The sequence below is a fragment of the Lacticaseibacillus huelsenbergensis genome (assembly GCF_029726355.1).
Taxonomy (GTDB): Bacteria; Bacillota; Bacilli; order Lactobacillales; family Lactobacillaceae; genus Lacticaseibacillus; species Lacticaseibacillus casei.
Genome location: NZ_CP120687.1, coordinates 576715 through 692057 on the forward strand (window position 1 = coordinate 576715; position 115343 = coordinate 692057).

Below are 115343 nucleotides of genomic sequence, written 5' to 3' on the forward strand. Positions count from 1 at the left end.
AAAATAGCAAAGGTGTCGACAACTTCGATGAAAAAGTCGGATTAGTCACTAACGACGGTCTGGTTGACTGGCCAATTTCGGAACGCGATGGCTTTGTGGAAGGCACCTATAATACCCCGTTCAACGCCATTTTCTACGGTGCTTACTCGACCATGGGCAAAATCGCCAAGGTTCTGCATCATGACGACGACGCAGCGCACTATCAAGATCGGGCAGCGACGATTAAAAAGAATCTGATCGATAAGTTGTACGATGACCAGACAGGCCGATTCTTTGATTCCCTGAATGCTGACCAAACCATCAACCGCCATACTTCGCACCATGCTTCAGCCTATGCGCTTTGCTATGGCGTGTATACTAACCAGGCAATGGCTGATCGTTTGAGCCAGTTTGTCGCTAACGACGGCCAATTCGTCGGTAGCATTTACTTTATCTACTTCATGCTCAAAGGCCTGTTCGAATCCGGTCACGCGGCAGACGCGATTACGTTGCTGACAGACCCGAACGATCAAAAGGATCACAAATCATTCGCCGCGATTCTCGACAGTCTGAAAGCCACCATCGCCCCGGAAGCTTGGAGCAATCACTACAAGCCGAACCTAACATTGTCCCATCCGTGGGGTGCCACCCCGGGATTGACCATTGTTCAGGGCATTGCGGGCATCATGCCAATCGAACCCGGATTTTCTACATTCAGAATCAAAGTTCGTGCGGGCAACCTGACCCACCTGAACCTCACCACCCCGTCCGTGAAGGGCCTCATCACCGTTCATTATCAGCAAGACGCAGGCAACCAAACTCTAGAAGTTGCCGTACCGATGAATGCAAAAGCACAAGTCGAACTCCCCGCCCAAGCCCAACAAGTAGCCGTGCAGGATCAATTCGGCAAGGATTGGACAATCGCTGTCCAGCGCGATGATCAGACCTTGACCATTCCGGCCGGCAGCTACCGGATTACTTATCAACAAGGTACTGTGCGTAAGTGATGCGCATGTGTTTAAAAAGGCACTTGATCAAAAAGAAGACACCGTAGTCTCTGTGTCTACATGAAAATGCCCTGAAATTCCATTTTATTTGGAATTCCAGGGCATTTTAGTTTGAAGTTGATATTACGAGAGTGGATCATAGTTCTGCTGACTTGGTTTTAATTTATTTTCGGATATTTCGATTTCCTCGGCTGAATAACTGGGTGGTGTTGGGATTTTCCGGGTGTGGTATACAAAACCGGGGTCATTTCCAGCTAGTAGTGCTTCAAGCTCGTTAATCCCTCGCCGCACCTTGCTGGTTGATTTTACATTATTATTCATTCTAAATACTCCTCAGCTTTTTGCTTTCCGATGCTTAGACAAACCGAGTGCACCGAAGAAACTCGAAACGACCAACAAGTGACGCCTACTGTGCTTATCTCGTTGAGCTAAGACCGATTAACGATTGGACCGCTTCTTTTGAGCCTCTTTGAAGCGCGTATTGAAACGATCTAGGTCGATTTGATCACGTGGGGTCAAATGTCCGATTTCTTTAAAATGCAAGCCATGCTTAGGAAAACTATAAAGACGACCAATATCAATCCACGAGGGTTGTCTAAGACCGACGACCTGCCAGTCTTGAATCTGATAATACTGTCGTCGAATAAAAACTGACTTATTTGCATACTTAGTCGTGATCTTGAAACCCGTGACGCGCGTTTCTGTCACACTTCGAACTAACACCGGCCGCTTTTTACCTCCGCTACCTTCGACAAAAGCAACATAAAGACTCACGAGATCATTCGTCTTCATTGAGCCACTCATCGACTTCTTTCGCGTCCTTGAAAACTGTTACTGGTGTATCTTCAGTGCTTTTAAGGAAATGTAAAGTCGCTTTCTCATTCTCGGTTAAAGCCGGCTTAAACGGTAGCGCACCAGTAGCAACAATTCGCTTATACAACATCGTGATTGCTGTCGTTTGCGTCAATCCGAGCCGCTCCAAGACCTGCTCAGTATCGTCGGCTAGTTCCTTATCAACTTGAACCTGTATCCGCTTCTTCTCTTGAACCGCCATGGTAAACATCACCTTCTTGTAGTTTGTACTCATTATATACTACTTTTTCAGTATAAAACAGTATCAACTCTGCGTCTGCATAAAAAAGTGCCTTGAAATTCCAGATTGTTAGGAGTTTCAGGGCATTTTAGTTTGAAGCTGGTATTATGTACCCAGCCTCTTTCCGTAGTTCGTAGAAAATCATATTTCGCCACATTCCAAGAAAGTCAGATAAACTTGCTTGCTTCTTTGGAAATCTGTGCAATTACCTGAATAAGTCTACGTGTGGGACCCTTTAGACGATGCTTACCAGATTCCCATGCGTCAGCAGTTTTTGGTGAAACTGCAATAATTTGTGCAAAAACCGTTGCGTGGCTGGGATTTGTTTCCAGATTTTTTTGATTTTATCAGCCGAGCAATTGAGTGGTGTTGGGATTTTTCGAATGCGAAATACAAAGCCTAACTCTTTTCCATTTCAGTAGTACATCAAGCTCGTTCATTTCTCGCTGAACCTTAATGGCTGATTTGACATTGTTGTTCACCTTAACGCTCAGCTTTTTGATTACCGTTTCCAAGTTTGTTTTCTTTCGCGCAGTATATTTACCTTGTCGCCCTTAGTAAGGCTGACAAAAACTTGCTTGGCCTCGTAAAAATTATGATATCTTTTTGTGTCCGGACGAAGATGAATGAAATATAGCTCAAGGGGGTGACTGCTGGAAGTACCTGTTGCTTTTGCACAAACTCGTTAGAAATTTCGTGCAAAATACCAAAGTATGACAAGTTGAATAAAGGTGAAAGAAAGATCATAGGCCAATGCCCATTGATTGTTCTCCGCTGTCAGGAAATACGCACCAAAGTTGGCAGTAATCAACAGGACATTGATAATCCAGATTAACCCCTTTGTCCTTTTATCAAGTTTGCCTTTGGATGTTTTAAGAATCCAAATGATGACGATCGTGGTAAAAACAATTTGAGTTGCATCATCAATGTTCATTCGCCCACCCCTAGACATCTAAGTGACGTTGTTCACCACGCGTCTTCCGAAAGTGACTTCAGACTTTTAAAATGAATCTTTAGAAATTCCTTGCAAAAGACCACATGATGACTAACTGGATAAAGGCAAATGTGTAATTATAGGCGATCGCCCACTGGCTTCGCTCAGTCACAATGATATAGCCTGCAACATTTCCAACAATCACTAAGATGACAACAATCCAAATGAGTTCCTTCGTTCTGCGATCAATCTTGCCCTTCGATGTCGCAATAATCCAGATAATCACGACTGGGGCGAACATAATTTGAACGATATCCCAGAAAGTCATTTCAAGTCAGCTCCCTGTATCCTAATCGTGCCAGACATAGATTCTTCCCAGTACAAAGCTCTTGCACAAATGTAATCTATACCCATCCATTCATATCGGTCAACAAATTATACCCGTTCTTCCATTATTGATTTATCAACATTTAAGCATCTTATATTTAAAAGAGAATCTATAAGTTTTTTATTATTTATACATCAAGATTCTCACTATGTTGATGCTCTAGCTTTAAACTTCTCCAATTCTAAACTACCCGAGGCAAATAACTTTCAATTTCACCTAGAAATCGCTATCATAAAGTCACCGGAGCACAGACTCCGTATAAATTTATTGGACTTCGAGTCCGTAGTATCGGCAACGATACTTGATGCCTGCCATAATGATGGCGAAAGGCATTTCTGTGGCTTGATAAACAAACCACAGTGGCAACCTTATCCTTTTGGATGGGGTTGCTTTTTTGGTGAGCGCGAACAGAAGCGTTTAGAAATCGGAGCATAAGTGGCCCCAAGCATAAATGGCTGGGCTTTGGCCATTTATGCTTGGGGTCCTTATGTGGAGATTTCTGCGACTGTGAGCGCGTTATAGAAAGCGGAAGTCTGGTCTCACATTTGCCTAAAATAGAATCATCTTCCACTGAAACTATTTGGCGATTGCGACCAAGGTCCTTACACGCAGGCTTCTGCGCCGGGGAGCGCGTTATGGTGAGCGTGAACCGACGCAATTAGAAGTCGGCGTGAAGATAGCTTTGGACGAGATGACTTCCACCCTGGCAAGCACATCATATTAAGCATTCACCCCTTCCCAATATTCACACCATCAAGCCAAACTTCGCCGGCGGTTCGCAAGCTCCGTCAACGCCAAGCCGACGATGAACAGCCCCGCAAAGACAACACAAACGATCAAGGAAAAATGCGTTGGGCTGATCATTCCGGTAAGACCATTCATGTAGAAAAACCAGAATAGCGCCATCAGCAACGCTAGCAAATGCCCTGAGTTTAGCAAGCTTCCCATCCCTTGCGCCAATGCAACTGTCGCTACGGCTACGAGTATCAGCTGAAGCGCGACACTAGGCTTCCGGACGATGAAAGGTACCATGATGACCAGTGCCAATCCGCCGCTGACCAACAATTCGGCCCATTTTTGGTGTTGAATCGCTGCCGGCACCGTATGCAGCCATGACTGCCAGCCGCGTGGTGATGAGCCTAATGCACTCAGCCATGGCAAGGCCAAAAGCCATACGATCGGCAAGCCCGCTTCTTGTTGTGCTGCGGTGGGAACAAACCAGACAAGCAACCAACTGCCTAGCAAAAGCGCGCGATAACGCCACGAACCGATGTGCCACTGACGTTTTGCTTCCACCTGCAGGAGTTGCAGCCACTGAAAATGTCCAGCCTGAATGGGAACATAGTCTGCTGGTACTGAAGCGCTAGATGCTGGCGCTTGGACTTGATGTCTTACTTTTAGTCCGCCGGTTTGCCGCGCCTTGTGCATCAGCAATGCCGCCACCAACGCAATGCCTACCGCAATCAATACCTCACCGAGCATAAAGGCCAATGTTGTCCGGTCAAATGCCACGGGGCCAAAATGTAGCGACAGCTTGCCTTGCTGTCCTGCATAACTGCTGAACATTTGAATCCCATCGATCGGGCGACCGATGACATGTTCACTAGCGCGACTGACCGTATCTTGCAGTGACGTCAAGCCGCTGAGACTCAACAAGCGATGCCAAAATGCATGCGGCTCTGATAGCTGCGTGGCATACACATACAAGAGGCCGAACATAAAGACTGTGACCAACCCACTGCTGCGTTTAGCCGTGACGCTTTCGACCAGCAATGCCAGCGCCGCAATCAACGCCATACTTGGCAACAAGGCCAGAAACGGCGAAAGGAAGGTAGCAAAACTGATACCTTGTCCGGGAAACCGGATCACCACCATCAAACCTGTAGCCAGCAGTGTTACGAACCACATTGACAGCAACACCAAAAAGTTGCCAACAAATAAAGCCAGTCCATACGATATCCGCGCAAACCGCGTTGTCGCAATCCATGGCCATACGCCACTGGTACGATCGGTTTGCAGCGCATTTTCAACCGCGCCGACGCCAAAGAATGGCAACGTGAATCCGAAAATCAGGGCAGCACAGATTGGCAACCAAGTCGGATTATCCGCCTGCCGAAAAATCTTAGGATCTAACGATAGGATTTTAATACCGGTGTTAAACCGCGGGGTACACAGAATCGCTAACACGACCACTGTCCCGATCATCAGCCAGAATGAGTGCTGGCGGGCTCTTTCTTTGAACGATGTTTTGATCATGGTTAACATGCTGATCACCGGCTTTCCAAAGCACTTAACGTTGCATCTTCCAACGTGGGCGTCACCGCTACTGCCTGAGGTGTTGGTGATTGCTTGGCAACGGTTCGAATATGAATGCCATCAGTGGCTTGCCGCATTTCGCTCATCGCCTGATCGGTCTGCGGTTCCGTTCCTTGTGGCAGCACATACTCCCACACGTGACCCGTTGCGGCTTGAATCAGTGCCGGTGCGGTGCCCTGGAAGACCAACTGCCCGTCTTTTAGCAACAACAATTGACTGGCAACGGCTTCGACATCTGAAACAATGTGCGTCGACAACAAGACAATTCGCGTTTGGGCCAGTTCACTTAATAAGTTGCGCATCATAATCCGCTCAATCGGATCAAGTCCGGCAGATGGTTCGTCGACAATAATGATTTGGGGATTGCCTAACAATGCGGCCGCCAAACCCACACGTTGCCGCATACCACCGGAAAAACCGCCTAAACGTGCATGGGCGACACCTTGCAAATGCATTTGCTGCAACAACGCCTTGATTTGGCGATTAGCCTTGGTCGTTGGCAACCCTTTGAGTGCGGACAAATATTGCAAATACTCCGTCGCGTTCAACTGCGGAATAATCGGTACAGTCTGTGGCATATAACCCAATACCCGCCGCATTTTGCCAGGATGCCGTAAAATGCTTTGACCATTCAGCAAAACATCCCCAGCCGTGGGGCGCATTAACGTCGCCAAAATTTTCATAAACGTCGACTTGCCTGCGCCATTTGGCCCAATCAAGCCAACCAAACCGCCGCTTTCAATCGTCACCGAAACATGATTCAATGCCATTTTATTGTGAAATTGCATGGTCAAATTTTTTGTTGTAAGTTTCATAAAAATCAACCTCCGAACGCGTTATTTCACCTGATTGTCGCCATTGTGCGTGACTAAGCGGAGCTGCGTATCTGCTCGTCGGTTATAAGTGACGTTGTTTTCAGTTGTGGCGCGTGTAAATACCTTGTTATCACCGGAACCGGTCTGTAATGCGTAGCCACTCTGCTTATCTGCGCCAGTGACGACATTATCGCCATAGGTATTGTTAACCTGATTTTTCCCTTTCAGCTCAGTGTGCGTCATGTGAAAATCGCCACTGCTCAAAGTAAATTGCCCCTGATTGATCGTGCTGTCGGTGACAAACAGATCGCCGTATTTCGTCGTGACTTTTGGTTCATGCAATGTTGCGTTCGTCACGCGGACATTGCCGGAGTCTGACTGCAATTGCAACTGCGCCTGCTGAACATGGCTGACCGTCATATCCCCGCTGGTTGCACTGAGCTTAAGTCGAGTGGTTTTGGCAACGGCATACGTCAAGTTACCGGAGCTAGTGTGGACCGTTGCCGCTGTGATGGCTTGATCGCGCGGAACTGTAATCGTAATTTGCGGTGCGCGTGTCTGGCCGAGCATCATGCCAAAAATCGGCTTTCCTTTTTGCGTTAACTTGAGCTGACCGGAACGAACCGTCTGCATAACGTGTCCTGATCCAACTGAGGTGACTTCAACGCGATACTGCGCGCCGGTTTTCACGACCACGTCCATATCATTAGCAGTCACCGAGAGTCGTGAGAACGGTTTGACCTGTTGCGTTTTGGTCGTCGGGTTGGCAATAATGGGTTGCCCGTGTACCACCGCAATTGGCTGCAACCCATCGTGAGCGGCACCGATGCCAAGCATGGCCAAGCCAAGTACAATTAGTAGCGCCCCAATTGCGAGTAATCTTTTCATCATAATTGGGTCACCTCCAAATGTTGCTTGCGGATGCGTCGATAGATCCACCGGAAGAAGCGGGCCACCACGTTAAACATGCCTTGCGTCGTCCATTTCAATAACGGTATCAGGAATAGTCCCACGCCAATCGCTGCTATCCCTAAGCCCATGTAGCTCAACGCCACCATGGGATGAGCCAGCAGGAACAGCCCGGCGAAGATCGAGAAGGCGCCGACGCCCAAGCCCAGACCAGTGGCACCGGCAAGCACCAGCAGAATCGCCAAACTGACTGCGGCAATCACAATCAACAGTGCCAAAACGATAACAAACAACGCAATAGCAACCGGAACCGTCATCGGTGCTGACAAAATCGCCAATACAATGGTCTTGATTTGCCGAGCATTTGCTTTAGGCGACGCCGCGGAGCCAGAAGCCGTGCTGCTTTTAATCGCATAATCTGCCAAAATCTGACGACCAAGCTGCTGCGGTGTGCCGAGCGCCTTGGTAATTGCATCGCCGTCCGTCAAGCCGCCATCTTCGGCATAATCCTGAAAAAAGGCAACGGCTTCTGTCCGTTCATCGCCGGTTAGCGGTGACAGTATTTGCATTAATGCCTGAAAATAAGCTTCACTACTCATGACCGTTTCTCCTCCTTCGCTTGGTTACCTGCGTCGGGCAGAAAATGCTCAATCTGCTGCTTAAAAGTCTGCCAATTGGTTTCGGTTTCCTGTAACAACTTGGATCCGACAGGCGTAATCCGATAATAACGGCGATTGCGCCCTTCGTATGGCTGATCGTAAGTCGTTAACGCACCTTGAGCTTTTAGGCGGCGCAACACCGGATACAACGTGGAAGGGGAAATGCTGATCACCGCTTGTATTTGTTGGGTCAGTGCGTATCCGTATGCATCGGATTGTTGCAACACGGCGAGCACAATGCCATCTAATAGTTCCGCACTGAGCGGCATACCCATGAACCCAACCTCCTTCCTTATTACATCATCGCCTATATTATACGTCATATAATATCATATGCAAGAAAGCTAAGCGAAAAAGTCCCAAACTCTTTGACAGTTATAAGCACGAAAAAACGGCCAACTCCTTCATACCAAAGGGGTTGACCGCTTAGTGATACTTAGCGATTTATCGTAAACTTTCATTTATTAGGTCTATTCGTCGACTAACGTTGTTTTCATATCCACTTCCTTAGTGACAACGCCAGCTTGATACAGCGTCTTGGCAATGGCGTTTTCTTCAGCCACAATCGTGCTGTTGCCGTTAATCAGGGTCATGGAATAGGTTCGTCGTTCGACCATCTTTTGGATCACCTCATCCGAAAGCTTGAGGGTCTTGCTTAGCATGGCAATCAGTTGGGTATGGTGCGCATTCGCCCACGTCATGTCGTCATTCAACGCTGTGGTCAGTAACTTGCTTAATGACGTGTGATTCTTGGCATAGCTTTGCGTCGAAATCAGGAAGTCCCGGTTTTTGGACAGGCCGGTGCCGTTTGTCAGCAACTTGGCATTGTTGTTCACTTGCGCGGTTGCCGTGTACGGATCCCAGGTGACCCAGGCATCCACACCACCTTTAGCAAAAGCAACCGACGCCGAACTCTGATCCATATTCACCAACTTGACATCATTGGTTGATAAGCCGGCTTTCTTGAGCGCCTGAATGATCAGATACTGAGCAGCAGTACCTTTTTGATAAGCAATCGTCTTGCCTTTGAGTTGCTTGAGGCTGGTGATGCCGCTATTTTTGCCAACCAGAATGCCGCTGCCGTATTCTTTCGTGGCCCCTGCTGCAATCAAAGCGATGTCTGTGCCGGACGCCTTAGCCGTTACTGGCGGCGTATCACCAACTCGCGCATAGTCAATGGCGCCGCTTTTAAGAGCGGTCATCAATGCAGCGCCATCCGAGAATTCCTTGAAGACGACTTGATAGCCTTTTGCCTTCAATTTCTTGGCTAGTTCGCCGCGTTGGCGGGAGATGTCCACCGGGTCGGCTTTTTGGTAGCCAATCGTGACGGTTTCCTGATTGGTCGAAGCCGTGGTGGTTTGGGTATAGCCATACACGGCAACGCTAAACCACGCAATGAGCCCGACTAACAGTAAAATGAATCGAAATTTACGCTTCATAAAGTTTCCCGCCTCGCATGAGTTGGTCGCGTAGTTTCGGTCGCAAAACCTTGCCAGTGGTATTCACTGGAAAAGCTTTGACAAACACGACTTCGGTCGGACATTCGTAAGCAGCAAGGTGCTGGCGGGCAAAATCGAGTAAGTCAGCCTTGGCTTGTTGCGGATCAGCAGTTGGATCCTGCCGAATGACCACAGCCGTGACGGCCTCCCCGTACAGATTGTCCGGTAATCCAATGACCGCCACTTGTGCGATCCAATCCAATTCATTAAGCACATTCTCGACTTTGGCTGGTGCCACCTTTTCACCGCCACGATTGATCATCTCTTTGCGGCGGCCTTTGACAAACAGGTAGCCGTCTTGATCCAGATAGCCGATATCGCCGGTCAAGAACCAGCCATCGGCAAATGAATCAGGATGCGGCTCGAGATAATCATGAATCACGTGGTCGCCGCGAAGGACAATCTCGCCTTCGACAAATGGTTTTTTGGTCAACGTGCCATCTGCCAATCTAATACGGAGGTCCGTGCCAACTGGTTTGCCTGCTGACCCGATTTTGGGTGCCTGAATCGGATTCAAGGTGCTTTGGCTGGCCGTTTCCGTCATGCCGTAGCCTTCCAAAACCTGCGTGTGAAACCGCGATTGAAACGCCACAAGTTTGTCTTCTGGCAAGGCGAAAGAAGAACTGCGGACAAACCGCAAATGGATATTGTCGTGATACGCTTTTAAGGCATTTTGGTTCATCAGCAGAATCGAAATGATCGTCGGAACCACCGACACCCAGGTCACGTGATTGTCTTCAATGGTTGGCCAAAAGGCACTTGCCGAAAACTTAGGCGCAATGACCAACTTACCACCGGATAGTCGGGTGGCCAAAACCGAAATCACCTGCGCATTGATATGAAACATCGGCATCACGACCATTGCCGTGTCATCCGGCGTTAGTGCGTGGCTCATAATGTCATAGTGGGCGGCGTTAACCAGCATTCGGTGCGTCAGGCCGACACGTTTCGGTTTACCGGTGGTGCCTGAGGTGTTCAAAATTAAGGCCAGATCATCTTCGCGGGGCGCCATTTGTGGGGCGTTGATGCGATAAGCCAGCTGACCTGCATCGGTTAGAATCGCCAATTCCGGCATGGTATGCAAGCGAACCCGCGCCCATGGGATCAAGGGTGCTTCCATGGCTTCTCCCAGGGCTGGCAGGGTGATAACCGCTTGATAGTGATAAGTGGTCCACTCGTCAAGCAATTCCGGTAACGGCGTTTTAGCCGCGATCGGATGGGCGACCGCACCAATTTCCCAAAGCGCCTGATTAAGCGGCAGGAAGACCGGTGAATTCGGCAAGACGATCAAAACCTGGTCCCCAGCGCCGATTTTCTGTTCGGCAAATTGCTCGCGTAAGGCGGCAACATCTTCTTCTAAGTCGCGCCCCGTGTACCACGTATTGGAAGCAACGGACTTAACTAAGGGATAATCACGATGATTGATGAGATTCTGAGATAACTGATCGGTGAGCTTGCTCATGATTCAAGACTCCTTTCGCAGATAACGACAACGATTGCGGACGGCCTATTAACCATCCAAACGGTGAAACTTTGTAACAGAACCAGGCGATCCCAAAAGAGACGCCGAGAATACCGAGATAACCAAGCGGCAACAGTAACATCAGGGTCAGATTGCTAAGATGCATCAATCCCAGCACCCCGCTTAATAACGACAGTGCGATCGTTTGGCAAAGATAGACCCCAAAAGAAACTTGGGCACCATTACCAACTAAGCAAGCGAACCAGTGGGTAGGTTGCTTGGCATGCCAGGTAGCATACTTTTGGCCAAGCAGTGCCACAAAAGCAATCATCACCACGTCATAGACCAACATATAAGGTTGATGCGGTGAAACGGCGGCGCTATGGGTCATGCCCAAAATCTGTTTATTAAAGACATAAAGCCCAATTGTGCCAAAACTGAGTATCAATGTGCTGATGCCGATGAGCAGTTGATGATCCAGCAACCAATCCTTGACTGCCTTAGCATGTAAGCTGAAAAGGCCACCGGCAATGAAGAAGAATTGATACGTGAAGACATTGACGCCATAAGCACGGAACCACCATAGCCAACCACTGGTATCGATGTGGGGCAGTCCGTATTTAATCCCGGCCACAATCAGCAGTTGTAAGCCAAAACTGGCCAGTGCCAAAGCACCGTGATGCCCTTCTGTCTTTTTAAACAGCCAAAGCATCGCCGGAAACAACAGATACAGTTGCAACGTGACTAAGACGTAATATAGGTAGAACTGATCGCCGTGCAGGATAGCGCTGAGATAGTCCGGCCAGAAATTGGCAATGGTAAAACCGCCAATACCAAGCAAGATGGATCCGATCATCAGCAACGTATTCCACAAAACATAGGGAATGCCGACAGTTGTGAACCGTTTTTTGAAGAACAACGGCCAATTACGTTTCCGCGAATAGTAAACCATGGTCAGAACCAGTCCGGTCATGAACATGAAGCCCATCCGCGTGAAGTGGATCATCAAGTGAGTGGCAAGTAAGGCGGTGCTTGCGAATCCGGAGGACAGCTGATGCTCAAACGCGGTTGTCGTATGATTCAACAAGACCCCGGCAATGAAAATCAGTCGCATCAAGTCAATTTCATATAGGTAACGATGTTTCTTAGCAGGCTTGGCAGCAGTAGCGGTTAATACTGGCTCTTTCATGAGGTCACCGGCTCTTCTGACAAGATCGCTTGCAATACCCGGGCAGCGGTTTGGGCCACTACTTCAGGCGACTGCCCGCGGGCTCCGGTCGTTTCGGCAACCAACTGGCCATCCCTGACGACAATAATCCGATCCGCCATCCGGGCTGCTTCGTTGACATCATGCGTGATAAGCAACGTACTCAGCTTTTGCTCGGTAAAAATTTTCAAAATGAGATCCTGCATCCGTTGCCGCGTCAACGCATCTAACGCGCCTAGCGGTTCATCAAGGAGCAACAATTGCGGCTTAGCCAGTAACGCCCGGGCCAACGCCAGCCGTTGCTTCTGCCCGCCGGAAAGTTGCGCCGGATAACCGGTGCTTTTATCGGTTAAGCCAACTGCATGCAAGAGACTTTTCGCCTCGCTGATGACCTCCGGATCCCGATTCTTAAACGAGACATTATCCAGATTGGTCAGCCACGGTAACAGACGGTCATTTTGAAACATCACCCGCATCACTAAGCCTTTTTCACGACTTAGGTGACCGGCTGTCGGCGCTTCAAGCCCAGCGATCAAGCGTAAAATCGTGCTTTTTCCGCCGCCGCTCATCCCAACCAAGGCCAGGAACTCACCCGGGTACAAGTTGAGTTGAATATCGTTCAGGACGGTTTTGTCACCGTATACTTTTTCCACATGTTGCAGTTTCACAATTGGGTTGGTCATGCGTCAACGCCTCCTTGTCGCCAGCTGAGGAAAAGTCGTTCCAGATTCTTAGCAATCACATCAGAAAGTTTTCCTAGCAAGGCGTAAATCAAAATACAAAGTAGAACCGTATCCATGCGCATAAATTCTTGGGCGTTGGTGGCCATGTATCCTAAACCGGAAGTGGCCGAAATCGTCTCGGCAACAATCAGAGTCGTCCACATGACACCAAGTGCGTAGCGAACACCCATCAGAATGTTGGCCAAGGCACCCGGGAAAATCACGCGGGTGAACAATGCCCGTCTGGAAAGTCCATAAGCCCGGCCCATTTCCAGTAGCTCCGGGTCAGCGCCCGTAATCCCTTGATACGTATTGATATACATCGGGAACATGACCCCGATCGCCACCAACGCGATCTTAGCGGGTTCGCCAATCCCCATCAGAATAATCATCAAAGGAATCAATGACAGATGCGGGATATTGCGCAACATCTGAATGGGACTATCCAGCAGCGCGCGGATCGGTTTGACCAAGCCGTTGATGAGGCCGAGCACAAAGCCGACACTGCCGCCGATGGCAAAACCGGCCGTAGCCCGATATAGGCTAATCGCAATATTCTTTGGCAATTCACCGTTTTGCCACAACGTGATGCCATCTTGGATAACGGTCGTCGGAGCCGGGATCAATGAACTGGTGATCCAGTTAAAACTGACTGCAGCCTGCCAGCCAATCAGCACCGCCAGTGGCACGATCCATGGCAGTACCTTCAACCAATTCACGGATCGTCTCGTCCGCTTTTTTGGCTGTTGCGTCAGTGTCGTTACTTCTTGCATCAGCGCCATCTCCTTTAAGTTGATGGTGTTCATACTACGGGCAGCGACTTAAAGCTGACTTAAGTCAATTTGAAGAGTTTATGACCAAACCATCATGAAAAAATGTCTTTTCGGGCGGGAAACGGCGTTGGGCCAGTAAATGAGCGGGTTGAAGGAAACGAAAATAACGGTTTTATCCCTTAAAAGCCGTTTTGCTAAATCACGAAGAGCCAAAAGATTTTGTGGCAGTTCGTTTTTGTAGACGCTTTCATAAAACCTGAAGTACACTAAGGAAAATGTCTTGCTGTTGGGGTAACCAAGGCGATCGTTATACTTCGAACTTGTGTTTATGGCAGCGTCAAACTGCATTTAAGGGGGAGCACGTTCATGAAACGGATTGTCAGCATTTTTCTTTCATTCATGGTTTTACTGGCGTCTTTATTCGTCATTAATATTTTCCAGACTAACGATCAGATCCGGGTCGAAAACATTGAGTCAACGTCGACTTCATTTAAGGTCTATCTGGCCAACACCACTAAAAGCCCGCAAGCAACGCTAAGCTTTTTCGAGCAATTGGCCAAAAACCAGCACGCCTCAATTGTGCGAACTGACTTTCCGAACCAAACCGTTTTAAAATCCGCCGTTGTTGATCAGTCAAGTTTTCCTTACACCAACTTCTTCCAGAATCCTCAACCCGTTAAGCTTTTCGAAAAGCCCAATGCCACTTATACCCAAACTGCTTCTTCTAAAGGTCAGCCGCATATTCCGGTTTTCGGAAAAAGCATCAACATTCGCCTCCAAAGCATGGCAGCTTATTTTAAGAACGGTGACAAATCGGCAAATGGTATTTACACTATCATCCCCGCCACTGGCGCTTCGAAAGATACCATCACCAAGGAATTTGCGGTATTTTTCGACGTTCCCGAGTCAGAGTTGCTGACACCAAAAACACAATCTGAGAAAGAATATGTCAATCGAGACTTGTTGATGTACGGTGTTGCTTTTGGTGTTTTGGCGCTGCTGTCTTTATTAGGCGTGCTCGCCTTAGCCATGGGCCGGATCAAACCGATTGGCGTTTGGAAGATTGTCGGGCTGTCAACTCGTGATATTTTGCTTCAACTGTATCGATTGCCAATCATCACGACACTTGCATCAAGTGTGCTAGTGCTGGCGGCTTGCTATTTCAACTTTGACTATTTTCCAAAAGGTTTCTGGACATTGTTGGGCGCCTCCCAGATAGCTGTTCTATTGATTTTTGTAATTGCCATTCTTATTGTCCTCGTACTGATCCGCAGTATTAAAGTCGTTCAATTTCTTAAAAATGCGATTAGCTTCAAACTCGGCACTGGCCTCCTTGCCATTTTGAAAGCCGTGATGATTATTTTGACCACTGTTCTCTTGATTGGCAGTCTGGCCAACATCAAAGACATTGTCGCCGCGACGAAGCGCTACAATCAGGTGGCTGAAGTCGGGAAAAAACTCACCATTAACTCATTAGGATTTGAAGGCGAAGCACTGAAAAACTTCGAGCTGAACAACGGCAAAAACGAAGCAAAGCTAGGCGCCGTTTTCTCGCAATTGGATACGCAACTTAGCGCGGAATTCATATCCGGAGGCACCGTGTATCCGCGCCGAAATTTGACTAGGTACCCCGCAGCAAGTACCTTCAAACCGCAAGACGCCTATCAAGTTGTTCGGGTTAATCAAAATGCCTTACGTTCGTTTAATCTTTCTACTAAAAAGCATTTGTCTAACCAGTTTTTAGCCCCAATATCTCGCAAAAATGATCGGCATATCAAGCTTTTGAGTCAGCTACTCGCCTACGATCGACTGTCCGAAGCTGAACAAAAGAAAACGACGCCTAGCCAGTTAAAAGTCACTATCCAGTACTACACGCCGACCACTGAAAGGGCTAAATACTTCTCCAGTGATGGCAAATGGCACGCCACTTCGAACCCCATTTTCGAAGTGATCAACCCGCAAAAAATTGATTACAAAAGCCAAAATCAATTGCTAACTGCAGACGTTTCAAATCCGCTGAGAATCACGAACACCAAACAAAACCGGCAAAAACTCAAAGCAATGACAAACGCGCAAAAGCTTGGCGGCATCGAACTGCGCTTTGCCACGATCGGCTCGATCTTAAACAACGAAACCGATTCTTCGCGACTAGGCTTACAGATTTCTGCTGGCCTCCTGATCATCACCTTCCTGATCTCGCTCATCGTCTCTGCCTTTGCCAGCTTTTTGTACTTCGAAACGCACAAGTTCAAATTATCGGTTCTGCGCGTTCTAGGCATCAAGTTGTTTGACCGCTACCAACAGATTATCGGCTTCCTTCTTCTAATGTACGTGACGCAAATCATCGTCGCCTTTATGCTTCAGAAATCAGCGCTCGCCATCGTTGTTGGCCTCATTTTAGCTGCTTGTGATCTACTCGTGTCTTTCGCCATGCTTTATCACGAAGAAAATAAAAATATCGTCCAGGTTCTGAAGGGGGAATAAGCCATGATCGACTTGACCAATGTCACCAAGACGTTCGCTTCCAAAACAATTTTTGATAACCTCAATCTCCACATTGAGACAGGTGAAATGGTTGCTATTATGGGGCCAAGTGGTTCAGGCAAGTCAACCTTACTGAACATCATCGGGTTGATTGACGATTTTTCCTCGGGCACCTACGAATTCGATGGCGTCAAGAATATTAAGCCCAACAGCCGCCAAGCCAACCGCACTATTCGCGAGAAAATAAGCTATATCTTCCAGAACTTCGCCCTCATCGATGACGAAACAGTCGGGCAAAATCTGGCAATTGCCCAGAAATACCTCAAGCTAAATAAAGCGCAACGTCAAACCCAAATCGACGATGCGCTTCAAACAGTCGGATTGAACGGCTATGCTGACCGCAAAATATTTGAATTATCCGGTGGCGAACAACAACGTGTCGCCGTCGCCCGCTGCCTCATCAAGCCCAGCAAACTCATCCTCGCCGATGAACCAACCGGATCACTGGATGGCGACAACCGCAGCCTCATCTTAAACGAACTCAAGAACATTAACCGGCTAGGAAAGACCATCATTATCGTGACTCACGATCCGCTGGTGGCCAAGGAATGCTCCCGCACGATCGCGATTGGGTCGTCATCAGAGGATTAGTTGTCGATATTTGAGTTCTGCTGAAGAAATCTGTTGCTACCGAAGAGGTGGGATGTTATCGTGACGTGGGTTAATTTAGTTACCCCGAGTCCACCACTTTTTTCACTTGATCAGCAAGGATGGTGACAATCATAAGAGTCCTCTATAAAGGCAAACCGGCCTCTGTTTGGGAGATCAGTCAAACCAGTGAACGTCCTGATTGGGTAAAGGATGCTTTAGCCAAAAATCAAATCTATTGGTTAGACAACCGCGTTCGCATTCTGATGGCAGCGTTGAGACCGCCAATCATTAAGAAAATAAATTTTACCGCCAATGACACTGATGCTGGATTTGGCGTTTACGCGTATGGGTATACAGGCGATTTTTTGGACGCAACGAATCAGCGTGTGGTGTCGCGGAGAAGGTTTTTGAAGGAATACGAGGTACTGGAGTAGAAAAGAAAAGCTGAATAGTGACAGAAAGCCTCGGTCATGCTAGACTTTTTGCCACTGTTCAGCTTTTTAGTTTATGCCGTCAATTTTAACAAGAGGTTCTATCAGCAAACCGGTCACAATTAATTCAGCAACTTCCCCTGTCCGCCAAGATACTTGGTCGTCAAGGCGATGACCTGTTCAGCCGTCTGATCCACAAAATCTTGGCTAGTCTGTTGATTGCCTTGCACAATGTAGTACAGATGATTTGTTTCTGCGGTCACCTTTGTCTTTTCCACCTGGCGCGTCTCCAAGTGGCAAATGATTTCGTTGCTGTCATCAATGTAAGCATATTCGCCTGCTTTGACAGGCTCGGGTTGACCATTTGCACCGATGGGGATGAATTTCTCGGTGCCAGTCGTGAGTCGCAAATTGACATTGCCATCTATGCGGTCAACATCGTGGGCGCCAAGCGCTAAATGGCTTTGAATCGAAATCAAATTATATAAGTCAACGACCGGGTTAATCGGTGCCAACTCACCACGTTTCAGGATGAGCTTCAGCAACGTTGCTGGTGCCGGCGTGTTATTGCGTTTTGGCAAATGCACCGCGCGATGCAAATCCCAAAAGCCTTGAATGACCGGATCCGTTTTAATTTGTTCGCGATCCAGTGTTGTCAGGACTTGTTTAATCTCGTTGGCAATCATTTCTTTTAGCGCCTGCGGGTACGCGTGGTTATCCACGCCGGTTAATTCAACGCCGCGAATTTTAACACCAAGCGCCAATACTCTGGGATCTACGATAAAGTTCATGTGAATGGCCTCTTTCTTTTTGCGTTGTGTGGGTTGACGGGGGTGTTAAATGCTGCTTTCGCGTTCTATAACGCGCAAGCAGTCGCAGAAATCTACGTGTAAGGACCTCAAGTCCAAATGGCCAAAGCCCAGCCATTTGGACTTGAGGCCACTTACACTCCGATTTCTAAGCGCTCCTGCTCGCGCTCACACAAAAAGAGCACCCATCCCCTATTATCAAAGGGACGAGTGCTGTCACGTGGTACCACCCAAATTTACATTACCTTCACAAGCAATGCCTCAACGACGCCGCAATAGAATGCCGCTGCAGCACCCATTGTGAGGTCCGGAAAGTTAACGGTTCCGACCGGCTAGCCTGCGTCAACAAGCTAACAATATCGCAAAGCTCATCTTCACGGCTCGCTCGGTTATCCTTTCCCATCTCCCGGACTCGCTGCACACCTGCATCGCCGTTACTCTTCTCTGCATTTTTGAAGGATTAAATTGCTTTTATACTAGTGTCAAAGTTACGGAAAGTCAATGTCGCAAAATAGGAACTTTTTAAATAGCGCCATCTTCCGATCAAACTCAAATTTAGCTTCTAATCATATCTCTGTAGAAGCCCCTTATTTGCTTGGAATCGTTGTAACGGCCTGGCGATTCTGGGAAAAGTTTTGAATGGAGACCGGCAATTGGCCGTTAAAGTACTGCTTGCCGATGCTGGCAGCTTGACTGAAGAAGTTCTTGACGTCCGACTGAAAAGCATTGGAATCATTCCCTTGCAGGCTCTTCAAGGCATCGGTGGCGGTTTGGCTGTATGTAATCAGCGCTTTGGTTAAGTCACCATTGGTATTTTTTGTGCCAATCCCCGACGCGGGCTGATTGTTCTGCAATTCCAAGGTAATTTTATCTAAATCGTCAACGCCTTTTTTAGCCGACGCCATAATGTCTTTTTGGTCGTCTTTCACCGTGATCTTGGTTAAGGTTTGGATCACAGTATCCGAGATCTTGGTGTAGCGTTTCTGAAGCGCCTTTTGGTCAAACTTATTGGTCGTCACCATCGTCGAAGATTTTTTTGCCGACGAATCTGACGATTTTGACTGACAGCCAGCAATGCCGACAATCGTCACCATTAAGACCAATAAGCTCATTAATTTTCGCACGTTCCATTCCTCCAATGCGTTGTCATTCCTGCATGCCTGATAATTTCACCATGTCAATGGCTACAATACCATTTTCCATAGCTCCCAGCCAGTCAAGCCCTGCAATGGCTTGGCCGCTGCAAGCGCATGATTACTGACTTCCTGCCACCAAGTTTGATCCGTCAATAATTTCAATATATCAGTCGCCGCATCAAGCACTTGCTCACTCGGCTTGACAATTCCCAGCTCACCATTGGTTGCGCCATTCAGCATCTGATCGGCAGTTTTTGCAAACGTGATGACCGGCGTGCCATAAGTGAGCGAGCTCAACAAATCAGCATCCCCCAAGTTGCCTAGATCCGCTACGATAAATGCCATTACCTGCCCCAAGTCGCCTGAGTCCGCTAATGATTGGGTTTGAACATCCAAAAGTGAAGACAATCCGAGCGGCTCAATTCTTTTTAGCAATTGCTGAGCCAGCGCTTGATCTTGATGCTTGACGAAAAGATCCAACTTCACTTGATTTTCTTTGACCTTAACCATTGCTAACGTGCTCAGTAACTGTTCAAAAATCGCCGAGTTTTGATTATCCAGCTCCATCGCCACTCGGTCAGGCAGGCGCTGTTCCCATGGCTTAATTTCCGGAATAGTGGACTGCTGGCTCACTGTTGCCGCAATGGGCACTACATTTCCATATTGCGTTAAAGATGACGCAAAGGGCGCTTGAGGATCAGCAATCAATTGCCCAAAAGCAGCGCGACCAACGTTTGACTGCTCGACTTGCCTGATAGCACTGACATCCTCTTCGGTTCTGACAACTGGCACAAAATCAGTCATTGTTGCTTGTCCCAACATGGGCAAAACGCGGCTTGGTTGATCCACCAATAGTTTACCCGGCTGTTGCTTCATCACATGTACTAAGCAGTATCTGGCAAATGACGCCCAATCCGTAAACTCGGCTGATTGCCCAGCCAAGTCCAACACTGTCAGATGTTGCAAAATGCCGTTACCATCATACTGGCAAAACAAAAGCGGCATTCCATTCGCATAAAAATACACGGCTAGTCGCACTTGCCCATCCGCTTGGAAATACACGGTTTTCACCTTATTGCCTTGATGATCATAAACCTCGGCATAACTTTTACGGTTGTTAGCGCCAAAGAACGTAATGGTATGAATCCGCTGTGCGGTCAACTCAGCTTCATCGTCAAAAGCTGTGACATCATACATCAAATGGTCACCATTCAAAAATTGTAAATGGTGATCAACTGTCTTGGTTTGATAATCGTTCAGCTTCATAATGTCGCCAATCGTGTAAAGCGGTTTTCCTTCACTTGTGTCAACGCCACGTAAAGCATCAATCAGTGACATAACCTGATCCGACTGTAAACGAGCCTTTTGAACCTGCTCATCCAGATCTTCTTGCGCGCTCAAGACAATGATACTTGCCGGCACTTGGTGATCCGCAAATAATTGGAGTCGTTGTACCTGCTCTTTACCACTAGGTGTATCGCCTTCAAATCGATATGTTAAAAAATAAACCATGATTCTCCTCCGCATTCATTCTACCGATACCAACCCGCTCAATGAGGCATATATTCATGCCAACTCAAGATCGGCAACACCTCGCCTGCCAACCTCTTAACATCCGGTTGATCGACAAATTGCTGACTGATTAAATACGCCTGTGCCTTCACATTCGCCAGCAGCGCAGTGTCAGGTTTGTCATAAACAATTGGCACCAAATGCGGATGCATGGCCGGCTCGTCAATAAGTTGCGCAAACAGGTCACTATCAGCATCGATATAAAGTTTACGTTTTGTATGCTGAAAGTTTTGCAACAACCACCAAACCATTAACTCTTCCTCATCATCTAAGGCCTTAATCGGTTCCCCACTTTCCGACTCTACCCAAAACTGATTAAAAGTCGGCAATGCCACAATGACTGGACGCCCGCTCATGTCAACCAGCATACGGTGCACCGAAGTCGTCACAAAAAACGGATCTGTTGCATTTTGCCGATGGATATTCGGCATTTCAGCGAAACGTTCAGTCATCATCAAGCGCCCTTGGTGATCGTAGCTATCTTCGCGACGCAACTTACCATCGCGAAAATAACTAACAACCTGCACCCGCTCCTGGTCATCACGTTCGACTTTAATCGCAGTTTGCCCATCTTGATCGACATAACGCGTCACATGACTGCCCAAAGTTTGCTTAGGCGTCAGTTCCTTGGTGAATTCACTACCAAATGTGGCCGTTGCGCGACTGACACTGCCGCGTTGGTGTAATGATGTATAAAAATTATGGTATGACGTTGGCGGTAAAAACAGCTTTTCTTTGTCACGATAACGCATGAACCGGGAAACTTTGCCAAAACCGAACCCGCCATCAATGATCGCTGGGGCCAACCCTTTATTTTTAAAATAATTCATCACCGTTGCAATCTTTGCCCACAGCTGCTGTGACATATCTTCTGGCAAAGTCTCTAAGTAAAAAAAGTCTTGCTTATCATCGCTTATTACGAAATCATTCGTTTTTTCAGTCGCATTCGTTGTTTCCTGTTTCTTTTTTGATCTATTCGACAACCAGCCCATGACTGCACCCTACCTTCATTTAATAAGTGTTCTTTGGTGAAACAAACCAGACGCACATGGTCCCGTCATAAACAAAAAAAGCCAAAAGACACTTATGTATTCATTATTTGGCAACTTTCCTTAATGTCTGTGAACAAAGAAATGTTTTGCGCCTGTCACAGTGAATGGCAAAAGTCAACAACACTAATAATTATAACATGATCGTGATTCAGAACGCACTTCTACACTCACTTTTGGATTGGATATCTCTTGAAATGCCAGACAAGATCAAAAAATCAAAAAGAATTTTCAACTTTAGAGTAATTAATATTCAACAATAAAATTCTTTTTTAAATCGGCTCTTTGCTGTAAAATAGGCACATGGGATTTTGCCTGTTTCTCATTATTTAATTGTACTTAAATGAACGCTTTTATTTGGCTGATCGTCATCACGCCGGTTAATCAGACAATGTTGTTGCTTGATGCTAATGTTTTGCCAGAACCTTTGGAGATTAAAGACAACAAGTTTAATAATACGTGCATCGGTCATGCAATTATGCCTTATAATACGATTGAGATTAGGTAATGTGTCAACTAGAATCAGCAATCTGGGCGAAAACGATGCCGGACTGGCACAAAGAACAAGACAATTAGCAGGTGAGAAATAATGCTTCAATTGTTTAGTAGAAATAGAAAACTTAATTTATGGGGTGGTTTAAAAATGAGTATCTTTGGGAAAAAAGGGCGGATCCAGTTTTTGCGCAATCAGCCAAACAAGCTCCAACAGGAAAGCGAACAAAACTCGAGCGCGGCGACAGGGGATAGCTATACTGATCTGTTTTCGTCTGCTTCATCTGTTAAGTCCAAACAAGAAGCTGCTTCCAAGCCGCGGGTACTTCCAGAAACTGGAACGAAAACCGCGGTGGCGGATCGTCCGGTTGCCAATTTGCGTTCCGCTACTGCGTCTACCGCAACGACGACTACTGCCAAGTCGACATCTTCGTCGCTGACCGAATCCGCTTCAGCATCAACCTCTAACACGCACACAGGCTCGCAATCATCGTCAACCGCTTCACGCACCAGTGTGGCAACTTCTGCAAAATCAACGATGTCAGCTAAGTCACCAGAAGCTAGCAAACCGGCGATGGCAAAACCAACACAGAGCGAGCGCAAATCAGGAGAGGTACCAAGTTCGGCTCCAAAAACCGAAGCAACAAACATCACCGCCAGCTCGGCTAAAATTGACAATGCCAAGAACACCTTGAAACAAGCGATTTCTACATACAATGAGGCCCGGCGAACGCTTCAAACGAATATGTTTGCTAAACGTGCCGATTTGCAGGCCGCCCTAACCCAAAACAAGTTGACGTTGGCTCAAACACAACGCGACATCAAAGCCATGCAAAAACGCATGGCCCAAAATGATGGTAGCGAGTTAGTTCCTGCGCAAAATACAATTAGCGATTTACAAAACCAAGCCAACAAAATTGCGAGCCAACTCAAGTCCAAACAAGGCATTCTTGACGATCTCAACCGCCAACGCCGATCTCTAGAAAAGCAAGCGCAAATGACCCTTGAGCAGGGTAAGAAATTCAAGCAGGATGAAGAGGCAATCATGGCCGCTTTTTCCGGCATCAAAGATCCGGAAAAAGTCCTCGCCTTTGCCGATGCTCACCGTAAGCAAATCGATGACATTAAGGCCGGTGAAAAAAAGCTAACCGCAACGCAGCTCAGCTTGAAGAAGCAGCTTGAAGATATTATCAATGAAATTAACCAAGCTAAAGATGAAATCACCAAAATCAATAGCGAACAAAATGCCAATGGCCAAGCTATTACCAATGCGCAACGCAAGCTTGATACATTGAAAGCTAAAGTGGCCAGTGATCAGGCTGACGACAAAGCCCAATTAGACAAACTTGAGCATCAACAGGCCGATTTAACAGACGAGTCAAAACGTTTGCATGACCAGTTGCATACGCTCAGTGATGGCATCACCGCATGGTTGAACTTCTCGGAGCCGGTTCATGCTTTGGGTGAAGCTGACTATGCACCATTAATTCTGGATATTGATTCGTTCTCTGCACATGATTTTGAAGCGCTGGCCCCGCTAAGTGACATGTTACAATCAATGCCAAAGAAACAGGTTGGTATTTTCACGACCTATTTCAACATCGATTTGGTTCCGACCATCGATGCCTGGTCAACGGCTAACAACTTCAATCCGGATGAAATCCAAATCATCAACTGCCTTTATCAATTGCAAAATGCTGGTGAAGGCGCCGAGAATGCCGCAACGTTACCTGCTAATATCAAAAATCGCCAATGGAATGAAAACCACACGGCCGAAACCATCACCATGCCGGATGGTCAAACCAACATGCTTGTCACCTATCAACTCGACGCCCAAAAGAAGCCGACCAAGCTCATTGCAAAGATTGCCTATCGCCAAGGTGACAAACTCACGAAAGAAAGTTTCTTCCGTAAGAATGGTGTGCTATCGGCCAACACATTCTATGACGTTGCCAACGGGATCACACGCAAAGAGTTCTACCGTCGTGACGGTTTGCTCGTCGTTTCAGCAACTTATGAAGGTCAGAAGTTAAGCGACATTAGTGTCTTCAACGAAGCCGGTCTGCAAATCAACTCTTTCGACTCCCTTACGGCTCTCAACGTTTGGTGGCTACAAAAGTCATTCCCACAGGAAGGCGCTATGATCGGCAACTTCAAGTCCAAAGCCTACCGTGATTTGACCGCCAAATCCGGCGTCAAGTTAGTGCCATTTGTCGATGAAGCCGTTGTCGACACAGACGACTTTACTCGCTGGATGGCCGATCACAAGCAACAGGCCTTTATCACCAACAACGTCACGACACAAAGTGCCTTAGCCAAAAAGGCCAAGCTGCCACTTTATGTTAATGTACTCAATCAGGCACCATTACCGGTTCAACTTTCGATGCCCGCTGATTGATCATCAACCAAAATTTCTATAGAAAACGGACTCGGCTGCAAGCCGGTCGCAATAAGAACCCAGCGCTGCGCTCACTTGGATGAGCTCACCGCGCTGGGTTCTTATTGTTGTCTCTTCTGGTACTGACCGAAAAGATCGTCTATTCAGCTTGAATCATTTTACTGTCCTCAATCTGATGTTGTAACTGCAAATTTTCAAAACGCAGATTGTTGACCTTATCTTGCAGTGTCTTTGTTTGCTCTTGACTTTCTGCATACTTGTCGGTTAATGCCTTGATCGACTTTTGTGCCTCTTGGAGTTTGGCCTGCAATTCAGTCACAAGCGCATGTTGGCTTTCGTTTTGAACGTTTTGGCGATTAAGCACCTCTTCATGGGTTTGTCTGACCTGCTCGCGAATCTTGCCAAGTGCTTCATTCGTATCATTTAAATCCTTCTTGGTGTTTTCCAGCTCGTTCTTAGTCACAATCAGGTTGATTAAAATCTCACTGAGTTTATTGACCGTCTTGCTATGTGTGCGCTCGAATTCAGCGGAAGCATCCAAGTGTTGCGCAAGTTTTGTGGACAGAGCCGCCACTTGTTCTTGGTTCATTTGGCTTTGTTGCTGAAGTGCTTTGATGGCGACCATCACAGCGGTCTCTGTCTCTGAGCTGCGACCTGTAGCACTATGCACTTCAGTTGAGTCGGAAGTTTGGTCTGATACCTTTGGCTTTTCAGTAGTGACATGCTCAACACTCGATTGATTCTCCGAAACTTGTGTCATCTGTTGGTTAGGTACAGATGCGCCAGCGTTACCCTCAGTTGGAGCCTGTGAATGGGTTGAGTTTGCTGTTGAACTCAATTCTTCATTCTTTTCTGATGAGACTTCAATAACTTTTTCAACTGCGGCTTGTGAAGCTGACTTGGCTACATTCATTTCCGGCGTCGAGCCATTCTCCCCATCCTGAAGTTGTTGTGTTGTTTTTGCCGGATCCGATGAGGCGGTTGCAGCTATCTCGGTACGAGTATCACCTGCTGATGCAATGGCCGCAGCATCGGAAGCTTGCGCATCAGCTTCAGAGAGACTTTTATGATTGAAATGATCAATGTCAATCACATTGTCCGGTTTAAAGGCCATACCTGCTGCCGGAGTTGAAGCTTCGCCTTCTTTTTTCTCTTTTTCATTAGCAGTTACTTTCAAATCCGCAGAATCATTAGCATCGGCCGCTGAAGCCGATTGACTGCTCGCAGATTGTTCAGAATCAACATAAAGTGTTAACTGATCGTTAGCAAAGCTCAGTTGCGCACCTTTGGAAATGCTCATTGTCCAGTTTTTGCTTTTCACTACTTCAGACTTTTCAGGAACGTCATCCGCCTGAGCCTGTTCCGCGTTACCGGATGGCTCTGATTCACTGGCTGTCGCTGTCCCTGCAATCCCTGTCTGTAAACCGTTGGCGTCCGTTCGGGGCAACAACTCCGCAAGGCCTGCGAGACCGTCATCCCCAGCCCTACGCAATTGCTTCTCCAACGCACCAAGAAGGTCATTCTGATCTGACGTTTTTTTCTTAGCAAATAGGCCCATCTTCATCTTCCTTTCTAAAATCGGTTCACACGTTTCATTGTCAGTAACTTTTAAAGCAATGACGTGTGAGATTATCTCGCAACGTTAATTTTTTGCAGTAAATAGCCAAATTACGCGACCGCCACGGTTTTAATCGCAGAGTCAGCATTCGGCGCGATCACTTTTTGTTCAGCTTGCAACTGCTTCAATTGTGCTTGAAGGCTTGCAAATTCCGGCGAGTCAACATAAACAAAAGTTATGTCTGGAAGCGGCACCGTCTGGGGATTAGTTTTCGCATTGGCCATTGCCAAAGCTTTATCATACAGACTTTTATCACTGTAAGTTGGGGCTTCAAAAGCGTAATAATAGCTGTACTGATTTTTTTCGCTCGGCGATTGGGTAAATGCCAATCCCATCGTCGGACCGCCATACAGCAAATTTGCCCGGTGACCGTAATGACCATCGCCAATCGGTTCCGGATTATCTGATTCATCATACCAATCCATGACCAGATAATAGGCAATCTCCTGATTAGAGTGCATGTCCTCGATAATCCCTTTGCTGGCCCCAATATCTTCAGTCGATCCGTGAGAACCATCGTGACTAAAGTTCGTCATAATCTCTTGAACCCGCTTAGTGGCAAAAGCCTCTTCACTGACTGAATAAGTCAAAGGTTTTTGGCCATTTAGCGTGCGTAGCTGATTCACGTATTGTAGAAATTCAGCAGCAATTTCTTTGGCGTCAGGCTTAAAGTCCGGATCAGCGGCAAGATAAACTGCTTCTTTGCTCGGATAGTTAGTGGTGGAAGTGAATCTGGAGGCAAGGTTGCTGTCAGAGTGCGGTAAGGATTGGATAGCATTCTTTATACTAGCAAGTGTGGCACTGTCAGAAGGGATGGTGTACGATTCTTTACCTCCCACTCTGACTTTTCCCATTTTGGTAACGATAGTGCCGTTGGGATCGGTAAATTCGAAACGTTGAAAATAAATTCCTGGTAATGTTACCGGAACCGTACCATCAATTCTGATGTCTGACAAGCTAACCGCTTTCCCGGTGGAATTGACAGCAGCTATTAACATTTTAGTTGGATTCCAACGCGTGCCCAAGGGAATGCTCATATCGAAAAGATTAATGTATGGTGTTAGCGTGGTGCTTTTCGATGTGTCTGTACTATCACTATCGGTGACATCAGGGGTTTTAGGGGCAGGCGTCTTTGAGTCACCATTTTGATGGTCCTTGCCATTATTGTTATTTGTCGCTGCACCGGTACTGGATGAGCCCGGAAACAATCCTTGGATCGTTGTTTTCACTTGGTTAATCACCCATTGAATTGGTGCCATGATGCCGCCAAGAACATCTTTAAACATCGTCATTGCCGATCCAGCAAACGAAGCAATTCCGTTGACCACTGACACGCTGATATTCAGAACCCCTTGCAGTGCGTTAATAATTGTTGGTGCAACTGTGGCCGTGATGTTTGAAACACCGGTCAACACACCTGAAAGTCCAACAACCCCCGCCACCGCCTTGACGATCGAAGCAGGCCCTAGATTCGTCGCAGTATCTAAAAGCGGGTTAATGGAGTTTGCCAGATTCTGACCAATAAATGGAATGGATTTTAATACCGGTGAGATCACGCCTTGAATCGCTTTACCAATCGTGTTAATGCCAAGGTTTAGCGCGCCGGAAACCAAACCGGTTGGGTCAATGCCAAGCGAATTAGCAACAGTAACTGCATCTTGGGCAGCTTTGATTGCACCACTAGCAAGTGGCAAAATCACATTAACAATTGGCAGGGAGCCTGCTACGGACCGCAACCCGGAAACGATTGCGGAAAGCCCGTCTAGAGCACCATTAACGCCATTTTTGATGGCCCACTTAACGGCATCTCCAAGTGTCAAATTGTAGACGTCACTAATTTGCTTAACCAGCTGACTCAGGTCCGGAGCCGTAAGCCACGGTTGCGCCGCCGACGTACTCGTTGCGCCCAGTATGATTGCTGACGCACGATTAGCAGCAGCTGATGATGTGATTTCTTCTAACTTTGCTTCATCTTGACTCTGATTGATACTGGATACGTACTGGTCGATGTGAAGACTGGCATTGATGGCTTGACGAATCCGGGCTTCTTGATTTTTTTCTACTTCATCACTGGTTACGTTAGAAGTGATTGATGTGGAACCTTCAGTGAAGCTAGAACTAGTCTTAGTTTCACTTTCAGCGATACTTTGAAGTTCAGCGCTCACCGAAGACCCTTTTTCAGTATATTTATCGTTTTTAGTTAATTCGGCGGTGGCTGCAGGCTGCGAAACGTTTTGTGCACTGCGACTTGGATCGTTTTCGGAAGTTGTGAAAGCTAAGTGAACAACCGGCTCTTCTGTCGTTGTTGCAACCGTTTCATTCTTTTGCTGCGAGACAGATGCACTTGCCTGTGATGCCTCTTTTGTTGTCGAAACTTGTTGTGTCTCTTGCTGCGGCGATACTGTTGCTTTTTCTTGGTTGTCAACAGTTGGTTGATTATTTTGCTCGCGAGTTACTTGAAAACCAGCATTCTTGTCCCTTGGCACTTCAGAGTTCTGTAAATTGTCAGCTTGAATAGCCGTTTTCTGAACCTGATCCGTCACTTTAATAGCAGTTTCTATATCTGATTGTGTATCTGCATTGACGTGATTTGTCATGACTGCATCCGCCAAAAACGCCCCGCTTGCAAAAGTTACAATCACACTTGAAGCATACAACCACTTTTTCCCAGATTTCCATCTTCTAAACCGGGTGATCTTAGTTTGTTGATTAAGCCACCTTTGCCCGCTATGATTCCCCATTATCTAATCTCCTTCTCCATAATTGCCAGCGTCAACGTTTAAGCAGTCCGCTCATAACCGCAAAAACAGTCTCCTTGTTCGATTCATGATCTTTTGCACTGAAACTTAAAAAAAGAAGTCAACCCAAAAGCTCGGATTAACTTCTTTCCCGCCTTCAGTGAACTGATGTGACTGTTCACATAAAAACTTTCTTACTCAACTTCGTGAACTGTGACAATTGTCTTTTCTTCAACTCTCTTGCCAGATACCTCGTCATAAAATGCAACTTTAACAGGATAGAAACCTGGATTAGTAGGCCAAACCTGACCTTCGTATTCAAGCTTAGCTGATGGTACGTTGGCACCATCTGAATACGTAGCGTTTACAACGACATCGCTTGGATCAAACCGCAATCCAACTGGCAGCGAGATTGGTTTTAGTTTCAATTCTTCTTGCATAAATATCACCTAGGCGACCGTGACTGTCGCGTAACCGGTAACAACCTCGTTATCGTTCATTTCGTTAACGAAGGAGTACTTAACATAAAACTTACCTGGCAAATTAGTATAGATATTTCCTTCAACCTTGATGTTAGATTTTGAAATATCCTTACCATTACCATCCTGAGCGCTGACAATCGCATCAAAAGGATTAAAACGAGCACCACGGAACAACTTAATGTCCTTTGTCTTTAGCTTGCCAGCCTTAGAAGCAAGGCTTTGGACGGTGTTGATCAAATCAGAAATACCAGGTAATGAGCCGACATCCTTGATCAGCAACTGAAGATTTGGCAATTGAAGCTTCAAACCAAGCAGGCTTGCAACAGCGCCGATACCGCCACCAATGGCACCGCCTATAACTGATCCGATTGGTGTACCAACCAGCGTTGCAATTGTATCCGTCAAGGCAGTAACCCAGCCAACTACCAGGAACATGATTGGATCGACAATAATCCCAAGGCCGATGACACCAATAACACCACCGATGAAGCCAGCGATCCCATCAACAAGTGTGCCAATAGGGAACGAAATGATCCAGTCGCCTAGGGTTTCCCCGACAAGCGCACCGATTGCAGATCCTAAAGCCGTACCACTGACAACGGTGTCAAGGTTACCGTCTTTGTCAGCTAAACCAGGGCCCGAGGTGGCGCCGTAGTACGCACCAAGCGGAGCACCAATCAAACCGGCTAACCAGCCCGTAATCCCCGGCGCCCAACCAATATCACCAGCGGTACTTGCATTGGCGACAATCCCAACGATTGGAATTAACCCAAGAATTGAGTTCAGAATCGTTCCAGGGATCCCGGCAACCAGAAAGGCACCGAAGCCCCCGACACCTGTTGCAATTGTGCCATAGAACGTGCTACCAATGGCGCCGCCAACCAACGATTCAACAAACTTACCGATTTCACCGAGTCCCGTCAGATCTGGAACAAGTCGCACTGGATTGATATTCGTCGCCAGCCATGAAACAACATTCCAGATTGTTCCGGTAATGCCACTCACAATCCCGCCTAAATCAAAACCTGCGAGTGAAGTTGACATGCTTGCCTTCGAGATAGATGATTTCAGCTCATTGGCAACGGCATCCTGTGCATCATTAATTTGCTTGGTCATTGCCTTGTAAGAATCCTTGGCTTCGTATTTCTGCAAATCATCGGCAAAAGCCTTACCGATATCTGTTGCGAAGAACGATGCAGCTAAGGATTGAATCGCTGTCGCATCTGAAGCCTTTTCTGCTGCCGTCATAGCTTTGCTAAACGCGGCAAACTCAGGAATATCTGCATACGACTTCAAGGTTTCCAATAATGCCTTACCATCAGCAGTCTGCAGATATGCCGTCACAGCCGCAGAACTCTGAGCAGCACCCGAATCGGCTGCCAGCTTAGCTTCATCAAGAAGCTTCTTGCCGGCATCGGTTTTCATGAACTCAGCTACCGCGGCAGAATTGGCTGCTGCTTTTTTAGTAGCGTTAGCAGATGCTGCTGAAATACTCGATGACAGTGAGTTCAGCATTGCTTTTGCTTCAGGCGTACTTGCCAGTGATTCTAACGATGCTTTGACTGCTGCTAACGAATTTAACGCCTTGCCTTGCGACGTTGTGTTAAATTCAGCAATCAATGCCCGTTGCTTGGCAGGATCAGCAGCTGCATCTGATAGCTGTTTCTTAAAAGCCAAAACAGCAGGGTCATTCGCCAACGAACCAGCTTCACTCAAAAGACTTGCTGCACTCTGGAGCTTATCGCCAAGCTGGGCAAAAGCGGCACTGCCAGCCGGCGTTTTCGCGTAAGATGCCGCCGATGATAAGAGATCAGCAAATTGCTGCGAAGTTGGTGTCCCGGAACTTGCTGTTGTCGCACCAATTGATGCTGCAAAGTCCATTCCTGCCTTTGTGGCGGCAACTGCAGCAGCGGATGATACCGCATTGGTCGTGGTTGCCGCGCCACTGTTTGCAGGTGTTGCGGCGGTTGCAACAGTTGCTTGTGAAGCTGCTGCACTCGGCGCCTGCGTCGAAGTTGCGACTGGCGCGGCTGCAGAACTTTCCACTACTTTGGCTGTCTCTGTTGCCACTGATGACGCAGAAGGCTGCTCAACGTTTTTAGTTGTCTCCGCTGAAGCCTCACTTTGGACAGCCGCCGATGAAGCAGCTTTAGCACTTGCTGCAGCCTGGTCGACTTGCTGTGCCACTTGAATCGTGTCGGTTGTGACGTCGGCCTTAACTGTTTTCCCTGATTCTAAGGCACCCGCACCGATAATTGAAACCACCAGCGAAGAAGCGAATAACCACTTCTTGCCTTTCTTCCAAGAACGAAAATGCGTATTTTTAATCTGCGCTTTTTCGTTCCCCCTTTGTCTTTGTAAATTTTTCTTCATATGATTCGGCCCCACTTTTTCATTGTTTGCCCTTAGTTCATTCAAGCAAATTCAGACCACATTACGCTTCATGACGACGGTGACGTGTTGCACCGTAAAGAGATAATGCAGCCATCAAACTAACGCCGGCTAACGCAATAGCGCCTGTAGCTTCGTCTTCGCCTGTTTGTGGTAGTGAATGGTCGCCACTAGTAGAACCATTGCCAAACTGATTTCCATTGTTTGCGGTTGATCCATTCGTAACACCGGTTGCTGACAATTTACCCACACTGTTGGCACCGGTTGTTGAACCACTACCATTCGTGCCATTGCCATTCAGACCAGTCCCTTGGCTATTGTTACCATTACTGTTCGAACCGTTGCCATTATTAGTGCCATTGCTACCGTTGTGATTAGCGTCAGCGCCGGTACCTGTACCGTTAGTACCAGTCCCTTGGCCGTTGTTACCATTACCGTTCGAACCGTTGCCACTAGTAGAACCATTGCCACCGTTGTGATTAGCATCAGCGCCTGTACCCGTACCATTAGTACCAGTCCCTTGACCGTTGTCACCACTACCGTTCGAACCGTTGCTATTAGTACCGGAACCATTTGTACCATTCCCGTTACCATTGGCATTATTGCCACCGCTATTCGTACCACTACCATTGCCATTAGTATCAGGAAGTGCACCATTGTTAGCTTGAGTAGCCAGATCCTTAGCAAGATCGCGATCAGCTTCAGCACGACTTGCCGCATTTGCAGCATTGTTAGCATCAGCAATCGCAGCATCGGCGTACCGCTTAGCAGCTGCTGTGTACTTAGCAGCTTCATCAGCCTTGCCAGCTTCTTTAAAGACGCCAGCTAAGGACTGAGCAATTTTGGCTGAATTTGCATTGGTCGCGGCATCTGTTGCATAAGATGCAGCATTTGAACTAGCTGTCGATGCATCAGTATTCAAGTATGCGATTTGCTTATTATTCGGATCATTCTTTGCAATAGCGGCAGTGGATGCTGCTGCATCAGAGGCTAAGGCAGCGGACTTCTTAGCAGCTTCAGCGGCATTAGTTGCTGCACTTACATAATCTTGTCCTGCAACAGCATTGGTGGCAGCTTTAGTTGCGGCGTCATTAGCTGCACTGGCTGCAGCATTTGCAGCCTTGGCTGCATCATTAGCTGCTTGAGAAGCTGCAGATGCGTCACCCTTAGATGCTGCATCACTCGCTTTAGTGGCAGCATCTGCTGCGTTTGAGGCGGCATCACTCGCTTTAGCAGCATCACTATTGATGGCCGCATCGGAAGGGTTGTTCTTCGCATCATTTGCAGCATTCTTAGCGGCATCGCTTGCTTTCGCGGCATCGTTGGCGGCAGCTTTGGCAGCATTGTTAGCTGCCTCCTGAGCAGCTGTCTGTGCCGCATCACTTGCCGTCTTGGCATCACTAGCTGCTACATTCGCTGCATCACTAGCCTTGCTTGCATCGCCTGCTTTAGCTGCTTGTTCAGCAGTTTTGGCAGCATCAGCCGCATGACTGGCGGCATCGGAAGCAGTCTTGTTTGCGTCCGCAATCGTCTTGTCATTTGGATATTCATTTGCATATGAACCGGTTTGCTTAGCAGAATCAGCTGCATCTTTAGCAGACTTATTTGCAGCATCGGCAGAACCATTTGCGGCTGTGCTTGTGCCACTATTGCCTGCTGACGAAGCGGCCTTCGCGGCATCCTTTGCCGCATTAGCTGCTTTCACAGCATCGGCTTCAGCACGACTTGCTGCGTTTGAGGCGGCTGAGACATCGCCAGTCTTGGCAGCTGTATCAGCATCTTGTGCCGCTTTGGCAGCATCAGCGGCGGCATCGGAAGCAGTTTTGTTTGCATCCGCAATTGTCTTGTCGTTCGGATACTCATTTGCATATGAACCAGTTTGCTTAGCAGAATCAGCTGCATTCTTAGCAGACTTGCTTGCAGCATCAGCATAGTCATTTGCGGCTGTGCTTGTGCCACTATCGCCGGCTGACGAAGCGGCCTTCGCGGCATCCTTTGCCGCATTGGCTGCTTTCACAGCATCGGCTTCAGCACGACTTGCTGCGTTTGAGGCAGCTGAAACATCGCCGGTCTTGGCAGCTGTATCAGCGGCTTGTGCTGCTTTGGCAGCATCAGCCGCAGCAGCGGACGCATGCTTGAGCGCATCAGCAATAACTGCATTATCAGGGTACTTATTAGCGTAATCACTTGTCTGATTTGCTGAATCAGATGCCTGATTTGCAAAACTGTGGGCGTTAGCTGCGTAATCCTTAGCCGCGTTCAATGCAGCTTGAGAGGCCTTAGCTGCTGCCTTGGCCGCATCATTTGCTGCATTAGAAGCCCTTACAGCATCATCTGCTGCACGACTTGCCGCGTTCGACGCATCAGCAACGTTGCCACTCTTAGCAGCCACGTCAGCATCTTGAGCAGCTTTGGCGGCATCGGTCGCTGCGTCTGAAGCTTTCTTATACGCGGTTGAAACATCCGAATCTTGAGGATACTCATTCGCGTAGTTGGCAGCCTGTTTTGCTGAATCTGCTGCTTTATCTGCAGAACTATGAGCATCGGTTGCATAACCTTTTGCTGCGTTCGATACTGCTTCAGAAGCTTTGGCGGCTGCCTTGGCTGCATCATTTGCCGCATTAGAAGCCTTCAAAGCATCATCCGCTGCACGACTTGCTGCATCGGATGCTTCCGCCACATTGCCACTCTTGGCAGCTGTGTCAGCGGCTTGAGCAGCCTTGGCCGCATCAGCTGCAGCGTCAGATGCTTTCTTGGCAGCATTTGAAACAGCAGAATCGTCAGGATACTTGCTTGCATAATCATTAGCCTGAGTTGCTGAGTCGGAAGCATCATTCGCTGAACTGTGTGCATTATCCGCGTAACCTTTGGCCGCGTTCAATGCTGCTTCAGAAGCTTTGGCGGCTGCCTTGGCTGCATCGCTTGCAGCATTAGATGCCTTCACAGCATCAGCCGCGGCACGACTTGCTGCATCGGATGCTTCCGCCACATTGCCACTCTTGGCAGCTGTGTCAGCGGCTTGAGCAGCCTTGGCCGCATCAGCTGCAGCGTCAGATGCTTTCTTGGCAGCATTTGAAACAGCAGAATCGTCAGGATACTTGCTTGCATAATCATTAGCCTGAGTTGCTGAGTCGGAAGCATCATTCGCTGAACTGTGTGCATTATCCGCGTAACCTTTTGCAGCATTCAATGCTGCTTCAGAGGCTTTTGCGCCAGCCTTGGCCGCGTCGTTTGCGGCATTGGATGCTTTCAACGCATCGTCCGCGGCACGACTTGCTGCATCAGATGCGTCTGAAACATTACCACTCTTAGCTGCCTTGTCAGCTGCTTGAGCAGCTTTGGCGGCATCGGTCGCAGCATCAGAAGCTTTCTTGTAAGCAGTTGAAACAGCCGCATCATCAGGATACTTGTTGGCGTAATCGCTTGCCTGGCTTGCAGCGGCTGCGGCATCGTTTGCTGAACTATGCGCATCATCAGCATATTCTGTAGCTGCCTGAGAAGCTGCTTCAGAAGCTCGTTGTGCTGCTTTTGCTGCGTCGTTTGCAGCATTTGCTGCTTTCGCGGCAGCATTTGCTGCGCGTTTGGCCGCTTCAGAAGCACTAGCTGCATCATGGTTCTTGGCAGCACTGTCGGCATCTTTAGCTGCGTTTGCGGCATCGGTTGCAGCATCAGCTGCTTTCTTGGCAGCATTTGAAACAGCAGCATTGTCAGGATAATTATTTGCAAAGTCGCTTGCCTGACTCGCTGAATCAGAGGCTGCGTCAGCCGATTTGTGAGCATCGGATGCGGCATTGTTTGCCGCACGCGATGCAGCGTCACTCGCAGCCTTCACTGCAGCATTAGCTGCGTTTGAAGCGTCCGTGGCCGCTTTAGCAGCTGTCGAACTATCGCCATTACGAGCGGCATCACTCGCTTTGGCAGCAGCTGAACTTGCTGTGCTTGCTGCAGCGCTTGCGTTATTTGCATCGTTTTGGATATTGGCATCTGACGGATTATCAAAAGCATTTGAAGCGGCACTGGCAGCAGCATCACTCGCTTTGGCTGCGTCATCGGCTGCAGCTTTAGCGGCATTGCTTGCTGCACGTGATGCAGCATCACTAGCCGCGTCAGTCGCTGCCTTGGCAGCATTCGAAGCATCCGTGGCCGCTTTTGAAGCCGTAGAACTATCGCCTTTGCTTGCAGCGTCACTCGCCTTGGCAGCTGCTGTACTTGCCTGGCTTGCCGCGGCATTTGCCTTGTCCGCGTCACTTTGGATATTGGCATCAGACGGGTTGTTCGCAGCGTCACTCGCAGCCTTCTTGGCCGCATCGCTAGCTTTGGCTGCATCATCTGCCGCTGCTTTTGCTGCATTGTTCGCTGCGCGTGATGCAGCATCACTTGCGGCTTCATTCGCTGTCTTTGCAGCGTTTAAAGCGTCATTGGCTGCTTTGCCAGCCGTGGAACTGTCACCCTTGCTTGCTGCGTCACTTGCCTTGGCTGCTGCTGTACTTGCCTGGCTTGCTGCTGCATTTGCTTTGTCCGCGTCACTTTGGATATTGGCATCAGACGGGTTGTTCGCAGCGTCACTCGCAGCTTTCTTAGCTGCATCGCTAGCTTTGGCTGCATCATCTGCCGCTGCTTTTGCTGCATTGTTTGCTGCGCGTGATGCAGCGTCGTTTGCGGCTTCACCCGCTGTCTTGGCAGCGTTTGAAGCGTCAGTAGCTGCTTTTGACGCAGTTGCACTGTCGCCCTTGCTTGCTGCGTCACTTGCTTTAGCTGCCGCAGTGCTTGCTTGGTTTGCTGCTGCATTTGCTTTGTCCGCGTCACTTTGGATATTGGCATCGGATTTGTTGTTGGCCGCATCGCTCGCAGCTTTCTTGGCAGCGTCGCTTGCCTTGGCAGCATCATTTGCCGCTGCTTTGGCAGCATCACTGGCAGCTTTAGAAGCAGCCTGGCTTGCAGCTTCTGCAGCTTTAGCCGCTCTGTTAGCAGCATCGGAAGCAATGCGCGCATCACTTTCTGCTGTACTTGCGGCATTACTTGCTTTTGCAACATCCCCCGTTTTGGCAGCATCACTTGCAGCATCAGCTGCTTTTGCAGCGTCGGCAGCCGCTGAACTTGCTGTGCTTGCTGCAGTAGAGACAGTGCTATCAGAAGGGTACTTGTTGTGATTTGCTTCCGCCTGTTTTGCAGAATCAGATGCGGCATTGGCAGCTTTTCGAGCAGCATCAGCATAGATACCTGCCTGCGAATTAGAAGTGCTGCCGCCACTATCATTGCCGCCGTCACCGTATGCAGCAGCTGCCTTCGCAGCGTCACTGGCAGCTGCACTAGCTACCTGAGCAGCGTTGGCAGCCTCATAAGCCTTCTCAAGTGCGGTTGGCACATCACCACTCTTTGCGGCGTTTGCTGCATCACTTGCTGCAGTGGATGCAACAGCGGCGGCAGAGGTCGCAGTACTTGTGGCTTTAGAAATTGCAGCATCGGAAGGATATTGTTTTGCATAACCTTCTGCTTTAGTCGCAGAGGCCGCGGCTTGGTCAGCAGAATTCTTTGCCTGACCAGCCAATTCTTTTGCTCGCACCACATTAGCTTCACTTGTAGCCAAGCTTGCAGCATCGGAAGCATCTTTTGCAAATCCAGCAGCCTGATTAGCCGCGTCAGATGCTCCGGAAACGTTGCCGTTCTTTGCGGCGGTTGCGGCCGCTGTAGCAGCATCGGAAGCTTTAGCTGCAGCACTGCTTGCGGTATCCGCAGCATGAACAATCAGTGGATCGCTTGGATACTTATCTTTCGTTGATCCTGCCTGCTTAGCGGAGGTAGCAGCAGCATCTGCAGACTTCTTAGCTGCATCTGCAAATTTTCCGGCATCGGTAACGGCAGCACTGCTGTTCGCATCTGATGCTGCAGACGCTGCTTTTGCCGCTTCAGCCGCTGCATCAGATGCGGTTGCGGCCGCTTGGGAAGCAATAGCAGCCTGACTGAATGCAGTATGCGGATCGGTCTTTGAAGCGGCTTCATCAGCAGCCTTAGCTGCATCAGAAGCTACCTTGGCAGCGGCGTCTGCTTTGGCAGCAGCTGCGGAAACCTTCGCATCAGAAGGATACTTTTTGGCAAAATCATCTGCCTGACTTGCAGATGCCGAGGCTTGATTTGCAGAAGCTTTAGCATTGTCGGCATAGCCTCGCGCCTCATTGGCATTTGCCTGGCTATGGGCCGTGACAGCTGCATCAGAAGCAATTTTTGCGTCGCTCGCCGCGTCACTCGCTGCATTGGAAGCAGCAGATTCATTGCCATTCTTTGCTGCATCAGACGCTTGAGTTGCAGCATCAGACGCTTTAGCCGCTGCAGAAGAGGCAGTACTTGCAGCATTAGAAATCAAAGTGTCAGAAGGATACTTCTTAGCGTCAGTGCTTGCTTGGCTTGCTGAATCAGAGGCCGCATCTGCGGATTTCTTAGCATCACTCGCAAAGTCTTTTGCATCCGCTGCTGCGCCAATTGTCTTAGCTTTGTCCATGGCATCGGTCGCAACCTTGGCGGCGTCAGATGCATCTTTGGCTTCCTGCAAGGCTTTTGCAGCTTGTTCATTTGCTTTGGCAGCAAGTGACGATGCGTTACTTGCTGCTTTTGCTGCTTCGTTAGCGTACGAACCAGCAGCATCATAGTCGCCGGCTTTATTGGCCGCGTCTACTTGAGCAACTGCACTCTCAACCGCCTTATTTGCATCCGCAACCGAAGTGGCCAGTCCCTTAGCGCCCGCAGCGTCACTAGCTGCTGCTGATGCAAATCCTGCTGTCTTAGTGTTAGCAGCAGACGCTACACTATTGAGATCTGCTAGGTCCTTGTTATCTGGATGTCTTGATGCAGCACCAGAGGTATAGGCGTACGCAGAACTGGCAGCTGTACTTGCCGTGTTTGCAATATCAGCGGCGGAATTTGCCGTCACCGTTGCTTGGCTTGCTGAAGTGCTTGCTGTGGAAGCATCAGACGTTGGTTTCGTTGTGTCTGCAGCTGGGATAACCCGAATAAAGAAATACCCAGTAAAGGCTCCGACAAATTCTGTCGCACCGGTTGCCTGTGCAGCTTGAACGGTATAAACAACTGCATACGTACCCGGCTTGTTGTAGTCTTCAACACTGTTCCATACTGGAATATTGGCATCTGTCTCTGGACGGCCAACTTGCTTGGCAAGCTCTGTGCTGATCTTAGGTAAAGGCGTGATCGCCGCAAATGGCCCATGAAACTGGCCATCACCGACATCGGTAGTCTGCGAATAGTCAATGACACCTTCCGCTAAACTTGCACTGAGCATTACCCCATTACCTAATTCAAAGGTTACAAGTTGTTGACCTTGTGTTGCAGCACTGGCGACTGCATTATCAGGAAAGGCGCTCTTGAAAGCTGCGTCCCCCGCATGAATCGTCAAGTTGTTGGCAGTCATCAAAACAGACTTATCGCCATTTTGATCCATGGTCAGCGATTTGGGAAAATCACCGCTATCACTCGCGACAGACCCCGAAGCCAGCGTAACCGAGCTTGCGGCTGCTGGGTTTGCAGTTGCTGAACTTGCAGCTGCTGATGAAGCCGTCGCAGATGCCGGAGTCGTTGCTGTTTGCACCTGTGACGCCGTACTTTGTGTCTGCACATTGGTAGCAGCCGCTGAACTTGGTGCAGCCGCTTGTGCCTGGGAAGCTACCTGAACGCTTGCCTGAATTGCAGCATCATTAGCCTGACTCTGTTGGGCAACCGCACTTTGCGGCGCACGACTCTGCGCGCTGGAAGCTGCTGATTGTTGTGCAACAGATGATGTTGGCGTCGAAGTATTGCTGAGTGCCGCCGCTGCCGCAATGGACTGCTCAACATTCGAGTCCGCATGAACCGGCGCCGATTCAGAAATAGCGACGCCAGCACCGCCGGCTAAGAACGCAAGGATACTATAAGCAAATACCCAACGCTTCCCCGCCTTATACATTTTGAAGTTCGTATTTTTCTTTACGAGCTTCTGCTTTTTATTGAACTTTTCCATTTGCTCGCCCCACTTAATTAAAAAATTGGGACACCATTGACCACATTCTTGATTAAAAATGTGAAAACGATGTCGCATAAATCTGTGGTTCAGTGGCAAAATCGAGTCTCAAGTTCGATTTACCATTTTTTACAAAAGCTGCTGAAATACCGACTTAAGCCGGCCGACCACCATTAGTCTTACGTGAAGTTTTAAAATCCGAAAAGGGCTAGTCAGGTATTGGCGTTCTAGAATGACCAATATTGCTAGCATTTGGCGATCAGCAAGCCCACAGCAACCCACCCAAGAGCTGGTATACGTCAGACAGCTTGATGATTGCATTTGTGGTTTCGCTTAAAATTTGATGACAGGCAAGTCACTATTCATTTGCCTGTCATTACGATCACCTCCAGATATTATGCCTGTTATTTTGACACATTCACATGTTATAACATTTCTCATACCACCACAACTCCAATGTTATAAAAAGATTTTTTAGTATTTTGACAACGTGTTATTTACTTTAAAAAATATTGTCAAAAGTTGATAATGACAGCCTTTTTGTGGCTGTTTATGAGCCTTTTACGATTTTTTGAGTTCTCAAAGGTTCTTAAAAAGTCCATCAAAGCCACTATTTTATAATTATTAATATTTCAAAATCTAAAATATCAGAATCTTAACTGAATGTTATTTTTTCAACTTTTTGACTATCTGAAATTCTTGATGCATTCAATCTAGCTGCTTTCGAATTCTAGTTGCTTACTCATTCGCCTCAAATTTTAAGGTAAAAAAAGAGATGGTCATTGCCATCTCTTCCATACGTTAACAATTCAATTCTAAGGGTTCCTACATTTTGAAATTATAGTGCTTCTGCTGCCAACACTTTCGCACGCTTTTTCGCGGCGTAGTCGAACAGCGTCTGCCATTGTTCAAACGTATTATCGTCCGTAAAGCGCAACGCATTTTGATAAGCTTCCTCACTGAAGGCTGCCAGCTTGTCCTTATGCGTAAGCAAATCAATGATGGCGTCTGCCAAGCCATCAATATCGCCGTTTTTAGTCAGAATGCCGCTTTTACCATCTTCGAGAATGTCTGCCGGCCCATAGTGAATATTGTTTGCGATCATGGGTAATCCATGCGACTGAGCTTCGATTAAGGTTAGTGGAAAACCCTCAGCCCTTGATGGCAATAGCCCGACTTGAGCACGATTGTAAACCTCTGCGATGTTGCTGGTGTACCCTTTAAATAAAACACTATCTTCTAAGTGCATTTCTCTGACTAAGGCGCGCATCTTATCACCCACATCACCGTTAGCGTAACCCCACAATTCAAGCTTAGCATCAGGAATAACTTTGAGTACTTTTTCGAAGGCTTTAATTGAACTGTCCTGTTGCTTCTCTGGTGCTAGGCGGGCGACATGGACGACGAGATTATTTTCCCGTTGTGCAAACGGCACTTTATTGGCTTCAACATCCGCAGCCTTAACAAATGCAACCCTAATATTGAAGACTGGCGGCTTGGTTCCCCATCGTGCCTCTACGTCCTTTTTCTGCTGCGAAGATGGCGCAATAATACCGTCCCACTTATCAAGATTGTTCAGTGAGCTGGCATAGAAATTGTTCAATCGGTCATGCATGATATCTTTGTCATCAGCCAAATGGTTGTTGTGTAAATGCAGCACTTTAAATGCTGCCGTCTCCATATGTCGCAATCCCCAGCCAGTCTCCGTAGTCCGATCGCTAATAAACACATTGTACCCACCATCGACTTTATTCAGCTGATCGTAGAAAAACCGTGTCAAATCATGTAGGCCATCGAACAAATAGTCCACACCGTCAAAATCATCTAACTTGTACGAAAATTTCTCCTTGTTTGCCCGATTGAGATAATGGAGTTTTTCGATCTTAACGTTACCTTCCAAGTCTAGATAATGTTCTTGGAAGATATTACCGGCATTGTCAAAATACTGGTTCAGGCAAAGAAAGCCACGAGAATTCCACCAGCTCATCTTTGTCGTGCGACCGGTTGTATCAAAATATTGAACATTACTGATTTCTCGTGGATTGACGGCGCCTTGACGCAAATAGGCAATCCGATAGAGTTTATTGTCTTTTAAATACGTGATTTTGTTGTCTTCGGCTTTCTGCGTGATGTCATCCCCAACGGCAATGACATCATCAACCGTGGTTACGGTTTTTTCGACATGTGTGGTGCCGCAAAAATAATCGAACAGATTCACAAAATGATCGTCGCTGATCTTGGCATCAGTGGTCACATCATGCAGATTCATGGCAAAAACTCGCGTCACGATTTTCGCCGGAACTTGATGCTGATTGAATAAGTTCAGTCGCTGAATTTCTGCGCCTTCAATGCCTGATTTAGCAAACTGCATGTTCTCATTTAAAAAATAATACATAACCCAACCTCCATTACAGACCTAAGACTTGCTGCCACTGCTTGTAGACATCTGCTTCATCCAAACGTCGACCGACATTTTCCAATGCTTTTTCACCAAAAGCCGCGCGCTTTTCCGGATGTTGCAATAAATCAACAATGAGCTTTGCCATGATTGCCAAATCATTTTGCGGAACCAAATACCCGTCTTCTTTGTTGGCAATTTCATCGCTTGGGCCGTAATGGAACCGATAGCTGATAACCGGAAGGCCATGCGTCTGTGCTTCCAAGATTGCCAGCGGCCCACCGTCAGTTGCCGCAGTATTCAATAGCATGGCGTACTGCTCATACCGCTTATCCAAGTCTGTCACGTAGTCTTTAAAGTGAACCTGCTTATCAAGTTTCAAATCTTTGGCTAATGCTTCAAGCTTCTTTTGGTAATCAGCATCCCCATAACCGTACAGGTCCAATTCAACGCCAGGAATCTTATTGTTGACCAAACCCAGCGCCCGGATCATCTGGTCAAGCTGCCGTTCTTCAGCAATTCGGCCGACGTACATTAACTTTTTATTGTCGACAGCAGTTGTAGCTTCAGTAGGTTTTTGCGGTAACGCCTTGGGATCGACTGTGACTGCTGGAATAGCTGTCACTTTTGCTGCCGGGAACCGCTTTACGATAGCATCACGTTGACTTGGTGTTTGAACGATGAAACCATCGATCTTGGCTGGATCGGCAAAAGCGGGTTTCAAATAACCATCTACGGGATCCGTTTGTGGATTGCCGTTATTCACGACATGATTAATCGGAATGTAAATGAACTTTTTAGCCGCCTGCTGCATATTCCTTAATGGCAAAACGCCAACACCCGGTCGGTCGCTGATAAAGATGGTTTCACCTGGATCTGCATCTGCCAGTTCATCAAGAAAATAGGTAAACAAGCCGTCCAGATCATCAAATTCCCGATTATCAAGAATTGTCTTGCCTTTCAAAACAACCCGAGTGAGCTGCATTTGATCGGCCTGATTACCGGCATAATAGGTTTCAATGACCGGCTTGCCATCCAAATCATAATAGCGCTCAAATGTCAGCAGCCCGTCACGGCCAAAATATTGCGTAGCAGACCGAAAGCCGCGTGCATCCCATAAATCGCGTTCGACTTCATTGCCTTGATCATCCAAATAATTCTGGTAAAAAACGTGCCCAAAGGTTTCCGGTATGTACCCTACTTGCCGACGAAGCCGATCGCCATCAGTCACTTGACTCTGATTAGCATCAACTGATACCTCGTCAAGTGTTGGCAGATTCATTTCATCGTTTAGCACCGTTTTTTCCGGCATATCACTAGGAATGTGCTGAAAATAATCAAACATGTTCAACACATCCGTTTGCGCGATCTTCATTTTTCCCAACGTTCGCACGCTTAGCCGATCAAAATTCCGGGTCAAAATGACAGCCGGTTGGTTGAATCGCTTGAACAATGCCAAGCGTTTGGCCGCCGCGTGTTCAACACTCGAATTCTTTTGTAATAAATACTCATCCAAGAAAAAAATCATTTTTCTCCTCCACCATCCCAAATCAATATTGGCAAAGCATCATCTGCTCAACAACCTGCGATCATCACCTGCTGATCTGTATTTCGAAGTTGAACATGGCTATATAACAACAGCTATTCTCATATAGCGCAAGCTTAATATAACATACCCATCCTGATGACAAAATTATGAAGACTCGATATTATAAATAAATTTGTCATCAAGTCGTTTGAAAAACCGCCACGTCGATCTCTAGACTACTTTTGTGGCGTATCTGTCGGGAACTTAATCCCAACCATTTGGCGCAAATGATACACCACATTGTTGACATCTTCTGCTAACTGCAACCATTCCCGATACTTTTTACGATTTTCCGACGTATACGGGTGTTCCAGCACTTCAGTAAAAGCCAATAACTCGCCAGTAAAGTGATACATATAATCGGCTGACATCAGCGGCGTCACCTTCTTTTGGGCATCATAATGCTGAACCAGATGCATTTCGGTTAAATCATCAACCTGAATCAGTTCATGGTGGCCATTAACTTCCGTGGGCATATATGAATCCGTGGTAAACCCAAAGTGAAGCGTCACATAAAAATGGTCATATTGCAGGAAAGCTACTCCGGTACCGTCAACACCGGTTTCAACAGCAGTCGCAAAGTATGTTGCCGAGGTTGGCCGGCCAAATAGCTTTAAAGCCACATAGATGGCATAAACGCCTTTTTGCTGCAACGCGCCGCCAAAGGAAGCCAAGGTAAAGCCTTCAGGTTGCGCTCCTTCCAAAATGGCGTCATATTCCGGTTGTTCCCGCATTGAAACCAAAGTAGCCCCTTGAATCATGGTCATTTTGCCAACCGCAGCTTCAATATTTTTAAAGTTTGGCATGTGAATCGGATAAGCCCCTTCAAAAAATAAAGCTCGGGGATGATCGGTCAACAACTGTTCCACCTCGGCAAACTCAGTGGGATTTGTCAAAGCTGGCGGCTGCACAATGACATGCTTATCAGCCTGAATTGCCTGCTTAATATGGCTAAAATGATCGCCATTAGGAGAGGCAATGAAAACTGTGTCAAAATTGCCGTTTTTAAAAAAATCAGCAATGTCAAAAAAGGTCTGATTCGTGCCATATTTTTGGGCATACTGATCTGCTTGATCAACATCACTGGCATACAAAGCGCCGAGTTCCCATTTGTTCGTCACACTTGCCGCCTGCACGAAATCGTCAGTTGCCTGGTTCGTGCCAATAAGACCGTAATGTATCATTTGAATTCTCCTCCAAAAACACGTCGTATAGGCGTACAGCATAACCTAAAGATAACGTTTAATAAAGCTATTATATTCGGCATTTTATAATGAGTGTCAAGTGTTCGATATGCACCTCCTGATCATTTGATTCATAAATGAGGCTGCCGCACCAACCAGATAAATTGTTGAGCCTATCAACTAAAGCTCATATGTTAATAGACAATGAAATATTTATTGATAGTCCAATATCAAGATTTCGATGCCTAATTTTACCGTCCTTGTACAGACTTGTGCTACCATTTATACCAACAACAACAGGAGGTATTTAATCACATGAAAGCATACAGCTCTCCCTGGTTTTGGTGGTACTTTGTCCAGGGACTTATATTAACAGCCGGTTATTTACTAGCGGCCCAAGGCGCACAGTTCTGGTTATGGGCGCTTGTCTTAACCATTATCGAAGGTGGCTTGTTACTGGTCAGCGCCATTTCGGCACCCAAGCATTGGATCAGTCGCTTATTCAAGCTGCTAGCCGTTTTGATTCAGCTTATTGTGTATCCGCTTATTGTTTTCTACAGCGGTCAGCAATTCTTGCGTGTTTTGCCAGGCAATTTAAGTTTGATTCTGATAACGGTGCTGATTTTACTGGCTCATGTTCCATTTGCAAAAGTTCTATTCACGCCGGACCAGCACTATTTGACGCGGGTTATCACAACACTGGTGGTTGCGTTTATGGTGATTTACGCAGGAACCACTTTTACTGAAGGTTTGACTAAATCGGCGTTTGCTTCGCCTCTTTGGAGCTTTGCCGAAGCAGGCGTTTTGGCGGCAATTGTTTCAGTGCTAGTCGGCGCTATCGCCATGCGTCAGTGGGGGCTACCGCTCCCTAGCTGGCGTTTCAACCCGAATATGCAAGCCGGGGTCTTGATTGTTCTGGTTGTCTTTATTATTTACTTTACGCTCTGGAATGCTTTTAGCACGAATGATTCGTTTCAAAGCCTGTTCATCTGGTCTTGGCATTCAAATCCCCTAACCTTTAACTGGTTTGCTCAAGGACTTGAACCGGGTATTGCTGAGGAATGGGAGTACCGTTATATGGTCTTAACTTTGCTGCTAGTCTGGTTAGGCCGGCATCGGTTGGCATTATCGGGCAGCATCTTCATAAGTGGTCTGTTGTTCGGTGCTTCCCACCTGATCAATGTTTTGGGGGAACAAAATTGGTTTGATACACTTTCGCAGATTCAGTTTGCCGTTGTCTTCGGCTGGTTTATCGCCGCCGTTTATCTTTACGTTGGTTCCTTTAGCATCCCGATGCTTGTCCACGCGGCGGTCGATATTCTTAGCATGGTCGTCAGCAACACTGAGGCTTCAATCACCGGATCAATAACGGTCTATTTATTCCAAACTATTGTGGAAGTCGTCATGATTGGGTTGACTGTTTGGTTATTGACTGGGCGACGTCGCCAAACCATGCAATGGACACTGGATCGGATTATGCCGAAACAGAGCTCACTAGCCATTTGAACCCAATGTTAAACGCCGACATACCTTCCACAATAAACGTGTGAAAAGTATGCCGGCGTTTTTATGTCGTCATCATCAAAAGCCGCTATGGCAAACTAATCATCTAACGGGCCTTTCCCAAGGTACGCGTTTAACATCCAAATGTTTTTGTCCGTTTCTTCTTTGTACCCGTTGATCATGTCTTGAGTTGGAAAGTCGCGCTCTTGATCGGTGATTTCAATGGCTTTCTGATACTGGTCAGCCAAATACTTAAACTGCTTAACGAGACGTTGCATTAACTCCACCAGCGTGTACTGGCCAAACGCCACCTTTTCATCAGGCAACCCAGTATGTTCGATAAACTCATGGGTGGTCGCATACGGTGAGCCGCCTAAAGCAATGAGCCGCTCTGCAATTGCATCCAACGCTTCGGCTAGTTGATCTTTGTAATCATCCATCAATGGGTGAAGACGAAAGAAGTTATGCCCGCGCATATACCAGTGAATCTGTTGCACATTTGTTTGAAGCTGCATCAAATCCGCAATCAATTGGTTAAGCTGGTCAATGGTTTGCGGGTACTTAACATCAGACATCAATCATTCCTCCTTGTGTTTGGCACATGGTTTGCAACAACAACTTCATTATGGCACAGAGGAATTGTGAGGTTCTAGCAAAAAGCTCGGAACAACCCACATCAACTATCAATCAGTCTTTTCCAGAACAATAAAATCATTTTCGGAAAAATTTATTCAATACATTTGATCCTAACCATCAACTAAAAATCAATGCGAAGTGCTGCTACAGCAAAATGTTTGACTTGATTTCGCCACTATGGCATCAATAAATAAAGATGTTTATTAGCAATCTTAAAGCTGAGGAGCGGAGTATTTTGAAAAAATGGAGTTGGGTGACAATCGGAACCCTTGTAAGTGTGGCGGTGCTTGGCATCGGCGGGTGGTGGCTAATTGACCACTATCATTATCAGCAACTGGTTGATCAACCTGCCGACGTCAAAAAGTGGCAGGCGGATCCGCGTCCACTGCAGTCTGAAAGTGAAGCACAAAAACGAATTACCGAAATTCGGCAACCGTCGTCTGGTGTGCACCTGGCAAAGAAGACGAAGATGGCGGTGATCCCGGGGTTGCGAGGCGCGTGGTCAATCGACAACAAAACCCGGCAAGCGGCCTTTGGAACTAACTGGGTGCCACAAGGGGTTACTCAGTCTAAAAAAGCGCTCTATGTCAGCATGTATGATGGTGATCATCGGTTAAATTCCATTATTATCGAAATTGATGCCAAAACCGGTCGTTACAATAAGACACTTATTTTGCGCTCCAAGGCGCATGTCGGCGGCATTACTTACGATCTCGACAAGCAGCGTTTGCTTTGGTCGGATGATAATTCGAAAGCAGGCGGTGCCGGGATCAGTTATGCCGCGCAACGCGAAATTGACGCCTATCAGCCGCAAGTCAACCAGGCACCGCTGGCCTCGACGCGGATTCCATTCCACCTGGCTAACCGCACCTCGGCCATGACCCTTTACAACCATCAATTGGTCTTGGTGAAATACGGTAAAAAGACCACCGGCCGCTCGCTGATTGCCTTGCCATTAAATGACGAGAACCTGCCAAATGCGATCACGCAAAAACAGTTTGACAAGATCGTCACCGACCTCGCCCCGCAGACGCAACATAAAAGCACGACCCAAATGTTAGACATTCTTTTCAAAACCCTCATCAAAAAGAAAATCATCAACTCTTACAATCCGGCGTGGGATCGGCTGCAAGGCGTTGCCATTGCCAAGGATGGCGTGACGTTGTTTAGCCAGTCAAACGGCAGTGCGCCAGGCAAAATCTGGATCCGCATGGCCGTGAATAAAGGGTGGGAAAAGTTAGATTTTAAATCCCCAAAAGCTGGCGATAAAATGATCAATGTCCCGAACTCAGTTGAGGAAATCAGCTTTAACCCTAATCAAAATGAGTTGCTCCTTATCTTCGAAAGTGGCGCAAAGGCTTATCGTGAAGAAGGCTGGTTCTTCCATCGGCCGCATTACATGGATCGGATCATGTACTTGCCTTTAACCGTTTAGAGCATTTTGCCTGAACATTAGTGATTGGAAATCATAAAACAGCCGTAACCTACTCGTCAGTTCAATGACTGCGAGAGGTTACGGTTGTTTATTTTTAAGTCGGATAATTTTAGCGGTAGCATCTGCGTCACGGAAAACGATCGGCGAACAAAAACACAACGATCCTAAGATCATTGTGCCTGATCAACTATCCACCGCCTAACTTGATGTCTCACGTTTACCGCTCACGCAGGATCAACCTATACATAACTTGATCACCACCAACTTGGCTTGATTGTCTTGAGGTGGCAGTAATCGGATAATGCCGCGCGTCAAATAGTTTTCCTATGGATAGCGTTCTAAAGCGGACCAATATGTTAACTCGGTAAGTCGTTTGGCTTTCTTTTTGAAAGCGTTTACGATAATATTCAAGCTATACATAACGCTCTATGGACAAAGCCATAAATGAAGAACATGAATGTTTCGTTAAACGACTCGCCGCGGAGGCTTTGGTTTCGGATGGCGTGCAGTTGCCGCTAAGGGAAATTATTGCGATTCTCCCTTTGCCAGCCAATTTTCTGTCCGGGAAAATGCTGGCACTAACTGCGACTGCCAACTATCTGTTGCCGAATACCTCTTTAAGCTTTGTCCGTTATCACGAAGACGAATCTATTTATTCGCAATCGGTACATCAAGTTATCGTGACGAAATTATATCATGGTAACGCGGAAAAGTTGCCGAAGATGCTTGCCGGACCCGGCTATGCATTTATACCGCTATCTGCGCCTGATCATCGCAGTGTCATTTGGGTTGCTTCCCATCACCTAGTTGACCATGCCATTCAGCGTCGCGGAGGCAAGCAGATCATTACCGTCAAATTTTGCGGGAATATGAAAATGACTTTACCGACAACTTATCATGCCGCGCATTTTTCGGAAATTTTGGCAGGTAGTCGGCTTTTGATGGATGTGACGGAACAACTGGCCCGGATCAGTGCAGGCCACGCACCGTTAGCTGACGATCCGCAGCATGAACACACAGTGCTGGTGGATCATCAGACTGCCAAGATATTGATGCATCACGTCAATGGGCGGCTTTGGCAACAAGGCGCTAAGCAGGCTGTGGGGGAAGATAGGTATATGTTGCAGTCGGTTAAGGAAAAAGGGCGCAATCCAGACGGCGTTTAGTTTTGCCTGTGCCTATCTAATTTGAATATAGTCTATTACAAATTTGCAAATTTTATTTAGTTGAAAAAGTGGTTAATGAATAATGCGATTGTTTATCAGCCGCCTTTCCGAGTTAAGTCAGCTCTAGCTTAAACATCGGCAAATAAGGTACTATTGTCATAGAAGTATCAACGCAGAACTACAACAACTTTCAATGATAAATGGCTGGCTAACAACGTTGATAACGGTCACCTGCCGGAATCAACGCACAAGACTGACGGAGGATTGATGATGATTAAACTAATCGCAACCGACATGGATGGTACTTTCTTGCGGAATGACATGAGCTACGATCGCAACTGGTTCGACCGACTCTATCACCAGCTGCAAGCACACCACATTTATTGGGTCATCGCAAGCGGCAACCAGTACTTTCAGTTACGGTCTTTCTTTGAAGACTATCCCGAAACCATTTTTGTCGCGGAAAATGGGGCCTACATTCGCGACGCCAACCACATCTATGCCCTGAATGCCTTTGCTCCCTCGATTATCCATCCGATCCTAACCCACCTTGAACAGATTCCTGATTTAAAAGTCTCCGTCAGTGGTCAAGCCGGCGCCTACACACTGGACACCATGGATCCAAATCATTTGGCGATCATGCGAAAATATTATCCTAAGCTGACGTTACTACATGACTACCATGAACTCGACGACAAAATCCTTAAGTTCTCCATCGGCTGTCCCCCAGAGCGTACAGATGCGATTGTTGCTGAATTGCGCAGTGCGCTGGCTGGCGTTGCGACTCCGACTAGCAGCGGTCACGGCGACATTGATTTGATTCGTCCTAACGTGAACAAAGCGCAAGGGCTTGCGCTGCTTGGGCAAAAGCTTGGAATCGACTTGTCCGAAATGTGTGCCTTCGGTGACGGCGGTAATGACTTGGAGATGCTGCAGGAAGTCGGCTTAGGTGTGGCCATGGCCAATGCCGATCCGCGCGTGACCGCTGTCGCTGATGCCACGACGACAAGTAACGAAGAACAGGGTGTTTTGAAGTTTATGGAAACACTGATAACAACCGATCAACGGCATGCCGTCAAAGGTCGCTGAACATCAACGCAACGCTTGCGATAAAGCTATCATTAAGTGAAAGACACCGCGAAAAGGGCGCTAGTTTTCCTAAGTCGAAAACTAGCGCCCTTAATAGTTGATCTGCCTGATTGGGACCAAGTCTCAGTTTTAACCTTTAGTAGCCAGATCCTTGTTGATCACGATGCTCTGATACATCCAAGTGGTGATCAGATAGTATAAACCGTAAAGTACGATGAATACGCCGAACGGCACGATTAGGTTGTCATAAGGTGCCTGCAGAATCATTTTGAACAATTGTAATCCGAACAAAACGTGGATCATGCCGACGATGCCTGGCAGAAGGAAAAGCACGCCGATTTCCTGCCGAATGGAACGACGTAGCACTTGGGGACGTGCGCCGATTTTCTGCAACATCAGGTAGCGGCGCTTGTCGTAGTTAGCGCCGGATAAAATCTTAAACATCAAGGTCGAAGCCAACATTGCCAAGAACGACAGCCCTAAGAAGAAGCCCATAAAGGCAAGTCCGGAGTACATCCCGTTAAGAATGGAGTATGACTCGAATTTTTGATCAGTATCACTGCCCCACAGTTTAGGATACTGTTTGTTTTGCAAGTTTATAATCTTTTCAATGGTGTCATAATTTTGGTTGAAGTTCTTAACTCTAAAGGTCGTCAATGTTTCGGCATTCCCGAGTTTGGCAAAGGTCGCGTCATCTGCAACCCGCATTTGTTTTCCGCGGTTATCACCAATAAAGATCCCAATAGCGCCTGAGTATTGCGTGGCGATTTTGTTAAAGTTGCGGCTTGTCAACGTCACCGAGCGCAACTTGCCATTCCTACTCTGGTCACGGATCTGGACCTTCAACGGATGGGCGTCAAGTGCACGCTGGCTAATATAAACCGTTTTGGCATCTGACTTGAGTGTATACTGCTGCTTCTCCGTGACGCCTTGCAACTTTTTGATCTCAGCTTGCGTTTGGGCATTTGGTGATACAACCGTCAAATCATAAGCAGTGTACTGGCTGGCCAGCACGGGAATATCATGGGTAAACCCTAGTCCAACAGTGATCGCCCCTAATGCCAAGGCTACCAAAATGGACACGACGGACAGGATCCGTGTATAGTCGCGAATCCGAAAACTCAATTGCGACAATGTAAAAGTATGCAGCTGCTTGGAAGCAAAAGAATGGTTGCGCTTCAACAAGGCAATTAAGGCCACAAAGACCGCATTGAATAAGAAATATGTCCCCATCACAATGGTGACTAAAGCAGTCGGGATGGCTTTTATCCCGATATGAGTCGCATTACCCATGCAGTAATATCCAACCGCCAGTAAAATTAAGCCTAATACAATTTGCAACGCGAAAAAGATTTTTTTCTGTTTAACCCGATTCGGCGTTTGCGCTTGTCGTAATAGCCGCATCATCGGCATTTTTAGCAACTTAGCCGTATTGTAAATCGCCGATAAAATGAACAAGACAACGAAGAATCCGAACGTCCATAAAATCGCCGGTACCCAGATAGCGGAGAAGCCGGTTGCTTGGGCGTGCAGGGCATTAATCAACCATTTACCAATAAAGTTGGTGCCGACTAACCCAATCAAAACGCCCGCAAACGTTGCGAAAATCCCAATCGCAACTGTTTCAAGAAAAATGAGCTGTCCGATCTTCCGCCCTTTTGCTCCGAGCATCATAAACATCGCATAATCGCGTTGCCGCATACTCAGCAGGAAACTGTTGGCGTAAACAATATAGACAAACGTAATGATTGCCAGCAGTACTGCCCCAAAGCCAAAAATAAACGGCGTGTAGCTAATCGGCGAATTTTGTTTTAAGAAGCTGGTGTTCGTTGCCAGCGCCATGAACATATAAAAGACAGCACTGGCAATCACCAGGCCAGAAAATAACACCGCATAGTCGCGGAAGCGGTTCTTTAAGCCGCCAAGTGCAAGTTTGCTTAACATAGATGCCGCTCCTTATTTTTGAAATGTGCCAAGTGTTTCCAGGATTTCCTGATAGAACGCTTCTTGGCTCTTATCCCCATGTACCAACTCAGATCCGATTTGACCGTCTTTAATGAAAAGAATCCGACTTGCATAACTAGCGGAAAATGGATCGTGCGTCACGAGTAAAATCGAAACCCCGTGATTCTTATTTAAATCATCCATCGTATCCAGCAACTCGCGCGCTGCTTTGGAGTCCAAGGCGCCAGTCGGTTCATCCCCAAACAAAATGTCCGGTTGTTGAACCAAGGCCCGTGCCGCGGCCACCCGCTGTTTTTGGCCGCCGGATAACTCGGTCGGATAATGATCCAACACCGCGGCAATACCTAGCGTTGCCGCGATTTGATCAACCGCTGCCTGTTGCTTTTTGGCACTGACATTCTGTAGCGCCAGCGGTAAGGCAATATTTTCCCGGCCTGTCAGGTTCTCCAATAAATTGAAGTCCTGGAAAATGAAGCCGATTTTCTTGGCCCGAAAATCCGAAAGTGCATTGCCTTTTAACTTGGTCACATCTTCGCCTTTAATGCGAACAGCACCAGAAGTTGGGCGATCAAGCGTACTGAGAATGTTCAACAAAGTCGTCTTCCCTGAGCCAGACGCCCCCATGATGCCAACAAATTCACCAGGTTCAACCTGGAAACTAACGCCTTTCAATGCTGGCGTCTGCTTTTCACCGCGTTTGCCATAGGTTTTGGTCACATTTTCAACCGTTACAACTGGTTGTTTGTCCATGATAATCCTCCATTTGCGTGTTTGCTTTTTTGAATAATGTCATCATACCGGCTCTAGACCGGCATTTCCTGATAATGGGCTAACAAACAACCTTTTCAAGCTAACGTCTTTGTAAGCCACTTTAACTTTTCTTTACTTCTGATTTTGTCCGTACCTGTGTTCATTTTGATTGCTTCGAAAACCGGCTTCGATGTGGTGCAGGTGGTTGTGTCCAAATGAGCATATCGCGGCAAAAGAAAAACAAGGCCTTGATTTTTTAGAATCCCATCAATCGAAACCTTGTCACTCACGAATACTTGCGATTAACCAAAGTGCGGTCGCTTAATTTAATTTTTCTCTTGCCGCTTTTGGCACATCCTTAGAAGGCACACTTTGCCAGCGGGTCACGCCACGATTTTTGTTGTAAGTCATCTTTAGATACGCATTCATCTTCAAAGGCCGGTCACGATAAACTTTAAACTTGAGTTGCTTGGCTTGACCCTTTTCATCATAACCGGTCAGCTTATAGTCATACTGCTTGTTGCCTTCACTATCATTTGATTCTTTACCTTTTTCCGTAATCTTCGTATAGTAGCTCGGACCGCCGTAGCTGAAATGTTGATAAGCTTTCATGGCACCGAATCCCAGCACCATCAGGACAACCAATCCTATTAGCATTTTTTTCAATGTCGTTTCGCCCCTTTTTTAATTTCCAGCCGCCAGCTATTCAAAGAGATGCTTGTTTCCATAGCTGCCAAGCTTTCAGATAGTTTATCAAGTGGGCGTTTATGTTGGAAATAGAATTGTCTAACAAATCACAAGGCGTAACTAACGGGTTTGTAAGCAAGTTCACTTTTACGACTTTTCGACAGGAAAAAAATCCGTGCAGATCAATAGCGCGGCGCACCAGCGGGCATATGCTGACCACTTGAATGCTAATTGACCGTCAACAAAGCACAGCTAACCTTCACTCACTCGTCGTGCAAAACTATCTGGCTGGCACTTGCTTCCAAGCTAGCCAAGACGTCTTGCTGTTCGATGAAAGCAATCCAAGCCTGCCGCGAATCTTGATCCTCTTCTTTAATGTAGCGTTTCAAGTTGCAATAAGCGCTGCACACAAACCGCTCCACCATCGCCTCAACAGCCTTTTCTTCTATCACGGGATCTCGCTGGTCCGCCGCGCATCCCTGCGCGTGCTTCAGCCGCTGGTAGACAACCGCGCGCCGCCGAAAATCACGCACAGCATGGCAATGGGACATCACATATTCTTTAAATGTATCATGATTCAAACTTCCGCCTTCTTTGGTTAATTGAGAGACCTAACTTGTTATCATTTTAACATGGTCTTTGTTAATTACGAATATGAAGAGGATGGCGGATTTTTGTTTGTGATTGTCACGCTATAGGGAACGTTTTACGGCAGTGCATGAGGCAAATGATTCATGATCTCATTGTAGTATCTCACACTGAAAGACACCTCCATAATGACATTAAACACATAAAAGCGTGAACTGATGAATGTCATAACGAAGATAACTCTCATAAATATCTCGCTAAATTAGATAATAAAAGTTGCACGTAAAGAGCCACGAATTGCAGTTCACACTTTTTATGCATCTGCTAAGACTTTTCAATCTAACCATGATATACTGCCTATATAAAGCACAAAGGAGGGTTACCATCATGCTTATTGAATTTTCCGTCCAGAATGCTACTTCTATCAAAGACGAAATGATCCTTTCAGCTGAAACAGGTGAACGTCTCAGCCGCCTCAAGGAAACCAATACCATCAGGGAAAACAACAGTTCGCTGCTAAAAAATCTCATAATTATTGGTCCAAACGGCTCTGGCAAGACAAATATCATCAATGCACTTAAATTGATGCGATCCATGGTCTTAAACGACCCTGATAAAATCACTACATCATTGCCGTATAATCCATTTAGGTTAAATCCGCTTAATGCCAAAACACCGACCAAATTTCAAGTTAAATTCAATTATGGAAATCAAACCTTTCAATATTCCTTCTCTTACGTTTCCAAAGCAATCGTTGCCGAGAAACTAACCCAGGTTCTCAAAACAACTGAACGGACGATTTTTGCTAGGGAGGGTCAAAATTATCCGGTGCTGGATGAGGAGCTTAAGAAAGTTGCCGCAAATACCAAAAAGAACTCACTTTTTCTTTTTAATGCACAAAAGGCAAATATTTCCGCGGCAATTACAGTTCTCGAATGGTTTCAAAAGGATCTTGTTTTCGTCAATAGCAAGAACATTATTCCTGACCAGCTAACCGAGTTAATGGATGACAAACGAATCAAAAATGAATTTCTACGCTTTCTTCGCTTTGCTGACTTCAATATTGTTGATGTTAAAGTCAGAGATATTCCTTTGAGCCTCCCGGAAGAGATCAAAAAAATCATGGCGACTTTGCAACCAGAGATTGACCTTCCTGATACTCGAAAAGAACTCTATGCTTCCCACAAACAATACGATGATAACGGCAACGTTATTGGCACTGAGGAAATCCCACTTACTCAAGAATCACGGGGCACCCAAAAGATTTTTCTGATTGCACTCTCTATCATCAATGCCCATCTTAACGGCAATGGTAAGACAATTCTTTTCGACGAATTTGATGATTCCCTACATTTCGAATTATCAAAAGCGTTAATCGAAATCTTCAACTCTAAGCAAAATAGAAACCAGTTCATTTTGACCACCCACGAACTGCAACTGCTCAATTCAGAATTGCGAACGGATCAAATTTATCTGGTTGAGAAAGATTTTCAAGGCAGAAGTTCGCTTTACTCTGTTTTTGATTTCAAGGACAGTAAAAACACAGCCCGCCATGACGTTCAATATATGAAGCGCTATATTGAAGGCCGATTCGGCTCCCTGCCGCAAATTGATGTTGACGAGATGCTCAGCGCATTAAATGCCAGCAATCCACCAGCGAGGAAGTAATGATGCCCCGAAAATCACGGAAGATACCTTATAAAAAGATCATCGCAATTTACTGCGAAGGCGAGTCAGAAAAAGCTTATTTCAAAATGTTAAAAAGAAAGTATCATGCAGCCAATGTACACGTCCGCTCACCTAAATTGGTCATCACTTCCGTTGGCCTGAGTGGCATGTCGCTACTTAAAAAAGCCTTCCAAAAAGTTCAGCGACTAAAAAGCAATGAGCAGGCAGAAAAAGTCTATGTCGTATTTGATAGAGACAGCTTGGGTCCAAGTGAAATTGCGGATTGTCGCAGGTTCGCCAAGCAACACAAGATGTCTATCATTTTCTCAAATGTCAATCTTGAAGTCTGGATCTTGATGCATTTTCAATCCGTTCGTCGTCCATACACACCGACTGAGTTAAACAGTATCTTGTCAGGCCCTGCTTTCTTCAACACCAATTACGACCGTTTTAAGGGAAAACCTTACGATGACCTTCTTTATGACAAGGTAAAAACAGCCAAAATGAATGCTGATGCTCTAGAAAATGGATATTCTGAACCGCTTTTCCTAAATGATCCTTTCACAAATATGAACCATGCGATTCAAGAAATATTTGACGTCACCGAATTTTAAAAGCCACGCACTAAATGGCCGTTTGTCATGCAACAACCGATATGAAAGGCATTAAGCCATAACTTCTCCCAGCCCTATCACAATTAAGACAAGCGAAGTAGGTACCAAAACAATGCCACCCACTAACGAAGCGCGACGGTAAGGATCGTTTACGCCAAGGCGCTTAGCAACTTTCCCTGCCAATAAGACAAACAGGATGATGTTGGATGGTGAATCTTCAAGTGTCTCGCGAGCATCGTTTTCACGAAGCTTCAAGAAGACAGTGATAAACACGCAGCCGTTGAAAGCCAAGAGGAGCCCGAGTAAAAGTGTGAACATATCATCATCCCTTTTTTCTAAATTGGGCTACATATCAAAAATCAATTTTGTTAAGTTTAAGATATTCCCACCACCTTGGCTGGTCAAGAGCCCTCTTTACTTTTTCAAGTTATATACCGCCGTTTTACACACACTCCGATAACAGCTGTGTAAAATGGCGGCATATGTCCGTGGTCAGAGGAATTATTGAAGGTTTAAGCTTATTTTAAAATAACACTCTGCACCTTAAACATTCACCGAGGCTTCCTGAAATCACTATGATATACTGGTCCTATAAAAAAGCGAGGACTAATCATGACCATTAAAAAGGGTGTTTATCTAATCAAGACACTTTCAGGCTCAGTTTATAAATTGGTCAACACCGACAATCAAAAATGGCTTGAAAGGGTTCCTTCTCAGGAATCCAGTTCATTGCGGCGGGACAATGAACGAATAATTGTTTATGAAGTTCTGAATCTTGCCGTTGGAAAACCAGCATTATTTGCGATAGAACCTCTCGGGTTAGGAAATGTAACTTTACGAGAAACTACTACGGTTCTCGAAATGATAGTCGTAGATCAAGCGGAGTGCTAAAGCAGACAGGGAGCTGTCAGTCCGCTTGGCAGTCTTAAACAAAGTGTCAAAAATGGCTGATGTCAGAATATGCTCCCTTAGCAATTGAGACCTGCTGAACTGCATCAACAAACGAACCTGTAAAAGGTTGAGATAATGGTCAACAACTGAATCGACACTGTCACTGCAAAGCTTGCAATGACAGCGTCGATTTTTTTTAAACAAAAAAACACCTTCCCAGATTTCGGGAAAGTGTCGATGCTCCAAATATTGATCGAATGATTAACGCTTGGAGAACTGTGAAGCTTTACGAGCCTTCTTCAGACCATACTTCTTCCGTTCCTTCATACGAGGGTCACGGGTCAGCATGCCGGCCTTCTTAAGAGGGCCGCGGAAGTCAGGGTCAACGGTCAACAGGGCACGGGCAATGCCGTGACGAGTTGCGCCAGCTTGGCCAGAGAAGCCGCCGCCATTGACGTTAACAAGAACGTCGTAGCTGCCAGTGGTTTCGGTGATGCCAAATGGCTGAGTTAAATCGGTGATCAGGTTTTCATATGGAAGGTAGTCGCGAACGTCTTTACCGTTCATCGTGATCTTGCCGGTGCCGGGAACCAAACGGACCCGGGCAACGGAGTTCTTGCGACGACCTGTACCTGCGTATTGTACTTGTGCCACAGTAATTGCCTCCTTAGATTAAGTTTGAAATGTCGAGTACTTCTGGCTTCTGTGCCAAATGCGGGTGTTCCTCCCCAGCATAGACATGAAGCTTCAAGAATTGCTGATGGCCAAGTGTATTCTTGGTCGGGAGCATCTTCTTAACAGAATATTCAACCAGACGTGCCGGGTTGTCCCGCAAGAGATCCCCAGCAATTTCATGTTTCAAACCACCTGGATGCTGACTGTGACGATAGTAAATCTTGTCTGAGGCTTTTTTGCCAGTCAACTTTAGCTTGGAAGCATTGATAACGATCACATTGTCACCGGTATCAACGTTTGGGGTGAATTGCGGCTTGTTCTTACCACGCAAGATCGAAGCAACGACAGATGACAGACGACCCAACGCGATATCCGTTGCGTCAATCACATACCATTTACGTTCGATTTCACCTGGCTTAGCCAAAAATGTTGTACGCACGATTTGTTTCCTCCATAATTCTGTGCTTGTTTGAACACGTTAAGTTTCCGGGGCTTATCGTGGGGCAAACAATACCAGCTACTAGAATACCAACGATTCAGGCTCAAGTCAATCTTAAATTACAGCACAAGCGAGTGTATCGGTGTGTTTTTAAATCTAACCACAAAAATTCTGTCGTTAAATCCCACGATTCCGCACCAATGCCTGCCAGGAAGATTGCGAGCCAGTAACGATCGAAGCCTGTGCCGTTATTCCGTCATGAAGCCGGGCGAGTTGCGATTGACTAACCCGACTCTGAACCGTTATCTGCAAGGCTCCTTGCTGCAGCTGGTTTGTTGATGGTATCTGTGTGACTTTTCCGGTAAGTATAAGTGTGTCCCCAGCATTTGGTTCGACTTTTACACGCACCTGCTGACCACATTTAACGCTAGAAACGTCCTTTTTTGCAACCTTCAAGGTGAAGCTGATTGAAGATTGGTGATTTTGCTCAGGTAAAATCCGGCCGATTACCTGTCTTTTAGCAACGATTTGCTGATCAGCCACCGCTGACTGGCGAAAATAGATCAACCCTGTTACTGGTGCTTTAATGGTTTGCGGTTGGCCGGCGTGCCTTAAATCATTGTCTTTTGCCTCAAGCTTTCCAAGGGTTTGCTGGATGCGTTTCGCGTCCGCTGCAAGTGTTTGCTCAGTTATGGTTTGCAAAGTCGTTAGCAACGTTTCTGCACTGGCCTGACCAGTTCCTGTCGTTTGTTGATTTTCTTGCTGCTGTGCTTGCAAGGCAGCCAGTTGTTTTTGCCGATCATTTAATCGACCTTGCAGTTGGGCAAGATCTTGGGTTTGAATGGCCGCCTTCCCCGCTGCATCTGCGGTGGCGACTGCCTGCTGGTAATGTTGATAAAAGCCAGCATAAGGATTATCGGCGGCAACACTCCCCTGACCTCGAATGGCGGCTTCAGCAACTTGAATCTGGCCGATTTCGGTCGCCGTCTGAGCGATCATTGTTGTCAGTAGCTGGTCAACTTCCTGCCTTTTGTTAGTAAGCGCTTGGTTGTCACTCGCCGCCGCATTTCCAGATAACGTCTGCGTCACCATTTGCCGTTGGTTTAAATAAGTCTGTACCGCTTGTTGATAGCCATATTGATCGGCTTCGGAAAAAAGATTCTTATTTTGGTCAACGCTTTGACCGAACATTTGCAATTGCTTTTGCTGTTTTTTCAGGTCGGTTATCTGACTGGCAAGATCGTCAATTCGATCAGTATCAGCGGTTACGCGATAAACCAAAATAGGCTGATTTTTGCGAACCCTTTGGCCGAACTGCATCATGACTTGGGTGATAGTCGCTGGGCCTTGTACATAAAGCGCCCGGCCTCGCTGACTGGTAGCCATGGTGCCATTTGCCTGAATGGTTTTTTCTTGCTTGGTAAGGGCCATAAAAAGAACGAGGAGACAAATAAACACGATCAATGGTACGGCTATCCAACGCTTAAAATGCTTGAAACGCCGGGTAAAATCAGTAGCCGTCACGAATTGATTTTCTTTTTGACTCATGGCGACTACCTCCTCAGCATTTGGGCATAATACCCGTGCTTGGCAAACAAAATCGGATAGCTTCCCTGCTCAACGATGCGGCCATTAACCAACACAACAATTTTATCGGCATTACGCGCTAGCTGCGGTTGTTGCGTCATTAAAATAATCGTTCGGTCCTTAATTGCAAACAGGCGATCAAGAATTCGCTCAGCTGTAGCATTTTCAATCTGACTAAAAGTCCCGTCAAAAATAAGCACTTTAGCTGGCGATAGTAACGCCCGGGCGATTGCCAGCCGCTGTTTTTGACTCGCTGTCATCGTTTCGGTATTGGCATCAACCAGTGTGTAAACTAGGTTTGGCAGGTTTGTAATGTCATCGGCAATTTCGGCCGTTTCACAAGCAGCATCCATGTCATCATCGGTCACATCAAATCGATTGCCAAGACGCAGGTTGTCCAGGATGGAGCCGGAGAAAATCACCGGCCGTTCTGGAACATAGGCAACATATTGGCGTAGTAGCGACAAGCGAATGTCATTAATATTCGTTTGGTTAAAAGTGATCGTCCCACTTCCGGCATCAAGCGGCCATAAGCCATCGATCAAACGTGCCAAAGTCGTTTTACCAGCACCACTTGCGCCAACGATTGCCATGTTATGATTTGGCATAATCGTTAAATTAATCTTTTGTAAAACAGAGCGCTTTTGCCGATAGCCAAACGTAACTTGGCTTAATTTAATCGTCCCGGAAATTTGTTGCGAATCACTGACGCGCCGTTGTTGATCAGCCGCACTGCTTGACGGAAGATCACGCAAACGGCTGTCGGCAACAGCGATTAATTGCCGTTGCGGCTGCAACCGCACCACCTGTGTCAAGTGGCCGATAAAGTAAACGAACAAGGCAGCAAATGCTACCAGTTGACCGAGGCTAAGTTGCTGCGTTACGACCATGCTGGCACCTAGCCATAAAAGATCGACTGTTAAAATGAAATGAAACGCCCGCTGCACCGCCCGTTGAAGTTGCACAAACTGCAGCTGAGCAAACTTTTTATGTAAATCATCGGCAAACGCCTGATCAACCCGCCGAAAAAGATCAGGTTCGGCACGTAATGCCTGCATTGCCTCAACGCCACGAAGGCCTTCAGTAATTTCGGTGCTAACCGCCACACCGGACTGACTCGTAGCGTAACCGGCTGCTCGCAAACGATCACGAAAAAGCCACATCAGTAAGGCATCCCCAAATATAGCCAGAACAGCTGGCAACGCCAACTTCCAGTTCATAACAACCAATAAAACAAGTAATATTGTCGCAGCAAGTGTTTCAAGCCATTGGGTCGCAAGTGTTTTGGCAGCAACCCCAATGAGTCGATTCGTTTCAGCCACTTGCGCAGTGAGCGCTTGTCGTTGTCGATTAAAAAAAGGCAACGGCATTGCGTATAACCGCCGCACGTAGGCCAAGGTCACATCAATCATGAGCCGCTGATCCAACATTCCCAACAAAAGCTCACGGCCCCAGGTCAGCACTGCTTCAAAAAGCCCTGCTCCCATTAGTGCAAGCGCCATGATGGCTAACGGCCTCATTAATCCATTCGGCAGATAAGTATCCACAATGATCTGGAGGAAAAAAGCTCCTGCAACACTGATACCTGTTGTCGCTAGCACCGCAAGTATCAAATACACCAAAGCCACTTTTTGCTGCAAAATCAACGCTTTAATCGTCCGTAAATGTGATGAAGGCATTTTAACAGCTGTATGGTTCAATCTCGGTTTAATAATAGCGCCAGCTGCAGCCCATGTTTGGTTGAATTGTTGATAGGATAACCACTTAACCCCAACCGTCACATCAGGATCTGCTACCAACAAATGCCGTTTGGTGATTTTAAAGACAACAGCAAAGCGCTGTTGGCCGGCCTGCGCGTCTCGGCTCGCCACAATAAGCGGAGTTTCGTTTAAACGCTTCGGGGTGAGGCTGATAACACTTTTCGTTGTGAAATGAAGTGCCTCGGCAGCATGAATCAGGTCATCTAATGTCGTCCCGGTCTGGTCCACTTCAGCCAGTGCCCGCAAACGCGTCGGCGATATCTCTGCCCCATAAAATTTCAAAACCATGTTCAAAGCTGCAACGCCGCTTTCTCGCGGGTCAGCTTGTGGCACATAGTCACACCGATTGACATGTCTCACCCAAAAATTCCCGGTAACCCTCATGTGCGCGCTCCCCTTGTTGCTATGCTTGATCAACCTTTAATTAATACTAAGCTTATCACAAAAATTAAAATGTTTGTTATTTAAAAGAGGAATGAGGCCGTTAATCTCATGAACAAAAGAGGTACCCACATCACTTTTGTTCGTCCGTTTGGCTAACACCTGTACAAAACATCTGCAACGCCCGATCAAGTGGCAGTTGTTGCTGGAAGCCACCGTTTTCTGCAGTATTAGACGGTCGCAAATAAACGGCCAGGATGTTTAAAAAGTATAATGTGACTTCCCGAGGCTGATATACCTCCAGTAATTCTGATTGAAAATCGGCAAAAAAGCGGTCTAACGGCGCGAGCAAACTGTCCTGCCAGGCTTTAAAAACCTGTCCCCGCGCGCTAGCCTTCAAGCTGGCAATGTCGTGAATCACCATCTGCAGGTTCATATCATTGTCATCGGTCAAAACATGCCCTAAATGGTTCACTTTAGCAGCCAGACTGCCACTGCCAGTTTGCGCCGACGCAATTTTGGCCGCCATGCTGTCACTCACCTGCATCACCACTGCCAAGTACAGTTTTTCTTTGGTGCCAAAGTAGTGATAGAGCAACGGTTGCTGCACGTTGCTGGCCTCAGCAATCATCCGCGTTGTGACGCTGGCATAGCCGTTAGTCATAAATAATGTCTGCGCTGCGGCCAAAATGCGTGCAATGGTCGCCTTCTTTTGCTGTTCTCGTTGATTCATTTTTACCAAGCCCTTTTTATTTATCAATTGATAAACGAGTGCTATAATGATTTTACAAAATTCAAGTGGAGGTGATCGAAATGTTTCTTGCCATTAAAGAAATTCTGCATAACAAGGCGCGCTATCTTTTAGTTGTCGTCACGTTCGTCCTCATTGCCTATCTTGTCTTCTTCTTGACGGGTCTGGCAACCGGACTGGCGCGCAACAACCGCACTGCGATTGACGCCTTGCCCGGTGATTATGTACTCATGTCTAAATATGCCAACAAAAACCTGCTGAGTTCCAGCCTGACCAAACAGCAGGTCGATAAAGTTGCTAACAAGCACACCGCCGTGCTCGGCCAAGTTTCTGTGGTCGCCGAGAATACCAGCACGGACAAGAAAGTCAATAGCAACGTTTTTGGGATTAACCTCGCCGGTAAGTTAAAGCCGACTGTCACCAGTGGTCGCATGCCAAGAAACAATCATGAGGTTCTGGCCGACGATAGTGTGACCAACGAAGGCCTGCACAAAGGTGATCGCATCACACTCAATGGCAGTGACCAAAAGTACCGAATTGTCGGGTTCACGCATGATCGCCGCTTCTACACTGTACCTGTATTTTATACAACTTTGACAACTTTTCGCCAATTAAAATATGGCCAAGCCAACGCGGCCAATGTTTCAATCGTCATCAGTAGTCGCCCGTTTAAGACAATTCCCGCCAAAACCCAGCAAATTGATCGGGCAACCTTGATTAACAACATCCCTGGCTATACCGCCGAAACATCCACCTTTGCGTTGATGATTGGCGCCATGATCGGGATCACGTTACTGATTATCGGTATTTTTATGTATATTTTGACGATTCAAAAAATCTCGATGTACGGCGTCATGCGGGCACAAGGTATTCGTACCCGATCCATTATCGCTGCGTTGTTCTGGCAGATTCTGATTCTTGCCGTCGTCGGAGTTGGCATTGGCGCCGGATTGCTAGGACTCACGCAGTTCATTTTGCCAAAAACGATGCCGTTCTATGCTAACCCCGCACTCTTCTCGAGTATTGCCGCTGCTTTGATTGTCATGTCATTAGTCGGTGGCCTGTTCTCGCTGCGACGCATTATTAAAGTTGACCCATTAGCTGCCATCGGAGGAGGGGAATAACATGACCAATCTCGTTGAATTAACCCAAGTAACGAAAATATACGGCAGCGGCCGCACTGCAGTCACGGCCTTGCAACCAACCGATTTCGTTTTGAAAGCAGGTGAATTTGCCGCGATTATCGGTCCTTCAGGCTCGGGAAAAACCACGCTGCTCACCATTATCGGTAATTTGCAGCGTCCTAGTGGCGGCAAGGTCATCATTAATCATCAAGACACCACACATTTCACGGAGCATCAACGCACTGAACTGCGTTTCAACACATTCGGCTTCATCTTGCAAGCCAGCAATCTGATCCCCTTTTTAACGGTCAAAGATCAGCTGGCGTTAGTCGATCGGTTCAATCACCATAAACAGCACAAAATGTCGAAAAGCGAGTTATTCGATATGCTGGGCATCACCGACCTTGCTGACAACTACCCAGCGGCACTTTCCGGCGGCGAGCGGCAGCGGGTGGCCATCGCTCGGGCACTGTACAATGACCCACCGCTCGTCTTGGCCGATGAGCCGACCGCCAGCCTAGACACCAAGCGTGCGCTGCAAGTCGTACAACAGCTCGCCGATATTGCGCACAATACCGACCGTGGCGTCATCATGATCACTCATGACACCCGATTACTCGATCCCGTCGACACCGTTTATGAAATGCGCGACGGCCACCTCAGAGCCCTTCCTAAGTCCAGCTTGGAAAAAATTCAGGAAACCGCGATTTAGTCAAAATTATTTAATTTTTAGCACTCAATTAAAAACAGTGCTAAAAATTTGCATCATTAACCGGTAAAAGGCTTATAATGAACCTGTATCAAAATTGAGTCTAAATCATGGAGGTAATTCATTATGGCATCAGTAGATCCTGAAAAGACATTGTTTCTCGATGAACCAATGAACAAGGTATTTGACTGGAGCGACAGCGAAGCACCCGTTCGTGACGCGCTGTGGGATTATTACATGGAAAAGAACAGCCGCGACACCATCAAGACCGAGGAAGAAATGAAACCAGTCCTCGACATGTCCGACGATGAAGTCAAAGCACTGGCAGAAAAGCTCCTCAAGAAATAATCAAAAACTGAACATCATGAACCGCGAACCGCAGCCCCGGGCCGCGGTTCTTTTGGTGTAAGCGCGAACTGATCATGGCAAAACGCGACCAACTGAGCTTATTGCTGCAAACCTTGGATCAAACTTTAGAAAAGGGAGTCGAAACTATGACTGACGATGAGAAATTCGCAGCCTTTAAAAATCGGGCAATCAATGACAATGAACAAACTTTTGGCAAAGAAGTCCGCGAACAATACGGTGAGGACATTGTGAACGCCAGTAACGAGAAATTCCGCAAAATGTCGCAAGCACAAGTGGCACAGCTCACTGCATTGCAACAAAAGATTCTAGATGAATTAAAACCCCTTGTTGGCACAAACGACTTCAACACGCCAGAAGCCAAACACCTTTTCAAACTGCACAAACAATTTTTGCAGCTCACCTGGCCATCCAAACAATACTCGCCAAAAGCCCATCGTAGCCTTGCCGCCCTGTACGTCTCAGATCCACGTTTCAGCAAGTACTATGAAGATGGAACCGGCAAAAATGGTGCTGCTGAAACGCTAAACGCCATTATTCGCCACTATACACGGTAAATTGAAAAAGTTCAGCAAGCATGTCTTCTGAATGCGGAAATAGTTCATCAAACGCAATTGAAAAATCAAGCTTAACAAAAAAGACGGTGACACTGTGTCACCGTCTTTTTTAAGCTTAATAATAAACTTCCTTCAAGTACAATCCCGAAGCAGGCGCTGTCCCTCTTGCCTGCTGCCGATCTCTAACTTCAAACAACCGTTGAAAGTCATGGACTTCGCGTCGGCCGTTGCCGATCTCAAGCGCCGTGGCAACCAGTATCCGTACCATGTTGTACAAGAACCCATTGCCATAAAACTCAAAAATGAGTTCATTTGTCGCCGTATCTTCGCGAACCGTCGCCTCGTAAATCGTCCGAACCTTATCTTTAATCACACCGCCACTGGCAGCGAAGCTCGTAAAGTCATGTGTGCCGACGAGATCCTTCAGAGCAACTTCAATTCGGGCAACATCCAGCTTATAGGGATAGTGGCCAGTATAAAGCCGATTAAACGGATTCGTATAATAGCCGCGCGCAACCCGATACATGTAACGCTTGCCTTTAGCCGAGTAGCGCGCATGAAAGTCCGCGGCGACAATTTCTGCCTTCAATATCTCGATATCTAAAGGCATCAATGAATTCATCGCCCGCAACATTGACTTGGCAGGAATATTTCCCGGGTAATCAAAGCTAATCACCTGACCTAAAGCATGAACACCTGAGTCGGTCCGCCCAGAACCATCCACATGCACCGGCTGGCCCTTCGTCATTTTGGTCAAGGCTTTTTGCAACACGCCTTGAACCGTCCGTTGTTTTGGCTGAACCTGATAGCCGGCAAAGTTGGTGCCATCGTAAGCTAATGTCACTTTATAATGCGTCAAAAACCATGTTTCCTTTCTAATACGCCCGCAGCAAAAGCAACAGTCCAGTCAAAACAGCCATCCCGCCAGCAGCAATCCAATCGCGCTGATGGTAACGTAAGATTCGATACTTCGTGCGATCATCGCCACCTTGATAGCCACGTGCCTCCATCGCCGTGGCCAGTTCATCCGCAGTGGTAAAACTGGAAACAAACAGCGGAATCAGCAATGGTACGACAGCTTTCATCTGTTGGAAAATGTTACCTTCACCGAAATCAACGCCGCGCGCACGCTGGGCATTCATAATTTTCGTTGTCTGATCCATTAATGTTGGTACGAAACGCAAGGCAATCTGCAAAACCAGTGCCAGTTCGGTGACGGGTACCCGAATCACGCGTAATGGTTTGAGCAGACTTTCAACCGCATCCGCCAACGACAATGGCTGCGTGGTTAACGTCAGCAATGTCGACATAAAAATGATCAACACAAACCGAACAAAAATAAAAGCACCATTAATCAGCCCAAGCTTTGTGATCCATAACCAGCCCCAATGCCAGTAAACCGTACCGCCACGCACAAACAAAACCTGGAGGGCAACGGTAAACAGAATCAGCCAAATCAACGGCCGCACACCACGCAGGAAAAAGCCAATCCGAATACCGGATAACCAGATCATGAATAAGGTGGCAACAAACATCATTAAATATGTCTGCCAGTTGTTGGCGAGAAAAACAATGCCAATATAATAGAAACTCGCCATCAGTTTAGTCCGCGGATCCAACTCATGAATCCATGAATGGCCCGGAATATACCGGCCAAGCAGAAGCTTATCCACGCTGGCCACCCCCAATCTGCGGCAACAGCTGATCAGCCAGCTCGGTCTCAGTCAACGGCTGCGGATCAAAATGGAACCCCTTTGCTGTTAACTGTTGCGCCATCTGGGCGGTTTTAGGTAGTCCCAACTGGTTGGCTTTCAACCATTCTGGATCACTGAAGATTTCCCGCGGCGTGCCCGTTTTAATCAGGCGTCCCTTTGCCATCACCCAGACGGTGTCGGCATAATCAGCTACGTCATCCATTTGATGCGTCACAAGGACGATGGTTTGGCCTTGTTCCCGATGCAACCGTTCAAACATCGTCATCATCTCGTGGCGACCGGCTGGATCCAATCCAGCCGTGGGTTCATCCAGAACCAAGACTTCAGGCTGCATGGCCAATACTCCGGCAATGGCAACCCGCCGCATTTGCCCCCCGGATAAGTCGAAAGGCGACTTTTCTAGCACATCATGTGGTAATCCAACCATGGCGAGCATTTTGTCAGCCAATGCCAAAGCATCCTGTTCACTCACACCGAAATTCTGCGGACCAAACGCAATGTCTTTGGCAACGGTTTGTTCAAACAACTGGTTTTCGGCAAACTGAAACACCATGCCGACTTTTTGCCGCAATGGTTTTAAATTTTTATTATTCGTTTCGTTGGTGATCACCTTGTCACCAATCGTCACCGTACCGGATGTTGGCTTTAACAACGCATTTAAGTGCTGGAGAATCGTTGACTTCCCAGAACCTGTATGGCCAATGATCGCGGTATAACTGCCATCATGAATCGTGCCGGAAACATCTTTAATGCCGTCACCGGCGAAAGGTGTACCTGCCTGATAGGTAAAGCTCACATGGTCGAATGTAATGTCCACAGGTAGTCTACCAACCTTTCATTATCCAAATATGCTTTCGGCATTGCCACCCCGCGCTGAATCAAGGCATCTTTCAGCTTTTCCGAATACGGAACGTCCAATCCCAAGCGCAACAAGTCCGTACCATGGGCAAAGATGTCGCTTGGCGTTCCAATTTCGTTGATTTTACCATCATTAAGCAAAATAATCCGATGAGCAACCGCGGCTTCGTCAATATCATGTGTAATCGACAAGACAGTCAGGTTAAGTTCGTCTTTTAACTCACGAATGACCCCTAACACTTCCTGGCGACCAGCCGGATCCAGCATTGACGTTGATTCATCCAAAATGATAATCTCCGGCCGCTGGGCAATAATCCCGGCGATTGCGACCCGCTGCTTTTGACCACCCGACAACCGCGCCGGCTCGCGGTCGGCAAACGCCGTCATACCAACCCGTTTCAGTGACTCATCAACCCGTTTGACCATTTCATCACGAGGAACACCCCGATTTTCCAAACCAAACGCGACATCATCAGCCACTGTTGCACCGACAAACTGATTATCGGGATTTTGGAAAACAATGCCGACTTTGGCGCGAATATCCCAGACCGTTTCTTCACTGAGCGTCATTCCGGCAACTTCGACCGTACCCGACTCAGGCGCCAGCAACCCATTCAGATTCTTCGCCAGCGTACTTTTGCCGCTGCCATTATGCCCGATAATGGCGAGCCATTCACCCTTAGCCACATCAAAAGAAACATCCGTCAGTGCTTGATGTTTTGCCTCGGGATAAGTGTAATTCAAGTGTTGAACACGAATGACGTTGCCCACGACGACCCTTCTTCCTACGCTTTGTATACCGAACAATAATACCATATTTTACTGAGTTGTTGGGAATAAGCACTTGCAAATAGTACCTTCGCAGATAGACCTTCGCAATGAAAAGCATGGCAGAAAGTAGTCGGTTAAAATTCCTTCTTAACTATCTCAGGATCTGTACTCATAAAGGCAAAAAAAGCAACGAAGATCAATCCAAGTATCGTCAAAATCCAAGCTTCCCATTTCACTGGATCCCCATGCATCAACGTCATGCCGACGTGACTTTTGCCATTCACAATCCATAAATACGGACGCTGCATTTGCATCAAAAAGATAAAGAAGACCGCCCAAATCCACCGGCTTCCTTTTCGAAATAATCCTATGTAGGCAGACATGATTCCTGCTGGAAAAATGCATAAAAAGCTCAGCATCACGACTAAGAAAAAGCCCGCCGTTGACTTTGGAAATGTTTGAGTTGCCAGCGGATGCCACTGGGTTAGAGCAATCAAAATAAGCCACATGGAAAAAAGTGGTATCAAAGTTTTAATCAAACGTGGCGACTGTTGGCGTTTGCGATACTGTCTGCCAGTCAAGTAGCCGCAAACAATCGCAAAAATCCACACTTCGGCCAACCACGTCACGGTCACATCGCCATTGGCAGCGCGGTAAACACTTGGAACAAATGGTCCGCCGGTAATGCCAGCCGTGGGAGTCACACTGATTAGCAAAGTAACAAAGGTTAAAGACAGTATCAGCCAACAGCCGACCACTAGTAACCCGATCTGCCATGGTGTTCGTTCTTTTAGCCAATTGTGCATGCCTTTCACCTCCGATATTGTGCAGTATACAGGAAAAATGATGGCTGTGCTGGATCGGTAGTGACTTTTTTATTGACCGCCTGCATCTTGAATATGGACAGGTCGCAGACGACCGGGCTATAAGAAAAGTGGCGGTAAAAAGGAATCGCTTCAGGTCTGGGCGATTGCTTTTTACTGCCACTTGGGTGTGGTTGTTTGGTCAATAGGAAGTTCTATTGACGGCAGGTGTGGATTACTTCTATAACGCCTTCACTGGTGCAATAGCCTGCATGTAAGAACCTTGGTCGCAATGGTCAAATAGCCGCGCCCACAGTACTGAAAGTCTATTCTATCGAAGGCAAAGTATGGGTTTGATTTCCGTTTTCTATAACGCGCTCGCAGTCGCAGAAATCTACGTGTAAGTGGCCTCAAGCCTAAATGGCCAAAACCTATTCTTTGAGACTTGTGCTACTGAAGGCTTGGTGAAGGTTTAGCTTCCGCTTTCTATAACGCGCTCGCCAGCGCAGAAGCCTGGCATGTAAGGACCCCAGACCACAATGGCCAAAACCCAGCCATTGTGGTCTGGGGCCACTTACACTCCGGCTTCTGACCGCGCTGGCTCACGCTCACACAAAAAAATCATTTAATGATGGAGACACCGGTTGCCCGGTGCTCTCAAGCTAGACTAAGCAGGACTGGGCCTGCCACCATCGTAACGCTCCATCGATCAAATGATCAAAGTTGGTTGACCTTCAAGGGCCAGCCGGTTTTTAACTGTGTTTAGACGAGCTCAATGATAACCATTGGGGCACCGTCACCGCGACGTGGCGCAGTCTTCAAGATGCGGGTGTAACCGCCATTGCGATCTGCGTATTTTGGTGCCAAGTCACTGAACAACTTTTGCAAAGCGGACTTCACAATAACGCTGTCTTCTTGTTCCTCGACACTTGCAATTTCGTTGCGGACATAAGCTGCTGCTTGGCGGCGTGCATGTAAATCGCCACGCTTGCCCAAAGTGATCATTTTTTCAGCAGTCGAACGAACTTCCTTAGCGCGGGCTTCGGTTGTGACGATCCGTTCATTGATCAGCAGATCAGTTGTCAGATCACGCAACATTGCTTTACGCTGTGAGCTGGTCCGCCCTAATTTACGGTAACTCATGGATTGGCCTCCTTTTCGAAATTTTAGTCTTCTTTACGCAAACCTAAGCCGAGATCAGCCAACTTGTTTTTAACTTCTTCAAGTGACTTGCGGCCTAAGTTGCGCACTTTCATCATATCGGCTTCTGTTTTGTTGGTTAACTCCTGGACCGTGTTGATCCCGGCACGCTTCAAACAGTTGTAAGAACGAACCGACAAGTCAAGCTCTTCGATGGTCATCTCGAGCATCTTTTCCTTGTGTGTTTCTTCTTTTTCAACCATAATTTCGGCGTTTTTAGCCTCATCCGTCAGATTGACGAAAATATCCAGGTGTTCGGTCAGGATCTTCGCTGCTAAGCTGATGGCTTCACGTGGTGAGATTGAGCCATTAGTCCAAACATCCAGCGTTAACTTGTCGAAATCATTCCGACGGCCAACACGGGTGCTTTCAACTTGATAGTTAACCCGGCTGATCGGGGTGAAAATCGAGTCGATCGGCAAAACACCGATTGGCATGTCATCAGACTTGTTCTGGTCAGCTGCCACATACCCGCGACCCTTTTTAACAGTCATACGTACATGGAAGTGCCCGCCGTCTGCAACAGTACAGATATACTGTTCAGGATTTAAGACCTCAACATCAGGATCAGTGACGATATCAGCAGCAGTTACCTTAGCCGGACCGTTGACATCAATTTCGATGTTCTTATCTTCATCGGTATTCATCTTGAGTGCCAATTTTTTGATATTCAAAATGATTTGGGTGACATCTTCCAACACACCATCAATTGTCGAGAACTCATGAAGTACCCCGTCAATCTGGATGCTGCTGACAGCTGCGCCCGGTAATGAAGAAAGAAGGATCCGCCGCAACGAGTTACCTAACGTAGTACCGTAGCCGCGTTCCAACGGTTCAACCACAAACTTGCCATAGTTGGTGCTTTCATCAACTTTGGTAATGTTCGGCTTTTCGAATTCGATCATCTAGTTTGTACCCCTTTCAAAACGAGAAGTGAAGATTTGTCTGCCTGACCGCCATAACGGTCGAAGGGTAACAATTAAACACGACGACGCTTTGGAGGACGAGAACCGTTATGCGGAACCGGTGTAACATCACGGATCGCAGTAACTTCAAGACCTGTTGCCTGAAGCGAACGGATTGCAGCTTCACGACCAGAGCCAGGGCCCTTAACCGCAACTTCAACCGACTTCATGCCATGTTCCATTGATTCCTTCGCAGCCGCTTCAGCTGCCATCTGCGCAGCAAACGGCGTTGACTTACGACTACCTTTAAAACCGAGTGCACCAGCAGAGGACCAAGCGATCGCATTGCCGCGAGGGTCCGTGATCATTACTAAGGTGTTGTTGAAGGTTGAGTGGATATGAGCCACGCCAGATTCAACGTTCTTGCGGACACGGCGCTTCCGCGTAGTTTTTCTACCTGCCATCGATCAATGACCTCCTTTAATTATTTTTTCTTACCTGCCATGCTTGCTTTCTTCCCTTTACGGGTGCGAGCATTGTTTTTGGTGTTTTGCCCACGAACCGGCAAGCCACGACGATGACGGATGCCGCGATATGAACCGATTTCCATCAAACGTTTGATGTTCAGGTTCACTTCACGACGGAGATCGCCTTCAACTTTGTATGAATCCAAAGCTGCACGAATCTTGTCTTCTTGTTCTGGGGTCAGGTCATCTTGACGAACGTCTTCCGGAACACCGGCAGTCTTGAGAACCTTTTGAGCGGTTGTCTTGCCAACACCATAAATATAGGTTAAGGCAATGACGATTTGCTTACCACGTGGTAAGTCGACACCTGCGATACGAGCCATGTACAATGACACCTCCTATTGTTTTAGTTTGTATTATCCCTGACGCTGTTTATGCTTTGGGTTTGCAGAGCAGATAATCATGACCCGACCCTTACGACGGACCACTTTGCAGTGCTCGCACATCTTTTTAACAGATGGACGTACTTTCATGAGAATTTAGCCTCCTTGAGTTGGCAACTACTTGAAACGGTAGGTGATCCGGCCCTTGGTCAAATCGTATGGTGACAATTCAACCGTTACCTTGTCCCCTGGGAGAATTCGAATATAGTGCATCCGAATCTTACCGGAAACATGAGCGAGAATTTCCGCACCGTTTTCAAGTTTGACTTTGAACATCGCGTTGGGTAAGGTATCCGTCACGGTGCCTTGGATCTCAATTACATCGTCTTTTGCCACGAAGTGTTTCCTCCTAAAAATTATTGGTTCTATTAACGCGCGAAAAGGGTGAGGCCGATTGGCACTCACCGCATACCGCGATATTGTACCATAATTCTTCGACTTTGAAAACAGTCATGAGGGGCGTGCAATCGTCCAAGCACTTATTTTGCCACAGTCGCCAAAATCGCTTTGATATCGGCAAACACCTTATCGATGTCCTGGTCGCCATTAACCGTGTGCAGCAGGCCCTTCTTCTTATAGAAGTCCAATAGCGGCGTGTTCATCTCGATGTTTACTTTAAGTCGATTCTTAACCGTTGCCGGCTTGTCATCTTCACGTTGGAAAAATTCGTGACCGCCGCAACGATCACAAGTGCCGGCAACCTTTGGCGGGTTGTAGATTTTGTGATAAGTTGCTCCGCATGTCTTGCAGATAAACCGGCCAGACAAACGGTCAACCAATTTTGCAGGCGCAACATCAATGTTGATAACAGCATCTAACGGCTTCTTGAGATCAGCTGTGATCGTTTCGAGTGCCTCTGCTTGTTGAATGGTGCGCGGAAAGCCGTCAAGCATGTAACCGGCGTCGGTATCAGATTCAGCAAGACGTTCTTTGACAATGCCGTTGGTCACGGAATCCGGTACCAACTGTCCCTTATCAATAAACCCCTTTGCTTCTTTACCCAATGCCGTGCCAGCAGCCATTGCAGCTCGAAACATATCCCCAGTAGAAATATGTGCAATCGGATAAGTATCCTCAATCCGTTCTGCCTGCGTGCCTTTCCCTGCACCGGGAAGTCCCATTAAAATGAGATTCACGTTGCATCCTCCTCTAAATATACATGCCAGCGTAACAGCAAAGTTTGAATTCAGACAAAATATCTGAATCTTTTTGCTGCCAAGTGCACCGGCACGTACACTGCTTTTGTCACGTTAGCCGATTCGAAAATCGAACCGGTTAACGTACGATTTTGTTTACTTCTTCTGATCATCCTTAACCAAATCACCACGGATAAAGCCAACATACTCACGTTTCATGAGCAAGCCGTCTAACTGCCGAACTAATTCAATCGCAGTCATGACAACAATCAGCAGGCTGGTACCACCAAGCCCGATTGATTGTGGCAGACCCCAAATGTTAGCGGCCAGTTGCGGTAGTAAGGCAACCAAACCAAGGAATAATGCCCCGACTGTTGACAAGCGCATAAGCAGTCGCGAGATATAATTCTCAGTTTCCTTACCCGGCCAAACACCGGGAATGTAGCTGCCTTGTTTGGTTAGGTTTTCTGCGACCTTTTCGGGATTGACCTGAACGAACGCATAGAAGAATGTGAACAGGATAATCAAAATCGTATAGATCGCAGTTCCGGCAGGCTTTTGCATATTGAAGATGTTGGTCATGACCTGATACCAACCATCACTACCATGACTCTTCTGAAAAGCCATTAAAATTGTCTGCGGCGTTACAATGAAAGAACTCGCAAAAATAACCGGAATAACACCAGCAACGTTCACCTTAAGTGGCAGGTAACTATTGCTACCTGCACTGGTAACGCGGCGGGTATACTGAATTGGAATCTTGTAGTTTGCTTGTTGTACCCAAGTAACGAAAGTGATCACGATAATCACAATCACTGCCAAGGCGGCCAAGAACGCAATTCCTTTCCAGATCTCGGCGCCGGAGTATACCTGAACATTGTCCCGATATAACTCCTGAAGACCTGAAGGCAGGCGTGCAACGATCCCTGAGAAGATCAGCAGCGAAACACCATTACCAAGCCCCTTATCGGTGATTTGTTCACCCATCCAGGTCAGCAACATAGTACCGCCGGTGAGGATGATCCCGATCGTAATGTAGGTACTAACAGACGGATTCTTGACCAAGCCCATCGAACTTAACGTTTGAAAGCCGGCTGTAATCCCAATTGCCTGAAAGAACCCAAAAATGATGGTTAGATAACGGGTGACCTGATTCAGCTTGCGCCGACCGACTTCCCCTTGCTTGCTCCACTCAACAAATTTCGGAACGATATCCATTTGCAGCAGCTGAACCACAATTTGCGCCGTAATATACGGCGAAACCCCCATCGAAAAGATGGAGTATTGCGCAAGTCCGCCACCGCTGACGGTATCCAGCAGTGAGATCAAGCCTGTCGAGCCAATTGACTGCAGCGCCTTGGCGTTAACGCCTGGCACCGCGATCAGTGTACCTAATCGATAGACCAATAAAACCGCTAAAGTGAAGAGGATCTTGTTACGGATGTCTTTAACCTTGAGCGCGTTTTTTAGGGTCCTCAGCATTAGATCACCTCAATCGAACCGCCAGCTGCTTCAACAGCAGCTTTTGCTGCGGTTGAAGCTTTTGCAACCTTAATGGTCAATTTTTTCTCAAGTTTGCCGTCTGCCAGCAACTTGACACCGTTCTTTTCGTTCTTAACAATACCAGCGTCGATCAAGGCTGCTGGCGTTACTTCGGCACCATCGTCGAAACGGTTAAGATCGGAAAGGTTAACGATTGCGTATTCTTTGCGGTTAATGTTGTTGAAACCGCGTTTAGGCATCCGCCGGAACAATGGCATCTGGCCACCTTCGAAGCCAAGACGCGTCTTGCCGCCCTGACGTGCCAATTGACCCTTTGTCCCTTTACCGGCTGTCTTACCTTGACCGCTAGAAGTACCGCGGCCCAGACGTTTGCGGGCATGACGGGAGCCGACGCTCGGCTTTAATTCGTGCAATTGCATACTCTTGGGCACCTCCTTGTCGAAATAATGTATTAATCCTTGATTTCTTCAACAGAAACCAAGTGTGAAATTTGGAAAATCGCACCGCGAGTGGCTGCGTTGTCTGGCTTAATCACCGAGCTATTTACCCGGTTTAAACCTAATTCCTTCACAATCTTACGTTGCTTAGGAAGACGGTGGGCAGCACTACGGGTCAAAGTAATCTTCAATTGAGCCATGTGTTTACCTCCTAGTCTTCAAGCGATGACGCAGAAACGCCGCGCAATTCAGCAACTTGTTCCCGAGTCCGCAATTGTGAAAGGCCGTCCATTGTTGCGCGAATCATGTTGATTGGCGTGTTCCGGCCAAGGGACTTACTGGTGATATCGGCAATGCCGGCAAGTTCCATGACGGAACGGATAGCGCCACCAGCAGCAACCCCGGAACCTTCTTCAGCAGGCTTCAACAGCACTTCACCAGCGCCGAAGTGACCGATAACTTCGTGAGGAATGGTTGTTCCCACGATCGGTACTTCGATGAGGCTCTTCTTAGCTGCGTCAACAGCTTTACGGATTGCTTCAGGTACTTCTTGGGCTTTACCGGTTGCAAAGCCGACGTGACCGTTCTTGTCACCGACAATTGCAATTGCAGCAAAACGCAGGCGCCGACCACCTTTAACAACCTTTGTAACACGGTTGATGGCAACAACCTGGTCTTCTAAGTCCAATTGGTTTGGATCGATAAATGATGCCATGTGTTGGTTATCCTCCTTTTTACTAGAATTCGAGGCCATTTTCACGTGCTGCTTCAGCTAACGCAGCAACGCGACCATGGTACAGATAACCACCACGGTCAAAGACCACAACTTTATGACCATCAGCAACAGCGCGCTTGGCAATCAATGCGCCAACCTGTGCAGCAGCGTCGGTCTTGTTTTCAGGATCTTTAATGTCCTTATCAAGAGTGGAGGCACTTGCTAGCGTCACACCCGCTACGTCATCAATTAATTGCGCGTAGATGTTTTTATTGGAACGGAAAACGTTCAAGCGTGGGCGCTCGCTCGTACCAGAAATCTTGCCTCGTACGCGGGCGTGACGCCGTTGCCGAGTCTTGTTCTTATCTGGCTTTGAAATCACAATGTTCACCTCTTGTTAAATTTGTTGAAGGTTACGACTACTTACCAGTCTTACCTTCCTTACGACGGACATGTTCGTCAACGTAACGAATCCCTTTACCCTTATAAGGTTCAGGTGCACGGACGGAACGAACAACGGCTGCGAATTGGCCAACAACCTGTTTTGAGATCCCACTGATGATGATCTGGGTGGTGCTTGGAACTTCAACAGTAATCCCTTTTGGTGCGGTCATTTCAACTGGGTGTGAGTAACCGACGTTCAAAACAAGCTTCTCGCCTTGCTTTTGGGCACGATAACCAACACCGACCAGTTTCATTTCTTTCTTGTAGCCTTCGGTAACACCGACGACCATATTGTTTAAGTTGGCACGCATGGTACCGTGGATAGCCTTATACGAATCATCAGGACGGGTGAAACTGATTTCGTCGCCTTCTTGATGCATTTCGATTTCCGGGACAAAATGACGCGTCAATTCGCCTTTAGGACCCTTAACCGTGATGTTGTCGCCATCTTTGGTGACAGTAACACCGGCTGGGACTTTAATGACTTTATAACCAATACGACTCACTTATCGGCACCTCCTTTTTGATGTAATGAATTACCAAACGTAAGCGAGTACTTCGCCGCCGACGTTCTTGGCGCGAGCTTCCTTATCGGTGATAACACCTTCGGAAGTTGAGATAATTGCAATCCCTAAGCCATTCAAAACCTTAGGAACCGCATCACTCTTAACGTATGAGCGCAGACCCGGTTTGGAAATCCGCTTCAAGCCAGAGATAACCCGTTCATTGTTCTTACCATACTTCAAGAAAATGCGGATCATGCCTTGCTTGTCATCATCAATAACTTCGTAGTCACGGATGAACCCTTCACGTTTAAGAATCTCAGAAATGTCTTTCTTCATCTTTGATGCAGGTACGACCAAGGACTCGTGACGCACCATATTAGCGTTACGGATCCGGGTCAAGTAATCTGCGATTGGATCGGTCAAGACCATTGATTTAACCTCCTTTGTCTAGTGATTACCAGCTAGCTTTGCGCATGCCTGGAATTTGGCCGGCATGTGCTAACTCACGAAGGCAAATCCGGCAGAGTTTGAATTTACGATATACGGAATGCGGACGGCCACACCGTTGGCACCGCGTATATTCTTGGACTGCAAATTTTGCAGGCCGATTGTTTTTAGCGATCATTGACTTCTTAGCCAAGTAGCGGACCTCCCTTATTTGGCGAATGGCATCCCGACTTGCGTAAGCAATTCGAGTGCTTCTTCATCAGTATTTGCCGTTGTGACAATAACAACATCCAATCCACGAACCCGATTAACCTTATCGTAATCGATTTCTGGGAAAATCAGTTGTTCCTTAACACCCAACGTATAATTCCCGCGGCCGTCGAAGGACTTAGGGGAAATACCATGGAAGTCACGCACACGCGGCAGGGAGACATTGATCAGCTTATCTAAGAAATCATACATGCGTTCGCCGCGCAGGGTCACCTTTGCGCCGATTGGCATGCCTTCACGCAGACGGAAGCCCGCGATACTCTTCTTGGCCTTGGTGATCAGCGGATGCTGGCCAGAGATCAGTGTCAATTCATCAACAGCTTCATCCAGCAACTTAGCATTCTGGGTTGCATCACCAACACCCATGTTCAACACGATCTTTTCGATCTTAGGTGCCTGCATGGTGCTCTTATAGTTGAACTTGCTTACCAATGCAGGGGCGATTTCTTTGCTATAACGTTCTTCAAGACGATTCTCCATGAAAAAGTTTGTCCTCCTTCCCTATTATTTATCGATTGCGGTGCCAGACTTCTTAGCAATCCGCACTTTGTTGCCATCTTTAACTTCAGAACCGACCCGGGTCGGCTTGTTGGTTTCAGGATCCAGAAGCATCACGTTGGAAACGTGAATAGGTGCTTCTTTATCGATGATACCGCCTTGCGGATTGGCGTTGTTCGGCTTTTGGTGCTTTTTGATCATGTTGATGCCTTCAACGACAACTTTATCAGCGTCTTTCAGGACCTTTGTGATCTGGCCTTCTTTGCCGGCATCTTTGCCGCGCATAACCCGCACTTTGTCACCAGTTTTAAACTTCATGTATCGCACCTCCTATTTGGTCAGAATGATTAAAGCACTTCGGGCGCTAAGGAGACGATCTTCATGAAATCGCCGTCACGCAATTCACGTGCCACAGGTCCAAAGATACGAGTCCCACGTGGGCTCTTGTCAGCGTTGATGATGACAGCTGCGTTCTCATCGAACTTGATGTAGGAACCGTCGGCACGGTGAGCACCGGACTTGGTACGAACAATGACAGCCTTAACAACATCAGCCTTCTTGACAACGCCACCTGGTGTTGCTTGTTTTACAGTTGCGACAACGATATCACCGATGTTGCCGGTCTTGCGGTATGAGCCGCCAAGTACCTTGATAACAAGGATTTCGCGCGCGCCTGAGTTATCTGCTACTTTAAGACGACTTTCTTGCTGAATCACGGATTTGGTCCTCCTTTCATTCTAAAAATGATTAGATGATAACTGCCTTTTCGACAATGTTCAATAAACGGAAACGCTTATTGCGTGATAAAGGACGAGTCTCCGCGATTTGCACAATATCGCCAACTTTAGCGCTATTGTCTTCGTCATGCGCATAAAACTTCTTGGAATACTTAACACGCTTGCCATAAACAGGGTGTGTTTTGTATGTGCTGACTTCCACGGTGATGGTCTTGTCCATTTTATCCGAGACCACGCGGCCTTGATAAACTTTACGAGAATTACGTTCTGCCAAGGTAAATGTCTCCTTTCCGATTATTTATTGAGTTCCTGTTGTCGAAGGACCGTTTTGATCCGTGCAATGTTTTTGCGAACCTGCTTCAAGCGAGCGGTGTTTTCCAATTGGCCAGTCGCCTGTTGGAAGCGCAAGTTGAACAGCTCTTCTTTATATTGCTTCTCTTTGTCGAGCATCTCAGCAGTGGTTAATGCAGTAATTTCTTTAGCCTTCATTTGATTGCCCACCTACTTCCTCGCGTGAAACGATCTTGGTGCGGATTGGGAGTTTGTTGGATGCTAAGCGCAAAGCTTCCTTTGCGACTGCTTCGGATACGCCGCCGACTTCAAACATGATCTTCTCACGTTTAACGACTGCAACCCATCCAGTAGGTGCACCTTTACCATTACCCATCCGGACGCCGACACCTTTACTGGTGTAGGACTTGTGAGGGAAAATGCGGATCCATACTTTCCCACCACGCTTCATATAACGGGTCATCGCAACACGCGCTGCTTCGATCTGGCGGTTGGTGATCCAATGGGATTCCAATGCTTCCAAACCATATTCGCCGAAGTCAACGTTCTTGCCGCCCTTGGCTGCACCGCGCATCTTCCCACGGAATTCACGACGATGCTTGACACGCTTAGGTACTAACATTGATTATTTCCCTCCTTTCGCACTATTTTGCTGTGGCTTTTCAGGTAAAATTTCACCACGATTGATCCAGGTTTTGATCCCGATCCGGCCATAAGTGGTAGCTGCTTCTTCCCATGCATAGTCGATATCGGCACGCAAGGTGTGCAGCGGTACTAAGCCTTCGTTGTAATGTTCGCGACGAGCAATATCGGCACCATTCAAACGACCGGAAGCCTGGGTTTTGATCCCCTTGGCACCTGCCCGCATGGTCCGTTGCATTGCTTGACGCATTGCACGACGGAATGCAATCCGCTGTTCAAGCTGACGAGCGATGTTCTCGCCGACAAGCTTGGCATCCAGATCAGGTTTCTTGATTTCAATAATATTGATGTGAACTTGACGACCGGTCAGCTTGTTAAGCTGCTTGCGCAAGTTTTCAACTTCAGAACCGCCTTTGCCGATAACCATACCCGGCTTAGCAGTATGAATGGAAATGTTGACGCGCTTTGCGGCACGTTCGATTTCGATACGTGATACGGAAGCTTCTGACAGCTTCTTATTGATGAAGTTTCGGATTTCAATGTCTTCATGCAAGTAGTCAGCAAAGTCTTTGTCTGCATACCACTTGGCATCCCAGTCACGGATGACACCGACACGGAAACCGGTTGGATTAATCTTTTGACCCACGCGTTATCCCTCCTTATGCTTCTTTTTCGGATACGACCACGGTGACGTGGCTTGTCCGTTTATTGATCGGTGATGCGCTCCCCTTGGCACGAGGACGGAACCGCTTGAGGGTCGGGCCTTCGTTGACATAAGCTTTGCTTACATAAAGGTTTTGTGCATCTAAGTCATAGTTATGTTCTGCATTTGCAATAGCAGATTTGAGCACTTTCTCGATGATCGGTGAACCAGATCGAGGGGTAAACTCAAGAATTGCCAGAGCTTCAGCAACATCGCGACCACGAATCAAGTCGATTACCAAGCGCGCTTTGCGAGCAGCAATCCGAACTGTCTTGGCCGTTGCCGTTGCAGACGTAATTTGATCAGCCATGAATGTTGTGCTCCTTTCTAGCGTGCTGTTGTCTTCTTGTCATCGGTGTTGTGACCGCGGAAGGTACGCGTAGGAACAAACTCGCCCAACTTGTGACCAACCATGTCTTCACTCACGAAAACCGGGACATGTTTGCGACCATCGTAAACGGCGATGGTGTAACCAATGAAACTTGGAAAAATTGTGGAACGACGGGACCATGTACGAATAACGGTCTTCTTGTCGTTATCTGCCTGCGCTTCAATCTTCTTCAGGAGATGAGCGTCGGCAAAAGGTCCTTTTTTAAGACTGCGACCCATTGTGTGACCTCCTTTAATCGATGTAACACATTAATGTGTTTACTTCGTCTTGCGGTGACGAACGATGAACTTCTCGGACTTAGCCTTGTGATCCCGGGTCTTTTTACCCAAGGTCTTCTTGCCCCATGGTGATAATGGTGACGGACGGCCGATTGGCGCTTTCCCTTCACCACCACCATGCGGGTGATCGTTAGGGTTCATAACAGAACCACGAACCGTCGGACGGAAGCCTAACCAGCGCTTACGGCCAGCTTTACCAATGCTGATCAATTCGTGTTGTTCATTACCGACAGCACCGATTGTGGCACGGTTTTCACCCAGAACCAAGCGAACTTCGCCGGAAGCCAGCTTGATGGTGACGTACTTGTCGTTGTCTTTACCCAGTAACTGAGCTGAAACACCGGCTGAACGTGCTAACTGAGCACCTTTACCTGGCTTTAATTCGATGTTATGAATCGTGGTACCTGCTGGGATATTCTTCAACTGCAGCGTATTGCCAACTTTGATATCGACATTTTCGCCAGAGTAAACTTTATCGCCAACCTTGAGACCTTTTGGTGCCAAGATGTAGGACTTAACCCCGTCTTCATAATGCAGTAAAGCAATGTTTGCGGTCCGGTTTGGATCGTATTCAATGGCTTTAACCGTTGCGGCCATGCCATCTTTATTCCGCTTGAAGTCAATCACACGGTAGAATTGCTTGTGGCCGCCGCCACGATGACGAACCGTGATGTGGCCGTGGGCATTGCGTCCTGCCGTATGGCTTTGGCTGACCAGCAAAGTCTTTTCAGGCTTTGTCTTGGTGATTTCAGCAAAGTCGGAACCGGACATGTTGCGCCGGCCGTTGCTTGTTGGTTTGTATTTTCTAATCGCCACGTGTTTTACCTCCTATAACGAATTTTTGTTACTTGTTATCGTTATCTTCATCAGCGAAGATCTTGATTTCTTTGGAATCGGCGCTCAAGGCAACTAAGGCCTTGCGACGACGACGCGTCATGCCTTCGTAACGGCCCTGACGCTTCTTCTTACCGCGAACGTTGGCAATGTTGACATTAACCACTTTCACGCCGAAGATTTCTTCAACAGCCTTGCGAACCTGCTGCTTCGTCGCATGCAGTGCAACTTCGAATGTGTATTTACGGTTATCCATTTCAGCCATCGATTGCTCGGTGACGATCGGACGTAAAATGATATCGCGTGCTTCCATTATGCAAGCACCTCCTCAATCTTTTGGAGCGCAGATTGGGTTAAGATCAATTTCTTGTAATCAACAGCGTCCAAGACATTGATACCCTCTGCAGGAACAACTTTCACATTCGGCAGGTTGCGTGCGGCTTTGGCAGCAACTTCATTGCCGTCTTCGAGCACAACCAATGCCTTTTCATTAACCTTGAGGCCATCTAAAACATTTTGGAATGCCTTAGTCTTTGGTGCTTCAAAGTTCAAGCCATCAACAACGACAAGGTCGCTATCAAGAAGCTTTTGTGAAAGTACGGATTTGATCGCCAAACGACGAACCTTCTTAGGCAGCTTGTAAGCATAGCTGCGTGGTGTCGGTCCAAAAACGATCCCACCGCCACGCCATTGCGGGCTGCGGATTGAACCTTGGCGGGCACGACCGGTACCCTTTTGGCGCCAAGGCTTGCGACCGCCACCGGAAACAGCGGAACGGTTCTTAACGGCGTGAGTACCTTGACGAAGGGAAGCTCGTTGCATCACGACTGCGTCAAACACGACGTTTTCATTTGGTTCGACTGCCCAGATGGCATCGTTGAGTTCAACTGTGCCGTTTTCTGAGCCATCTTGCTTATATAAAGTAACGTTAGCCATTAGTTATTGTCCTCCCTTCGTATTATTTAGCTGCTTTAACAGCAGAACGGATTGTAACAAAGGACTTGTTTGCCCCTGGAACGTTGCCCTTGATCAACAGAACATTGTGATCTGTGTCAGCAGCAACGACTTGCAGGTTTTGCATGGTGCGGGTACGATTACCCATCCGGCCAGGCAATTTCTTACCCTTGAAGACCTTGTTGATGATGGCCCCAAGAGAACCTGGACGACGATGGTAACGAGAACCGTGAGCCATAGGACCGCGGGACTGACCATCTTTCTTGATGTTACCTTGATAACCGTGACCTTTGGAAGTACCGGTGACATCCACAATGTCGCCTGCTGCGAATTCGTCAGCTTTAACTTCGCTGCCGACTTCATAATCACTAAGCGCTACATCGCGGATTTCGCGAACGAAGCGCTTAGGGGTCGTGTCAGCCTTTTTGGCGTGACCGACGCTTGGCTTATTCGTCAAGACTTCACGCATATCGCCGTAGCCCAGTTGAACTGCTTCATAACCGTCAGATTCAACGGTCTTGACTTGCATTACAACGTTGGGCGTTACGTCGATGACGGTAACGGGAACAAGTTCGCCGTTTTCGGTGAAGACCTGCGTCATGCCAACTTTTTTGCCTAAGATTCCTTTACGTGCCATGGGTACACCTCCTATTTTCTATAGATTATAATTTGATTTCGATATCGACGCCGCTTGGCAAGTCGAGCTTCATCAAAGCATCGACTGTCTTCGGTGTTGGGTTCACAATATCGATCAGACGTTTATGTGTCCGCATTTCGAATTGTTCACGTGAATCCTTGTACTTATGCGGGGAACGCAGCACCGTATAGATTGTGCGTTCTGTTGGCAGCGGGATCGGGCCTGAAATTGTTGCGCCAGTGCGCTTTGCAGTGTCCACGATCTTGTCTGCGGATTGATCGAGAATCCGGTGTTCATAAGCCTTGAGCCGGATCCGAATCTTTTGTTTTGCCATTGTGTGACCTCCTTCGTCTATTATCAGTTAGTAGACTAGCTCCGTGAAAATTACCAACTCGCCACCGTGGCAAAGCGGCCGGGCGTGTCGCAACCTCTCACATCCACGCTACTCTGGTTCACCTTTGGAACCAAGTGCACAGTTATCCCCTTCGAGAAACAGCACTCTTGATAGTATACAAAAACATTCGTGCCATTACAAGCATTTCTTGAGGTTTGCAGAAAAAACATGCGCGCTGCAATCCGTTTCTTCCATAATACACGTCAATCATTTCATCGGTAAGCTCTTTTGGCTCCGCCAGCGCGTAACACATTGATCTAAGCAAACTTGTTTTCTCAAGAAGCCGTCTGTGCTACATTCAACTAAAGTACGTTCATTTTCGCAACGGATTGGAGACCACTTATGAAATTTGACCACTATAAAAAAATTGTCAACGCAGCCTTAGACGTTCTGCTCGGCTTGCTTGCCATTGTTGTCGTTGTCTTCATGCTCCGTTACATCATCGATATCGGCAGCATGATCCTCCGGCCACTCTCAGCCGACCTATTTGGCAAGGTCATTCAGGAAGTCACCAGCTTCTTCATGCTGTTTGAGTTCGTGATCATGCTCATTCGTTACATTGAAGAAGGCCACCACATCCCTATTCGTTACCTTATTCTGATTTCGATGACGGCCATCCTGCGCCAGCTGCTGGTTCTTCATGATCGCGGCACGGAAACTTTACTGCTGACGCTTGCCATTCTCGTGTTAGCGGGAGTTCTAACCGTCTTCTCGTACGTCAGCGGCGATTTCAAGCACTCGCGCGATGAAAAAGATGTGGATATTGACCAGCATTTTTAGAGATTATTGCCTAGGAGAAAGTTGTTGTGAACAGCAAATACATTATCAAAAACCACACGAATACGTTTCTCATTCGTGGTCATGAATATGAAGTCACCGCACCGGCTAAGTTTAATCGGTCAACAGGTGAGCTTATTGATGATAAGACGTTGGACGATGTGGCGCTGGAAATCGCAAATGAAAAGTACCGTCAAGCGATGGGCATCGTTTCACCTGCAGACATAAAGCGTTATCGTACGCGGGTCAACTTGTCTCAGCAAGAGCTTGCAAGTTTAATGGGACGACATCCAGCGACTATCGAATTATATGAAGCGGGTGCATTTCCGGCAGAGGCAGACAATCGGCTATTAAGGGCACTCATCAATGATGATGCTACCATTGTTCGTAAATAATCCTAATAAATTCAAAGCTGATCTGAGAGAAAAATCTCAGACAATTCGGGAGACAATTTGGCTCAATGCACCACTCCAAAAAGCACGATGGACACATCAACTACTTGCAGCTGATGGTCTCTCGTGTTTTCTTTTATTGTTCACTTTTTTGGCAGTACAACACCGCCATGATCCCCCCTGACATTAGCGAAGCTCAGAACCACAATGATGTTCGTACTCCAAGCCCATTAGACTAAAAGCAGCCAAACCATCGGCGCAAGATGCTGTAAAACTTGATGCGTTAGAAGATACCAAGCTTGCGGAACTTAGTGCACTCAAAGCAATTGAACTGACAAATGCCCGCCGTGTCGGTTTTAATCAATTAATTCCGCTTAACCTTTTAATGGATTGACAAAGGTTTGATCGAAGTCACCATCGCCAGACATCTTAATCACATTATCTTCACTTACATAAACGCTTTGCCGAACAGTAATGCTGCCAGAAAAACCATACTCCCAACATTTTCAAAGATGCGCAGCTATCCGAACCGAGTGTCTTAGTGGACATTATTTGGTTTCAGAATTTCAAAGGCCTATTAAAGACGTTGGCATGATTAATGCCTTTGTGGAACTTTTTAAAAGGGGCAGACTTCGCAGGACACAATACGCCTACAAAAAAAATACACTAAAGTGGTGTTTTAGAATAAAGAAAAAGGAAGTGTCACAATGTTATCTTTACCAGCACTCAGTTTCTTCTTCATTGCTGTCTTTTTGATATCACTTGGATTTCTGCTTATCTATCGTCATGGTTCACAAACAGCAAGGATTGGAGCAGCCGAACGACACTGCCCGAATTGTGGAAAGAAAGTTACATCCTCTGCTAAGTTCTGTCCATATTGTGGTACTTCTTTAGGACGAGAAAGCAAATCTACTTCTAAACCCAAACAGTATCGCTATATTTACTTACCACTCTTGGTTGCCGCGGTTAGTACTTTCCTGATGTTCGCAGGTAGTTCAGCTTTTTCACGCACAGCTTCAATTAATAAGAGCGTCACAGAAACAGCCACAAACCAACAAGATTCAACAGATTTGGTTTTTAGTCATCTGAGTCGCAAAGATCAACTTCGTGAAATAATCTTTTATGGTTTCTCACACAGCAAAACTTTCAAGCAAAATGGGATTAGCATGACTACCTTCCCGCCTATGGGAAAGGGACTTGTAGTACACGGCTATACAAAAAACTCCTATAGCGTCTATCCTTACGGCTATGCCTCAGGAGGTGTCCCATTGATTGAAATTACCCAGTTGCAAAAAGACACAGGTGGGACAAAAACTCTTGTGTACTTCGGCATGAAAACGAATACCTTTTACGCGGATTCTAATTCACCAGTCGATACCCAAAACATCGATAATTTTTGCAATGCACAAGGCGGAATAAAAACATTACGCTCTATCAAGTTCAGAGAGTATAATCCCAACCCTGTCTTTGAAAATTAACATTGCAATATATCTATGAATTGATAACTAGAAACCGGACTTACTTTAGATTACCCAAAGGATCTTCTACCTCATTGACTCCGTGAATCATTTCAAAGTCACTATATCTCAAAGAGGAGAACAATAGCTGCTTGTGTGCATTATGCCTATTCAAGCGGCACAATATTCGGTGGAAGCTGCTGATATCATATGTGTGCAGCAATTTTCACTAAACAGTGTAGATTGGAGCGACTTCTATGGCGGAGCAAAATTATTGCCCGCATTGCGGATACAAACTTATTGGCAAGCCCAAGTTCTGTCCACAATGCGGTCACCCACTAACGGCGGAGACCAAAGAGCAGGTAACGATGTCGAAATCTCATATGTTTGAACTGCGACTTGACCTAGGAAATCTGATACCGAGTCGCACGCACTTTATCACCGTTTTAACCTTTTTGAAAAACAACGCGTTAACATTGTTTATCCTTTTTTGTGTTACCACCTTCTTACCAGTGAATTCCGTACGCTGTTGGTTGTTAGTTGCATACCTAATCTTCATCTATTTTTACCCGCTCTCCACTGGTAAAAAAAGAATTTTGTGGGATGAACGCCTCGACACGTGGTTGCAAGATAAGGATAGCTTACATCGTTTTAACGAAAAAGTTGGCAAAGGTTTCTCGCAGCTTCAACATGTATTACCCAAAGAGGAAAGTCATACAACAAACACAAGCGAAGTTGCCAAATCATCAGGCACTACAAAAGACGCGATCTCACTTCAGCAAAAACAAACCAATACCACGACCAACAAGTCGCAACATCATGGTTTCACGTGGACGGGCGAACTCATTTGTGGGATTGTCTCCACGGTCACCGGGCTTGTGATGTATCTCGTAGGAAAGGATGCTACTAGCTCAATTAGTAGTCAAGCTATATCTGTGCTCCAAAGTGGAGAATTGGATTCTGGTGGCTATTTTTATATTTGGGGTATCTTCCTGTTTGGAGTGGGCATAGCTATGTTGATCGGCGGTACCATCAAAGGAATCACTGGTCATATTCGCGGTGGTACTCTCAAAATTATCGCAATCCTAATTTGCTTTGTGGCCACAATTGCCGCTACTTACGTCTATTCTAACCCCCTCACATCAGCAGTTAACGCAGCTGCGTATGCTTACAATTCTAATACCAATATAGATACCATTCAGAATCTGGCAAACATCGTCAAAGCATTGCCATATATAGCAGGCGCAATTTACGGTTTAGGCGTTTTGCAGAATGCAACGACACCAAAAAAGTAGCAGAACATACATGAAGTGGCACTTAATACCCATATAACTAGCATGCACTAAGAAACCTTTGGAAAGTAACTACAAAATAAACAGACTCTCATCGCTCGCCGCGAAAGAATCAAAGCGTTTTCTTTGCAGAAGCACGTGCCGTTGCGATTAGATCAATTGCTAGGGTAAAATTCAATTTCTAAGTATACCGACCCAAGATAATAGAAGCCATTTTTGAAGAATCGTTAGTAAACTAGCATCTTGATTTTAAACAATTTAAGAGTTGGAGAAAAAATGTATACACAAAAAACTAAGTCTTGTTATCGTTGCGGCGCTATTGTGAGCGAGGATGCAAAATTCTGTACAAGCTGCGGCGCGGATTTGCAATCACAAGTAATCAGATCGACACCTTCTTTTGACCATAAGACTGAGACAAATTCTTCATTCACGAAGTTGTCTAGTTTTAACAAGGGAAAGGCAATTCTTTTAAAAAAATCCGTTCGGAGGAAGCTCTGGTATGCTGGTCTCACAGCGTTACTGGTAATCCTAGTTGTCGGTTATATTTATTCTGCAAAAGCAGATGCTTTAATCGCTAATAGCCTTACATCAACTACGCAGCAATGGATCTCCGAAGCAAACGCATATAAACCAGAATTAACGACTGCTTTCGGTGGGTTTCTCGCGACACTTTTCATTATATTTGGTATATTGAACCGTCGTGGATTCCCTGCTATCTTGGCTAGCATTATCTTCGGCATTGTTGGAGCAACTACCAGTGCCGGTGTTACTTACGTTTTCACAGCAGGTAAAGTAATCAATGCTTTCGAAACTCTCGCAACGGATCGGCTTAGCGGGTCTACTCAGCTATTCACTCTTAGTTATTCTCATTATTTACCCAGCTTCATGGAAACGAATACTGCATATGATGGTGGTGTTTACACATTCAAGCCTGACGGTACTTTAAAGGTTTATACGAGGACGCCTTATCCAGTTAACGCGAAAATTACACCTCAAGATGCCGCTATGTTGTACAAAGAAAGCCAAGATTCAACAGCAGAGGTTGAGTATGGTACTTGGCATGTCACAAATGGAACGCTTCATCTTAAGTATGGAAAATTCAAAATCGCAGCAGATATCACCATTCCGTCGTATAGCGACATAGGAAACTTAGCAGATCTGTCAATGAAGAGACGGACAGTACGAATAGATAATCACAGATTTGAAAGTATTCAGTTATCTGTCGCAGGTGAGGAAGCACTTTGGTCAAACAAACCGGATGGAAAGTTAAATATTAGCTTTGACGGGAAAACATATACGTTGAAGCCAGACCGAAAACACCAATACTCAATGTCCTTTAACCTTTATTCACCAAAATCTTTTTCAAAGTAAAATGGTTTTCGGACTTTTAAAGGAATCTTCGTTATTATTTTCAATACATCTAAAGACTCTTTATAAATCAATAAAACACAATTTTGGAGATGTATGTAGATGTCATCATTTGTATCGAGCATTTTACTTTTATTTATGTTAGTCTTTATATCTGCTTTTTTCATTTCTTGTCTGATCCTTATGCTAATGAGAAAACGAAAAGGAAGGCATCCGTTGAAACTCTTTTGTCCAAATTGTGCTGAAGCTGTAATCAAATCTGACATATATTGTCCAAATTGCGGCTTTAAGATTGATGGGGCATTTGCTATAGAAAAAAAGGACGATATTGTTACTCGTTCGATATTAATTGCACTTATTATCAGTCTCTTGCTAATCACACCGGTAGTTGGCAGATTATATTTTTAGCGTAGTATCCTTGCAAGAAAAATCTTGTCCAATATTACCAGTGACCAATACCGTGATGGCCCGGGCTTAGGCCATCGCGACCAAGGTCCTTACACGCAGACTTCTGCGCCGGGGAACGCGTTAATGAGAGCGTGAACCGGCGCGGTTAGAAGCCGGAGTGTAAGCGCTGTTACCCCTGACTGACCATAAATGATCCTATTAAATTTAAGACTGATCACGGAGAAAAGATTTTGACAATTTCGTTCAATACTGTATTTCAAAAAGCACGGCAGACACATCAACTACTTTCGGTTGACGGTCTGTCGTGCTTTCTTTTGTTGTTCACTTTGTGGCGGTACAACGCCGCCATGATTCTTTTCCGGTTACTGAGAACCTTATCCCCACGACAAACTTCTCAGCAGCTTGTCTTGCATTATGTTGAACGCAAAGTCATCTCTAGAATGATGCAATCCCCAAAACCACATCATCGCGTACGACTCGCATCCAAACATCCGTTGTGTTTACCCGACTCATTAAACTAGCCAACCTAGATGACGCATCAATGTTAGTGACCATCCCCACGATCGTCACTAACAAGATTACCAATTACCGTAGTATGGTCTGTCGCTATTTTGCGTGGCGATACTTACGAACACCTGCAAAACCCAGAACCGCGATGATCAACGCGCCAGCTTCGGCCAAAACGATACCGTTTTGACTCTCACCTGTTGCTGGGTAAGCATGTTTACCATACTTTTGAGTCATGCGACTAAGCGGTTGCGTGCTGGCAGGCTCCGTCTTGACTAATGGTGTTACGGCTGCAGGTTTAGCAGGACTGGTAGCAGGTTTAGGGGCATTCGAACCTGCCGGTGTAGTAGCAGCTGGACCCGTGGCGCTAGAGGCAGCTGAGCTACTGGCACTGGACGCAGCAGAACTCGATGCACTTGAGGTAGCGGAACTGCCTGCGCTGGAGGCAGCAGAACTTGTAGCACTTGAGGCGGCTGAACTGGCTGCGCTCGAGGTTGCGGAGCTGGCAGCGCTGGAGGCGCTGGAGTTATTGGCACTGGAAGCTGCAGAGCTTGATGCACTTGAACCGGCTGAGCTTGCGGCGCTGGAGGCGCTGGAATTGCCAGCACTTGAGGCTGAGGATCCACTATTGTTCGTAGATGTTCCTGGCTCTGCTCCAGGATTCAGCTGTTCGACTTTTGAATTCAAAGAATCAATAAACTTTTGAACATTAGAATCTTGCTCCGAGTTATAGGCTTTGATCTTCGGCACGATTTGTTCTAATAATGCATTATCATTGGTGACCTTATCACGGAGAGTTGTTTCAGAGGATGTAAGAGTGCTTTCTAAGTTCTGATAATCCTTTGCTTGTTTACTCTTTAGAGCTGCTAAAGCTGACTGAATATTCGCAATTTTTTGATCAATTTCTTTATCCTTGCTTGTGTCTACTTGACTTGGAACTGTCGCAATATTTTCACCAGCAACCTTGTCTGTAACAGCATCAAAGCATAGTACCCACGAACCATTGGCGATTTTCTGATATGACCAACCGCCAGTCTGGAAATTGTAATCTTCGCTAAGAAGTGTTTGACGATGTCCTTGCTCTGATGCTTGGTCGTAATTAAAGAGATTATTAACCGCACCTGCTACCGATTGCAAAACATCAAGCATTGTAAGATCACGATCTTGATGAAGTTTATTCCAGTTGGGATTAAACGATTGAGCTAGATTCTCGCCATAACCACCGAATTTTCTGAATAACTGGTCAATAATGTTAATATCATGATGCATCACTTCGTCATTCAACATGGAATCGCCACGCTGTTGAACTAAGCCAAGAAAATCAGACGTTGTAATTAGCGGGCTAAGTCCTAACGCCTTCCTGTAATTGTTCGTAAGCATCATAGCGTACTGATTAACTTCGTATTGTTGTGCCTTACTTAGCTTGTCATCCTTAACAGTATCCTTCATAGCCCAAGCTGGCACCACGCCGTAGCCTTCTTGATAAGCTGCGAATAAGTTTGCCTTATTGTCATAAGCTTGATTGTCTTCGCTATTGACCTCACTATCAGACAAAACCGGTAAATTTTGGACTAAATAGTTACCGTTCCACTTCGCATTATTCAAATCATCGTTGTTGACGATATTGCTCCAAGACCCCGTTTTCGCAACATAATTAAAAGTGCCGCCATCCCCAACTGGAATCGTTTCAGAAGTTTTTTGAGAATTCAAATCAGCAACTTCTTTTACAGCAGCCGTGCTGGCCGCCGCATAACTGCTTGCTTGCGCGGCTTTCAAGCTTGCCAAGCTGGTTTGTGCTTCTGACTGTGCCTTATTAAGCGCCGCGACATCCGTGTCTTTTTGTACCTGTGCTGGCTTCTGTAATTGATCTGCGTACGCACTTTTCGCAGCCTCAGCCTGACTCTTCGCAGCTGCTTCTTGCTTCGCCGCATCCGCCTTAGCCTGATCATACTTAGCCTTAGCAGCTTTCCACTGTTCATCCGTCATGCTAGCTGAAGACGGTGCCGGCGCATTCGTTTGCACCGCATCATTCGCAGTCTTGGCCGCCGCACTAGCTGGTTGGGCAGCCTGAACCGAAACTGTGGATGTAGCCTTTTGCTGTGCCGGTGCTGCAGCTTGTGATGTGGCGACCGTCGCTGCTTGAGCCTGTGCTGCCTGACTTACCGCAGCTGAAGAAGGCGTTGTGGCATCAGTTTTATTGACCAACGTTGCTGACTGCACCGTTAACTGCGGTTGGGTCTCCGCAGCGTGAACGGATTGCGTCTGGGTTACGCCGAAACCACCGATGGCTAAGGCAAATGCTGAAGCAACCACCCACTGGCTGCCGCGTTTGTACATTTTTTTCTTATCATTTACCACATGTTGTGCAAATCGATTGTATAACATGATGTCCCCTCCAATTTAGGTATGTACTCGTGGTTCTATTAACATTAAAATTATATAAAGGCATTAGGTGTGTTATACCTAGTGAAGCTTAGAGGGACATTTTTTAAGCAAATCCTGTGTCAGCAGCTGATTGCCTTCGCCAGTGCTCATTGCTGTAGTGTCTTCTTTTTACGCCATGCAATTTAATTTCGTCCAAATCAGCCACGTCATTGATAACAACAAGGCCCCGCAAGACAACAAAAAGCCGTTTATGTCACCAGACACCTCAATTTAGGTGTTGGTGACATAAACGGCTTTTTAACTTAATACAATTAGCCGGCGATTAAATCTTCCCCACCAGCGCTGCACCCGGCTTCAATGTCTTTTCGCCTGGTTGCCAGTTTGCTGGGCATACTTGGTCGCCATGGGCTGCAACAAATTGGGCTGCTTGCAAGGTTCGGAGAATTTCATTCGCATTGCGACCGATGCCAAAGTTGTTGACAGAATAGGTTTGGATGACGCCGTCTGGATCAACGATGAAGGTGCCACGGAAGGCCTGGCCGCTTGCGGCATCGCGGACGTCTAACGCACTGGCTAAGGTGCCGGCTGGATCGGCAACCATCGGATACGCAACCTTCTTAATGGTCGGACTTGCTTCTGCCCATGCCATGTGGACAAACTCGGTGTCTTCGGAAACTGAATAGACTTCAGCACCGACTGATTTGAACTGATCGTAATGATCTTGCAAATCGCCTAATTCGGTTGGGCAAACAAAGGAAAAGTCAGCCGGATAGAAACAGATCACCGCCCACTTACCGCGCATGTCTTGATCGGTCACCGTATGAAAATCCCCATTTTGATAGGCGGTCAAACTGAACGCCGGTAATTTTTGTCCAATAAAGCTCATAATATTGCCTCCAATGTTAGAATGATTATCATCTACATATTAAGGATAGCCGTTTGTGAGGCTTTTGACAAGGGCATTTTTGGGCGATGACCGTCCAAATGGCATAAAAATACCGCAACCAGTTTGGATGCTTTCACTGGTTGCGGCTGGCTACATGTTATCTGATAGGTGGTAATGTGACAGGTCGGAAATGCCATAACGCTCTTTGAGTGACGTGGCAAAAACCCAGACCACATAGTCGCGCAGATATTTTGGCGCCAGTATTTTGACCAGTGCGCCTTGGCCTAACAGCCACATGCGAATGCCGAAGCCGTCGTTGACTGCAATTTCAATGTGGTAAACCCGTCGTGCGTAAGGATTGCCGTTGTCCGGATCTACGCGAATCGGCTTGGGGTCGACTTTGGCTTGCGGGAAGCGATCGGTCACATAAGCCGGGTCATAAGCATATTCGATTTCCAGGTTGATGGGCTTGCCCAGATAAGGATACCAGGTGTGCACTTGCAGCCGCCCACCTTGGAACCGGTCATCGTGATTGTGGGTCGGATGATGGCCATAGAATTTCAGGTTGCTGATGGCATCCAAGCGAAACTTGGCGAACTTACCGTGATCGGGATTTTCAAATTGCTCATCGCTACCATCAACGATCAGATAGAAGAACAGATCACCGAAGAAGAGCCCTGTCGGCAGTTTATGGTCAAAATGATGCTGCTCGCCATGATAAGTAAAGTCGAAACTGATCAGTTCATGATTGACAACCGCCTGGCTGAGTCGCTCCAACCGGTCACTCAACGACATCTTCGGGACACCGCGATATTCAAAGATCGGATTTCGCATCACCGCGTCGCTGCCCTTGTGATCGGCACCGGTTGGCATGAGCTGTCGCAACAACGATTTCATCTCATCTGTTGCCAAGCCGCGGCTAGCCGTTAAAATCAAGCCGATCGCCATTAACTGGCCGTCCGTTAACTTGGTCCCTTGAGCACGCAAGCCCGACTGCAGACGATAGTGGCCAGCTGGCATTTTGGCAAAGGCATCGGGTTCATCCAGCTCCCGGTCAAACAGCCGTCTGATCGCGGCGATATCCCGGCGAATGGCTGATTCGTCTTTTCCAAATTCCGCCATCAAATCTTGCTTGGTCAACACATCCCCGCGCAACAAGCGTAACAAAATCGTGACAATCCGTTCCTGACTCGACACCCAACCTGCCTCCAATACAAAGGTTATTATATAACGTCGAGTATACTATACTGCCGAACAGAGCGGGAGGTGATTTTTGCAGTTGACCATAAAACTCTTGTCAACGCAGGTTTCATTGAGCGTCTCCACATAAAAAGCCACCCTCAAAAAAGGGTGACTTTTCTGACAGTGGAAGCATTCAAGGATTATTCCTTGGTTGCGACACCGCCGCCATTTTTCTTGATAATCTCTGCTTGGATGCTCTTTGGTACTGGTTCGTAGTGGTCAAAGGTCATGGTAAAGGTACCACGGCCCTGGGTTGCACTACGCAAGGTAGTTGCATAACCGAACATTTCGGCAAGTGGCACCATGGCGTTAACCAATTGAGCATTCCCACGAGCTTCCATACCTTCAACACGACCGCGACGTGCCGTAATTTGGCCCATCACATCGCCAAGGTATTCTTCAGGTGCGACAACTTCAACGTGCATGATTGGTTCAAGAATAACCGCACCGGCACTCTTTGAAGCATTCTTCAGCGCCATGGAAGCAGCCACTTTAAAGGCAGCTTCGGAAGAATCGACTTCGTGGTATGAACCATCGTAAAGCTTGGCTTTAACGTCGATTAATGGATAACCGGCAAGAACACCATTGGCCATGGCTTCTTTCAGACCTTGCTCAACGGCTGGGATATATTCACGCGGAACAACCCCACCAACGATCGCATTTTCGAATTCAAAGCCTTTGCCTTCGTCGTTTGGTGTGAATTGGATCCAAACATCACCATACTGACCTTTACCACCAGACTGACGAACGAACTTACCTTGAGCAGATGCTTCCTTCGTGAAGGTTTCACGATAAGCAACTTGTGGTTCGCCGACTTTGGCAGCCACTTTGAATTCACGCTTCAAACGATCAACCATGATATCCAAGTGCAGTTCGCCCATGCCGGCAATCAAAGTTTCACCGGTTTCAGGGTTGGTTTCAGCCTTGAAGGTCGGATCTTCTTCGGAAAGCTTTTGCAAGCCGACATCCAGCTTGTCTTGGTCTTCCTTGGAATCAGGTTCGATGGAAACCTGGATAACCGGATCCGGAACATCCAAGGATTCAAGAATCAACGGATGATCGACATCAGTTAAGGAATCCCCGGTTGTGGTATTCTTCAAGCCGATCGCCGCAGCAATATCACCGGAGAATACTTCAGGGATTTCTTCACGGTGATTACTGTGCATCTGCAACAGACGGCCGACACGTTCACGGTTGTCCTTAGTTGCATTCAAGACATACGAACCGGCTTCCAATGTACCACTGTATACCCGGATGTAGGTTAGACGGCCAACGAACGGATCAGTCGCAACTTTAAAGGCCAAAGCAGCAAACGGCTTGTCGTCGCCCGCCGTCAACTCAACAGCATCCCCGGATTCAGGATCGGTCGCGTGATACGGCCGAACATCCAGCGGTGATGGCAAGTAGTCGATAACGGCATCCAGTAACATCTGAACACCTTTGTTCTTGAAAGCAGAACCGGCAAGAACCGGGTAGAATTCCAAGTTGATGGTAGCCTTACGAATCGCTGCCTTTAATTCAGCATTGGAAATTTCTTCGCCTTCAAGGTACTTATCCATGATGCCATCATCAACATCAGCAACGGCTTCAATCAGTTCATTGTGAGCCTTTTGGGCTGCTTCCTTGTAGTCATCAGGAATGTCAACCGTATCCCACTTGGTACCGAGTTCGTCTTCGTCATACAAATCGGCCTTCATGTCGATCAGGTCAATGACCCCTTCGAACTTATCTTCAGCACCGATTGGTAATTGAACAGCGTGGGCGTTGGCTTGCAGACGATCATGCAAAGTCTGCAGGGAATAGTTAAAGTCCGCACCGATCTTATCCATCTTGTTAACGAAAACCAACCGCGGAACGCCGTAAGTTGTCGCTTGACGCCAAACGTTTTCAGTCTGCGGCTCAACACCGGATTGGGCATCCAAAACGGTGATCGCACCATCTAACACACGCAGCGAACGTTCAACTTCAATGGTGAAGTCAACGTGCCCTGGGGTATCAATGATGTTGACCCGGTGATCCTTCCAGAAAGCCGTAGTAGCAGCACTGGTGATGGTGATCCCACGTTCCTGTTCCTGTGGCATCCAGTCCATCTGTGAAGCTCCTTCATGAGTTTCACCGATTTTATGAATTTTACCGGTATAATACAAAATCCGTTCAGTCGTGGTCGTTTTACCGGCATCGATGTGAGCCATGATCCCGATATTACGGGTACGGTCTAACGGAAATTCACGTTTGTTGGCCATGTGGCGTATTGCTCCTCTCTTGTTTCAACTGGCTTTATACAAAGAATGGCTACTATATACCAAGCCGCGGATATAATAGCCAAATCATCTTACCAACGATAATGTGCAAATGCCCGGTTGGCGTCTGCCATCTTGTGGGTATCTTCACGCTTCTTCACTGCGGCGCCGGTGTTGTTAGCGGCGTCCATGATTTCCTTAGCCAACCGTTCGTCCATCGTATGTTCACCGCGTTGACGGGAATACTGAACGATCCAGCGAAGACCAAGTGTGGTCCGACGATCCGGACGAACTTCGATCGGCACCTGGTAGTTAGAACCACCGATACGGCGAGCCTTAACTTCCAAGACCGGCATAACGTTCTTCATTGCTTCTTCAAAAACGTCTAACGGTTCGTTCCCGGTTTGTTTCTTAATCATATCAAATGCATCATATAAAATTGTTGATGCCTTACCGCGCTTGCCGTCAATCATCAAGTGGTTGATCAAGCGAGTCACCAGTTTTGAATTGTAAACTGGATCAGGTAATACATCGCGTTTTGCAACACTGCCTTTACGTGGCATGTATTTTGGCCTCCTCTTTAAACGCGCTCTCGGAAAACCCAAACTTCCCGATCACGCTCTCCTTATAACCGCACAAAGCGGCACTAGAAAATTTTTATCATGATCATCTGCGGTTTAAACCGCGATCAATGTTTTACTTCTTCTTAGGGCGCTTTGCACCATACTTGGAGCGACCTTGCATCCGGCCGTCAACACCGGCAGTATCAAGCGCACCACGAACAATGTGATAACGAACCCCTGGCAAGTCCTTAACACGGCCGCCACGGATCAAGACAACACTATGTTCCTGCAGGTTGTGACCAATCCCCGGAATATAAGCTGTCACTTCGATCAAGTTGGACAGACGAACACGGGCATATTTCCGCAAAGCAGAGTTAGGTTTCTTAGGTGTCATCGTGCCGACACGTGTAGCAACCCCACGTTTTTGCGGTGCTGGATTACTGGTAAGGCTCTTCTTCTTGCTGTTGTAACCGAAGTTCAACGCAGGAGAGTCTGACTTGGTTGTTTTGGATTTACGACCTTGGCGAACTAATTGATTAATAGTAGGCATTAAGCTTCTCCTTCCTTATTTTGCATCATTTTTAAGTCCACACATCCAGGCGGTTCATTTTTTCTGATAAAAAAATGGCCAACCGAACGGCGACGGCTCTTAACCCAGTCAGCACGTCCGGATAACCCGAATAAACTGGAAAAAAGCACCTTTGATAGTGTACTATCCTGTACGCATCAGTGTCAAGCGTAACCTGAACTAGATCAGGTTAACTAACAACTCCTAATCATAACAAAATTGTTCTACAAAGCAAGCACCTTGACTCAGAGCAAGAGCGTGAGCTGGCGTGTAAGTGGCCTTGGGCGTGATGGGCCTGGGCTTAGGCCATCGCGCCCGAGGTCCTTACACGCAAATTTCTGCGCCAGTGAGCGCGTTTCAGCACAAAAATAGCCCCACAAGGCAAGCCCTCATCAGAGCTTACTTCGCGGAACTATTTTTCAATCTGATACTAACTGACTAGCATCTCACCCATTACGACTGCTTACGCCGCCGCAAAATGACCGTGCTGCCGGCAATGATAAGAATCACAACGCCTGCAAGGATCAACGTCATGGCGTCCCGATCGCCAAAGCTGCCAAAGAGCAGTCGTCGTGACGGTTGTTCGTGCCGAACATTGTTGCTGTGAGCACTCGGGCTGCTTGGGGTACTTGGCGTGCTTGGGGTACTTGGGGTACTTGGCGTGCTTGGCGTGCCACTCGGGTTAGTCGCACCACCGTTGTTTCCGCCATTGCCGCCTGTATCCGGCAACGTTTTGTGCGGTTGATCGGCGATGGTCATTCGGACGGCATCACCGCTCTTAATTTCAACAGCGACCGGCTTCGCATAATCCGAATTAATCGTATAACCACTCGGTGCTTTGATTTCAGTGAGCCAATAACGACCCAACTTCAAATTGTCAAAGGTTGCTAAGCCTTTTGCGTCAGTCGTGATTTCTTTGCTGTAGCCTTGATCGTTGGTCAACCGGAAGACTGCGCCGGCCAATACTTTCTGCTGATCGGCCGCGTCTACCTTCTTGATGATAAGCGAATTAATCTGATAATTGGCAACCTGAACGGTAATCGGTTGCTGCTTATTTTGGGTAGCTAAGGCACTGGCTGTCTGGGTCAGACTGGTTTGTTCAACCTTGAAGCGGATCTTATCGGTGGTCAATGCATACTTCGGCAAGGTCTTCGTCTCTTCAAAGTAATAATCACCGATTGGCAAGTTAAATGGCAAATCAATCTGCCCATTCTTGTCGGTTACCAGATCCTTGGCCAGGATATTCCCGCTGCTACCGTATAAGTTGAAGGTAATGCCGGCTAGTCGATTACCAAAATCGCCATCGGTCTTTTGCAACTGAACAGTACGCTTGAATTCAGGCTCAATGATCGGATCCAGGTCGATCTTTTGGTCGCCCTTCACATTCACATCAATCCCCTTAGCCAAGTTGTCCGGAATGACATACCCGCGTGGCGCTTGGGTTTCAACCAGTTGATACTTGCCTTCGTAAAGATCGTGATCGTTGAAGGTCACAATGCCGTTCTGGTTGGTAATCGTTGCCTTCCATGACCGGCTGTTATCAACTGTACCGTCATCGCGATAACGATAAAGCGCAAACTGAGCGCCAATCATCGTCATTTTGGCTGGGAAGCGGTCATCATGCGTGGTGGCTGCTTTCTTGGTAATAACGACTTGACCGGCCTTCTTCTGGTTAGTGGCCGTTAACTTAAGCTGGGCCTGATTGGCTGTCAACGTGAAATCGACGCTGCCAGCTTCTAGGCTTTGCTGCCACGACTGTTTAGCGGTACCGTTTGTGTCACGAGCTTGATCAGTCGCATCGCCTTCGTAGTGCTTAGGCGCTTGGGTTTCAACCAGACGATAAGCGTTATCCGGCTTCAAGCCTTCAATCGCATACTGACCGGCTTTAAGGGGCGTATCAAAGCTGCTTGCGGCACCAAAAGTCAACTGCCCGTCCGCATCTGTCTTCATGTCGGCTTTCAGCGTCTTGCCGGTAACTTCATCGACAAGTTTGTACGTTGCGCCTGGCAACAGATACTTCTTAAGCGTGGCGGCATCGTCAGTCTTCTTAACCCGGTTATCGTACTTGGTTAAGGTGACTTGATATGGATCGTCGGCGATTTCCTTGTTGACCGTGATTGGGGTCGGCGTTATCGCAGAGGATAAGGTGATCGAATGAACTGTTGTATCCAACCGATAACCAGACGGCGCTTTGATTTCAGTCAAGGCGTAGTTACCCAGCAGGAGATCACCGAATGAGGCAACCCCATTTTCATCTGTGGTAGCAGTCTTGCTGTATCCAGTACTATTGGTGAGGCGGAAGACAGCACCCGGTAATGCATGTTTCGTATAGGTGCTATCAACCTTTGTCACGTTCAAGGTTTTAATCTGATAGTTGGTGACATTGACAGCAATTGGCTTCTGCTTATTTTCTGTTGCTAAAGCAGTCGCCGTTTGCGTCAAATCTGTCTGATCCACCTTAAACGAATGCTTGTCCACATTTAATCTGTAGGGTGGCAGCGTCTTGGTTTCTTTAAAGTAATATGCGCCTGCTGGCAAATCGAACGGCAATTTAACTTGGCCATTCTTATCCGTCACCAGATTGTTAGCCAACTCAGTTCCGTCACTGCGATAAAGTGCATAGGTAATACCAGCAATTGGATTGCCAAAATTAGCATCGGTTTTCTCTAACTGTACCGTCCGGCGATAAAGTGGTTCGGTAATCGCTGGCAGAGCCAACGACTGATCACCAGTAATATGAACGTCAATCCCTTGGGCTAACTCATCTGGAATGACGTACCCACGTGGTGCTTGGGTTTCAACCAGTTGATACTTGCCTTCATAAAGATCGTGATCGTTGAAAGTCACAATGCCGTTCTGGTTGGTAATCGTCGCTGTCCATGCTTGATCGTGATCAACTTGGCCATCTTCGCCATAACGATAAAGCTTAAACTGAGCTCCGGTCATTGGCTGACGGTCTGGGAAGTGATCATCTTTAATCGTCTCAGCTTGTTTTTTGATCGTTAACTGACCCGGCTTCTTCTGATTAGTTGCCGTTAAGGATAACCGCGTCTGATCAGTCTTAATTGTAAAATCAAGACTCCCGGCTTTTAAGCTATCTTCCCACAACTGCCGGTCAGTGCCACTTGTCACATCTGCTTGATCCTTGGCATCGCCGCGATAGTGGTCAGGTGCTTCGGTTTCAACCAGCCGATAAGAGTTATCCGTCTTCAAGCCTTCAATCGCATATTCTCCAGCTTTAAGCGGCGTATCAAAGCTGCTTGCGGTACCAAAGGTCAACTGTCCGTCAGAATTCGTCTTCATGTCGGCTTTTAGCGTCTTGCCGGTGACTTCATCGACAAGCTTGTACGTTGTGCCTGGTAGTAGATACTTCTTAAGCGTAGCGGCATCATCGGTCTTCTTAACTCGGTTATCGTACTTGGTTAAGGTAACTTGATACGGGTCGTCGGCGATTTCCTTATTCACTTTAATTGGCGTCGGCGTTACCGCAGAAGATAAGGTGATCGGATGAACTGTTGTATCCAACCGATAACCAGACGGGGCCTTGATTTCCGTTAAATCGTAATTGCCTAATAGCAAGTCGCCAAATGAGGCAACGCCGTTTTCATCCGTGGTGACATCTCGACTGTAACCGGTGCTGTTCGTGAGTCGGAAAACCGCTCCCGGCAGCACATGTTTGGTATAGTTACGGTCAACTTTTGTCACGTTCAGGGTCTTAATCTGATAGTTAGTAACATTGACGGCAATTGGCTTCTGCTCATTTTCTGTCGCTAACGCATTTGCCGTCTGCGTCAAATCGGCCTGTTCGACCTTAAAAGCATGTTTATCCGTGTTGGGTCTGTAAGGCGGTAGTGTCTTGGTTTCTTTAAAGTAATATGAACCTGCTGGCAAACTAAATGGTAAATGAACCTGTCCCTTGCTGTCTGTCACCAGATCCTTGGCAAGCTCGGTACCGTCTTCTTGATAAAGTGCGTAGGTAATACCGGCAATTGGATTGCCAAAATTACCGTCCGTCTTTTCCAACATCACCGTCCGCCGATAAACCGGTTCGGTAATTGTTGGGAACGTCAGTGTTTGATCACCGGTGATATTGACATCGACGCCTTTGGCCAAAGCATTCGGAATGACGTAACCTTCGGGCGCTTTAGTCTCAACCAACTGGTACTTACCTTCATACAAGTCATTGTCCTTGAAAGTAAGTGCACCATCGTTATTAGCGATCGTCTCTGTCCACGATTTATCGTGATCAACTTGGCCGTCCTCACCATAACGATAAAGCTTAAATTGAGCTCCGGTCATTGGCTGGCGATCTGGAAAATGATCGTCCTTGATCGTTTCAGCTTGTTTCTTGATCGTTAATTGACCAGGCTTCTTTTGGTTAGTTGCGGTTAAGGATAACTGCGTCTGATCAGCCTTAATTGTAAAGTCCAGGCTCCCAGCCTTTAAGCTGTCTTCCCACAACTGCCGGCCCGCACCGCTTGTCAGGTTTGCTTGATCTTTGGCATCACCACGATAATGTTCAGGTGCCTCAGTTTCAACCAGACGGTATGCGTTATCCGGCTTCAAGCCTTCAATCGCATACTCTCCGGCTTTAAGCGGCGTATCAAAACTACTTGCGGCACCAAAGGTCAATTGACCGTCCGCGTTCGTCTTCATGTCGGCTTTCAGCGTCTTGCCAGTGACTTCATCGACAAGTTTATACGTTGCGCCTGGCAACAGATACTTCTTAAGCGTGGCGGCATCGTCGGTCTTTTTAACGCGGTTATCGTACTTGGTTAAGGTAACTTGATATGGATCATCAGCGATTTCCTTGTTGACCGTGATCGCACTAGGCGTGGCCGCGGATGCCAACGTAATCGGATAAATCGTGGTATCAAGTCGGTAGCCTGCTGGTGCTTTTACTTCAGTCAGTGAATAGTGACCCAACAGCAAATCGCCAAATGAGGCAACGCCATTTTCATCCGTAGTAACGTCTCGGCTGTAGCCAGTACTGTTCGTGAGTCGGAAGACGGCGCCCGGTAATGCGTGTTTGGCATAAGTGCGGTCAACTTTCTTCACGTTCAAGGTCTTGACTTGATAGTTCGTAACGTTCACGGTGACGGGCTTCTGCTTGTTGTCGCTGGCTAATGCGGCTGCGGTTTGCGTTTGATCCGTTTGCTTAATGGTAAACGCATGCTTATCGGTATTCAGCCGATAAGGCGGCAGCGTCTTGGTTTCCTTAAAATAATATTGTCCGGCTGGCAAGTCAAATGGTAAAGCAACCTCGCCATCCTTATTGGTGACCAGATCCTTGGCAAGTTCGGTACCGTCTTCTTGATAGAGCGCATAGGTAATCCCGGCAATCGGATTGCCAAAATTGCCATCACTCTTTTTCAAAACGACTGTGCGTCGGAAAACCGGTTCTTCAATCGTTGGATACGTCAATGTTTGATCGCCGGTGATGTTGACGTCGACGCCTTTAGCCAAGTCATTAGGAATGACATAGCCTTCAGGTGCCTTCGTCTCGATCAGCTGATACTTGCCTTCATATAAGTCATTACCAGAAAACGAAACGGTTCCGTCATTGTTCGTGACGGTTGCTTCCCATGATTTGTCATAGTCAAGCTTGCCGTCATCGCCATACCGATAAAGCTTAAAGGTCGCACCGGTCATTGGCTGGCGATCAGGAAAATGATCATCCTTAATGGTTTCTGCCTGCTTCTTGATGGCCAGTTGACCGGGCTTCTTCTGGTTGTACGCTGTGACTTGCGCGTTTGGCGTTTTGTCATCAATCGTGGCATTGACACTGCCAGCGTTGAGGCTATCAATCCAGAGTTGCTTGTCGGGCCCGCTTGTCACGGTTGCCTGATCATGCGCATCTCCCCGGTAATGGATCGGTGCTTCGCGTTCAACCAACCGGTAGTGACCGGGTTTTAGCCCTTCAAGGACATATTGCCCGGCTTTCAGATCAGGCTTGAACTTGCCATCAGTATAACTACCAGCAAAACTGGTTGCCGTACCAACCGTGATTTGACCGTCATCATTGGTCTTCAGACCGGACAGTAATTTCTGCTGGTTATCAGTGTCGATGAGGTCATAGGTTGCACCCGACAAGCGATATTGTTTGCTGTCGGCTGCTGATTGGCCTTTCGCACGATTATCATACTTTGAAAGGGTAATTTGATAAGGCTCATTTTCAACCGCTTCATTCTGAATCGCGGTGCCGGTATCAGAAGTAGCTTTCAGTCGAATTTTCTGTGGCGCTAACGGTTTGTAGCCAGCAGGCGTGTTGAGTTCTGTCAAGGTATAATCCACACCGATTGGCAAGCCTTGGAAAGTTGCGGTTGCCTTGTGTGTTTGATCATCGAGTTTGGTAGTTGCTTCAAAAGTATGGGTACCGTCACTCAACCGGAACTTGATACCTGGAATCGGTGCGCCGCTGACTTTATCTTTTTTCTCAACCACTAAGTTGGCCAGCTGCGTGATGGTCTCCCCACTTATGCCAGAGTCCCAAGATGGCAAATAGCCCTGCGTTGAGGCTGTTCGGCCGCTTTCAGGAACACCGTCGCTAGGTTGATTGGTGGTCTCATTGCCACTCCATGAAACCTTGCTGGTGTTGTAAACCCAGCCGGCATTCTTGCTGCTAGTGGCATAATACACATTGACGTGATAATTATTTAGCGGACTGCCATCCGTTTGTGTCAGATTACCAAAAGTCCGGTGGAACGTGACGGTGAATTTGTCACCGTTCAAGGCAAGATCGTAATCCTTGCCTTGTTTCAACGTGACTTCATTGGCTGATCCAACCTGCAAGGTAACCTTGAAACTAGTGGCATTGATTTCCGCACCAGTACCAGATGGATCAAGCGTATCTTCAATAACCGGATTCACCATCGGCCGGTACTTGTCTTGGATATTCTCCAGTTGAACATGCCAGTTTAGGACATTTTTCAGCTTTGAGTCCCGACTAACCGTTTTGTTAATTGGCGTCCAATAGCTCTGCGCCGACTTGGAAGCAGACGGCGTGAACTTCGGAATGTCGGTTGTTGCTTGGTTCTTGTCCGTCACAGTCGCCGTATTGGTGAAGTTAGGGTCGTTATAGCTCCACTGGTTGGCTCGCTTCGTTTCAAAGACAACCCAGACGCGGCCGTTACCGATATTAGGAAAATCAAAATCTAACTGTTGCGCTAAATCTTTATTGTCCGTCAACCAAGTATTCGGTGTGTTGGTCGGCAACAGATCTTGCTGGGCGGCGTCATCCGCCTTCAGCGCGGTTGTTGACCAGCCACTGGTGCCGTAATAAGGGTTGGTCTTAATTTCTTTGACGTCACCCGATGTGGTCGGATCGCCAGTGTTTGAAGGATCGATACCATCTGACCCGGTCACTTCATAGAACTTAATCGAATCAGGAATCAGCTCATAATTGACCCCGTCAAATCTCGGCAAAATATCTGTCAAATGCAGATGCCCATATTTGACGCCCAAGCGATTCACCAAAACGCCCCAATACTGGGTATCCGGTGTATCACTCCACGAATTCTTCAAGGCACCACTAAAAGCACCCTCTTCGGGAGTCGGCGTATTGCTGCTGGAACCGCTGGCAGTATCATGGCTGCCTGGTGGTAAATCAAAGAAGAAGAAAGCCCGGTTGTTTAAAGCCTTTTTCAATGCATCTGGGTCATTGGCAACTTGGCCCAGTTTTAACATGTCCAGTTTGGTGTGCGTGTAGATCACAATCTGGGAATCGGTGTCTGCATACTTGCCTTTAAGGGTTACGACAAACCCGCGAATGCCTTTGGTCTGGCCATCAGCATCAATCGGATTTTCCTTGTCTTTAGCGTTATACTGCTTAACTGCCGTCTGAACATCGTTATCACTTGTGCTCATCGCATAATCGGTGCCAGACTTCAGCAGCGTGCGCTTGCCATCGGGATCCTGCGCATAAACCAAAATCCCGTCATTGCTGCCATCCTGATCATCGGTTGACGCATTTTCGCCATTGATCGTGTTGATATCGGCAGCGGTTGGATCGTCGCCAAGTTTATCAACGCCATCAGGGAACAAATCAAAAATCTTGCCGTTACGCATCTCGCGGAACGTTTGGTTAGCATTGATCCGCCACATCATTTGAGCATTGTAGGTATCAATGTTCCCGGCTGTTTTGTCGATGCTATTCGGTAAACTTACCTGATAAGTCGCATTGGCATAATGGTCCTTTTGATCATTGACAATGTTGGTTAGCTTAGTCCCATTAGCCGGCGTCGTTTTCAGCTTGGTTTGGTATTGCACTTGGAATGACGCATTGTCCGGCAGCTTTGCACCGCCGAGATACGTCAACGTGAAGGTGCCATTACCTTTATCCGTCAGCTTAAAGTATTTGGCAATATTGTCTTTGGAAACCGTTGGTGATGCATTTTGATCAAAAGTAACTTGGAAGACTTTCAGCGAGCTGGTATCGAGTGACTGATTAGCATCCTGCTCGATTTTTGGCTGATTGTGATCGTCGGTTCCTCCAATTTGCTTACCAAAATGGTCGGTTAAGGTCGCACCGGCTTTCATGGTGTCCATGCTATAGTTCCAATTAATCTTCCACTTTAACGCGCGGAAGTTATTCGTAATGTCCCCGGCCTTGGTGATCGCGACCCCGGAGTTACGCATGGTCACGCTGCTGTAATCATAGCCATCATAGCTCTTAGTGCCAGTTAAATAGCGATAGCCTTCAACCAAAGCGCTACCGACTTTACCGGTATCGTCTAAAGAGCGATCAATGCTGGCTGTGTAATCGACCTGATAGCCGGTTGATTTTTTGAGACCGTCAGTCAAATAAATTTTGACCGTGCGTTTGTCATCCGATAAAACCGCATGGTAATCCCGACCAGCAACCAGTGGCTTCAATGCCTCGGAAAAGTCGCCTAAAACATTAACCGAAGCGGAAGAAACTTTGATTTTGGCCGGATCGCTGTCGCTAAACGTCAGCGACTTCGGATAAGTCGTCCCGCTACCTTGGGCAGTGACGGTCAACTCCATGTCGGCATTCTTGGAGCGCTTGGCCGGATCGCTATCCCACTTAGGCGGGTTCGTTTTATCACTTTCGGCCCCGTTCAAATTAAACTTGGCACTTCCGGAAATACCGGTTGGATTCAAGTTCTGTGGTGTGACTTTTGGCGCATTCACCACCACTGGCTTTGCGTTCGACCGAAACGTAATCGGGAACTTGGTGTCATTGTCTTTTGTATGGAAAACCAACGTCTGATTCAATGAGTCATTGGCGGTCAGTGCTTTAAAACTTGCAGTAATATTGACCCGCCATGAGCCATTATCCGTGGCCTTCAAAAGTTTGATCGTCAACTTTCCGGTTGTTTGATCAAACTGATACTCTGCAACACCGCCGTCAAAGACACCGGTACTGCTTGGCGGAAAATCAATTTGATCTTTCGGCAGCTGCGTGGTAAACGAAGCGCCTGCCGGAAACGGCGTGCTGGTTTCCGGTAACGTGAACGTTAATTCCATTTTCACGGTACTTTGTTGATTAACTTCCGTACCCAACGGCTGTCCGTTGCCGTCTTTCAATACGACCTTCGTGAAAATGTTTGGCAATGTCGTGTCAGCTTTTGCATCTGGCGTGGCACTTTTAGCCGGTTCCTGTGCACTGGCTGTCTGCGCTGCCGATGACGCCGCAGCACTACTGCTACTACTGCTGCTTGTGATCGTTGCGGATGCGCGACTCTTAAACAACAGCATCTCATTGCCCGACGCCGTGACACTAACATTCTTGGTCTGCTCAATGGCTGTATAACCTGAAGCAGACTCCGTTTCGGTAGCCGTATAATTTCCGACGGGCAGATTCGGTACAATTGTCTGGCCGTCTTTGCTAATGGCGCTGTTAGCCACAACCTGATGGGATTCATTACGAACCTCATACTTTGCGCCATTCAGCGACTTGCCTTGCTCGTCCTGGTTCTTAATCGTCAGTGTACCAGTCACTGCTTGTGTCGGATTCTCGGCGGCAAGGGTCAATGCTGGCGAAAGCAACTGCACAATCATGCCAAGAATGACGGTAAAATAAACGCTAACCTTGAACAGCCTGTGCCTGGTTTTTTTGACACCCAACTCCTTCATGATGTTCCCACTCCTCCTTCTAAAAGACTTTCATGGCAACTCCCCCGCGAAACCATTAACTTGTGAATTATGAATACATTAACTAAAACTACACCCACTGTCATTGTATAACATTGCCATAAATATTGAAGCGGTTAACAAAAATCCTCATCAAATATACATTTAATTTTTTGTGTGTTTATAGGTTTATTTTTTAAAACAAGGCACACAATCTCAAAAAGAAACAATATAATCCCTTAACTAAATATAAGTGTGCTATTTTGCTTACTTATCGTTACCGAAACGGCTTACTCACTTTCTAAAAGTTAGTGTCATTATTATTTTCTAGGTTCTTTTACTTTTTTAAGCGGAATCTACCCTATGAAGGAGGATTGTCGCTATGATTTCAGGACTAATGTTACTTAGTGTTGCGAAGTTCACCATGGACTTGACGGCAGATAACCGGTATTTCCACTGTTGCCTGGCTGTGCTTTTAGGGATGGTTGCCCAAACTTGGCTAACGTTACTGCTGAGTGTGGGTTTATTGATTTTTAGTGTGGCTGATTGGCGGGAGCGGGCGGTGTCTGCCGTTTGGTTTGGCAGCTGGTGTTTTCTGCTCCTTCTCCTGTTTCCTTGCGATTGGTTTAACGTGTGTTTGCTGGCAGCTTTGGTTGGTGGGCTCGCGGTCGTCTCACACGGGCTAGGCAGTGCCGATGTGCTCCTCATTGCCGTATTCGGTGGCATCCTGCAACTTGAAATTGCACTCATCATCACGTGCATGGCGTGCTTCAGCGCTGTCATCCACTGGTTGGTAGCCCATCCGCCATCCCTACCGTTCATCAGTCATTTAGCGGTCGGTTATGGCTGTGTGCAGCTAGCAAGTGGTTGGCTGTTTTGAGATGATGATAAGTGCCGCAAAACGTGGCCATCCATAACGCGCGAGCCGGAGCAGGAGTCTGCGTGTAAGGACCTTGGTCGCAATGGCCAAGACCGGGCCCATCACGCCCAAGGCCACTTACGCTCCGACTCCTAAGCGCGCCGGTTCACGCTCACAACAAAAAGCACGACGTAAACGCCCTTAAAGGACACTTACGCCGTGCTTGTTTGTAACTAGATTATTCGATTAGCTTGAGCAGCTAACATGATGACTACTTGTTGTCAGTATCATCCTGTTGGTCGTCTTTTTGCTGGCTGTCTTTTTCCTTCATCTGCTTTTCAATGTCAGAAATCGAATAGACACTATCGGAAACGGTACCGACACTCTTTGGTTCTTCGTGACGATACGTTGCCATCCCGGTACCAGCCGGAATGATCTTCCCGATGATGACATTTTCCTTCAAGCCAACTAACGGATCGTTCTTCCCGCGAATGGAAGCATCGGTCAGAACCCGCGTTGTTTCCTGGAAGGAAGCAGCTGACAGGAAGCTGTTGGTTTCCAAGGAAGCCTTGGTAATCCCTAACAGCACCGGACGGCCGGTAGCCGGAATGCCACCACTGATGATCGCTTGCGTGTTCTTCTCTTTGAAGTCCGCAATGTCGAGCAATGTTCCTGGCAAGATGTTTGTATCGCCCGGATCCATGACGCGGATCTTGCGTAACATCTGCCGAACCATGACTTCAACGTGCTTATCACCAATATCAACACCCTGCATACGGTAAACTTTCTGGACTTCAGAAAGCAGGTAGTTTTCGGTTGCCATCACATCGCGCACTTTGATCAACTGCTTAGGATCAATTGACCCGCCTGTCAGTCGTTCGCCGCGGTTAACATGATCGCCTTCTGCAACCGCCACACTGGATGCATAGGGTACGCTATAGGTTCGGGTATCAGTCTCACCCTTCACCGTAATTTCACGCGTATGCTCAGCCGGATTTTCATCAATAGCAGTTACTTCACCGGTTACTTCTGTGATCACAGCTTCACCTTTAGGGTTCCGTGCTTCAAAAATTTCCTGAACACGAGGCAGCCCTTGGGTAATATCTTCGCCACCGGCAACACCACCGGTATGGAAGTTACGCATGGTCAGCTGGGTACCTGGTTCACCGATTGACTGGGCAGCAACGGTTCCGACTGCTTCGCCGACTTCAACCTGTTCGCCGGTTGCCATGTTACGACCGTAGCACTTCTGGCAAACACCGTGTTTGGTATTGCAGGTGAAGACCGAACGGATGGTAACGGCTTCGACACCGGCATCCACAATCTTCTGTGCCATGTCTTCGTCCATCAAGGTATTGCGCTTAACCAGGACTTTGCCGCTCTTAGGATCAAGAACGTCTTTCATGGTAAACCGCCCGACAAGTCGATCATACAACGGCTCAATCATTTCGTTACCTTCACGGATAGCGCGAACGACCAAACCACGATCGGTGCCGCAGTCTTCTTCACGAACAATAACATCCTGTGCCACATCAACCAGCCGCCGAGTCAAGTAACCTGAGTCGGCAGTCTTCAGCGCCGTATCGGTCATCCCTTTACGAGCACCGTGAGTGGACATGAACATTTCCATAACGGTCAAACCTTCACGGAAGTTCGAGATAACCGGCACTTCCATCATCCCACCGTTAGGCGCAGCCATCAGACCACGCATACCGGCAAGCTGAGTGAAGTTCGAGATATTACCACGGGCACCGGAATCAGACATCATGGAGATTGGGTTGTTCGGGTCAAAAGAATCAACCAGCTTTTGCTGAATTTCATCTTTGGCATCGTTCCAAATCTGGATAACCCGATCATGGCGTTCATCATCGGTGATCAACCCACGCCGGAACTGCTTAGAAACAGTTGCAACCTTCTTATGGGCAGCAGCCACAATTTCCGGCTTTTCCTTCAGGTTAGTGATGTCGGAAATTCCGACAGTTAATCCGGAATTAGTTGATTGCGTGTAGCCCAATGTCTTCATGTCATCCAACAAATCACTGGTCCGCTGAACCTTATAAACCTTGAAGACCTGCGCAATGATATCGGATAAGAAGCCCTTCTTAAACGGATCGATCAAAGGTGCATCCGCGAGATAAGCGTGAATGTCTTCACCTTTATCAATGAAGTACTTATCTGGCACACCATTGACGATGTTGTCTTGCGTCGGCTCATTCAGATACGGGAAGTCTTTTGGCATAATCTCGTTAAAGATCGCCTTGCCGACACTTGTCACCATGATCTTTTGCTTCTGATCGTCAGTGAATGGTTTGTTAGTGAAGGAATTAGCTGCAACGCCAACGCGGCTGTGCAAATGAACGTAGCCATTTTGCAATGCCATCAGGATTTCGTTGGTGTCTTTGAAGACCATTCCTTCGCCTTCGCGACCCTTTTGCTCCATGGTCAGGTAATAGTTACCTAACACAACGTCCTGCGAAGGGGTAACGATTGGCTTGCCGTCTTTTGGTGCCAGAATGTGGTGTGCCGCAAGCATGAGCATACGTGCTTCAGCCATCGCTTCATCAGACAACGGCACGTGGATCGCCATTTGGTCACCGTCAAAGTCCGCGTTATACGCTTCGCAGACCAGTGGGTGCAACCGAATGGATTTCCCATCAACCAAAACAGGTTCAAACGCCTGAATACCAAGTCGATGCAACGTAGGCGCACGGTTTAAGAGTACCGGCCGTTCCTTGATAACATCTTCAAGCACATCCCAAACGTCATCATCCTGACGATCGATTTTGCGCCGGGCATTCTTGATGTTGCTTGCCATATCCCGCTTAACCAGTTCGCGCATCACGAATGGCTTAAAGAGTTCCAAAGCCATTTCACGCGGCACGCCACACTGGTAAAACTTCAACCATGGGCCGACATCGATAACGGAACGACCAGAGTAGTCAACCCGCTTACCAAGCAAGTTCTGACGGAACCGGCCTTGCTTCCCTTTCAGCATGTGTGACAGGGACTTAAGCGGACGATTGCCTGGGCCGGTAACCGGACGACCACGCCGACCATTATCGATCAAAGCATCAACCGCTTCCTGCAGCATCCGTTTTTCATTTTGAACAATGATGCTTGGTGCATTCAGGTCAAGCAGCCGCTTCAAACGATTGTTACGATTGATGACCCGCCGATACAAGTCGTTCAGATCAGACGTCGCAAACCGGCCACCTTCGAGCTGAACCATTGGCCGCAGATCCGGTGGAATAACCGGAATCGTATCCATGACCATCCAGGCCGGATCATTACCAGATTCCTTAAAGGCATCCAAAATGTCCAACCGGCGAATCGCGCGTGTCCGTTTTTGGCCTTGCGCCGACTTCAGGTCATCTTTTAATTCGGTAACTTCTTTGTCGAGATCGACATCCTGTAACAATTCCTTGATGGCTTCAGCACCCATCTTGGCATTGAAGGTTTTGCCGTATTCTTCGCGCTTTTCACGATATTCGCGTTCGGTCAGAAGTTGCTTTTTCTCCATTGGCGTATCGCCTGGATCAATCACAACGTAAGAAGCAAAATAGATAATTTCTTCAAGTGACCGTGGCGACATATCCAGTACCAGACCCATCCGACTTGGGATGCCCTTGAAGTACCAGATGTGGGTGACCGGTGCGGCTAATTCGATATGGCCCATCCGCTCACGCCGAACCTTGGAACGTGTGACTTCAACCCCACAGCGATCACAAACAATCCCCTTATAGCGGATCCGCTTGTACTTACCACAGGCACATTCCCAGTCCTTAGTCGGTCCGAAGATGCGTTCATCGAACAAGCCGTCCCGCTCAGGCTTTAAGGTTCGGTAGTTGATCGTTTCGGGCTTTTTGACTTCCCCATACGACCAGCTGCGAATCTTGTCCGGCGAGGCTAAGCCGATTTGCATACTTTCAAACTTATTGACATCAATCAAAGGGCTAACCTCCTATTTTTTATCGTCGGTACTGTTATCGGCAGGCTTACCGTCGCTCGCTTGAGCTGCGGCTTCGTGTGCCTTCTTTTCTTCTTGCTGGGCTGCAAACTTCGCCAAAGCATCGACTGAAACAACATCGTCTTCGTCGTCATCCATATCCCGCAATTCAATTTCTTTCTTATCCGCGCCAAGCACCTTCATATCCAGACCCAAGGCTTGCAATTCTTTAACAAGCACACGGAAGGATTCCGGTACACCTGGCTTTGGAATCGGTTCGCCTTTGACAATGGCTTCGTAGGTCTTGACCCGCCCGACAACGTCATCTGACTTATAGGTCAGAATTTCTTGCAAGGTATAAGCCGCACCATAAGCTTCAAGGGCCCAAACTTCCATTTCACCAAACCGCTGGCCACCAAATTGTGCTTTACCACCAAGTGGCTGTTGGGTAACCAAACTGTAAGGTCCAATTGAACGAGCGTGGATCTTATCGTCAACCATGTGTGACAGCTTCATGTAGTACATAACCCCTACAGATACCCGGTTTTCAAATGGTTCACCGGTACGGCCATCATACAGAACTGACTTACCATCGGAGGCCATGCCAGCTTCCTTGACGGTTGACCACAGATCTTTATCGTTGGCACCATCAAAAACAGGGGTTGCCACGTGAATACCCAAGTTACGTGCGGCCATGCCCAGATGCAATTCAAGCACCTGACCAATGTTCATACGACTTGGCACACCCATTGGCGATAGGCAGATGTCAACCGGTGTCCCGTCTGGCAGGTATGGCATGTCTTCTTCAGGAACCACGACGGAGACCGTCCCTTTATTCCCGTGACGACC

The 115343-nt window shown here is 47.2% G+C and carries 101 protein-coding genes and 3 pseudogenes (2 of these 104 only partly in view); 22 read left to right on the forward strand and 82 right to left on the reverse strand.

Translation table 11 applies throughout. From position 1 onward, the window contains the following. Window positions 1-986, forward strand: partial view of a family 78 glycoside hydrolase catalytic domain gene (locus LHUE1_RS02560; RefSeq protein WP_049171899.1) — the end only. 1753 nt of this gene lie to the left of the window's left edge; only the last 986 of its 2739 coding nucleotides appear in the window; its start codon lies off the left edge, out of view; it ends in the stop codon at window positions 984-986. 123 nt (window positions 987-1109) lie between these two features. On the opposite strand, the gene LHUE1_RS02565 is transcribed toward LHUE1_RS02560, so the two are convergent. The 15 genes and pseudogenes from LHUE1_RS02565 to LHUE1_RS02635 all read right to left on the reverse strand — a co-directional run bounded on the left by LHUE1_RS02565 (window position 1110) and on the right by LHUE1_RS02635 (window position 13763). Then, on the reverse strand, window positions 1110-1307 hold the full coding sequence (locus tag LHUE1_RS02565; protein WP_049171897.1) for a hypothetical protein: 198 nt from the start codon (window positions 1305-1307) through the stop codon (window positions 1110-1112). Between the two features lie 179 nt (window positions 1308-1486). Then, window positions 1487-1778: pseudogene (locus tag LHUE1_RS02570) on the reverse strand (hypothetical protein); the annotation flags it as partial. Further along, a complete protein-coding gene (locus LHUE1_RS02575) occupies window positions 1765-2040 on the reverse strand; it encodes a type II toxin-antitoxin system RelB/DinJ family antitoxin (protein WP_025012856.1) in 276 nt (91 codons plus the stop codon). The gene LHUE1_RS02575 and the pseudogene LHUE1_RS02570, both read right to left, overlap by 14 nt. 724 nt (window positions 2041-2764) lie before the next feature. Further along, window positions 2765-3013 carry a hypothetical protein gene (locus LHUE1_RS02580; RefSeq protein ID WP_049171895.1) on the reverse strand — a complete coding sequence of 83 codons (249 nt, stop codon included), beginning with the start codon at window positions 3011-3013 and terminating at the stop codon, window positions 2765-2767. A gap of 79 nt (window positions 3014-3092) precedes the next feature. Then, window positions 3093-3341, reverse strand: coding sequence for a hypothetical protein (locus LHUE1_RS02585; protein ID WP_049171893.1), 249 nt, complete (start codon window positions 3339-3341; stop codon window positions 3093-3095). A gap of 813 nt (window positions 3342-4154) precedes the next feature. Continuing rightward, window positions 4155-5666: a hypothetical protein gene (locus LHUE1_RS02590; protein WP_217774500.1), complete on the reverse strand. Its 1512-nt coding sequence runs from the start codon at window positions 5664-5666 to the stop codon at window positions 4155-4157. A 5-nt stretch (window positions 5667-5671) separates the two neighbouring features. After that, window positions 5672-6532, reverse strand: coding sequence for an ATP-binding cassette domain-containing protein (locus tag LHUE1_RS02595; RefSeq protein WP_217774499.1), 861 nt, complete (start codon window positions 6530-6532; stop codon window positions 5672-5674). Window positions 6533-6553: 21 nt separating this feature from the next. Beyond that, the gene (locus tag LHUE1_RS02600; protein WP_049171886.1) at window positions 6554-7423 is read right to left on the reverse strand and encodes a DUF4097 family beta strand repeat-containing protein; all 870 of its coding nucleotides are present in this window, start codon (window positions 7421-7423) and stop codon (window positions 6554-6556) included. After that, window positions 7420-8040 (reverse strand): DUF1700 domain-containing protein, encoded by a 621-nt coding sequence (locus LHUE1_RS02605; RefSeq protein WP_049171885.1) that lies wholly within the window; start codon window positions 8038-8040, stop codon window positions 7420-7422. The genes LHUE1_RS02600 and LHUE1_RS02605 overlap by 4 nt, the downstream gene beginning before the upstream one ends. After that, window positions 8037-8375, reverse strand: coding sequence for a PadR family transcriptional regulator (locus tag LHUE1_RS02610; protein WP_049171883.1), 339 nt, complete (start codon window positions 8373-8375; stop codon window positions 8037-8039). Before LHUE1_RS02610 ends, LHUE1_RS02605 begins: the two co-directional genes overlap by 4 nt. Before the next feature lie 195 nt (window positions 8376-8570). Beyond that, complete coding sequence (locus LHUE1_RS02615) at window positions 8571-9539, reverse strand: aliphatic sulfonate ABC transporter substrate-binding protein (RefSeq protein ID WP_277848222.1); 969 nt, start codon at window positions 9537-9539, stop codon at window positions 8571-8573. After that, window positions 9529-11061: an AMP-binding protein gene (locus tag LHUE1_RS02620; protein WP_049171878.1), complete on the reverse strand. Its 1533-nt coding sequence runs from the start codon at window positions 11059-11061 to the stop codon at window positions 9529-9531. Before LHUE1_RS02620 ends, LHUE1_RS02615 begins: the two co-directional genes overlap by 11 nt. After that, the gene (locus LHUE1_RS02625; protein WP_049171877.1) at window positions 11012-12250 is read right to left on the reverse strand and encodes an acyltransferase family protein; all 1239 of its coding nucleotides are present in this window, start codon (window positions 12248-12250) and stop codon (window positions 11012-11014) included. The genes LHUE1_RS02620 and LHUE1_RS02625 overlap by 50 nt, the downstream gene beginning before the upstream one ends. Next, window positions 12247-12951, reverse strand: a complete 705-nt coding sequence (locus LHUE1_RS02630; protein WP_025012844.1) for an ABC transporter ATP-binding protein — start codon at window positions 12949-12951, stop codon at window positions 12247-12249. The genes LHUE1_RS02625 and LHUE1_RS02630 overlap by 4 nt, the downstream gene beginning before the upstream one ends. After that, the gene (locus LHUE1_RS02635) at window positions 12948-13763 is read right to left on the reverse strand and encodes an ABC transporter permease subunit (protein WP_049171875.1); all 816 of its coding nucleotides are present in this window, start codon (window positions 13761-13763) and stop codon (window positions 12948-12950) included. Before LHUE1_RS02635 ends, LHUE1_RS02630 begins: the two co-directional genes overlap by 4 nt. A gap of 366 nt (window positions 13764-14129) precedes the next feature. On the opposite strand from LHUE1_RS02635, the gene LHUE1_RS02640 reads away from it, so the two are divergent. From LHUE1_RS02640 to LHUE1_RS02650, 3 genes are all read left to right on the forward strand, one after another. Beyond that, complete coding sequence (locus LHUE1_RS02640) at window positions 14130-16247, forward strand: DUF1430 domain-containing protein (RefSeq protein WP_065425680.1); 2118 nt, start codon at window positions 14130-14132, stop codon at window positions 16245-16247. Window positions 16248-16250: 3 nt separating this feature from the next. Next, window positions 16251-16898 carry an ABC transporter ATP-binding protein gene (locus LHUE1_RS02645; RefSeq protein WP_049171873.1) on the forward strand — a complete coding sequence of 216 codons (648 nt, stop codon included), beginning with the start codon at window positions 16251-16253 and terminating at the stop codon, window positions 16896-16898. Between the two features lie 131 nt (window positions 16899-17029). Continuing rightward, complete coding sequence (locus tag LHUE1_RS02650; RefSeq protein WP_047105596.1) at window positions 17030-17332, forward strand: hypothetical protein; 303 nt, start codon at window positions 17030-17032, stop codon at window positions 17330-17332. Window positions 17333-17451: 119 nt separating this feature from the next. On the opposite strand, the gene LHUE1_RS02655 is transcribed toward LHUE1_RS02650, so the two are convergent. The 4 genes from LHUE1_RS02655 to LHUE1_RS02670 all read right to left on the reverse strand — a co-directional run bounded on the left by LHUE1_RS02655 (window position 17452) and on the right by LHUE1_RS02670 (window position 21712). Then, entirely contained in the window at window positions 17452-18120 is a 669-nt protein-coding gene (locus LHUE1_RS02655; protein ID WP_049171869.1) for a B3/B4 domain-containing protein, read from the reverse strand. A gap of 605 nt (window positions 18121-18725) precedes the next feature. Then, window positions 18726-19262, reverse strand: a complete 537-nt coding sequence (locus LHUE1_RS02660; RefSeq protein ID WP_025012840.1) for a hypothetical protein — start codon at window positions 19260-19262, stop codon at window positions 18726-18728. Between the two features lie 60 nt (window positions 19263-19322). Next, window positions 19323-20786, reverse strand: coding sequence for a hypothetical protein (locus LHUE1_RS02665; protein WP_049171867.1), 1464 nt, complete (start codon window positions 20784-20786; stop codon window positions 19323-19325). Window positions 20787-20824: 38 nt separating this feature from the next. Next, complete coding sequence (locus LHUE1_RS02670) at window positions 20825-21712, reverse strand: hypothetical protein (RefSeq protein ID WP_152902770.1); 888 nt, start codon at window positions 21710-21712, stop codon at window positions 20825-20827. An 826-nt stretch (window positions 21713-22538) separates the two neighbouring features. On the opposite strand from LHUE1_RS02670, the gene LHUE1_RS02675 reads away from it, so the two are divergent. After that, entirely contained in the window at window positions 22539-24785 is a 2247-nt protein-coding gene (locus tag LHUE1_RS02675) for a hypothetical protein (protein ID WP_049171863.1), read from the forward strand. A 139-nt stretch (window positions 24786-24924) separates the two neighbouring features. Here the strand turns inward: LHUE1_RS02675 and LHUE1_RS02680 are convergent, their stop codons facing one another. The 9 genes and pseudogenes from LHUE1_RS02680 to LHUE1_RS02715 all read right to left on the reverse strand — a co-directional run bounded on the left by LHUE1_RS02680 (window position 24925) and on the right by LHUE1_RS02715 (window position 45189). Next, entirely contained in the window at window positions 24925-26343 is a 1419-nt protein-coding gene (locus LHUE1_RS02680) for a hypothetical protein (RefSeq protein WP_277848223.1), read from the reverse strand. 110 nt (window positions 26344-26453) lie between these two features. Further along, window positions 26454-29000 carry a CAP domain-containing protein gene (locus tag LHUE1_RS02685; protein WP_277848224.1) on the reverse strand — a complete coding sequence of 849 codons (2547 nt, stop codon included), beginning with the start codon at window positions 28998-29000 and terminating at the stop codon, window positions 26454-26456. Window positions 29001-29036: 36 nt separating this feature from the next. Next, window positions 29037-29144 (reverse strand): annotated as a pseudogene (locus LHUE1_RS14345) (KxYKxGKxW signal peptide domain-containing protein); the annotation flags it as partial. A 191-nt stretch (window positions 29145-29335) separates the two neighbouring features. After that, window positions 29336-29581, reverse strand: a complete 246-nt coding sequence (locus LHUE1_RS02690) for a bacterial Ig-like domain-containing protein (RefSeq protein ID WP_025012831.1) — start codon at window positions 29579-29581, stop codon at window positions 29336-29338. A 9-nt stretch (window positions 29582-29590) separates the two neighbouring features. After that, window positions 29591-31996: a KxYKxGKxW signal peptide domain-containing protein gene (locus tag LHUE1_RS02695; RefSeq protein WP_279280276.1), complete on the reverse strand. Its 2406-nt coding sequence runs from the start codon at window positions 31994-31996 to the stop codon at window positions 29591-29593. Between the two features lie 61 nt (window positions 31997-32057). After that, the gene (locus tag LHUE1_RS02700; protein WP_277848225.1) at window positions 32058-40019 is read right to left on the reverse strand and encodes a Ser-Ala-175 repeat protein; all 7962 of its coding nucleotides are present in this window, start codon (window positions 40017-40019) and stop codon (window positions 32058-32060) included. A gap of 838 nt (window positions 40020-40857) precedes the next feature. Beyond that, window positions 40858-42414 carry a glycosyltransferase family 4 protein gene (locus LHUE1_RS02705; RefSeq protein ID WP_049170227.1) on the reverse strand — a complete coding sequence of 519 codons (1557 nt, stop codon included), beginning with the start codon at window positions 42412-42414 and terminating at the stop codon, window positions 40858-40860. A gap of 13 nt (window positions 42415-42427) precedes the next feature. Then, window positions 42428-43945, reverse strand: coding sequence for a glycosyltransferase (locus LHUE1_RS02710; RefSeq protein ID WP_049170229.1), 1518 nt, complete (start codon window positions 43943-43945; stop codon window positions 42428-42430). Between the two features lie 236 nt (window positions 43946-44181). Further along, window positions 44182-45189 (reverse strand): Gfo/Idh/MocA family protein, encoded by a 1008-nt coding sequence (locus tag LHUE1_RS02715; RefSeq protein ID WP_049170230.1) that lies wholly within the window; start codon window positions 45187-45189, stop codon window positions 44182-44184. Between the two features lie 315 nt (window positions 45190-45504). Between LHUE1_RS02715 and LHUE1_RS02720 the strand changes: the two genes are divergently transcribed. After that, window positions 45505-46695 (forward strand): CPBP family glutamic-type intramembrane protease, encoded by a 1191-nt coding sequence (locus LHUE1_RS02720; RefSeq protein ID WP_049170232.1) that lies wholly within the window; start codon window positions 45505-45507, stop codon window positions 46693-46695. 95 nt (window positions 46696-46790) lie between these two features. On the opposite strand, the gene LHUE1_RS02725 is transcribed toward LHUE1_RS02720, so the two are convergent. After that, window positions 46791-47267, reverse strand: a complete 477-nt coding sequence (locus LHUE1_RS02725) for a Dps family protein (RefSeq protein ID WP_025012590.1) — start codon at window positions 47265-47267, stop codon at window positions 46791-46793. A gap of 293 nt (window positions 47268-47560) precedes the next feature. Between LHUE1_RS02725 and LHUE1_RS02730 the strand changes: the two genes are divergently transcribed. From LHUE1_RS02730 to LHUE1_RS02740, 3 genes are all read left to right on the forward strand, one after another. Then, window positions 47561-48763 (forward strand): YncE family protein, encoded by a 1203-nt coding sequence (locus LHUE1_RS02730; RefSeq protein ID WP_049170319.1) that lies wholly within the window; start codon window positions 47561-47563, stop codon window positions 48761-48763. A gap of 428 nt (window positions 48764-49191) precedes the next feature. Beyond that, a complete protein-coding gene (locus tag LHUE1_RS02735; RefSeq protein WP_049170234.1) occupies window positions 49192-49929 on the forward strand; it encodes a hypothetical protein in 738 nt (245 codons plus the stop codon). A 270-nt stretch (window positions 49930-50199) separates the two neighbouring features. Beyond that, complete coding sequence (locus tag LHUE1_RS02740; RefSeq protein WP_049170237.1) at window positions 50200-51018, forward strand: Cof-type HAD-IIB family hydrolase; 819 nt, start codon at window positions 50200-50202, stop codon at window positions 51016-51018. Window positions 51019-51147: 129 nt separating this feature from the next. On the opposite strand, the gene LHUE1_RS02745 is transcribed toward LHUE1_RS02740, so the two are convergent. From LHUE1_RS02745 to LHUE1_RS02760, 4 genes are all read right to left on the reverse strand, one after another. Next, window positions 51148-52962, reverse strand: coding sequence for an FtsX-like permease family protein (locus tag LHUE1_RS02745; RefSeq protein ID WP_277848226.1), 1815 nt, complete (start codon window positions 52960-52962; stop codon window positions 51148-51150). A gap of 12 nt (window positions 52963-52974) precedes the next feature. Next, complete coding sequence (locus tag LHUE1_RS02750; protein WP_049170238.1) at window positions 52975-53733, reverse strand: ABC transporter ATP-binding protein; 759 nt, start codon at window positions 53731-53733, stop codon at window positions 52975-52977. A 321-nt stretch (window positions 53734-54054) separates the two neighbouring features. Further along, window positions 54055-54399 carry a YxeA family protein gene (locus tag LHUE1_RS02755; protein WP_049170242.1) on the reverse strand — a complete coding sequence of 115 codons (345 nt, stop codon included), beginning with the start codon at window positions 54397-54399 and terminating at the stop codon, window positions 54055-54057. A 284-nt stretch (window positions 54400-54683) separates the two neighbouring features. Beyond that, window positions 54684-55001 carry a hypothetical protein gene (locus LHUE1_RS02760; RefSeq protein WP_049170244.1) on the reverse strand — a complete coding sequence of 106 codons (318 nt, stop codon included), beginning with the start codon at window positions 54999-55001 and terminating at the stop codon, window positions 54684-54686. Between the two features lie 394 nt (window positions 55002-55395). Here LHUE1_RS02760 and LHUE1_RS02765 point away from each other — a divergent pair, with 394 nt between their 5' ends. Both LHUE1_RS02765 and LHUE1_RS02770 read left to right on the forward strand, forming a co-directional pair. Further along, the gene (locus LHUE1_RS02765) at window positions 55396-56676 is read left to right on the forward strand and encodes an AAA family ATPase (RefSeq protein WP_049170246.1); all 1281 of its coding nucleotides are present in this window, start codon (window positions 55396-55398) and stop codon (window positions 56674-56676) included. A gap of 2 nt (window positions 56677-56678) precedes the next feature. Further along, window positions 56679-57290: an RloB family protein gene (locus LHUE1_RS02770; protein ID WP_049170247.1), complete on the forward strand. Its 612-nt coding sequence runs from the start codon at window positions 56679-56681 to the stop codon at window positions 57288-57290. A gap of 51 nt (window positions 57291-57341) precedes the next feature. On the opposite strand, the gene LHUE1_RS02775 is transcribed toward LHUE1_RS02770, so the two are convergent. Next, window positions 57342-57608: a hypothetical protein gene (locus LHUE1_RS02775; RefSeq protein WP_049170250.1), complete on the reverse strand. Its 267-nt coding sequence runs from the start codon at window positions 57606-57608 to the stop codon at window positions 57342-57344. Window positions 57609-57902: 294 nt separating this feature from the next. Here LHUE1_RS02775 and LHUE1_RS02780 point away from each other — a divergent pair, with 294 nt between their 5' ends. Continuing rightward, window positions 57903-58181 (forward strand): hypothetical protein, encoded by a 279-nt coding sequence (locus LHUE1_RS02780; RefSeq protein WP_025012580.1) that lies wholly within the window; start codon window positions 57903-57905, stop codon window positions 58179-58181. Between the two features lie 261 nt (window positions 58182-58442). On the opposite strand, the gene rpsI is transcribed toward LHUE1_RS02780, so the two are convergent. The 5 genes from rpsI to LHUE1_RS02805 form a co-directional block, all read right to left on the reverse strand. After that, window positions 58443-58835 (reverse strand): 30S ribosomal protein S9, encoded by a 393-nt coding sequence (gene rpsI / locus LHUE1_RS02785; protein WP_010492533.1) that lies wholly within the window; start codon window positions 58833-58835, stop codon window positions 58443-58445. A 13-nt stretch (window positions 58836-58848) separates the two neighbouring features. Then, window positions 58849-59295, reverse strand: a complete 447-nt coding sequence (rplM, locus tag LHUE1_RS02790; RefSeq protein ID WP_005686771.1) for a 50S ribosomal protein L13 — start codon at window positions 59293-59295, stop codon at window positions 58849-58851. A 177-nt stretch (window positions 59296-59472) separates the two neighbouring features. Further along, a complete protein-coding gene (locus tag LHUE1_RS02795; protein ID WP_049170268.1) occupies window positions 59473-60843 on the reverse strand; it encodes an HlyD family secretion protein in 1371 nt (456 codons plus the stop codon). A 5-nt stretch (window positions 60844-60848) separates the two neighbouring features. After that, on the reverse strand, window positions 60849-63002 hold the full coding sequence (locus LHUE1_RS02800; protein ID WP_279280277.1) for a peptide cleavage/export ABC transporter: 2154 nt from the start codon (window positions 63000-63002) through the stop codon (window positions 60849-60851). 154 nt (window positions 63003-63156) lie between these two features. After that, entirely contained in the window at window positions 63157-63756 is a 600-nt protein-coding gene (locus LHUE1_RS02805) for a TetR/AcrR family transcriptional regulator (protein WP_049170274.1), read from the reverse strand. Between the two features lie 80 nt (window positions 63757-63836). Here LHUE1_RS02805 and LHUE1_RS02810 point away from each other — a divergent pair, with 80 nt between their 5' ends. The 4 genes and pseudogenes from LHUE1_RS02810 to LHUE1_RS02825 form a co-directional block, all read left to right on the forward strand. Further along, on the forward strand, window positions 63837-64898 hold the full coding sequence (locus LHUE1_RS02810; protein WP_277848228.1) for an ABC transporter permease: 1062 nt from the start codon (window positions 63837-63839) through the stop codon (window positions 64896-64898). Window position 64899: 1 nt separating this feature from the next. After that, window positions 64900-65610, forward strand: a complete 711-nt coding sequence (locus tag LHUE1_RS02815; protein WP_217774490.1) for an ABC transporter ATP-binding protein — start codon at window positions 64900-64902, stop codon at window positions 65608-65610. A gap of 123 nt (window positions 65611-65733) precedes the next feature. After that, window positions 65734-65955, forward strand: a complete 222-nt coding sequence (locus LHUE1_RS02820; protein ID WP_049170276.1) for a P8 family protein — start codon at window positions 65734-65736, stop codon at window positions 65953-65955. Between the two features lie 59 nt (window positions 65956-66014). After that, a pseudogene (locus tag LHUE1_RS02825) lies at window positions 66015-66530 on the forward strand (TipAS antibiotic-recognition domain-containing protein); the annotation flags it as partial. A gap of 115 nt (window positions 66531-66645) precedes the next feature. Here the strand turns inward: LHUE1_RS02825 and truA are convergent. The 34 genes from truA to rpsJ form a co-directional block, all read right to left on the reverse strand. Continuing rightward, a complete protein-coding gene (truA, locus tag LHUE1_RS02830) occupies window positions 66646-67389 on the reverse strand; it encodes a tRNA pseudouridine(38-40) synthase TruA (protein ID WP_049170278.1) in 744 nt (247 codons plus the stop codon). Between the two features lie 16 nt (window positions 67390-67405). Continuing rightward, complete coding sequence (locus LHUE1_RS02835) at window positions 67406-68203, reverse strand: energy-coupling factor transporter transmembrane component T family protein (RefSeq protein WP_010492569.1); 798 nt, start codon at window positions 68201-68203, stop codon at window positions 67406-67408. Then, on the reverse strand, window positions 68196-69062 hold the full coding sequence (locus LHUE1_RS02840) for an energy-coupling factor ABC transporter ATP-binding protein (RefSeq protein ID WP_049170280.1): 867 nt from the start codon (window positions 69060-69062) through the stop codon (window positions 68196-68198). Before LHUE1_RS02840 ends, LHUE1_RS02835 begins: the two co-directional genes overlap by 8 nt. Next, on the reverse strand, window positions 69038-69874 hold the full coding sequence (locus LHUE1_RS02845; RefSeq protein WP_025012544.1) for an energy-coupling factor ABC transporter ATP-binding protein: 837 nt from the start codon (window positions 69872-69874) through the stop codon (window positions 69038-69040). Before LHUE1_RS02845 ends, LHUE1_RS02840 begins: the two co-directional genes overlap by 25 nt. Before the next feature lie 134 nt (window positions 69875-70008). Continuing rightward, window positions 70009-70680, reverse strand: coding sequence for a hypothetical protein (locus tag LHUE1_RS02850; protein ID WP_049170282.1), 672 nt, complete (start codon window positions 70678-70680; stop codon window positions 70009-70011). 759 nt (window positions 70681-71439) lie between these two features. Continuing rightward, complete coding sequence (gene rplQ, locus LHUE1_RS02855; protein ID WP_010492577.1) at window positions 71440-71820, reverse strand: 50S ribosomal protein L17; 381 nt, start codon at window positions 71818-71820, stop codon at window positions 71440-71442. A gap of 23 nt (window positions 71821-71843) precedes the next feature. After that, window positions 71844-72782, reverse strand: coding sequence for a DNA-directed RNA polymerase subunit alpha (locus LHUE1_RS02860; RefSeq protein WP_047105402.1), 939 nt, complete (start codon window positions 72780-72782; stop codon window positions 71844-71846). A 74-nt stretch (window positions 72783-72856) separates the two neighbouring features. Next, window positions 72857-73246 (reverse strand): 30S ribosomal protein S11, encoded by a 390-nt coding sequence (rpsK, locus tag LHUE1_RS02865; RefSeq protein WP_003567514.1) that lies wholly within the window; start codon window positions 73244-73246, stop codon window positions 72857-72859. A 20-nt stretch (window positions 73247-73266) separates the two neighbouring features. Then, window positions 73267-73632, reverse strand: a complete 366-nt coding sequence (gene rpsM / locus LHUE1_RS02870) for a 30S ribosomal protein S13 (protein WP_010492591.1) — start codon at window positions 73630-73632, stop codon at window positions 73267-73269. A 33-nt stretch (window positions 73633-73665) separates the two neighbouring features. Next, complete coding sequence (rpmJ, locus tag LHUE1_RS02875) at window positions 73666-73782, reverse strand: 50S ribosomal protein L36 (protein WP_003567518.1); 117 nt, start codon at window positions 73780-73782, stop codon at window positions 73666-73668. A 27-nt stretch (window positions 73783-73809) separates the two neighbouring features. Next, window positions 73810-74028, reverse strand: coding sequence for a translation initiation factor IF-1 (gene infA, locus LHUE1_RS02880; protein WP_003567521.1), 219 nt, complete (start codon window positions 74026-74028; stop codon window positions 73810-73812). 143 nt (window positions 74029-74171) lie between these two features. After that, window positions 74172-74828: an adenylate kinase gene (locus tag LHUE1_RS02885; protein WP_010492594.1), complete on the reverse strand. Its 657-nt coding sequence runs from the start codon at window positions 74826-74828 to the stop codon at window positions 74172-74174. Window positions 74829-74984: 156 nt separating this feature from the next. After that, on the reverse strand, window positions 74985-76310 hold the full coding sequence (secY, locus tag LHUE1_RS02890; RefSeq protein WP_049170285.1) for a preprotein translocase subunit SecY: 1326 nt from the start codon (window positions 76308-76310) through the stop codon (window positions 74985-74987). After that, window positions 76310-76750: a 50S ribosomal protein L15 gene (rplO, locus tag LHUE1_RS02895; protein WP_005692118.1), complete on the reverse strand. Its 441-nt coding sequence runs from the start codon at window positions 76748-76750 to the stop codon at window positions 76310-76312. The genes secY and rplO overlap by 1 nt, the downstream gene beginning before the upstream one ends. A gap of 32 nt (window positions 76751-76782) precedes the next feature. Next, a complete protein-coding gene (rpmD, locus tag LHUE1_RS02900) occupies window positions 76783-76968 on the reverse strand; it encodes a 50S ribosomal protein L30 (RefSeq protein ID WP_005686735.1) in 186 nt (61 codons plus the stop codon). Window positions 76969-76979: 11 nt separating this feature from the next. Next, the gene (gene rpsE / locus LHUE1_RS02905) at window positions 76980-77483 is read right to left on the reverse strand and encodes a 30S ribosomal protein S5 (protein WP_010492603.1); all 504 of its coding nucleotides are present in this window, start codon (window positions 77481-77483) and stop codon (window positions 76980-76982) included. Between the two features lie 22 nt (window positions 77484-77505). Next, window positions 77506-77865 carry a 50S ribosomal protein L18 gene (gene rplR / locus LHUE1_RS02910; RefSeq protein ID WP_005686733.1) on the reverse strand — a complete coding sequence of 120 codons (360 nt, stop codon included), beginning with the start codon at window positions 77863-77865 and terminating at the stop codon, window positions 77506-77508. 37 nt (window positions 77866-77902) lie between these two features. Then, a complete protein-coding gene (gene rplF / locus LHUE1_RS02915) occupies window positions 77903-78433 on the reverse strand; it encodes a 50S ribosomal protein L6 (protein ID WP_025012539.1) in 531 nt (176 codons plus the stop codon). A 30-nt stretch (window positions 78434-78463) separates the two neighbouring features. Continuing rightward, window positions 78464-78862, reverse strand: a complete 399-nt coding sequence (gene rpsH / locus LHUE1_RS02920; RefSeq protein ID WP_010492608.1) for a 30S ribosomal protein S8 — start codon at window positions 78860-78862, stop codon at window positions 78464-78466. Window positions 78863-78887: 25 nt separating this feature from the next. Next, a complete protein-coding gene (locus tag LHUE1_RS02925; protein WP_003567540.1) occupies window positions 78888-79073 on the reverse strand; it encodes a type Z 30S ribosomal protein S14 in 186 nt (61 codons plus the stop codon). Between the two features lie 14 nt (window positions 79074-79087). Next, window positions 79088-79630, reverse strand: coding sequence for a 50S ribosomal protein L5 (gene rplE / locus LHUE1_RS02930; RefSeq protein ID WP_003567542.1), 543 nt, complete (start codon window positions 79628-79630; stop codon window positions 79088-79090). 24 nt (window positions 79631-79654) lie between these two features. Continuing rightward, window positions 79655-79966, reverse strand: coding sequence for a 50S ribosomal protein L24 (gene rplX, locus LHUE1_RS02935; RefSeq protein WP_010492612.1), 312 nt, complete (start codon window positions 79964-79966; stop codon window positions 79655-79657). A 29-nt stretch (window positions 79967-79995) separates the two neighbouring features. Then, a complete protein-coding gene (rplN, locus tag LHUE1_RS02940) occupies window positions 79996-80364 on the reverse strand; it encodes a 50S ribosomal protein L14 (protein WP_010492614.1) in 369 nt (122 codons plus the stop codon). Window positions 80365-80395: 31 nt separating this feature from the next. Next, window positions 80396-80659: a 30S ribosomal protein S17 gene (gene rpsQ, locus LHUE1_RS02945; protein WP_005699404.1), complete on the reverse strand. Its 264-nt coding sequence runs from the start codon at window positions 80657-80659 to the stop codon at window positions 80396-80398. A 20-nt stretch (window positions 80660-80679) separates the two neighbouring features. Next, window positions 80680-80874, reverse strand: a complete 195-nt coding sequence (rpmC, locus tag LHUE1_RS02950) for a 50S ribosomal protein L29 (protein ID WP_005686721.1) — start codon at window positions 80872-80874, stop codon at window positions 80680-80682. Further along, entirely contained in the window at window positions 80864-81298 is a 435-nt protein-coding gene (gene rplP / locus LHUE1_RS02955) for a 50S ribosomal protein L16 (protein ID WP_005686719.1), read from the reverse strand. Before rplP ends, rpmC begins: the two co-directional genes overlap by 11 nt. 3 nt (window positions 81299-81301) lie before the next feature. Beyond that, window positions 81302-81964 (reverse strand): 30S ribosomal protein S3, encoded by a 663-nt coding sequence (gene rpsC / locus LHUE1_RS02960; RefSeq protein ID WP_010492622.1) that lies wholly within the window; start codon window positions 81962-81964, stop codon window positions 81302-81304. Between the two features lie 13 nt (window positions 81965-81977). Then, on the reverse strand, window positions 81978-82331 hold the full coding sequence (gene rplV, locus LHUE1_RS02965; protein WP_003567555.1) for a 50S ribosomal protein L22: 354 nt from the start codon (window positions 82329-82331) through the stop codon (window positions 81978-81980). Window positions 82332-82348: 17 nt separating this feature from the next. After that, a complete protein-coding gene (gene rpsS / locus LHUE1_RS02970) occupies window positions 82349-82630 on the reverse strand; it encodes a 30S ribosomal protein S19 (RefSeq protein WP_003567557.1) in 282 nt (93 codons plus the stop codon). Window positions 82631-82669: 39 nt separating this feature from the next. After that, window positions 82670-83506: a 50S ribosomal protein L2 gene (gene rplB / locus LHUE1_RS02975; protein WP_039639959.1), complete on the reverse strand. Its 837-nt coding sequence runs from the start codon at window positions 83504-83506 to the stop codon at window positions 82670-82672. Window positions 83507-83534: 28 nt separating this feature from the next. Beyond that, on the reverse strand, window positions 83535-83837 hold the full coding sequence (rplW, locus tag LHUE1_RS02980) for a 50S ribosomal protein L23 (protein WP_010492629.1): 303 nt from the start codon (window positions 83835-83837) through the stop codon (window positions 83535-83537). After that, on the reverse strand, window positions 83837-84460 hold the full coding sequence (gene rplD, locus LHUE1_RS02985; RefSeq protein ID WP_049170288.1) for a 50S ribosomal protein L4: 624 nt from the start codon (window positions 84458-84460) through the stop codon (window positions 83837-83839). Before rplD ends, rplW begins: the two co-directional genes overlap by 1 nt. Before the next feature lie 22 nt (window positions 84461-84482). Beyond that, window positions 84483-85115 carry a 50S ribosomal protein L3 gene (gene rplC / locus LHUE1_RS02990; RefSeq protein ID WP_010492633.1) on the reverse strand — a complete coding sequence of 211 codons (633 nt, stop codon included), beginning with the start codon at window positions 85113-85115 and terminating at the stop codon, window positions 84483-84485. A gap of 25 nt (window positions 85116-85140) precedes the next feature. Further along, window positions 85141-85449, reverse strand: coding sequence for a 30S ribosomal protein S10 (gene rpsJ, locus LHUE1_RS02995; protein WP_005686699.1), 309 nt, complete (start codon window positions 85447-85449; stop codon window positions 85141-85143). Between the two features lie 402 nt (window positions 85450-85851). On the opposite strand from rpsJ, the gene psiE reads away from it, so the two are divergent. From psiE to LHUE1_RS03020, 5 genes are all read left to right on the forward strand, one after another. After that, on the forward strand, window positions 85852-86289 hold the full coding sequence (gene psiE, locus LHUE1_RS03000) for a phosphate-starvation-inducible protein PsiE (RefSeq protein WP_047105400.1): 438 nt from the start codon (window positions 85852-85854) through the stop codon (window positions 86287-86289). 26 nt (window positions 86290-86315) lie between these two features. Beyond that, window positions 86316-86681: a transcriptional regulator gene (locus LHUE1_RS03005; RefSeq protein WP_049170290.1), complete on the forward strand. Its 366-nt coding sequence runs from the start codon at window positions 86316-86318 to the stop codon at window positions 86679-86681. A gap of 704 nt (window positions 86682-87385) precedes the next feature. Continuing rightward, window positions 87386-88156, forward strand: a complete 771-nt coding sequence (locus tag LHUE1_RS03010; RefSeq protein WP_049170293.1) for a zinc ribbon domain-containing protein — start codon at window positions 87386-87388, stop codon at window positions 88154-88156. A gap of 236 nt (window positions 88157-88392) precedes the next feature. Further along, a complete protein-coding gene (locus LHUE1_RS03015) occupies window positions 88393-89430 on the forward strand; it encodes a zinc ribbon domain-containing protein (RefSeq protein ID WP_049170295.1) in 1038 nt (345 codons plus the stop codon). A gap of 273 nt (window positions 89431-89703) precedes the next feature. Then, window positions 89704-90798: a zinc ribbon domain-containing protein gene (locus LHUE1_RS03020; protein ID WP_049170298.1), complete on the forward strand. Its 1095-nt coding sequence runs from the start codon at window positions 89704-89706 to the stop codon at window positions 90796-90798. Between the two features lie 1011 nt (window positions 90799-91809). Here the strand turns inward: LHUE1_RS03020 and LHUE1_RS03025 are convergent. The 7 genes from LHUE1_RS03025 to LHUE1_RS03060 form a co-directional block, all read right to left on the reverse strand. Further along, window positions 91810-94095: an SEC10/PgrA surface exclusion domain-containing protein gene (locus LHUE1_RS03025; RefSeq protein ID WP_277848230.1), complete on the reverse strand. Its 2286-nt coding sequence runs from the start codon at window positions 94093-94095 to the stop codon at window positions 91810-91812. Between the two features lie 322 nt (window positions 94096-94417). Further along, window positions 94418-94981 carry a redoxin domain-containing protein gene (locus tag LHUE1_RS03030; protein ID WP_010492650.1) on the reverse strand — a complete coding sequence of 188 codons (564 nt, stop codon included), beginning with the start codon at window positions 94979-94981 and terminating at the stop codon, window positions 94418-94420. Between the two features lie 150 nt (window positions 94982-95131). Continuing rightward, window positions 95132-96178: a helix-turn-helix transcriptional regulator gene (locus LHUE1_RS03035; RefSeq protein WP_049170306.1), complete on the reverse strand. Its 1047-nt coding sequence runs from the start codon at window positions 96176-96178 to the stop codon at window positions 95132-95134. Between the two features lie 185 nt (window positions 96179-96363). Then, on the reverse strand, window positions 96364-98466 hold the full coding sequence (gene fusA, locus LHUE1_RS03040; protein WP_010492653.1) for an elongation factor G: 2103 nt from the start codon (window positions 98464-98466) through the stop codon (window positions 96364-96366). A gap of 89 nt (window positions 98467-98555) precedes the next feature. After that, window positions 98556-99026: a 30S ribosomal protein S7 gene (gene rpsG / locus LHUE1_RS03045; protein WP_003567577.1), complete on the reverse strand. Its 471-nt coding sequence runs from the start codon at window positions 99024-99026 to the stop codon at window positions 98556-98558. 133 nt (window positions 99027-99159) lie between these two features. Then, on the reverse strand, window positions 99160-99576 hold the full coding sequence (gene rpsL, locus LHUE1_RS03050; RefSeq protein WP_010492654.1) for a 30S ribosomal protein S12: 417 nt from the start codon (window positions 99574-99576) through the stop codon (window positions 99160-99162). Between the two features lie 471 nt (window positions 99577-100047). Beyond that, entirely contained in the window at window positions 100048-109692 is a 9645-nt protein-coding gene (locus LHUE1_RS03060; RefSeq protein ID WP_315861790.1) for a SpaA isopeptide-forming pilin-related protein, read from the reverse strand. 379 nt (window positions 109693-110071) lie between these two features. Between LHUE1_RS03060 and LHUE1_RS03065 the strand changes: the two genes are divergently transcribed. Then, window positions 110072-110569, forward strand: coding sequence for a hypothetical protein (locus tag LHUE1_RS03065; RefSeq protein ID WP_049170310.1), 498 nt, complete (start codon window positions 110072-110074; stop codon window positions 110567-110569). 250 nt (window positions 110570-110819) lie between these two features. On the opposite strand, the gene rpoC is transcribed toward LHUE1_RS03065, so the two are convergent. Both rpoC and rpoB read right to left on the reverse strand, forming a co-directional pair. Next, complete coding sequence (rpoC, locus tag LHUE1_RS03070) at window positions 110820-114497, reverse strand: DNA-directed RNA polymerase subunit beta' (RefSeq protein WP_049170312.1); 3678 nt, start codon at window positions 114495-114497, stop codon at window positions 110820-110822. A gap of 12 nt (window positions 114498-114509) precedes the next feature. Beyond that, window positions 114510-115343: the final stretch of a DNA-directed RNA polymerase subunit beta gene (gene rpoB, locus LHUE1_RS03075; protein WP_010492660.1), read on the reverse strand. It continues 2769 nt past the right edge of the window; only the last 834 of its 3603 coding nucleotides appear in the window; the start codon falls outside the window, past its right edge; the stop codon is at window positions 114510-114512.

What these genes read in the sequence shown, in the direction of transcription:
- LHUE1_RS02820 (WP_049170276.1), top strand. Translation starts at nt 65,734, where the DNA reads ATGGCATCAGTAGATCCTGAAAAGACATTGTTTCTCGATGAACCAATG.
- rplW (WP_010492629.1), bottom strand. Translation starts at nt 83,837, where the DNA reads ATGGAAGCACGCGATATCATTTTACGTCCGATCGTCACCGAGCAATCG.
- rpsM (WP_010492591.1), bottom strand. Translation starts at nt 73,632, where the DNA reads ATGGCTCGTATCGCAGGTGTCGACTTACCACGTGGTAAGCAAATCGTC.
- secY (WP_049170285.1), bottom strand. Translation starts at nt 76,310, where the DNA reads ATGCTGAGGACCCTAAAAAACGCGCTCAAGGTTAAAGACATCCGTAAC.
- LHUE1_RS03025 (WP_277848230.1), bottom strand. Translation starts at nt 94,095, where the DNA reads ATGTTATACAATCGATTTGCACAACATGTGGTAAATGATAAGAAAAAA.
- LHUE1_RS02860 (WP_047105402.1), bottom strand. Translation starts at nt 72,782, where the DNA reads ATGATCGAATTCGAAAAGCCGAACATTACCAAAGTTGATGAAAGCACC.
- LHUE1_RS02715 (WP_049170230.1), bottom strand. Translation starts at nt 45,189, where the DNA reads ATGATACATTACGGTCTTATTGGCACGAACCAGGCAACTGACGATTTC.
- rplV (WP_003567555.1), bottom strand. Translation starts at nt 82,331, where the DNA reads ATGGCTGATCAAATTACGTCTGCAACGGCAACGGCCAAGACAGTTCGG.
- rplE (WP_003567542.1), bottom strand. Translation starts at nt 79,630, where the DNA reads ATGGAGAATCGTCTTGAAGAACGTTATAGCAAAGAAATCGCCCCTGCA.
- LHUE1_RS02635 (WP_049171875.1), bottom strand. Translation starts at nt 13,763, where the DNA reads ATGCAAGAAGTAACGACACTGACGCAACAGCCAAAAAAGCGGACGAGA.
- LHUE1_RS02590 (WP_217774500.1), bottom strand. Translation starts at nt 5,666, where the DNA reads ATGTTAACCATGATCAAAACATCGTTCAAAGAAAGAGCCCGCCAGCAC.
- LHUE1_RS03030 (WP_010492650.1), bottom strand. Translation starts at nt 94,981, where the DNA reads ATGAGCTTTATTGGACAAAAATTACCGGCGTTCAGTTTGACCGCCTAT.
- rpmC (WP_005686721.1), bottom strand. Translation starts at nt 80,874, where the DNA reads ATGAAGGCTAAAGAAATTACTGCATTAACCACTGCTGAGATGCTCGAC.
- LHUE1_RS02770 (WP_049170247.1), top strand. Translation starts at nt 56,679, where the DNA reads ATGCCCCGAAAATCACGGAAGATACCTTATAAAAAGATCATCGCAATT.
- fusA (WP_010492653.1), bottom strand. Translation starts at nt 98,466, where the DNA reads ATGGCCAACAAACGTGAATTTCCGTTAGACCGTACCCGTAATATCGGG.
- LHUE1_RS02780 (WP_025012580.1), top strand. Translation starts at nt 57,903, where the DNA reads ATGACCATTAAAAAGGGTGTTTATCTAATCAAGACACTTTCAGGCTCA.
- rplD (WP_049170288.1), bottom strand. Translation starts at nt 84,460, where the DNA reads ATGGCTAACGTTACTTTATATAAGCAAGATGGCTCAGAAAACGGCACA.
- LHUE1_RS02640 (WP_065425680.1), top strand. Translation starts at nt 14,130, where the DNA reads ATGAAACGGATTGTCAGCATTTTTCTTTCATTCATGGTTTTACTGGCG.
- LHUE1_RS03020 (WP_049170298.1), top strand. Translation starts at nt 89,704, where the DNA reads ATGTATACACAAAAAACTAAGTCTTGTTATCGTTGCGGCGCTATTGTG.
- LHUE1_RS02795 (WP_049170268.1), bottom strand. Translation starts at nt 60,843, where the DNA reads ATGAGTCAAAAAGAAAATCAATTCGTGACGGCTACTGATTTTACCCGG.
- rpsJ (WP_005686699.1), bottom strand. Translation starts at nt 85,449, where the DNA reads ATGGCAAAACAAAAGATTCGGATCCGGCTCAAGGCTTATGAACACCGG.
- LHUE1_RS02620 (WP_049171878.1), bottom strand. Translation starts at nt 11,061, where the DNA reads ATGAGCAAGCTCACCGATCAGTTATCTCAGAATCTCATCAATCATCGT.
- LHUE1_RS03060 (WP_315861790.1), bottom strand. Translation starts at nt 109,692, where the DNA reads ATGAAGGAGTTGGGTGTCAAAAAAACCAGGCACAGGCTGTTCAAGGTT.
- rpsL (WP_010492654.1), bottom strand. Translation starts at nt 99,576, where the DNA reads ATGCCTACTATTAATCAATTAGTTCGCCAAGGTCGTAAATCCAAAACA.
- rpsG (WP_003567577.1), bottom strand. Translation starts at nt 99,026, where the DNA reads ATGCCACGTAAAGGCAGTGTTGCAAAACGCGATGTATTACCTGATCCA.
- LHUE1_RS02850 (WP_049170282.1), bottom strand. Translation starts at nt 70,680, where the DNA reads ATGCACAATTGGCTAAAAGAACGAACACCATGGCAGATCGGGTTACTA.
- LHUE1_RS02750 (WP_049170238.1), bottom strand. Translation starts at nt 53,733, where the DNA reads ATGGACAAACAACCAGTTGTAACGGTTGAAAATGTGACCAAAACCTAT.
- LHUE1_RS02775 (WP_049170250.1), bottom strand. Translation starts at nt 57,608, where the DNA reads ATGTTCACACTTTTACTCGGGCTCCTCTTGGCTTTCAACGGCTGCGTG.
- rpmJ (WP_003567518.1), bottom strand. Translation starts at nt 73,782, where the DNA reads ATGAAAGTACGTCCATCTGTTAAAAAGATGTGCGAGCACTGCAAAGTG.
- LHUE1_RS02810 (WP_277848228.1), top strand. Translation starts at nt 63,837, where the DNA reads ATGTTTCTTGCCATTAAAGAAATTCTGCATAACAAGGCGCGCTATCTT.
- rplX (WP_010492612.1), bottom strand. Translation starts at nt 79,966, where the DNA reads ATGAAGTTTAAAACTGGTGACAAAGTGCGGGTTATGCGCGGCAAAGAT.
- LHUE1_RS02615 (WP_277848222.1), bottom strand. Translation starts at nt 9,539, where the DNA reads ATGAAGCGTAAATTTCGATTCATTTTACTGTTAGTCGGGCTCATTGCG.
- LHUE1_RS02580 (WP_049171895.1), bottom strand. Translation starts at nt 3,013, where the DNA reads ATGAACATTGATGATGCAACTCAAATTGTTTTTACCACGATCGTCATC.
- LHUE1_RS03015 (WP_049170295.1), top strand. Translation starts at nt 88,393, where the DNA reads ATGGCGGAGCAAAATTATTGCCCGCATTGCGGATACAAACTTATTGGC.
- rpsH (WP_010492608.1), bottom strand. Translation starts at nt 78,862, where the DNA reads ATGGTCTTGACCGATCCAATCGCAGATTACTTGACCCGGATCCGTAAC.
- LHUE1_RS03010 (WP_049170293.1), top strand. Translation starts at nt 87,386, where the DNA reads ATGTTATCTTTACCAGCACTCAGTTTCTTCTTCATTGCTGTCTTTTTG.
- LHUE1_RS02725 (WP_025012590.1), bottom strand. Translation starts at nt 47,267, where the DNA reads ATGTCTGATGTTAAGTACCCGCAAACCATTGACCAGCTTAACCAATTG.
- LHUE1_RS02595 (WP_217774499.1), bottom strand. Translation starts at nt 6,532, where the DNA reads ATGAAACTTACAACAAAAAATTTGACCATGCAATTTCACAATAAAATG.
- rplQ (WP_010492577.1), bottom strand. Translation starts at nt 71,820, where the DNA reads ATGAGTTACCGTAAATTAGGGCGGACCAGCTCACAGCGTAAAGCAATG.
- LHUE1_RS02600 (WP_049171886.1), bottom strand. Translation starts at nt 7,423, where the DNA reads ATGATGAAAAGATTACTCGCAATTGGGGCGCTACTAATTGTACTTGGC.
- LHUE1_RS02690 (WP_025012831.1), bottom strand. Translation starts at nt 29,581, where the DNA reads ATGCAAGAAGAATTGAAACTAAAACCAATCTCGCTGCCAGTTGGATTG.
- LHUE1_RS02735 (WP_049170234.1), top strand. Translation starts at nt 49,192, where the DNA reads ATGGACAAAGCCATAAATGAAGAACATGAATGTTTCGTTAAACGACTC.
- LHUE1_RS02695 (WP_279280276.1), bottom strand. Translation starts at nt 31,996, where the DNA reads ATGAAGAAAAATTTACAAAGACAAAGGGGGAACGAAAAAGCGCAGATT.
- LHUE1_RS02815 (WP_217774490.1), top strand. Translation starts at nt 64,900, where the DNA reads ATGACCAATCTCGTTGAATTAACCCAAGTAACGAAAATATACGGCAGC.
- LHUE1_RS02625 (WP_049171877.1), bottom strand. Translation starts at nt 12,250, where the DNA reads ATGAAAGAGCCAGTATTAACCGCTACTGCTGCCAAGCCTGCTAAGAAA.
- rpsK (WP_003567514.1), bottom strand. Translation starts at nt 73,246, where the DNA reads ATGGCAGGTAGAAAAACTACGCGGAAGCGCCGTGTCCGCAAGAACGTT.
- LHUE1_RS03065 (WP_049170310.1), top strand. Translation starts at nt 110,072, where the DNA reads ATGATTTCAGGACTAATGTTACTTAGTGTTGCGAAGTTCACCATGGAC.
- rpsE (WP_010492603.1), bottom strand. Translation starts at nt 77,483, where the DNA reads ATGGCATCATTTATCGATCCAAACCAATTGGACTTAGAAGACCAGGTT.
- rplC (WP_010492633.1), bottom strand. Translation starts at nt 85,115, where the DNA reads ATGGCACGTAAAGGAATCTTAGGCAAAAAAGTTGGCATGACGCAGGTC.
- LHUE1_RS02585 (WP_049171893.1), bottom strand. Translation starts at nt 3,341, where the DNA reads ATGACTTTCTGGGATATCGTTCAAATTATGTTCGCCCCAGTCGTGATT.
- LHUE1_RS02565 (WP_049171897.1), bottom strand. Translation starts at nt 1,307, where the DNA reads ATGAATAATAATGTAAAATCAACCAGCAAGGTGCGGCGAGGGATTAAC.
- LHUE1_RS02685 (WP_277848224.1), bottom strand. Translation starts at nt 29,000, where the DNA reads ATGACAAATCACGTCAATGCAGATACACAATCAGATATAGAAACTGCT.
- LHUE1_RS02655 (WP_049171869.1), bottom strand. Translation starts at nt 18,120, where the DNA reads ATGAACTTTATCGTAGATCCCAGAGTATTGGCGCTTGGTGTTAAAATT.
- rpsS (WP_003567557.1), bottom strand. Translation starts at nt 82,630, where the DNA reads ATGGGTCGCAGTCTTAAAAAAGGACCTTTTGCCGACGCTCATCTCCTG.
- LHUE1_RS02605 (WP_049171885.1), bottom strand. Translation starts at nt 8,040, where the DNA reads ATGAGTAGTGAAGCTTATTTTCAGGCATTAATGCAAATACTGTCACCG.
- LHUE1_RS02630 (WP_025012844.1), bottom strand. Translation starts at nt 12,951, where the DNA reads ATGACCAACCCAATTGTGAAACTGCAACATGTGGAAAAAGTATACGGT.
- rplO (WP_005692118.1), bottom strand. Translation starts at nt 76,750, where the DNA reads ATGCAATTGCACGAATTAAAGCCGAGCGTCGGCTCCCGTCATGCCCGC.
- LHUE1_RS02745 (WP_277848226.1), bottom strand. Translation starts at nt 52,962, where the DNA reads ATGTTAAGCAAACTTGCACTTGGCGGCTTAAAGAACCGCTTCCGCGAC.
- LHUE1_RS02610 (WP_049171883.1), bottom strand. Translation starts at nt 8,375, where the DNA reads ATGGGTATGCCGCTCAGTGCGGAACTATTAGATGGCATTGTGCTCGCC.
- rplP (WP_005686719.1), bottom strand. Translation starts at nt 81,298, where the DNA reads ATGTTAGTACCTAAGCGTGTCAAGCATCGTCGTGAATTCCGTGGGAAG.
- LHUE1_RS02700 (WP_277848225.1), bottom strand. Translation starts at nt 40,019, where the DNA reads ATGGAAAAGTTCAATAAAAAGCAGAAGCTCGTAAAGAAAAATACGAAC.
- LHUE1_RS02805 (WP_049170274.1), bottom strand. Translation starts at nt 63,756, where the DNA reads ATGAATCAACGAGAACAGCAAAAGAAGGCGACCATTGCACGCATTTTG.
- LHUE1_RS02740 (WP_049170237.1), top strand. Translation starts at nt 50,200, where the DNA reads ATGATTAAACTAATCGCAACCGACATGGATGGTACTTTCTTGCGGAAT.
- psiE (WP_047105400.1), top strand. Translation starts at nt 85,852, where the DNA reads ATGAAATTTGACCACTATAAAAAAATTGTCAACGCAGCCTTAGACGTT.
- LHUE1_RS02645 (WP_049171873.1), top strand. Translation starts at nt 16,251, where the DNA reads ATGATCGACTTGACCAATGTCACCAAGACGTTCGCTTCCAAAACAATT.
- LHUE1_RS02665 (WP_049171867.1), bottom strand. Translation starts at nt 20,786, where the DNA reads ATGGTTTATTTTTTAACATATCGATTTGAAGGCGATACACCTAGTGGT.
- LHUE1_RS02705 (WP_049170227.1), bottom strand. Translation starts at nt 42,414, where the DNA reads ATGTATTATTTTTTAAATGAGAACATGCAGTTTGCTAAATCAGGCATT.
- LHUE1_RS02675 (WP_049171863.1), top strand. Translation starts at nt 22,539, where the DNA reads ATGAGTATCTTTGGGAAAAAAGGGCGGATCCAGTTTTTGCGCAATCAG.
- rpmD (WP_005686735.1), bottom strand. Translation starts at nt 76,968, where the DNA reads ATGGCTCAATTGAAGATTACTTTGACCCGTAGTGCTGCCCACCGTCTT.
- LHUE1_RS02765 (WP_049170246.1), top strand. Translation starts at nt 55,396, where the DNA reads ATGCTTATTGAATTTTCCGTCCAGAATGCTACTTCTATCAAAGACGAA.
- LHUE1_RS02670 (WP_152902770.1), bottom strand. Translation starts at nt 21,712, where the DNA reads ATGTCACAGCAGCTGTGGGCAAAGATTGCAACGGTGATGAATTATTTT.
- LHUE1_RS02720 (WP_049170232.1), top strand. Translation starts at nt 45,505, where the DNA reads ATGAAAGCATACAGCTCTCCCTGGTTTTGGTGGTACTTTGTCCAGGGA.
- LHUE1_RS02575 (WP_025012856.1), bottom strand. Translation starts at nt 2,040, where the DNA reads ATGGCGGTTCAAGAGAAGAAGCGGATACAGGTTCAAGTTGATAAGGAA.
- LHUE1_RS02680 (WP_277848223.1), bottom strand. Translation starts at nt 26,343, where the DNA reads ATGGGCCTATTTGCTAAGAAAAAAACGTCAGATCAGAATGACCTTCTT.
- LHUE1_RS02710 (WP_049170229.1), bottom strand. Translation starts at nt 43,945, where the DNA reads ATGATTTTTTTCTTGGATGAGTATTTATTACAAAAGAATTCGAGTGTT.